The following is a 115343-nucleotide window of genomic DNA, read 5'->3' as shown; positions in this document are numbered from 1 at the left end:
CTTCCTGACCTCCAAGGACGACGAGCTCGACGAGGCCCTCGGCCTGGCGATGGGAGCCGACGATTACATCGCCAAGCCCTTTTCCCAGCGGCTGTTGATTGCCCGCATCCGCGCGATCCTCCGCCGTGCCGAAGCGCCCGCGCTCGCTCTCGGCGCGGGCGAGGAGCCCCCGCAGCCGGTTCTCGTCCGCGGGCGTCTGTCGATGGATCCGGCGCGCCACCGGGTTACCTGGAACGGCGGCCCGGTGACGCTCACGGTCACCGAGTTCCTGATCCTCGAGACGCTGGCACAGCGTCCCGGTATCGTGAAGACGCGCAACCAGCTGATGGACGCGGCCTACCAAGACGATATCTATGTCGACGACCGGACGATCGACAGCCACATCAAGCGCATTCGGCGCAAGTTCCGGCAGGTAGACTCCGAGTTCGACGCCATCGAGACGCTCTATGGCGCCGGCTACCGCTTCTCGGAGGAATAGGGAGCAGGCGCTGGGCCCCCGCCGCTCGGGGCGGGTTTCGCTCACGCCGCGCATCCTGTTCGTCAACATCTTCGCCCTGGCGCTTGTCGCCGGCGGCTTCTTCTATCTGGACAGCTTTCGCGCGCGCATCCTCGATGAGCGGGTGAGCCAGGCCGAGCGGGAGATTGCGCTCACCGGCGAGGCGCTGCGCGCGGTGGACCCGGAAGCACGTACCCGGCTCCTGCTGCGAATGGCCCGCGCCCAGGGTGCGCGACTGCGCGTGTACGACGCCGGTGGCGTCGAGCGCTTCGACAGTCGCGCGGCGGGCGTGGAGAATTTCCGACTGCGGGATCCCGACAAGGAGCCGTGGCAGCAAGATGTCGCGCGGCTGCTCGACGCGATGATCGACACCGTGGCCGGCACCCGCCGTGCGCCGCTGTACCGCGAGCGGGGCAAGGCGGACGGGCTGAAATGGCCGGAGGTAGTCAGCGCAGCCGCCACGGGGAGAGGCGTCGCAACCGTCTGGCGCGCACCGGATCGCTCGCCGGTGATCACGGCAGCCGCCCCCCTCGCGGCCGGTGCCACGCTGCATTCGACGGTGGATGCCCGCGACATCGTCCAGACCGTTCGCGCCGAACGCCTGCGGTTGAGCGTCGTCCTGCTGGTAGTGGCGCTCGTCTCCATACTGCTGTCGCTGTTTCTCGCGCGGACGATCGTGCAGCCGCTCCGGTTGCTCGCGCGTGCGGCGGTGCGCGTCCGCCTGGGCCGGGCGCGCGAGGTCGTCGTGCCCCGCCTACCCTACCGACGGGACGAGATCGGGATGCTGGCCCGCGCGATTTCCGACATGAGCGGCGCCCTGCGCGCCCGGATCGACGCGACGGAAGCCTTCGCCGCGGATGTGACGCACGAACTCAAGAACCCCCTCGCCTCGCTGCGCTCTGCGATGGACAGTCTCGACCACGTCAAGGACCCTGCCTTGCAGGAACGGCTGATGGCGATCATGCGGGACGATGTGCACCGCTTAGACCGGCTGATCAGCGACATCTCGGATGCTTCGCGCTTGGACGCGCAGTTGAGCCGCGCCAAGTTCGAGCCGATCGACGTGGCGGCGCTGCTGGAGGCGCTGGTTCGCCTGCGCGCCGAACGCGAGCCGGTCAGAGGCGTGCGCGTCCGCTTCGATCGGCTCAGCGAAGGGCCTTTGCTCGTCTCCGGCGAAGGCTCGCGGCTGGAGCGGGTGTTCGAGAACCTGCTGGACAACGCCGTCTCCTTTTCGCCCGACGATGGACTCGTCACCGTGTCGGCGGTCGCCGAGGACAGCTCGATCGTGGTTCGCGTGGAAGACGAGGGTCCCGGCGTGCCCGAGGAAGCGCGGGACGCGATCTTCCGCCGCTTTCACTCGGTCCGTCCGGCCAGCGAGGCTTTCGGCACCCACTCGGGCCTGGGCCTTGCCATCGCGCGCACCATTGTCGAAGGGCATGGAGGCATGATCGCCGTCGAATCCCGAGAAGACCGCCTGAGTGGTGCCCGCTTCGTTGTCCGCCTGCCGCAGGTGGCGGCGTGATGACGGCTGCCGAGACACTCCACGCCTGCTGTGTCGCCATCGACGGCCGTGGCGTGCTGATCGAAGGAGAGTCGGGCGCTGGCAAGTCCGACCTGACGCTCCGGCTGGTGGATCGCGGCGCCGAGCTGGTCAGCGACGACTATACGGTGCTTGAGGTGCAGGAATCCCGCCTGGTGGGTCGCGCACCGGAACGAATTGCGGGGCGGATCGAAGTGCGCGGGATCGGCATTGTCTCTTTGCCCTTCCGGAACGAGGTACCCGTCGCCATGATGGTCCGCATCGAGCCCACTCCAGAGCGGCTGCCGGAACGCCCGGAGCAGCGCTGCATCGCCGGTATCAAAATCCCGCTCGTAGAGCTTCCTGCCCTCGAGCCCTCTGCACCGATCAAAGTGGAACTCGCCCTTCGCATGCTCGCGGGCGCTGCATGAGCGCGCGGAACGAGCCCCAGCGCATTCTTCTCGTCACCGGCCTGTCCGGCGCGGGCAAGTCGACCGTGCTCAAGACGCTTGAGGATCTCGGCTGGGAAGTGGTCGACAACCTGCCGCTGCTGCTGCTCGATCGCCTTCTTGCGACCGAGCAGCCGGTCACCCACCGCGAAGGTGGTCAGCCGCTGGCCATCGGCATCGGTTCGCGCACCCGCGGCTTCGACGCGGAGAGCATCGTCCGCCGCATCAAGCTCCTGAACGAGGAAGGCGGCCGCGACATCGGCACGCTGTTCCTCGACTGTGCCAGCACCGAACTGGAGCGGCGTTACGCGGAGACTCGGCGGCGGCACCCGCTCGCGCTCGATCGCCCAGCGAGCGACGGCATCGCGCGGGAGCGGGAGCTCCTGGCGCCACTGCGCCGCTGGGCGAGCCAGCTCGTCGACACCACCGACATGTCCGCGGCCGACCTGGCGCAGCAGGTCCGCGTCACCTATTCGATCCCGGGCCACGGCGAGCCGACGCTGTCGGTGCTTTCGTTCGGGTTCGCACGGGGACTGCCACGCAACGCCGATATCGTCTTGGACATGCGCTTCCTGCAAAATCCCCATTGGGTGCCGGAGTTGCGCCCCGGAACGGGACAGGACGCCGACGTTGCCGCCTATGTGGCGGAGGATCCGGCCTATCCAGCGGCGATGCAGGCGATCGAGACGTTGCTGGGCACCCTCCTCCCGCGCTACCGGGCCGAAGGAAAGGCCTATGTTACGGTCGCGTTCGGGTGTACCGGGGGGCGACACCGTTCGGTCCACGTCGCAGAACGGATGGCGTCATGGTTGCGCGACGCAGGATTTTCGCCCACGGTGACCCACCGCGATCTGGGAACAATTCCCCAGAACTCGCTGGAGGATGCACCGCAGGCTCCATGAATCGCTCGGGGGCTCGAGAGAAATGATCGGCTTGGTACTCGTGACGCACGGGCGGCTCGCAGAAGAGTTCGTCGTCGCGATGGAGCATGTCGTCGGCCGGCAGGAACGGATCGCAACCGTCTGCATCGGCCCGGAAGACGACATGGAAGAACGCCGCGCGGACATCGCGCACGGCATCGAGGAAGTGAACGACGGCAACGGCGTCATCGTGCTGACCGACCTGTTCGGTGGCACCCCGTCGAACCTCGCCATTTCGCTGATGGAGACGGGACGGATCGAGGTGATCGCCGGCATCAACCTGCCGATGCTGATTCGCCTCGGCGGTGCGCGCAAGACGATGAAGGTCGTCGAGGCCGTGGCGGCCGCGCGCGACGCCGGGCGCAAGTATATCTCCGTCGCCTCGGAAGTGCTTGGGGAAGCTGCTGCATGAGCGAGGTCCGCCGTGAAGTCCGCATCGCCAACCGGCGCGGCTTGCATGCCCGTGCCAGCGCGAAGTTCGTGACCCTGGCCTCGAGCCAGCCGATCCCGCTCACGGTGGAAAAGGACGGCTCGCAGGTTACCGCCACCTCGATCATGGGCCTGATGATGCTAGGTGCGGCCATGGGCGACACGATCGTGATCAGTGCCACTGGACCGGAAGCCGATCGCGTGGTCGGCGAGATGGTTGCCCTCGTCGAGGATCGTTTCGGCGAGGATTGATCCTCGCTCCTGCTGCCATGCCCAGAGAAATCACCGCCTTTTCGAACCCGCTGGTGAAACGGGTCCGTACCCTTCGCGACAAGAAGCACCGCCGCGACGAGGGGCTCTTCCTGGCCGAGGGGCTCCGCATCCTGACGGAGGCGCGGGAGGCCGGCCACCTGCCCCGCTACCTGTTCTACACGCGCGCGAGTGCCGACCATGCGCTGGTTCGGCCATTGGTCGCCGCCTGTGAAGCTGCGGGCGGCGAGGCGATCGAAACGAATGCCGACATCCTTTCCAAGCTTTCGGGCAAGGACAACCCGGGTGCGGTGCTCGGCGTCTATGACGAATTGCCGACTGCGCTCGATCGACTGGATCGCAACACCGCCCCCCTGTGGCTCGTGGCCGAGCGGCTCCGGGATCCGGGCAACCTGGGTACGATCCTGCGAACGGCGGATGCCACCGGCGCAGGCGGCGTGATCCTGCTCGACGACTGCGTCGATCCCTTCTCGGTCGAAGCCGTGCGGGCGAGCATGGGCGCGATCTTCACCGTGCCGTTCGCGCGGGCGCGATGGGACGAGTTCCGCGACTGGTTGCGCTCGGGTCCGGGTCAACTGGTCGGGCTCAGTCTCGACACGCAGCATGACTACCGCACCCCGGCCTATCAGGCGCCGACATTCCTGCTGACGGGCAACGAGGCCCAAGGAATGCCCGACTTCATGGCGGCGGAATGCGACCTGCTGGTCAAGATCCCGATGCGGGGCAAGGCCGACAGCCTCAACGCGGCCGTCGCAACCGCCGTGATGGCCTACACCGTGCTGGATCGCCTGGAGCAGCCGCCGACCCGCTGATCGCCTGCCGACCTGCCGCCGGCGACACCGGCAGCACGTCGGAAACACGTCACTCGGCCGGTTGGGGTTCCGCTGCCGGCAACACCGCGGCCAGCTTGGTCAGCGGCCGGGTCGTCTGCTCCACGACCGGGAGCGGATCGAGCGACTTGCCCGCGGTATCGATGTTGAGCGTCTCGAAGCGCTTAGCGGAGGTCAGCACCTGCGACTCCAGGCTGCCGACGAAGGCATTGTAGGCGCTGGTCGCGGTCTCCAGGTTCTTGCCGAGCTTCGCGACATGGGCCCCCATGGTGCAGAGGCGGGTATGGAGCTCCTTGCCCAGTTCCGCGATCTGGCGGGCTTCGCCAGCAAGCTTCTCCTGCCGCCACACTGCCGCCACGGTCCGGGCAATTGCGATCAGGTTGGTCGGGGTGGCGATCAGCACCCGACGGTCGAAGGCGAAGTCCCATAGATCCGGCGCATGCTCCAGGGCCGCCGAGAGGAAGTGCTCGCCCGGCACGAACATGATGACATAGTCGGGCGTGTCGTCGAACTGCGCCTGGTACGACTTCGCCCCCAGCTGCGTGATGTGCGTCTTCATCGACACCACGTGCGCCTGCATGTGGGTCGCGCGTTCGCGTTCGTCCAGCGCGCCATGTGCGTCCTGATAGGCGTTCAGCGACACCTTGGCATCGATCACCAGGCTCTTGCCGCCAGGGACGCGGACGATGGCGTCGGGACGAAGCCGCCCGCCCTCGCTCTCGACGCTCACCTCCATCGCGAAGTCGGTGTGTTCGGCCAGCCCGCAGGTCTCCAGGACGTTGCGGAGCTGCTGCTCGCCCCAGCGCCCGCGCGCCTTGGGCGCGGAGCGCAGCGCGTTGACGAGCTTCGCTGCCTCGCTCTTCACCGACTCCTGCCCGATGCGCATCGCCTCCATCAGCCCCGCAAGGTTGCCGTAGGCCTCCTTGCGCTCGCCCTCGACCTTGCTGACGTTCTGCTCATAGCGCTGGAGCGTCTGCTCGACGGGTGCGAGCAGCGCCTTCAGCTTCATCTCGTTGGTCTCGCCGGCCTGCTGGAACCGCTCGCTGGCCCGCTCCAGGAAGGTCCGCTGCGCCCCGTCGAGCATCACCTGGGCAGTCTCACGGAACTGCGCCGACATCGCCTCGCGCGCGTCCTTGAACTCCTGGAGGCGCTCGTCGAACGCTTCGGCGGTGGCCTTCAACCGGGCATGCTCGACCCGCTCCGTCTGGAGGTCGCGACGGAGCCCCTCGACCTCCTGGCGCAGGGTGCCCGCCTCTTTCGCGCGTTCGCTTGCGAGCGCGAGATCCGCGATCGCCGCCTTGAAGTCGGCCTCTCGCCGGTCCCTCTCGCCCCGCGCCTCGGCGATGCCACGCTGCCCGAGGAACCAGCCAAGCGCGAGCCCCACGACCATCGCCAGCACGATCACCAGCAGAACCACAGCGTCCATCAACTTAAACCCCTCACGCGAACGAACCCGGAACTTACGCGTCCGCCCAAGAGGTCACAAGCAGAACATCGGCAACGTGCCGGGCGCTCCGCACCAGAGCCTGTCCAACCACCCTTCCCGCCGGCACCCCGCTCGCCTAAGCCGCACCGATGCCGACCGACATTGAAATCTCGCGCGCCGCAACCCTGCTCCCGATCACCGAAGTAGCGGCGAAGCTCGACATCCCGCCTCAGGCGGTGGAGCCCTATGGCCACCACAAGGCGAAGATCGCAGTCGAAGCGCTGCGGAAGCGGGATACGGCCGGCAAGCTTATCCTAGTCACGGCGATCAATCCCACGCCCGCCGGCGAAGGCAAGACCACGACCTCGGTCGGACTTGCCGACGCCCTTTCGCGAAGCGGCCGCCGCACCGCGCTGTGCCTGCGCGAGCCATCGCTTGGTCCCTGCTTCGGCACCAAGGGCGGGGCAGCCGGCGGCGGCTATGCGCAGGTCGTACCGATGGAGGACATCAACCTCCATTTCACCGGCGATTTCCATGCGATCACCAGTGCCCACAACCTGCTCGCCGCCATGATCGACAACCACATCTACTGGGGCAACGTGCTCGGGCTGGACGTGCGCCGCATCACCTGGCGCCGGGTCGTCGACATGAACGACCGCGCGTTGCGCGACATCGTCCACTCCCTTGGTGGCGCCACCAACGGGTACCCGCGAGAATCCGGGTTCGACATCACCGTCGCTTCCGAGGTGATGGCGATCCTGTGCCTGGCGAGCGACCTCGCCGACCTGGAGGCCCGCCTGGGCCGCATCATCGTCGGCTACACCGCCGACCGCCGCGCCGTCACCGCGCGCGACCTGAATGCCGCGGGCGCGATGGCGGCGTTGCTCGCGCAGGCCGTGAAGCCCAACCTCGTCCAGACGCTGGAGGGCACTCCCGCCTTTGTCCATGGCGGCCCCTTCGCCAACATCGCGCATGGCTGCAACTCGGTGATCGCCACGCGCACCGCGCTCGGCCTCGCCGACTATGTCGTGACGGAAGCGGGGTTCGGGGCTGATCTGGGCGCGGAGAAGTTCTTCGACATCAAGTGCCGGATGGCCGAACTCGCACCGGATGCGGCGGTGATCGTGGCCACTGTGCGGGCGCTCAAGATGAACGGCGGGATCGCCAAGGCGGATCTCGCAACGCCCGACGTTGCCGCCGTGCAGCGGGGTGGCGCGAACCTGATGCGCCACCTGGAGAACGTCCGCCAGTTCGGCGTACCGGCGATGGTGGCGATCAACCGCTTTGCTTCGGACACGGAAGAGGAGATCGCGGCCGTGCGCGCGATCGCCGCGGAACAGGGTTGCGAGGCGGTGGTCTGCACCCACTTTTCCGATGGCGGAGCGGGCGTTGGCGAACTGGCGGAGGCGGTCGCGGCGCTGGCCGATTCAGGCTCGGCGCGGTTCATGCCGCTCTATGACGATCGCCTGAGCCTGTTCGACAAGATCAACACGGTCGCGAAGCGGATCTACCGTGCCGAGGAGGCGGTGGCAGACGCGAGCGTCCTCGCGCAGCTTCGTCGCTGGGAGGCTGGCGGCTTCGGCGACCTGCCGGTCTGCATGGCGAAAACTCAGTACAGCTTCTCGACCGATCCGACCCGGCTTGGCGCTCCATCGGGACATGTGGTGCACGTGCGCGAAGTGCGCCTCGCCGCAGGTGCCGGCTTCGTGGTGGCGATCTGCGGGGAGATCATGACCATGCCTGGCCTACCGCGGGTACCCGCAGCAGAGGGCATCCGCGTCAACGCGGCCGGGCAGATCGACGGACTCTCGTGAGGGGACCGGGCGGCGGGACGATGCCCCGCCGTCGCGATCAAGCCGCCTTGCGCGCCTTGTTCAGCCGCTTGATGACCATCTCCCGCTTCAACCGCGAGAGGTGGTCGATGAACAGCACGCCGTTCAGATGATCCATTTCGTGCTGGAGACAGGTCGCGAGCAGCCCCTCGAGCCATTCATCATGCTCCACCCCCTGCTCGTCCAGCCAGCGCACGCGGCAGCGCGCCGGCCGCTCGACATCCGCAAACTGGTCCGGGATCGACAGGCAGCCTTCCTTGTACAGGGAGCATTCGTCGGAGGTTTCGAGGATCTCGGGATTGACGAAGGCGCGCGGCTCCTTAACCGGCTTGCCCTCTTCATCCTCCTGCTCCTGCAGATCGATCACCAATACCCGCTTGGGAACCGCAACCTGAATCGCCGCAAGGCCGATGCCGGGCGCATCGTACATCGTGTCGAACATGTCGGCGATGAGCGTGCGAACCTCGTCGTCGACCGTATCCACGGGGGTGGAAATCAGCCGCAGGCGCGGATCGGGAATCTCGATGATGGGCAGGATGGCCATGGGCGCTAGCTAGGTAAGCCCCCCCGGCACGTCAAGCGATGCACTCACACCACGGGTCGTCGCGCTCGCAGCGCCTGTGCCAAGGTACCCTCGTCCAGATAATCGAGCTCGCCGCCCACCGGCAAGCCATGCGCCAGCTGCGTGATCCGCACCGGATAGGCCTCGATCCGCTCTGCCAGATAGTGCGCAGTCGTCTGTCCCTCCAGCGTCGCGTTCATCGCGAGCACCACCTCGTCGACGCCGCCATCGGCCACGCGCGCGACGAGCCGTTCGATCGCAAGGTCTTCCGGGCGAACGCCCTCGAGCGCGGACAGCCGCCCACCCAGAACGTGGAAGCGGCCCGGGAACAGGCGGGAGCGCTCCAAAGCCCACAGATCCGCCACTTCCTCCACGACGCACAGCGCACGCGCGTCCCGCCGCGGATCGGCACAGACGGCGCAAGGGTCGCTGGTATCGACATTGCCGCAGACCGAGCAGGTGGACAGCCGCTCGCTCACCCGCTCCAAGGCGCCGAGCAGCGGAACCAGCGCCGTTTCGCGCTTCTTGATGAGGTGCAATACGGCCCGACGCGCGGAGCGTGGGCCAAGGCCCGGCAAGCGGGACAGCGCCTGCGTCAGCGCCTCGATCTCTGGGGAAGCCATCGCTACGACAGATAGGGGGTTGCGTGCCGGGCCGCTAGCGTGTCGAGAGCGCGGATGCGCATCATCTTCATGGGCACGCCCGGCTTTGCGGTCACGATCCTGGACGCACTGGTGGCTGCCGGGCACGAGATCGTCACCGTCTACACGCAGCCGCCGCGTGCAGGCGGCCGCCGCGGCAAGGCGCCGACCCCGACGCCGGTGCATGCCCGCGCCGAAGCGCTCGGGATCCCGGTCCGGCACCCGACGACGTTGCGCACTGCCGAAGCGCAAGCGGACTTCGCAGCGCTGGGCGCGGATGTGGCGGTCGTCGCGGCCTATGGGCTCATCCTGCCGCAGGCGGTTCTGGATGCGCCGCGGCTCGGCTGTCTCAACGTTCACGCCTCGCTGCTGCCGCGGTGGCGGGGCGCCGCGCCCGTGCAGCGGGCGATCCTGGCCGGCGACACCGAGACGGGGGTCGGCATCATGCAGATGGAGGCTGGCCTGGACACCGGCCCGGTGCGGCACGAGCTACGCACGCCTATCCGCAGGGACACGGCCGCCGAATTGACGGATCGACTTGCCCAATTGGGGGCCGCGGCGATGGTTGAAGTCCTTAACAACATCGACGCCCATCCGCCTGTTCCCCAACCGGAAACCGGCGTCACCTATGCCGCCAAGCTCGACAAGTCCGAGGCGCGGCTGCGCTTCGATGCGGGAGCGGGCGCGGTGGAGCGGCAGGTCCGGGCGTTTCATCCGACGGCATTCTTCGAACTTGATGGCGAGCGCTTCCGGGTCCTGGCGGCGGAAGTCTCGGACGGGACCGGCGCCCCGGGCACCGTGCTGGACGAGCGGCTTACGATCGCGTGCAACACGGGGGCGATCCGGCCCACCCTGCTTCAGCGCGCCGGCCGGGGCGCCATGCCTGCGGCAGACCTCCTGCGCGGCTTCCCCATCCCAGCGGGCACGCTGCTGTCGTGAGCCGGTTCGCGCTGACGGTCGAATATGACGGCCGCCCCTTCATGGGCTGGCAACGGCAATCGCACGGGCCGAGCGTACAGCAGGCGATCGAGGAAGCGGCCTGGCGGGTCACCGGTGAGCAGGTCGCGGTGCACGCTGCCGGTCGCACGGACGCAGGCGTCCATGCGCTCGCCATGCGGGCGCACGTCGAAATCGAAAAGACCATCCTGCCCTTCCGCCTCATGGAAGCGCTGAACGCGCATCTGCGGCCGGATCCCGTCGCCATTCTCGCCTGCGAGGCGGTGGAGGAAGACTGGCACGCCCGCTTCTCGTGCGTCGGTCGCTCCTATGAATACCGGATCGTCAACCGGCGGGCGCCGCTCACCTGGGAAGCGGGTCTCGCCTGGCAAGTGCCGCAACCGCTCGATGTCGATGCGATGCAGACCGCGGCGCAGTATCTCGTCGGTCGGCACGACTTCACGACCTTCCGCTCCGCACACTGCCAGGCCGAGAGCCCGCTGCGCACCCTCGATCAACTGGACGTCGAACGGCGTGGCGGCCGCGTGCTCATCCACGCCGCCGCCCGTTCGTTCCTGCACCACCAGGTCCGCTCAATGGTCGGATGCCTCGCCTTGGTGGGGCAAGGACGCTGGCGCCCGGAGCTGGTGCGCGAGGTGCTCGCCGCGCGCGACCGCTCGCGGTTGGGCCTCAATGCGCCACCGGACGGACTCTATTTCACCGGCGCCGTGTACCCGACTAACGGCTGAGCCGCGCCACCAGCTCGACATGGGTGGACCAGCGGAACTGGCCAACCGGCTGCACCCAATCAAGCCGGTAGCCGCTCTCGCACATCATCTTCACGTCGCGTGCGAAGCTGCTGGGATTGCACGAAACATACGCCACGACCGGCACCTTGCTGGCAGCGATCGCTGCTGCCTGCTCGCGAGCACCGGCACGCGGCGGATCTATCACGACTGCCGAGAACCGATCGAGTTCGGCAGGCGCCAGCGGGCGGCGGTAGAGGTCCCGATGCTCGGCAAATACGGGGCGGCCTGCGCGCGAGGCGGCGGCTTTTAGCGCCAGGATCGGCTCACGGGCGGCTTCGCCCGCATACACCTTGGCGCGCTCTGCCAAGGCGAGGGAGAAGGTGCCCAGTCCGGCGAACAGGTCTGCAACGATCGGAGCGCTCCCGACCGCATCCTTCACGCCCGCGACCAAGGCCGCCTCGCCCTCCCGCGTAGCCTGCAGGAAGGCCCCCGGCTGCAGCGCGACCGACACGCCTGCGAAGCTGATCGTCGCGGGCTCCGGCTCCCACCGGGTCTCCGGACCATAGCCATCATCCACCGACAGGCGGGCGAGGCCGTGCCGCTCCGCAAAGCCGGTCAACGCCTCCACTTCGGCGAGCTTGTCGCCGAGGGAGCCGGTGATCAGCACGTCGACGCCGCGATCGGTCTGCGCCAGATGCACGTCCGCCCGGCGCTCTCCCAGCATGGCCGCCAGCAGTGTCCGCAGCGGCGCGACCAGGGCGAACAGCTGCGGAAGCAGCACGTGGCATTCCATCATGTCGACGATGCGGTGGCTGCCGGTTTCCGTGAAGCCAAGCAACACCTGGCGTCCGCGACGCTCGGCATGCAGCGTTGCGCGACGCCGGGTGCGCGGCGGCGAGACAAGCGCGGGAAGGACTTCCGTCGCCAGGTTCTGAGTCGCAAGCGCGCCTAGCACGCGATCGCGCACGAACAGGGCGTAGCTTTCTTCGTCGAGATGCTGGAGTTGGCAGCCGCCGCACGCCGGAAAATGCCGGCAGGGCGGCACCTGATGATGGGGACCGGGCACCACGCTGTTGTCGGGGAGCAGCCGGTCGCCGGGGGCCGCAAAGGCTACGTGACGGCCATCGGCGGAGATGCCCTCGCCGCGGGCCGCCACGCGCACGATCAGATCGCCGCTCACAGGCATTCTCCCATTGCGACTGGGATCCGGGCGATCAGGTCGTCGGCTGCGAACGCGGGGCCGGCAAGTCGCGCCGCGCGGCTGTGCAGCCACACGGCCTCGTCGGCGCTGCCGCCGGCGGCGTGACGCGCGGCGACGAGCCCCGCCAGGACGTCGCCGGTACCGGCGGTCGACAGCCACGAAGATGCCGCGGACGCGACCACGGCCTTGCCGCCGGCCCACGCGATTACTGTGTCCGCGCCCTTGTGGATCATTGTAGCGCCGCTGTTCCTGGCGGCAGCGAGTGTCGCCTCGATCTTGCTGTCGGCGGCATCGAACATGCGCGCGAACTCGCCCGTGTGGGGGGTAAGCAGCGTCGCGGCCCTGCGGGTGCGCAGACGTTCGGCAGCCGTCTCGCCCAGCAGGCTGAGCGCGTCGCCGTCGATCACCAGATCCCGCTCGCAGCCAATCGCCGCCTCGAGGAGGTCCGTGGCCGCTTCGTCCCGGCCGAGGCCAGGCCCGATCACCACCGCGCCGATGCGCGGATCCGCAAGCAGGTCGGCGAGCGCATCCCTGCCGTCGATCGTGCGGTGGACGATCGAGTCGGGGCCGCTGGTGGCAAGCTCCGGCGCCGCGAGGATCACATAGCCGGCGCCACCGTGGAGCGCCGCGCGAGCCGCGAGACGGGAGGCTCCGGCCATGCTGCCGGCGACCACGACCACCAGCCCGCGATCATATTTATGCGCCTGTGCTTTCGGAGCCTGCATGGTCGGACGTGCGATGCTGCTCCAGTCGGCGCCTGGCTCCACGCCGATGTCGGCAAGCAGGACGTGGCCGCATTTGGAGAGGCCGGCGTCGAGCAGATGTGCCGGCTTGAGCGCGCCGAGCGCCACCGTGGCCGTCATCCCGTCCGGGGCGCCCAGATCGCGGCCGGTGTCGGTCTCGATGCCCGAGGGGATATCGATCGCCACCGAGACAGAGGCCGCGGCAACGAGCCGCGCCAGCTGGGCGGCTACGGGAGCGTCTAGCGCGCGCGACATGCCGGTACCGAACAGGCCGTCGACCAGGACCGGCCTTGGGCTCACCTGCTCCAGGATCTCCACCTGACCCTGCCACGCAGCGGCGTTGGCTGCGGCCGCGCCGCTCTTGGGCCGGCCGATCGCCGCGACTGCCACGTCATGGCCCCAGTCGCGCAGCAGCCTCGCGACGCCATAGGCATCGCCGCCGTTGTTCCCCGATCCCGCAAGCACCAGCACCGGCTGCCCCGCGCCCAGCCGGGCGACTTCCCGCGCAACGGCAAGCGAGGCGCGCTCCATCAGTTCGGATTGAGAGACGCCGCCGTCGAAGCAGCGCTGCTCGGCCACCCGCATTTCGTCTGCACGCAGGATGGGGGCGCCTGAAGGAAGGATCCTCATGCCCCAGCCGCTCCATCTACACGTGCAGGCAAACGGTACCGATCGCCGCCGATCTGCACCTCGATCTCGCTGGGTGACCGCAGGTGCACGACCGCCGGCTCCGCGCCGTCCGCCGCCGTGACGCCGCTCCCGTCCCTGGCGACGAGAAGACGCCGGAAACCGCCATCGGCACGCCGCACGGTCAACACCAGGCCTTGCTGGCCCTCACTTTGTTCGACCAAGCAGTTCTGCGCCAACTGCGTACCCTCCGCTGCGCAAACGATGCGCAAGCCGCGGGGAGGCTCAGGCGGCCCGGCATCGCCGCACGCGACGAGCATCAGCGACAGAAGCCCGAGGCCGCCCCAGCGCCAGAACGCCGCCGTCATCGCACGAGCTCCGCACGCACCTGGGCGATGACATCTGCGAGGATCGTCGACCACTCCCCGACGCCGTGTTCGCCTTGGATCAGGTCGTTGCGAACCTCGACGGACATGCTGGGGATGCCATGCGCCTCCGCATGTCGGTTGAGCGTCGCGTTGAGCTCGCGCCCGGAATAGGGCTCATTGTCTCCCGTGACCAAGCCCCGCTCCCGAAGCACCCGGATCGCAGGGTGCGCGGCCCGACTGTCCTGATTGTAGAGGATCCCAACCTGCCAAGGCCGTTCGCTGTCATCGCTTGCGAGCCGCGGCGTGAAGCTGTGGATCGCCACGACCAGTTCGGGCCGATAGTCCTGCACCGCCTGTTCGATCGCTGCGTGATAGGGGATGTGGTACCGCTCAACCCGTGCAGACCGATCGGCGCCGTGGTTGCCCGGGATCGCATGGCCATCGCTCAGAGCCGGGATGAGACCGCTATGATCCGGCTCCCGATGGAGGTCGATCACCAGCCGGGAAACGGTGCCGAGGACGGCCGGCGCACCCAGGCTTGACGCGAGGCTCCGGGTCAGCGCGGCCGCGCCGATGTCATAGCCGATGTGCAGATCCAGCAAGGCAGGCAGCACGCCAAGGCTGATGTCCGCCGGGACGTGGTTGGACGCATGATCGCACAGCAGCAGCACGCCGCCTGCGGTGCCGTCGATCCGCTCGGCGGACGGGAGATCGTTCGGGTAGGAAGAGGATACGGCAGGGCTGCGGTCGGACATGGCAGCGACCTGCCCCAGGAACGGCCGGCTGTCACCCCCCGGACGGGAGGATGGCGCCTGCACGAGGCAGGGGCCATCCACGGACGTCCGCTGACGGCGTCTGATCCGCCGTCCGTTTAGGCCCGAGCGCAGACGCGGCTGCAATCCTGCAAAAGCCAATTCTGCCGCGACACGCCGTCCCGCCGCGGGATTCCCCGTCTAGATCAGTGCCGTTTCGAGACACCACCACGCGGGCTCGGCATCCCGGACCGCCTCGGCTGCCGAAGCGCAGGCGAGGGTGTCCTCGAACAAGGCGAAGCAAGTCGCGCCCGAACCCGACATCCGTACCAAACGGGTGCGGGGCTGGCGCTCCAGAAGGGCGAGCACGGCGTCGATGGCAGGTGCCAGCGACCGTGCCGGAGGCTCCAGGTCATTGCGGCCGGAACAGGCGACCTCCAGCAGGTCCCCCCTGCCGATCGGACCGCGGTCCACACCGTCCCAACGGCCGAACACCGCTGCCGTGGAGACACCCACGCCGGGGTTCACCAGCAACGCAGGAATGCCGGTGAGACCGTCCACCGGCACCAGATCCTCACCGCGCCCCCGGCCGATCGCCGTTCGGCTGAGCAGGCACGCCGGTACGTCCGATCCGAGCGAGTCCGCACAGGCGAGCAGGTCCGGATCGTCGTGCCGTACCCCCGCGCTAGTCGCGAGCGCCCGAAGCGTCGCGGCCGCATCCGCCGATCCGCCGCCGATGCCGGAGGCGACCGGAAGCCGCTTGTCGAGCAGGATCGCACATGGCCGATCATCACCGAAGGCCAAGCGGAAACGATCGCGGGCGCGCGTGACGAGATTGTCGCCCTCCGCCTGGAGCGTGCCTGCGAAAGGACCGGTGATGACGAAGCTGTCCGCCTCGGCGTCGGCGACGGTCAGCCGGTCGCCGTCCTCCACGAACGCGAACAGGGTCTCCAAGGCGTGATAGCCATCGGGACGGCGGTGCCGGACATGAAGCGCGAGGTTGAGCTTCGCGCGAGCCACTTCGTGGATCATGAGCGAGGCGACGCCGATGCCGCGGGCAATCCTTGCAGGAGCTTCTCCGCCAATTGCGCATCCTTGGACGAGTCCGCGTCCAGACGGGCAGCGGACCACGCATAGCGTGCTTCATAGCGGCGGCCGAGCCGCCAAAGCACGTCTCCCAGATGTTCCTGCACTGTCCCGCTCACCTCGTTCGCACGGGCTGCCTGCTCCAGCAGCGGCAGAGCCCGGGCCGCGTTCCCCTGTCGATAATAGGCCCAACCCAACGAATCCGCGATGTTGAGATCCTCCGGGGCAAGCTGACGGGCCTGTTCGAGCATCGCGATGGCGGCAGGCAGGTTCACGTTCCGCTCGACCTGTGCATAGCCGAGATAATTGAGGACCAGCGGCTCTGCGGGCGCGACCTCGACGGCGCGGCGCAAGACCGGCAGCGCCTCGTCCCACCGTCCCGCCTGCTCCAGCGCCGCCCCCCGCTGGAGCAGCAACGCCCAGTCCGGCGGCTCCCCTTCCCGATCCAGCGCCGTCGCATAAGCGGCAGCGGCCTCCCCGAACCGCCCCTCCTCGGTGAGCAGGTCGCCGAGCCGGCGTGCATCCTCCCCGCTGCTATCGGAGCCGGAGGAGAGCGCCGTGGCTGCAGCGATGGCGGCATCCTCCTCGCCGGCGCGCGCCAGCACGGCCGCCTCTGCGGCACGCCCCTCGCGAGCAAACGGGCTTCCGGCGGAGATCGCCGCCAGCGCCTGATGCGCCTTGGCATCGGCGCCCTCCAGCGACAGCGCATCGGCGAGTGCGATCCGTGCCCCGTCGTAGCGCGGGTCGAGGACCAGGGCCGCACGCGCGAGCGCGATCGCGAGGGACGCGGTTTCCTCAGACGCGAGATCCTTGGCAACGCGTGTCAGGAAGCGCGAGCTCCCGAACCTGGCGTCGCCCTTTGCGCCCCGCCCCAGCCGCTGGCGGTAGAGGGCCAGCACGGGATCCTCTCCCGCCAACAAAACCCGCGCGGCGTCCTGCTTGCCCTTACCCGCCAGCAGCGCAGCGGCGGCCTGCCGGAACTGCTGGTCCTCCTGCAGGGTGCCGAGTTGCGCTTGGACCGCAACCAGCCCCTCCGCCGTGCTACCGCTCGCAAGGAGGATCAGCGCGTGGTTCTCGGACGCATAGCGGCGGTCGAGGGCGTCGCCTTCTCGCGAGGCGAACTGCAGTGCGGCTGCCGGGTCGCCCCGATCGAGCGCAAGCCATGCGGCAAGCACCGGTTGCAGGAAGTCGAGCGGACCTTCGCCCAGCGTCTGCACTGCCCCAGACGCACGATCCGGCTGCCGAGCCACCACCGCATCCGCGAATTCGAGGACGGCAGCATCCGGCGGCGCAACCCCCGCACGCGTCAGCACCGCCAGCGATTTGCGGGCAAGCGCTAGGTCTCCGCTCGCCAGGCCCTCGCGATACGCACGGATTGCGACCACTTCGCTGCCGGGCCGGGCAGCGAGCGCAAGCGCGTAATAGCGTGCAGCCGCATCCACCGCGCCGTCTGCATCCGCCGCGCGTGCACGAACATAGGCGGGCAGGTTTTCCTCGGCAGCGGCGGCAGGCGACGCAACGGCAACACCCGCTGAAGCGACGGCGCTCAGCAGCAGGCGCTTACATGTTGGGATAGTTCGGTCCTCCCCCACCCTCAGGTACCACCCAGTTGATGTTCTGCGTGGGATCCTTGATGTCGCAGGTCTTGCAGTGAACGCAGTTCTGGGCGTTGATCACGAAGCGCGGCTTGGCGCCCTCGGTCTCCACCACCTCGTAGACCCCCGCGGGACAATAACGCTGCGCCGGCTCGTCGAACATCGGCAGGTCGTAATCGATCGGAATGTCGGGATCGCGCAGCGTGAGGTGGACCGGCTGATCCTCCTCATGGTTGGTGTTCGACAGGAACACCGAGGAAAGACGGTCGAACGTCAGCTTCCCGTCCGGCTTCGGATAGGCGATCGGCTGGACCTGATCCTTGCGCCAAAGGCTTTCGTGATCCGGATGGTGGCGCATCGTGAACGGCATGCGGATGCCCCAATGCTCGGCCCACATGGTGATGCCGGAGAGCCCCGAGCCGACGAAGTCGCCGAACTTCTTGACCAGCGGCACCACGTTGCGGACCTTGCGCAATTCCTCATACACCCAGCTCGCCTCATAGGCGCGGGGATATGCGTCGAGCGTGTCGCCGGCGCGTTCCGCCACAATGGCATCGAACGCGGTCTCGGCCGCGAGCATCGCGGTTTTCATCGCCGTATGCGTGCCCTTGATCCGGGGCACGTTCACGAAGCCTGCGGAGCAGCCGATCAGGGCGCCGCCGGGGAAGACCAGCTTGGGTACGGATTGCCAGCCGCCGTCGTTGATCGCGCGCGCGCCATAGGACACGCGCTTGCCGCCCTCCAGGATCTTGGCGATCTCCGGATGCGTCTTCCACCGCTGCATCTCGTGGAACGGCGAAAGATGGGGATTGGAGTAGTTGAGCCAGGTGACGAGGCCCAGTGCTACCTGCCCGTTCGCCTGGTGATACAGAAAGCCGCCGCCGTTGGTGCCGCGGGTTTCCGACAGTGGCCAGCCTTGCGTGTGGATCACCCGTCCCGGCACATGCTTTTCGGGCGCAATGTCCCAAAGCTCCTTGATGCCGATGCCATAGACCTGCGGCTGCGCATCCTTCGCGAGGTCGAAGATGCGGATCAGCTCCTTGCTGAGGTGCCCACGGACGCCCTCTGCCAGGAAGGTATATTTGGCGTGGAGCTCCAATCCAGGCTGCCAGTCCGGCTTGCGGGTACCGTCGCGGGCGACGCCCATGTCGCCGGTCGCGACGCCCTTGACCGATCCGTCCTCGTTGAACAGCACCTCGGCCGCGGCGAAGCCGGGAAAGATCTCGACGCCGAGACCCTCGGCCTGTTCCGCCAGCCAGCGGCACAGGCTGCCGAGCGAGCAGGTATAAGTCCCCTCGTTCGACATGAACGGCGGCAGCGCGAAGTGCGGCATTTCCGTCTTGCCCGTGGCGTTCAGGATCCAGTGATGGTTCTCCGTCACCGGCACCGCTGCGAGCGGGCAGCCCTGATCGCGCCAGTCGGGCAAAAGCTCGTCCAGCGCGCGCGGATCGATCACCGCTCCCGAGAGGATGTGGGCGCCGACTTCGGACCCCTTCTCCAGCACGCAGACCGCGATCTCGCGGCCGGCCTCGTTGGCCAGCTGCTTCAGCCGGATCGCAGCCGACAGACCTGCGGGGCCCGCGCCGACGATCACGACGTCATAGGGCATTGATTCCCGCTCGTTCATGCACTCCTACTCCCACGCTCGCTGCGGCACCGTGTCGTCGCGTACCTGCAACGTCTTGTCGGCAGCGGAATTCATTCAGATTGACCGCGGCGTCAACCCGGTGGCCTATATAGGGTGATGGGGGCGGATCAGCATCTCGATTGGCGAAATATCGCGGCAAGCACACTGGATTGGTGGCTTGAGGCTGGTGTCGACACGCTGGTTGAAGAACGGCCGCGCGATTGGTTGGTTCCAGAAGCGCTGCCGGTACCTGCTCCACTTCCGGCGGCAGCACCTGCGGCAGAGCCGAGCACAGGCTATCCGGCCACCTATGAGGAATTCCTCGCCTACCGGATGGGGGATCAGGCACCTGACGCAAAATGGGCGCCGGCGCGCGTTGCGCCGAGCGGGGACCCGGCCACTGCGGCGCTGATGGTGCTGACCGACGTTCCCGAAGAGACGGACGCCGGCGCCGGACACCTGCTTGCCGGCCCCGAAGGCCGCCTGCTCGACCGAATGCTGGCGGCGATCGGTCTGGCCCGGGAACAGACGCTGATCGCCTCCGTCTGCGTCGCCCCCCCGCTTGCGGGGCGGGTGCCGCGTGCAAGCGCCACCGAACTTGAGGCGATGGCCCGGCACCTGGTGGGAATCGTCCGCCCCAGGCGGCTGTTGCTGCTCGGGCAGATCGCAAGCCGCGCCGTGCTCGGCTCGAAGGCTGGAGCGCACGGCGACTGTTCGGACGTGCTTAGCGATGACAACCTGGCGTGCAAGGCGGTCGCCACCTACCACCCGCGGGTGCTGCTGGAGCGGCCGATGTGCAAGGCGGAGGCCTGGCGTGACTTGCAGCTGTTGATCGAGGAAAACGACGCGTGAAAATCGCTCTTGCGGTAGGCGCCTTGTTGATGGCCGCTCCTGTGGCCGCCAACGCCAGCGATCTCGATGAGGGTCGCGTCCCTGCGCGGGGCAGCGCGAAACACGGCGTTCTTGAGGGCGTCCCTCGCCAGTTGAGCAGCGAAGAGCGCACAGCCTATCGCTCGGTATTCGCAGCGATCCGGGATGCGCGCTGGGCCGATGCACAGCTTCAGCTCGATGCGCTCAAGCCGGGCCCGCTGCACGCCGTTGCCCGTGCCGAGCTTTACACTGCGCCCAATTCCCCCAAGGTCGCGCTTGAGCCTTTGCTCGCGCTTCTGGCGGAAGCGCCCGAACTCCCGGAGGCGCCGCAGCTCGCGCGTCTTGCACAGCTTCGCGGCGCGGCATCCCTCCCCGCGCTGCCCAGCCAGCAGCGCATGACCTGGTTCGATGGTGCGCCGACGCGCGTCCGGACGCGCGCGATCCGCAGCGACCAGGTGGCCGCCGAACTCGCCATCGCCATGAAGCCGTTCGTCAAGCTCGACGATGGCCCTGCGGCCGAGGCGTTGCTCAATCAGCGCGCGAGCGAGCTCACGCCTGAGGCGCTGACGGAATGGCAGCAACGCGTCGCCTGGATCTATTTCGTGGCCGGGGACGACGGCAACGCCCGCCGGGTCGCGCGGCTCGCACAAAGGGGGCAAGGCGACTGGGCCGCGCAGGCGGACTGGACGCAGGGCCTCGCCGCATGGCGGCAAAAGGACTGCGCCGCGGCGCAGGTGGCGTTCGGCGATGTCGCCCGTCGTGCCACCGATACCGAGCTGCGCTCCGCCGGCCTCTACTGGGCGACCCGGGCGGACATCGCGTGCGGTCGCCCGGACCTGGTGCAGCCGCGCCTGCAAAGCGCCGCGCAATATGGCGAAACCTATTACGGTCTGCTCGCTCGCCAGGCGCTGGGCATGGTCGACCGCAAGTCGTCCCCCGAGCGCGTGACGGCGGATTGGCAGGCACTGGAACGGCGCCCGAACGTCCGCGTCGCGGCCGCCCTGTCCGAGATCGGCGAAGCGGCACTGGCCGACCAGGTTCTGCGGCACCAGGCCAGGATCGGCGATGCCAGCGACTATGCTGCGCTCACGCGCGTCGCGGGCAGCATGAACCTGCCGGCGACCCAGCTTTGGCTCTCGCATAATGCGCCGGTCGGGGCGAAGCCCGTCCTGGAGGCCCGTTACCCGGCACCAGACTGGACGCCGGACGGCGGTTGGCGTGTGGACAAGGCCCTGGTCTATGCCCACGCCTTGCAGGAGTCGAAGTTCAACCCGCAGGTGGTGAGCCCCGCGGGCGCCTTTGGCCTGATGCAGATCATGCCGGCAGCCGCGAGCGACTTCGGCCGTGCCAAGGGCGTGACGATCGATCGCTCTGCCCTCGCCCGTCCTTCGACCAACATCGAAGTGGGTCAAAGCTATCTCGAGAAGCTGCGTGACATGCAGGCGACCGGCGGGCTGCTGCCCAAGGTGATCGCCGCCTATAACGCCGGGCCGAGTCCGGTGCAGGCCTGGGACCTGCAGGCGCACGACGGCGGAGATCCGCTCCTCTACATCGAGTCGATCCCCTATTGGGAGACGCGCGGCTATGTGATGTCGGTGCTGCGCAACTACTGGATGTACGAAAAGCAGGAGGGGAAAACCTCCGCCAGCCGCGCGGCGCTCGCGCAGGGCATGTGGCCGAAGTTCCCCGGAGCCAAGGGCGGCGGTGCGGTGCGTCTCAGCAGCAACGGCCGCTCGTCCGTCACCCATGCGAATTGATTCCCAGTGCGCGTTCATCCCTGTCCGCATCGCTGTCCTCACGGTTTCGGACACGCGGACGCTTGCGGAGGATCGGTCAGGCGATACTCTCGTCGGGCTGTTGACCGAGGCCGGTCATGTGCTCGCCGATCGCGCGCTGCTTCCCGACGATGTCGCCGCAATCGTAGGACGGTTGCACGGATGGATCGACGATCCCGCAATCGATTGCATCCTGACGACCGGCGGCACAGGTGTAACCGGGCGCGACGTCACGCCCGAAGCCGTGGAGCGCGTCGCGGACAAGATGATCCCCGGTTTCGGTGAGCTCTTTCGCTGGCTGAGCTATGCCAAGATCGGCACGTCGACCGTCCAGTCGCGCGCCTGCGCCTGCGTCTCGCGGGGCACCTATGTGTTCGCCCTTCCCGGCTCCACCGGAGCCGTTCGCGACGGTTGGGAGGGCATTCTCGCCTCGCAACTGGATAGCCGCCACACGCCCTGCAATTTCGTCGAGTTGATGCCCCGCCTGCGCGAGCGTTGATTGGCGCGGGGTTGATTCCGCGTTCTACTTATGTTCTCCTTGTGCCATGGCTCGCACTGCCCGTGGCGCAACGATCAACAGCACCAGCACCCGCTTCAACCTGCCGGAGCGGGAGGTGGATGGCGACTGGCTGGATGCCCGCGAGGCGATCGACGGCGCGCCGCCGTCGGTGCGTACCAGCGTGGGCCTGCTCACGCCCCGCACGATCATCAGCTACAACCGGTCGCCCGACATCGGCTTCGATCGCTCGGTGAACCCCTACAATGGCTGCGAACACGGCTGCATCTACTGCTTCGCGCGACCGAGCCATGCCTTTCATGATCTGTCCCCAGGCATCGACTTCGAGACACGGCTGTTTGCCAAGCCGGATGCGCCTGCGCTGCTCCGGGGCGAGCTTTCGAAGCCCGGCTACCATGTCCGGCCGATCGCCTTCGGCACCAACACCGATCCCTATCAGCCAATCGAAGCGGACTGGCGGATCGCTCGAGCATGCATCGAGGTGCTGTCCGAGTGCGACCATCCGCTGACCATCACCACCAAGTCCGACCGCGTGGTGCGCGACCTGGATCTCCTAGAGCCGATGGCGACGAAGGGCCTCGTCTCCGTCGCGATGTCGATCACGTCGCTCGATCCTGTGATCGCCCGCACCCTGGAGCCCCGCGCGCCGCACCCGGGCAAGCGGCTCGCCGCAGTGGCCGCCCTGACCGCAGCCGGAATTCCCTGCTCCGTCTCCGTAGCCCCGGTGATCCCCGCCATCACCGATGGAGAGTTGGAGCGCATCCTGGAACAGGCGGCGGCCGCGGGCGCATGCGGCGCCTTCTTTCTCCCCGTCCGTCTGCCCTGGGAGGTCGCCCCGCTGTTCCGCGCATGGCTCGACACGCATTTCCCAGACCGTGCCGAAAAGGTGATGGCAATCATCCGCTCCTTACGCGGAGGGCGGGTCAACGATCCGAACTTCTTCACGCGCATGCAGGGCTCGGGTCCCTGGGCCGAGTTGATGCGGACCCGGTTCCGCATCGCGATCCGCCGATACGGACTGGAACGCGGGCGTGCGCCGCTGAACTGCGACCGGTTTCGCCGGCCGAGGGGACCGCAGGGCGATCTGTTCGACTAAGCGGGCTGTAAGGGAACCGCCGGGGACTCCGCGCGCTCTCCACCCCGGAGACGCCATGACCCGTACCTGCATTGCCGCGGCGGTTACTACCGCCCTGATCGTGACGCCGACGCTTCCTGCCTCGGCACAGACAGCCCGCACCATCTCCCGATCCGACAAGGCTCAGGGTGCGCAGGCCCATCCCCAGCTGCTGTCGGAGTTCGGCGGCGCCTATACAGGGCCTCAGGCGGCGTTCGTCGAACGGGTCGGCAAGCGCGTGGCCGTCCAGTCCGGCCTCTCGAACGCGCAGGGCGACTTTACCGTGACCCTGCTCGACTCGCCGGTCGAGAACGCGTTCGCGATCCCCGGCGGCTATGTCTATGTCACGCGCCAGTTGCTCGCCTTGATGAACAGCGAGGCGGAACTCGCAGCGGTGCTCGGCCATGAGGTCGGGCATGTTGCCGCGCGGCATTCCAACAAACGTAACACGCGAGCGACCCTGGGCGGGCTTCTGTCGGCCGGCGTAGGCTGGCTCACCGGAAGCGACGTCCTGGGGCGTATCGCCAGCACTGGCACGCAGCTCTACACCCTCGGGTTCAGCCGCTCGCAGGAATATGAAGCGGACGGCCTGGGCGTCCGCTACGCCACCGCTGCGGGCTATGACCCCTATGGTATGTCGGCGATGCTTCGCCAGCTGAACGATGACCAGACGCTCGCCGCGCGGATCGAGGGACGGCAGGCCGATGCGGTGCCGACCTGGGCGAGCACCCATCCGAACGGCGAAGATCGTGTCGCCCGCGCCCGCCAGCTTGCGCAGCAGATGCGCGCCGCACCCGCTTCGAACGTCCAGGACACCGCGTTCCTGCGAATGCTCGATGGACTTCCCTATGACGACAATCCGGCACAGGGGATCATCGACGGCCAGACCTTCCGCCATCCGCAGCTGCGGCTGCAGTTTACCGCCCCGGCAGGCTACAAGATCGACAACGGCACCGACGCGGTGACAGTCGCGGGAACCGGCGGACAAGCACAGTTCCGGGCCGCGGCCGCCACCAGCGACCTGCCCGGCTTCGTGCGAGCGCGCCTGGGGGAACTTGGCGCTCGGGATACGTCCGGTGTCGAACTGCGGACCAGCGAGGTGAACGGGCTTCAGATGGTGCAGGGCACCGTCTCCGCCACTAGCAACGGCCGTGCGGTGGATGCGACGGTCGTGGCGTATCGCTTCCCGTCGGCGACCTACTACTTCCTCGTGGTGACGCCCTCGGGCAATCGCCTGGGCGCCTTTGCGAGCATGGTGTCCAGCGTTGCGCAACTTTCCCCGCAGGCAGCCGCCGCGATCAAGGGAAAGAGGATCCGCATCGTGACGGTGAAAGCCGGCGATACGATCGACAGCCTCGCGCGCCAGATGGCCTATCCGAGCTATCAGCGGGAGCGGTTCGTTACCCTCAACGGTCTTGAGGACACGCCCACGCTCACGCCCGGCCGGCTGGTCAAGCTGGTCGTCGCCGGCTGAGCTTCAGGCGACGGCCGCCAGCCGCTTCGAGTCGGCCGCGCGCAGGTTGGCGGAGGTGATCCCCGGCAGGCGCTCGACGCGGCTGGTGAGCTCCCCGTCGAGCAGATAGTCGCGCCCCAGCAGCAGATGCGCCGTGGTCTCGCCGGCTGCGGCGACTTCGGCCCAAACCTCGCCGCGCGCACCCCGATGCCCGGCCAATAGGGCGGCCAGCGCCGGGAGCGCCGTGGAGTCCTCGACCTTGAGTTCGAGGGTCAGTCGGACGCTGTTTGCCAAAGCCTCGAACGGCTTCACCGCCTTCACCGTCACGCGTGCGCTTTCGTCGCCGGGACGACGATCCAGTTCGAGCGTCATGAGCCCGCACCCGCCGAGCTTGCTGGCTTCCTCCAGCGCATCGGCGGCGGCATCCTCGAAGCAGGTGGCGATGCACTGGCCGCTCGCGTCCGACAGGGTCGCCATCATGTACCGCTTGCCGCGCGCGGACGTACGCCAGCGTGCATCCTCGACCAATGCGGCGACCGTAGCCCCCGAACGACCGCCCTCCGGCACCGGCGTGTCGGCGAGCGCCGCGATGCTGCGCGCGCCATGGACCTTTGCGAGATGCGCATAGCGGTCGAGCGGATGGGCAGAGAAGTAGAAGCCGAACGCCTCGCGCTCTGCCGAGATAGCCTGCGTCATCGACCAGTGCGCATCGGGCAGTCGGATCGCCGGCTCGGCCGCGCCGCCGCCGATGCCGAACAAGCCGCCTTGGCCGCTCAGCTTGTTCTCCTGCGTCCGCGCCGCGACGCCCAGGACGATCTCGGCAGCGCCTGCCACCGCGGCGCGATCGGGCACGATGCTGTCGAAGGCACCGGCGGAAGCGAGCGTTTCCAGCTGGCGCTTGTTGAGCAGCCGCGGGTCCGCGCGATGGGCGAAATCGTCCAGCGTCTTGAAAGGACCGTTCGCGCGGCGCTCCTCGACCAAAAGCTCCATCGCCCGCTCGCCCACGCCCTTGAGCGCCGCGAGGGCATAGCGAACCGCCAGTCCGTCGCCGTGCGGCTGCACGTCGAACTCCGCCTCGCTCGCATTGAGGTCGGGCCCCAGGCAGGCGATGCCGAGCCGCTTCATGTCGTCGACGAAGATGGCCAGCTTGTCGGTCTGTGCCATGTCGAAGCACATCGACGCGGCGAAGAACTCGTGCGGGTAATGCGCCTTCAGCCAGGCGGTCTGGTAGGCGAGCAGCGCATAGGCGGCCGCGTGCGATTTGTTGAAGCCATAGCCGGCGAACTTGTCGATCAAGTCGAACAGCTCGTTGGCCTTCGCCTCGGGGATGTTGTTCACCTTGGCGCAGCCCTCGACAAAGATCGAGCGCTGCGCGTCCATCTCCGCCTGCACCTTCTTGCCCATCGCGCGGCGCAGCATGTCGGCGCCGCCCAGGCTGTAGCCGGCCAGGATCTGAGCGGCCTGCATCACCTGTTCCTGATAGACGAAGATCCCGTAGGTCTCCTTCAGGATCGGTTCGAGCAGGTCGTGCGGATAGACGATCTCCTCGCGGCCCGCTTTGCGCGCGCCGAAGCTCGGGATGTTGTCCATCGGACCCGGCCGATAGAGCGACACGAGCGCGATGATGTCGCCGAAATTGGTCGGCCGCACCGCCGTCAGCGTGCGGCGCATGCCTTCGGATTCCAGCTGGAACACGCCGACCGTTTCACCGCGCTGGAGGAGTGCATAGACGCCCTCGTCATCCCACGGCAGGCTGTCCAGATCGACGGTGACCCCGCGCTTGGCGAGAAGCTGCACGCCCTTCTTCAGTACCGACAGCGTCTTCAGGCCGAGGAAGTCGAACTTCACCAGCCCCGCCCCCTCGACATATTTCATGTCGAACTGGGTGACCGGCATGTCGGAGCGGGGGTCACGGTACAGCGGCACCAACTCGGCCAGCGGCCGGTCGCCGATCACCACGCCGGCGGCGTGGGTGGAGCTGTGGCGTGGCAGGCCTTCAAGCCGCATCGCGAGGTCGAGCAGGCGGCGGACATCGTCCTCCCGCTCATACTGGTGCGCCAGCTCGCTGACGCCGTTGATCGCGCGTTCGAGCGTCCACGGATCGGTTGGGTGGTTCGGCACCAGCTTGGCGAGCCGATCGACCTGGCCATAGCTCATCTGCAGCACGCGGCCGGTGTCCTTCAACACGGCGCGCGCCTTCAGCTTACCGAAGGTGATGATCTGCGCCACCTGATCGCGGCCGTACTTGCCTTGGACGTAGCGGATCACCTCGCCACGCCGGGTTTCGCAGAAGTCGATGTCGAAGTCGGGCATCGACACGCGTTCCGGGTTGAGGAAGCGTTCGAACAGCAAGCCGAGCTTGATGGGGTCGAGGTCGGTGATGGTGAGCGCCCAGGCGACCGCGGAGCCTGCGCCCGAACCACGGCCCGGGCCTACGGGGATGTCGTGGTCCTTGGCCCATTTGATGAAGTCGGCAACGATCAGGAAGTAGCCGGGGAAGCCCATCTGGATGATGATGCCGACCTCGAACTCCAGACGTTCGAAATACTCCGGGAAGCGCGCACGCAAGGCGGATTCGTCGAGCTCCGTCCCTTCCCCGTCTTCCAGTTCCACAATCTTGCGAAGCCGCGCCACGAGCCCGGCAAAGGCGTCTTCGCGCAGCCGCGTCGCCTCGCCTTCGCGATCACCGGCAAGGCTGGGGAGGATCGGCTTGCGCTTCGGGGCAGCCACGGCGCAGCGCTGCGCCACCACCAGCGTGTTCGCGATCGCCTCCGGCAGGTCCTCGAACAGGGCCCGCATCGTGTCCGCGGGCTTCATCCAGAGATCGGGAGAACTCCGCTGGCGATCCTCGCTCGCGACATAGCTGGAACTCGCAATGCAGAGCATCGCGTCGTGCGCTTCGTGGAAATCGGGATCCGCGAAGCAGCAGGGGTTGGTGGCGACCAGCGGAAGGCTACGATCGTAAGCCAGATCGAGCAGCGCCGCCTCTGCGCGTTGCTCGATCTCCTCGTTCCGCCGGCAAAGCTCCACATAGAGCCGGCCGGGGAACAGCGCCTCCAGCTTGTCCGCATAGGCAAAGGCCGCTGTCTCCTGCCCGTCCGCGAAGAGACGGGCGAGCGCCCCTTCGCCGCCCGCGGTCAACGCCAGCAGGCCATCGGTGCACCCTTCAAGCGCCGAGAGTGGCACATGCGCCGGGATCTCGACCGGGCGATCGAGATGCGCCTTCGACACCAGCGCGCAGAGATTTTCGTAGCCGCGCATGTCCTGCGCATAGAGTGCCAGCCAGTCGAGCGGCGGCTCCACCCCCTCCGGCACCGGGCGCGCAACGCTGAGAAGGGTGCCAATGATCGGCTGCACGCCCTCGGCCTTGCAGGCGTCCGAAAAAGCCATCGCCGCGTAGAGGCCGTTACGGTCGCTCAGGGCGATCGCGGGAAACCCCAGCTTGGCAGCCTTCTTCGCGATCACCTTGGGATCGATCGCGCCTTCTAGCATGGTGAAGGAGGAAAAGGTGCGAAGTGGTACGAACCCGGAATGCGGCATGCCGGACGCCTAGCCCAGATCGCGTGATTCTTCCAGCGCGCCGACCGTGGAACGTCCGCGGTAACCCGCCGTTCTGGTCCGAACTGAACGGGAGTTGCGCGATGGCCGATTTTCGAACTTCCTCCCAGGATCCGTTTACCGCCTTTTCCGGCACAGGCGCCGGATGGGGCTGGATCCTCCTCTATGGGATCGCCTCTGCCGTTTTAGGGCTGCTCGCCTTCGCCTGGCCCTTCTCCGCCACCGTCGCGGTCACGATCGTGGTCGGAAGCTTCTTCCTGATCTCCGGCGTCCTCGCGATCATTGCAGGCTTCGCGGGGAGAGGACATGACGTCCGCGGCTATTCGATCGCCTACGGCATCTTATCGGTCATCGTGGGCCTGATGCTGATGTTCCGCCCCGTAGCCGGCGCGATCTCCCTGACCCTGCTGGTCGCGATCTGGCTTGCGGTACGCGGGCTGATGGAAATCCGCTGGGGCCTAAAGCTCCGGCGGCTCCGCGGGCTGATGCTGGTCCTCGGCGCGGTCAATCTGGTGCTGGCCATCCTGATCCTGGCGACCGTGCCGTTTTCGGCACTGACCCTGCCCGGCTACATCCTCGGCTTCAGCTTCCTGCTCGGCGGCATCACGGCGATCGCGAGCGCGATCAGCCACCGCGCCGGAGCACCCGCCTTCGACGTACCCCGCTGAACGATCAGGCGCCGAGCAGACGCTCGATATCCGCGGCGATCGCCTCTGGCTTGGTAGTGGGAGCATAGCGCGCCACCACCTTACCGGAGCGATCCACCAGGAACTTGGTGAAGTTCCACTTGATCGACTTGCTGCCAAGCAAGCCGGGGGCCTCGGCCGCGAGAGCGCGGAAAAGCGGTGCTGCATTCTCCCCGTTGACGTCGATCTTCGCGTACAAGGGGAAGGTCACACCATAGGTCAGCGAGCAGAAGCTCGCGATTTCGGCAGCGTCGCCCGGCTCTTGGGCGCCGAATTGATTGCAGGGGAACCCAGCACCGAAAAGCCCTGGTGCGCATACCGCCGCTGCAGCGCCTCAAGCCCCTCGTACTGCGGCGTGAAACCGCACTTCGACGCAACGTTGACGATCAGCAGGACCTCGCCTGCATGGTCGACGAGCGTGCCGACACTGCCGTCCGAACGCGTGACGGGAAGATCGGTGATCGTGGTCATCGGTGGCTCCTGCTCAGTCCAGCTTGCCTTCGTGTAGGCGCACGACACGATCCATACGCTGGGCGAGGCGCTCGTTGTGCGTGGCGATCAGCGCGGCGGACCCCTCATGGCGCACCAGGCGCAGGAACTCGGCCAGGACCACATCGGCCGTCGCCTCGTCCAGGTTGCCGGTAGGCTCATCCGCGAGCACCAGCGCCGGCTGCGTGGCCAGGGCACGCGCCACCGCCACCCGCTGCTGTTCGCCGCCGGACAACTGGCTGGGGCGATGCCCAAGTCGATGGCCAAGCCCCAATGCCGTCAGCAGCGCCTGCGCACGCGCCTCGGCGTTCGGTCGATCGCTTCCTGCAATCAACTGCGGCAGCACCACGTTCTCCACCGCGTTGAAGTCCGGCAGCAGGTGATGGAACTGGTAGATGAAGCCCAGCCGCTCCCGCCGCATCGCCGTGCGTCCGGCGCTGTCCAGACGCGCCGCCTCGACGCCGCCGATCCGGATCGATCCCTCGAACCCGCCCTCGAGCAGGCCGACCGCCTGGAGCAGGGTCGACTTGCCCGAACCCGACGGCCCGAGCAGCGCGACGATCTCGCCGGGCTGGACCAGCAGGTCGACGCCGCGCAGCACGTGGATCGTCTGTTCGCCCTGGGTGAAGCTGCGGCGCAGTTCCTGGGTCTGCAGGACGGGATCAGTCATAACGGAGCACCTGCACGGGATCGGTGTTGGCGGCCTTCAGGGCCGGATACAGCGTGGCGAGGAAAGCCAGCAGCAGCGCGACGACGGAGATGGCGGTGATTTCCACCGGATCGACCTTCGACGGCAACGTGGTCAGGAAGCGGACGGTCGGGTCCCAGATGTTCTGGCCCGTCACCAGCCCGATGAACCCGACCACGCTCTGGCGGAAGTGGAGGAACACGAAACCGAGTACGAGCCCTGCCCCGACGCCGAGTGCCCCCACGGTGGTGCCGACCGTCATGAAGATCCGCAGCAGGCTCGCCCTGCTTGCCCCCATCGTCCGCAGGATCGCGATGTCGCGTGTCTTGGCGCGCACCAGCATGATCAGCGACGACAGGATGTTGAACACGGCAACGAGGATGATGATCGACAGCACGGTGAAGGTGACGATGCGATCGACCGCGAGCGCCTCGAACAGCTGCGAGTTGAGCTGACGCCAGTCGACCAGTCGTCCGCGCGCACCTACCTTGTCCGCCAGGGGCGCCAAGATGCGCTCGACGCGGTCGGCATCGTTGGTGTTGATCTCGACCATGTTCACGCCGTCGCCAAGCATCAACAGGGTCTGCGCATCCTCCATCGGCATGATGACGAACGCCTTGTCATAGTCGTAGACGCCGACTTCGACGATCGCTCCGACCCGATAGCTCACCATCCGGAGCGCGGTGCCGAAGGGCGTCGCCGGGCCTTGCGGGTTGATGATCGAGATGTCGCTCCCCACCGACGCACCCAGGGATTCCGCCAGGCGCGACCCGATCGCGACCGTTCCGCTGTTCGGCACGAGCGAAGTGAGCGATCCGGCCTTCACATTGTCGCGGATCGTGGGATTGCCCAGGATGTCCGGCACCTCCATGCCGCGCACCAGCACGAAATCGGACCTGCCTTCCAGCGTCGCGAACAGCGGCTGCTCGATCAGCGGGGTCGCCGAAGTCACGCCGGGCGTCTTGCGCGCGTCGTCCAGGACCTGCCGCCAGTCCCGCAGCACGCCGTTGTAGCCTTGCACCACCGCGTGGCCGTTCAATCCCACGATCTTGTCGAACAGCTCCGCTCGAAAGCCGTTCATCACGCTCATCACGATCACCAGGGCGGCAACGCCCAGCATCACGGCGATCAGGCTGATCCCGGCGACGAGGGCGATGAACGCCTCCCCCCTTCCGGGCAGGAGGTAGCGTCGGGCGATCATGCGCTCGTAGCTGGACAGGAGCATCGGCTGGGCAGGTCTCGCAAGAGAAACAGATGAGCACGCCTGTAGGTGGCGTGGCGGAGAGAGGCAATCTGCCCTGTTGCCGAATGAACACACGGTTAAGCGATTCTCTTGGGAGAGCGGCGCAGGCTGGTGACAAGGTCCGGCGCGCGACGTAGCAAGTCCCCACGAAACGCAGGCAAACAGGCCGTGGTTCGGGGAGGCTTTCAAGCCCCGCTGTCCTTAAGGGGAAGCAGCGCGCGGGCAGGAAGCTGACAAGGGGGCTGACGAGCGATCGTCACGCAGGCGCTCGGATCGGAAACGGTCCGAGCGTTTGTCGTTTCGGGTTCCGCCGGTCCTCTTGAAAGGCCAATGCCGTTCACCAAATCCTCTGATGAGCGATGCCTTCGGGGTCGCTCGGGAGCCGGGCAGATGCCGGCGTCCCAGACAAGCAACTTGCTCAATGGAGGATTTGCATGCGCCAGTTCGATTTCACCCCCTACCGCCGTTCGACGATCGGCTTCGATCGCCTTTTCGACATGCTGGAGGCTTCGGCCCGGCAGGCTTCGTCGGAGAATTACCCGCCGTTCAATCTCGAGCGCCTGGCTGAGGACCGCTATCGCATCACACTCGCGGTCGCCGGCTTCAAGTCCGAGGAGATCGATATCACCGCACAGCAGAACATGCTGCTGGTGACCGGCAAGAAGGCTGCCGAGACGGATGCACAGCGCAGTGCATTCCTGCACCTTGGCATCGCCAACCGCAGCTTCGAGCGTCGCTTCGAACTCGCCGACTTCGTGCGGGTGGAAAGCGCCAATCTCGCTGACGGCCTGCTCGTGATCGAGTTGGTTCGCGAGGTTCCGGAAGCCATGAAGCCGCGCAAGATTGCGGTCTCGACCGGTGCGGCTCCGGCCGTGGAGCATCGTCCGGCCGACGACCATCAGGAGGCACAGGCCGCCTGATCCAGTTTACCGACTAAGGCGCGTCGCTCCCTTGCGCGCCGAAGCAGGGGCGCTCGGGCGATGGCCCGGGCGCCCTTTGCATGTCCGGGGCTGGCGCGATGCCAGCCCTTTCCGCTCAGACGAGCCGCGACTGCCGAACTGCGGCCTCGATGAAGCTCGCGAACAGCGGGTGCGGATCGAACGGCTTCGACTTGAGCTCCGGGTGGAACTGGACGCCCACGAACCAGGGGTGATCCGGCCGCTCGACGATCTCGGGAAGCGTCTCGTCGGGCGAGGTGCCTGACACCACCAGGCCACCCCGCTCCAGCACGTCACGATAATGCGTGTTCACCTCATAGCGGTGACGGTGCCGCTCGCTGATGTCGGTGCTGCCGTAGATCGACGCGACGACGCTGTTGCCGGCAAGCTTCGCCGGATAGGCGCCGAGCCGCATCGTGCCGCCAAGATCGCCGCCGGCCTCGCGCTTCTCCAGGCCTTTCTCCGACATCCACTCGGTGATCAGACCCACCACCGGCTCCTCGGTCGCCCCGAACTCGGTGGTCGATGCCTTGGCGATACCCTGCTCCCGCGCTGCCTCGACGCACGCCATCTGCATGCCGAGACAGATCCCGAAGAACGGCACCGCGCGTTCGCGTGCGAAGCGGACGGAGGCGATCTTGCCCTCGGACCCGCGCTCGCCGAAGCCGCCCGGCACCAGAATCGCGTGCATCGGTTCGAGCTGGCTGGCGATCGTCTCCTCGTCGCGCTCGAACAGCTCGGCGTCGAGCCAGCGGACGTTGACCTTTACCCGGTTGGCGATGCCGCCGTGGACCAGCGCCTCGTGCAGCGACTTGTACGCGTCAGGGAGCCCCACGTACTTGCCCACCACGCCGACCGTCACTTCGCCTTCGGGGTTCGACAGTCGCTCGACAATGTTCGACCAGCGGTCGAGCCTGGGCGGTTCGCCCGGCTCGATGCCGAAGGCGCGCAAGACCTCGGAGTCGAGCCCTTCGCCGTGATACTGCAGCGGCACCGCATAGATGCTCGACGCGTCGAGCGCCGGAATGACCGCTTCCTTGCGGACATTACAGAACAGCGCGATCTTGGCGCGCTCGCCCTCCGGCAGCGGCTGCTCGCACCGGCAGACCAGCACGTCCGGCTGGACGCCGAGCGCCGCGAGTTCGCGAACCGAATGCTGGGTCGGCTTGGTCTTCAGCTCGCCGGCTGCGGAGATATAGGGCACCAGCGTCACATGGACGCTGATCGACTGGCCGCGGCCGAGTTCGTTCTTGAGTTGACGGATCGCCTCGATGAACGGCAGCGACTCGATGTCGCCGACGGTGCCGCCGATTTCGCAGAGCACGAAGTCCAGATCGTCGGTGTCCGCCTGCGCGAACGCTTTGATCGCATCGGTCACATGCGGGATCACCTGGACGGTGGCGCCCAGATAGTCGCCACGCCGCTCGCGCGCGATGATCTGCTGATAGATCCGGCCCGAAGTGACGTTGTCCGACTGATGCGCCGCGACGCCCGTAAAGCGTTCATAGTGACCAAGATCGAGGTCGGTCTCCGCGCCGTCATCGGTCACATAGACTTCGCCGTGCTGATAGGGCGACATCGTGCCGGGATCGACGTTCAGATACGGATCGAACTTGCGGATGCGGACCTTGTAGCCCCGCGCCTGAAGCAGCGCCGCGAGGCTGGCTGCCATGAGTCCTTTGCCGAGCGACGATACCACGCCGCCGGTGATGAAAATATACCGCGCCATGGGAGGAAACGCCTAACGTGTAGCAGCCGTGCTGCGCAAGCGCGCGATGCCTCGCGCGCTCAACAAAAGCGACGGATGGTTTGAAAAAAGAAGGTTAGCGGGCGATCGGAACCGCGCCGTTCTCGGCCGGAGCCGGAGCCGCGAGGTTCGCGGGCGCGCCTGCATCCGCCGGAGCGATCGGTGCCGCGGGAGCGGCCGCAGGTGCCGTCGGGCGGGCGAGCGAGGTGTCGATCGCATCGTGCCGCGTAGCCGCCAGCACGGCGAGCAGGATGCTCATCGCAATAAACAGCCCCGCCAGGATCGCGGTGGAGCGCGTGAGAAAATCGGCCGCGCCGCGTGCCGACATCAGGCCCGACGGGCTACCGCCCGTGGTCAGCCCGCCCCCTTCCGAACGCTGCATCAGGATCACCGTCACGAGGAGCGCAGCGATGATGGCATGAACGACGAGCAGGAAGGTGAACATGTCGGGACAGCGATCCGAATTTTTCTGGGATGGCGGCGACATAGGCGAGCGCAGGCGGGGGATCAACCGGAACGGATCGACGCACCCGTAACATTTCGCAAGCGTCGGGAAACTTGCCCCTCCCAAGGGCGTTCATCTCCCGGTCAGCTCCAGCGCGGACGAAGCATAACGTCATGGGAGAAAACGTGAAACCGTTCTCCGAGAACTCGCTCGGGAGGTGGATGCGCGGACTGGTCGATTACGTCCGGTCCGGTGAACCCGACCTGACCAATCGCCAGATGGCGCTGATGCTGCTTGTCTATCTCGAGCCGGGCCCGCATACGGTGCGCGGCTTGGCGCGGGCATTGAACGTGTCGAAGCCGGTCGTCACGCGCGCCTTGAACAGGCTGGGCACCCTCGGCTATCTGCGCCGTCAGCGCGACGAGGCGGACAAACGCAACATCTTCGTCGCACAAACCAGCGAAGGGGCAGATTTTCTTGCAGAGTTCGGGCATTTCCTCGCGGACGATCGAGTCAGCGAGCTCGTTGCCCGAAGGGCAACCGCGTAGCCGGTTTTCGCTCGCGGGACGCTCTTCGATCCTGGACGCGCGCATCGATGCCGCGCGCCGCGACCTAGCCGACATCCGCCTCGCAACGCGCGTGTTCGCGCCGCATTACGCCCTGTCGGTGCCGCGCACCGCGGGCCGCAGCACACCGGTTCTGGCGCAGGCCGGTGTCTTGGAAAGCGTGCGTTCGGAAGTGCTTGCGGGCGAACCCTTCGATGCGCTGGAATTCTCTGGCAACCATATCTGGGGCGTATCGCCGGTCGACGGGAGCGTTGGCTTCGTCGACGCGGACGCCTTCACCGCATTTTGGGCGCCGACCCACATTGTCGCCGTGCGAAGCGCCAAGGTTCGGGCGTTGCCGTCGCTCGACAGCAACAGCGTCGGCGAGTTGGTGATGGGGAGCTGCGTGGCTGCGCTCCGTTCCGGCGAATCGGCCTTCGAAGTGGACGGCGGCTATATCGACGCCGACGCGCTGCTGCCGCTCGACGCTCTTTCCCTGGACATCGCGGCGGCAGCCGAGCGCCTGGTGGGCGCTCCAGCGCGTCCTGGTGGCCGCTCCGGGGCCGGCCTCGACGCCGCGGGGCTGGTCTTTCTCTCCCTTCAGCTTGCCGGGATCGAAGCGCCCCGCTTCCTGGATCTCCAGTCGACGGAGATGGGGATGAACCTGGCCGAGACCGCGCCCTTCGTGCGGGGCCAGATTCTCTTCTTCCAGGACGATGCGGCAGTCGTGGTGGATGCGCAGAACGCCGTTCATGTCGACCCGACGGGCGTTGGACGGGCACCCATTGCGGCGTTGATCGCCGCCCATGGTCCTATTGTCCGGAGGCGGCAGCCTTGACCGCGACCATCTTCATCGATGGTGCCGCCGGCACCACCGGTCTCGAGATCCGCGAACGACTGGCTGGCCGGCCTGAAATCACGCTGGTCACGCTCGACGACAGTCGGCGCAAGGATCCGGTCGCGCGGCGGGAAGCGCTGAACGACGCCGATTTCGTCATCCTCTGCCTGCCCGACGACGCTGCTCGCGAGGCCGTGTCGCTGATTGAAAACGATCGCACGCGCGTGATCGACGCCTCGACCGCGCATCGAACGGCCGAAGGCTGGGTCTATGGAATGGCGGAACTGGAACCTGCCCAGCCTGCCCTGATCGCCGAAGCCGCACGGGTGGCGAACCCGGGCTGCTATCCCACCGGTTTACTTGCGCTGGTACGCCCGCTCGTCCGGGCCGGCCTCATTCCGCACGACTGGCCCGTCAGCGTGAATGCCGTCTCCGGCTTTTCCGGCGGCGGTCGATCGATGATCGAGGAGTATCAGCAGCCGAACCCGCCGGCGTTCCGCGCCTATGCAATGGCGCTCGGCCACAAGCACGTCGCCGAGATGCAGCGCCACGCACGACTCGCGCATCCGCCGATCTTCACCCCCGCCGTCGCGAACACCTATCGCGGCATGGTGGTGGAGGTTCCGCTGCCGCTCCATGCGATGACGCCCCGCCCCACGCTCCCAGCGATCGAGAGTGCGCTCCAAGACGCCTACCGTGGCTCTCCCGTCGTGCGTGTCGGCTCCGCGGAGGCGCCGACCGTATCGATCGAAGAAAATGCCGGATCGGACCGGCTGACCGTGCGCGTCTTCGGCAATGCCGTGACTGGCCAGTTGCGGCTCGTCGCCACGCTGGACAACCTCGGCAAGGGGGCGGCAGGAGCCGCGGTGCAGAACCTCAACATCATGGCCGGGTTCGATCCTGCCGCTGGACTGGTCCTCTAAGCGCAGCCGTTTGGCGATCCTGCGGGTTGCGCGCCGCGGCGGGCTGGCTATCGCAGGCCCGGAGCTAGAATAAGGGAGTGTATATGAGACAGCCGGTCGGCAAGCTGCTGCTGTTCGGGGCCACGGGCGACCTGGCGCAGCGCATGTTGCTGCCTTCGCTGTACGGCCTCCATGCCGACGGGCTGCTCCCGGAGGGGCTCACCATCACGGGCACCGCACGTCACGACCATGACGACGCCGGGTACCGCGCGTTCGCCAAGACGGCACTGGACGAGCATCTCCCGGCGGACCGGCAGGACGAGGCGGCCGTCGCAGGCTTTCTCGACCGCCTGCACTATCATGCGATGGACGCATCCCAGGTCGAAGGCTTCGCCGGCCTCGCCGAGAAGCTGGGTGACATCTCCGGCGGGCTCGCGATCTTCCTGTCCACCGCCCCGTGGCTGTTCGCCCCCACGATCAAGGGGCTCGAATCGGCAGGCCTCGCCGGCTCCAACGTGCGGATCGGGCTTGAGAAGCCGCTCGGCAACGACCTCAAGTCGAGCCGCGAGATCAACGACATCGTCGCCGAGGCTTTCCCCGAGGATCGCACCTTCCGGATCGACCATTATCTCGGCAAGGAAACCGTCCAGAACATCCTGGCGCTGCGCTTCGGCAACGCCATGTTCGAGCCGATCTGGAACGCCCGCGGCATCGACCACGTCCAAATCACGGTCTCGGAGACCGTCGGTCTCGAAGGTCGCGCCGGATATTATGACGATGTCGGCGCGCTGCGGGACATGGTCCAGAACCACATGCTACAGCTGCTCGCGCTGATCGCGATGGAGCCGCCGGCCCGTTTCGACGGCACCGCAATTCGCGACGAGAAGGTGAAGGTGTTGCGGTCGCTCCGGCCGATCGGACCGGCCGAGGTCCAGTCGGAAACGGTCATCGGCCAGTATCGCGACGGCGCCGTGAACGGGGAAATCGTCCGCGGCTATGTGGACGAGCTCGAAAAGCCCTCCAACACCGAGACCTTTGTCGCGGTGAAGGCGCATGTGGACAGCTGGCGCTGGCAGGGGGTGCCCTTCTACATGCGTACGGGGAAGCGGCTGGCAGCCCGCCAGTCGGAGATCTCCATCCAGTTCAAGCCGGTGCCTCACTCGATCTTCGCCGAGCGCGGCGGCATGCTCCAGCCCAACACGTTGGTGATCCGCCTGCAGCCGGAGGAATATATTCGCCTGCTGGTCATGGCGAAGGAGCCGGGACTCGACCGCGAGGGCATCCGCCTGCGGGAAGTGCCGCTGGATCTCTCGCTCACCACCGCCTTCGCCAGTACCCGTCGCCGCATCGCCTATGAGCGCCTGCTGCTCGATCTGATCGAGGGCGATCCGACGCTGTTCGTGCGCCGGGACGAGGTCGAAGCGCAATGGGCCTGGATCGATGCGATCCGCGCGGGCTGGAAAGCGAACGACATGAAGCCCAAGCCCTATGCCTCGGGCAGCTGGGGCCCCACTGCCAGCGTCGCGCTGACCGAGCGCGACGGGGTGACGTGGAACGAGTGAACCTTCCCCGCCCCGCTCCGTTGATTCGGAGAGGAGCGCAGGACCAGCTCCGGTCCTGCGCCGGCGGCCGGCAAGCAGGATGATCGAATGACCGAGATTGAATGGTGGGAATATGACGACGCAGCCGAGATGGCGGACGCCGTCGCCGGGGACGTGCAGTTCATCATCGAAAGCGCGATCGACGCCCGTGGCGCGGCGGTGATCGCGCTGCCGGGCGGCAAGACGCCCCAGCCCATCTACGAGAAGCTGGCAAAGGCCAAGCTCGACTGGAAGCGCGTGACGATCGTCCCGACCGACGACCGTCTCGTGCCGATGGGCGATGAACTGTCGAACGTCACGGGCATCGCCAAGGTGTTCCTGCCCAAGGGCGCACGCGTGCTGCCGCTGACCAGCGAAAAGGCGGCCGATTATCGCGCGGCAGGCCGGGCAGCGGATGCCCGCCTTCAGGACGTCCACTGGCCGCTCGACCTCTGCCTTCTCGGCATGGGAACGGACGGGCACACCGCCTCCATCTTCCCTGGACCCGATCTCGACGAAGCGCTTCAGGGCCCGAAGGAGCGCCGTGCGCTTGGCGTCATGCCGGACCCGCTGCCGCCAGAGGCGCCGGTCGCTCGCGTCACCCTTTCCCATTCCGCCATCGCCTCCTCCCGCTCGCTGATGATCGCCATCAGCGGCGCGAAGAAGCGCGAGGTGCTGGAGCGCGCGATCAGCGAGGGCGCCGGCTCGACGCTGCCGATCGGGCGCGTGCTGTCCGAGGTCGAACTGCCGGTCGACGTGCACTGGAGCGAATCATGACGCTGCACTCCGAAATCGCGGCGGTCACCGACCGCGTCATCGCCAACTCGCGCGACCGGCGGGCAGCCTATCTGGCGCTGATCGACCGGGAGCGCGAGAGCGGCGTCGACCGGCCGATGCTGGGCTGCGCGAACCTCGCCCACGGCTATGCGGGCACGGACGAAGACCGTGATTTCATGCGCCCGGCAAAGAACATGAACGTGGGCATCGTTACCGCCTACAACGACATGCTGTCCGCGCACGCCACCTATTACCGCTATCCCGAGCAGATGAAGGTTTGGGCGCGCGAGGCGGGCATCACCGCGCAGGTCGCCGGCGGCGTTCCGGCCATGTGCGATGGCGTGACCCAGGGCTATCCGGGCATGGAACTGTCGCTGTTCAGCCGCGACACGATCGCCCTTTCGACGGCAATCGCCCTCAGCCACGGCATGTTCGAGGGCGCGGCATTGCTCGGCATCTGCGACAAGATCGTGCCGGGCCTGCTGATGGGGGCGCTGCGCTTCGGTCACCTCCCGATGGTCATGGTGCCGGGCGGCCCGATGCGGTCCGGTCTCGCCAACAAGGACAAGGCAGCAGTGCGTGAGCGCTATGCCGAGGGCAAGGCGACGCGCGAGGAACTGCTCGACGCGGAAATCGCCGCCTATCACGGCAAGGGCACCTGCACCTTCTACGGCACCGCCAACTCCAACCAGATGATGATGGAGGCCATGGGCCTGCACGTCCCTGGCGCCGCGTTCGCCAATCCAGGCACCAAGCTGCGCCAGGAACTGACGCGCGCCGCGGTTCATCGCCTGGCGGAGATCGGCTGGGATGGTGAGGACTATCGTCCGCTCGGCCGCTGCGTCGATGAAAGGGCGATCGTCAACGCGGCCATTGTCCTGCTGGCGACCGGCGGCTCCACCAACCACCTGATCCACCTGCCCGCCATCGCACGCTGCGCCGGCATCGTGCTGGATTGGGAGGATTTCGATCGCCTGTCGAAGACCGTGCCGCTGCTTGCGCGCGTCTATCCGAACGGCGCCGCGGACGTGAACATGTTCGAGGATGCCGGCGGCCCCAGCTTCGTGATCCGCGAACTGCTGGGCGCAGGCCTGCTGCACGGCGACGTGATGACGATCGCAAAGGACGGCATGTCCGCCTACGGCCGCAAGGCCGAGGTCGAGGCCGACACGCTCGTCTGGCGCAAGCATGGGGAGCGCTCGGGGGACGAGGCGATCGTCCGCACCGTCGACGCGCCCTTCTCGCCGGAAGGCGGGTTCCGCATCCTCCAGGGCAATCTCGGCCGCGCTTGCATCAAGGTGTCGGCGGTGGAGCGGGACCGCTGGATCATCGAGGCGCCCGCCCGGGTCTTCTCCGACCAGGCGCAGGTGCAGGAAGCGTTCAAGGCCGGCGAGCTCGACCGCGACGTGGTGGTGGTCGTCCGCCACCAGGGTCCGCGCGCCAATGGCATGCCCGAACTCCACAAGCTGACCCCGCCGCTCGGCGTGCTCCAGAACCGCGGCTTCCGCGTCGCGCTCGTCACCGACGGCCGCATGTCGGGCGCAAGCGGCAAGGTGCCGTGCGCGATCCACCTGTCGCCCGAGGCTTTGGGCGGCGGTCCGATCGGCAAGGTGCGGGATGGCGACATCGTCCGCCTCGATGCCGAAGCAGGAGTGCTCACCGCGCTGGTGGATCCGGCGGAGTGGGAGGCACGCGAACCGGCGCCGGCACCAGCGGTTGCGGACGGCACCGGCCGCGAGCTGTTCGCGTTGATGCGCCACGGCGCCAGCGAGGCCGAGGCCGGCGCCTCGGCAATGCTTGCGATGGCGGGCTTTTAAAAACGACCCGCGGGGAACCGGGCACAGGGAGAGGATGCGGAATGGAAGTCGTTGCGGTTGATATCGGGGGCACGCACGCGCGCTTCGCCATTGCCGAGGTAGAGGGCGGCCGCGTCGTCCACCTCGGCGAGCCGGTGACGCAGAAGGTGGCCGAACACGCTACCTTCCCGCTTGCGTGGGCGGCCTTTGCCGAGCAGCTGGACCGACCGGTCCCGCGCGCGGCAGCGATCGCGCTCGCGTCGCCGATCAACCCCGAGCTCATCAAGCTCACCAACAACCCGTGGATCATCCGGCCGCCGCTCATCAAGGAGCGGCTGGACGTCGACGCCTATTCGCTCATCAACGACTTCGGTGCGATCGGGCATGCTGTCGGGCAGCTCGACGGAGACGCCTATGTGCATCTTTGCGGCCCGGACGTACCGTTCCCGGAGCGCGGCTCCCTCACCGTCTGCGGGCCCGGCACCGGACTTGGCGTCGCGCAGGTGTTCCGCGAGGCAGGCGAATACCACGTCATCGCCACCGAAGGCGGGCATCAGGACTATGCGCCGCTCGATGAAATCGACGACGCGATCATCCGCCGCCTGCGTCCGACCTATACCCGCGTGTCGGCCGAGCGGGTCTGTGCCGGTCCCGGCCTCGTCCACATCTACGAAACGCTGGCGCAGATCGAGGGCAAGCCGTTCGTCCACCTGGACGATAAGCGGCTTTGGCAACTCGCGTTCGAGGGCGGCGACAAGCTGGCCGTCGCCGCGCTCGATCGCTTCTGCGTGTCGCTCGGCGGCGTTGCCGGCGACCTCGCGCTCGCGCACGGCCCGACCGGCGTCGTCATCGCGGGGGGTCTCGGGCTGCGCCTCAAGGACCGGTTGATCGAATCCGGCTTTGGCCAGCGCTTCGTGGCAAAGGGGCGTTTCCAGCAGCTGATGAACACGATCCCCGTCAAGATCATCACCCATCCCCAGCCCGGCCTGTTCGGCGCCGCGGCCGCCTTTGCCCAGGAGCACGCACGATGACCTTCCCCGCCATCCAGACCATCATGAACGCGGGTCCGGTCATTCCGGTGCTGGTGATCGAGGACGCCGCGACCGCCCGGCCGCTTGCCGAGGCTCTGGTCCGCGGCGGCATCCGCACGCTGGAGGTGACGCTGCGCACCCCGGCTGCGCTCGACGCGATCCGTGAGATGACGAAGGTCGAGGGCGCGATCGTCGGCGCGGGCACGGTGGTGAACCCGCAGCAGTTCGCAGACGCCGTGGACGCCGGCGCCGAGTTCATCGTGTCGCCGGGTCTGACCGAAAAGCTCGCGGCACCGATCATTGAGAGCGGCGTGCCGTTCCTCCCGGGCATCGCCAACGCGGGTGACATCATGCGCGGGCTCGACCTCGGCCTCACCCACTTCAAGTTCTTTCCCGCAGAGGCATCGGGCGGGCTGAAGGCGCTGAAGGCGCTGGCCGCCCCCTTCTACCAGGCGCGCTTCTGCCCGACGGGCGGCATCACGCTCGCGAGCGCTCCCGAATGGCTCGCGTTCGATCCGGTCCTCTGCGTCGGCGGCAGCTGGCTTGCGACCGGCACGATGGAAGAAGTCGAGGCCAAGGCGCGTGCGGCTGCCGAGCTGAAACGCTGAAATCAGGCGTGGGTCGCCTGCTCTCCGCACTGCTGCCGGCGCTCGCGGTCGTCCTCTCGGGGACGGCTGCGGCCCAGCCCCGGGTGATTACGTCCCCCGCGCCGCTCCCGCAGGATCATGCGCACCCGCGCGTGTTCCTGGCCGGCAGCATCGACATGGGCAAGGCGACGGACTGGCAAGCCGAGTTCGTGAAAGCACTCGGCGACCTCGATGTGACGATCCTCAATCCGCGTCGGACGGACTGGAACCCGGCCTGGAAGCCCGAAGCGAGCGAACCCCACTTCCGCGAACAGGTTGAGTGGGAACTTAGCGCGCTGGAGTCCGCCGACGTCATCGTGCTCTATCTCGCACCCGGCACCCAAAGCCCCGTCAGCTTGCTGGAGATGGGGCTGCATGCGCGGTCGGGCAAGCTGATCGTGCTGTGCCCGCCCGGCTTCTGGCGCAAGGGCAACGTCGACATCACCGCCGAGCGGTACGGCATCCGGCAGGTGGAGAGCATGGAAGCGCTCACCGCAGAAGTACGCCGGCGGCTCACCAGCGCCAAGCGACCGAACTAGACGATCTACATTTCCCCGCGGGCGCGGCGGATCGCGTACCATTTGCGCACGTTGGCGTTGTGCTGTTCCAGCGTGTCCGCGAACACATGCCCGCCCGTGCCGTCCGCGACGAAATAGAGCGCGCTGGTCGCGGCGGGATTGAGCACCGCGTCGATCGACTCCCTCCCCGGGTTGGCGATCGGACCGACCGGCAGCCCGGGAGATGCGTAGGTGTTGTAGCCGTTCTTCGCGCTAAGTTCCGATCGCAGGATCCGGCGGCCGAGCGGCCGCCCCTTGGTCACCGGGTAGATGACGGTCGGATCCGCCTGCAGCGGCATGCCCTGCTTGAGGCGGTTGCTGTAGACGGCTGCGACCATGCGGCGCTCGGCCGCCTTGCCGGTCTCCTTCTCCACGATCGCGGCGAGAGTCAGAACCTCACGCGGAGTCTGAACTGCGGCCGTCGGCTTGCGCTGTTTCCATGCGGCGGCGAGGTAGTCGCGCATCGCCTTCTGCATCTGGTCCAAGACCTGCTGCCGGGTGTCACCGCGCTGATAATTGTAGCTGTCCGGTAGGACGCTGCCTTCTTCGGGGATCGCAACCGACCCAGTGAGATAGGGCGCCCGCATCAGCGCCTCATGCACGAGGACAGAGGGCATGCCCTCCGGCACCGTGACCCGACGCTGGATGACCTTGCCGCTCTGGAGGAGCTCGAGCACATCGGACTGGCTCGCGTGGGCTGGAACCTCATACTCGCCTGCGCGGATGGGAGCGTCCGAGCCGAACACGCGGGCGAACAGCAGGAACCGGTTGGCAGAGCGGATCGCACCAGCCTTCTCCAGTTCGGTCGCCGCGCGGGAAAGGCTGGCGCCGCTGGGCACCACCACCGCTAGGTTCTTCTCTGCGGGGCCCGCACCGGTCCAGCTGCTGGCCACCCCGAAGAGGGCAGCCAGCAACGCCAGCGCGAGCACCATTCCCAGACATCCCGGACGGCGCATCAGCCGCAAATCCTGGTGTGCGGCGATGCGCCGTTCATCAGATCGCCTTCATCACCAGCGAGGCGTTGGTGCCGCCGAAGCCGAACGAGTTGTTCAGGATCGCCTTGACCTTACGCTCCTTGGCCACGTGCGGGACCAGGTCCACGCCCGCGCAATTGTCGCTGGGATTGTCGAGGTTCAGCGTCGGCGGCACAATGCCGTCCCGCATCGCGAGAATGCAGAAGATCGATTCCACCGCGCCGGCGCCGCCGAGCAGGTGGCCGATCGCCGATTTGGTCGAGCTCATCGACAGACCGCCCATGGCATCGCCGAACAGGCGGCGGACTGCCCCGAGTTCCAGCTCGTCGCCGAGCGGCGTCGAGGTCCCGTGCGCGTTGATATAGTCGATGTCCGACAGCGACAGACCCGACTTGCGCAGCGCCATCTCCATCGAGCGGAACGCGCCCGAACCTTCCGGATGCGGTGCCGTCACGTGATAGGCGTCGCCGGACAGGCCATAGCCAATGACCTCGGCATAGATCTTCGCGCCGCGCTTCTTGGCGTGCTCATACTCCTCGAGCACGACCACGCCCGCGCCTTCGCCCATGACAAAGCCGTCGCGGTCACGGTCATAAGGGCGGCTGCCCTTGGTCGGATCGTCCCGGAAGCCGGTGGACAGCGCACGCGCCTGGCCGAAGCCCGCAATGCCGATCGGGCAGATCGCACCTTCGGCACCACCCGCGAGCATCACGTCCGCGTCGTCCATTGCGATCATCCGGGCGGCGTCACCGATCGAATGCGCACCAGTCGAGCAGGCGGTGACCACCGCATGGTTCGGCCCCATCAGGCCGTACTTGATCGAGACCTGGCCAGAGATCAGGTTGATGAGGCGACCGTGCACGAAGTGCGGCGAGACGCGCTTCGGCCCCTTGGCGGCGAGCACCAGCGATTCGCTCTCGATGCCGGGAAGACCGCCGATGCCGGAGCCGATCGAGCAGCCGGCGCGGTAGCGCTCTTCCTCGCTCATGTCGGTAAGGCCGGCGTCCTCGATCGCCTGGCCCGCGGCATCGATGCCATAGACGATGAACGGATCGACCTGGCGCTGGACCTTGTGGTCGACGCGCTTGTTCGGGTCGAAGCCGTATTCATGGTCCGCCGGCTTCACCTCACACGCATAGTTGCTGTGGAAGTCGGTCGCGTCGAAGCGGGTGATGGTGGCGGCGCCAGACTTGCTGGCGATGATGTTCTTCCAGGCCGTCTCGACATCGGCACCCAGCGGGGTGACGAGCCCGAGCCCGGTCACGACTACGCGGCGCATGGCAACTCTCCGTCTGTGCTCTCAAATGCGAACGGCCCCCCGCCCCTCGCTTGTCGCGGCGGGACGGAGGGCCGTTCCTGATCGGCGTCAGCCGCGGCCCCGTCGCTTAGTGCGACCGGGCCGGCAAGGCTCAGCCCTTGTGCTCGTCGATGTAGGCGATCGCGTCCTTGACGGTCGTGATCTTCTCGGCGGCGTCGTCCGGAATCTCGACCCCGAACTCTTCCTCGAACGCCATGACCAGCTCGACGATGTCGAGGCTGTCCGCGCCCAGGTCGTCGATGAAGCTGGCGTCCTCGGTCACCTTCTCGGCTTCGACGCCCAGATGCTCGACGACGATCTTCTTCACGCGATCGGCGGTCTCGCTCATTCCCTGTTCCTCTTTCAAAATGCAGTAACGCGTATTCCTGAACGCACCTAGAACGGCGTCCGTTCGCTGGCAAGAGCCCCGGCGCGCCGGAGCGTGCCGGACGTCAGATCATCGCCATCCCGCCGTTGACGTGCAGGGTCTGGCCGGTGACGTAGCCCGCCTCCCGGCTGGCGAGATAGACGACGGCTGCACCGATGTCCTCGCCGGTGCCGAGGTCACCCGCCGGAATCTTGCCCAGCAGCCCCTGCTTCTGGGCGTCAGGCAGCACGTCGGTCATGGCCGAACGGATGAAGCCCGGAGCCACGCAGTTCACGGTAATCCCGCGGCTCGCCAGTTCCTGCGCCAGCGCCTTCGACATGCCGACCAGGCCGGCCTTCGACGCGGCGTAATTTGCCTGGCCCGGGTTGCCGGTCTGCCCCACCACCGAGGTGATCGAGACGATGCGTCCGAAACGGGCCTTCATCATCGGCTTGGCGGCAGCGCGCGCGAGTCGGAACGCCGCCTCCAGGTTGACGCGGATCACCTGATCCCATTCGCCGTCCTTCATTCGCATGGCAAGATTGTCGCGGGTGACGCCGGCATTGTTGACGAGAATGTCGAGCTTGCCCAGCGCCTGCACCGCCTGCGGCACGAGCTGGTCCACTGCGGCACCGTCCGAAAGATTGCACGGCAGCGCCACGTGATCGCCACCCAGCTCCGCCTTGAAGGCCTCGAGCTTGTCGAGGTTGGAGCCCGAGAGCGCGAGGCGTGCGCCCTGCCCCGCCAGAGCCTTGGCGATCGCGGAACCGATGCCGCCGGACGCGCCAGTCACCAGCGCGGTCATGCCTGTAAGATCGAACATATCCTGATCCCTGTTCAAAGGCGCGCTACGAGCGCCTCGATATCGTCCATCGTCACGACGCTGGTCGTGGTCGCGTCGGGAGCGATCCGCTTGACCATCGGCCCCAGCACCTTGCCGCCAAGCTCCACGAAGTCGCTCACGCCGGCATCCTGCATCGCCAGCACGGATTCGCGCCAGCGCACCATGCCGGTAACCTGCTGTACCAGCGCCACGCGGATCGCACCCGGATCGGCGATCGCCACCGCATCGACATTGGCATAGACCGGCACCAGCGGTGCCCGCAGGTCGGCGTCGAGCAGCGCATTCTCCATCGCCTCTGCTGCCGGCTGCATCAGCGGGCAGTGGAACGGCGCCGAGACCGGCAGCAGCAACGCACGCTTGGCGCCCATTTCCTTAGCGAGCGCCACCGCGCGCTCGATTGCCTGGCGGTGGCCGGAGATCACCACCTGGCTCGGATCATTGTCGTTCGCGACCGTGGCGACGAGCTGCGGCCCACCCTCGGCCAGGATCGAATCGGCAGCAGCGCCGGCGATCGTCTGCGCCTTCTCCAGATCGACGCCCAGCAGCGCAGCCATGGCGCCCTCGCCCACCGGCACCGCTGCCTGCATCGCCTGTCCACGCAGCTTGAGAAGGCGGGCGGCGGTTGCAAGGTCGAACGCGCCGGCTGCGCAAAGGGCGGTATATTCACCCAGCGAATGGCCGGCGACGAAGTCCGCCTTCTCAGCTAGGCGGACGCCGCCTTCCTTCTCCAGCACGCGCAACACCGCGATCGCGTTTGCCATGATCGCCGGCTGCGCGTTCTCGGTCAGCGTCAGCTCGTCGGCCGGGCCTTCGCTCATCAGCCGGAAGAGGTTCTGGCCGAGCGCATCGTCGACCTCACCGAACACCTCGCGGGCATGGGGCGAGGCGGCGGCGAGCGCCGCCCCCATGCCAACAGACTGGCTCCCCTGGCCAGGAAAGATGAAAGCGCGCACGTGCCTCTCCTTGAAACGTGAGGCGCCGGTTAGGCCGACCACCAAGATGAACGCAAGCCCATGAGCCGCGACAGGTTGCGACCATTTTGCGGCACCAACGACAAACGCTTGCGACAGCCAACCCCCAGATTGCCTTCATCGCCACTGAGGGTGATGAAGGAGTAGGTTCCCATGAAGAAGTTCGTTCTCGCCGCCGTCGCTGCTTCGCTGCTCGCGACGCCCGCCATGGCCGCGCCGCAGCGTTCGGACCATGGACCGCACCGCACCGTGGAGCGGACCACCGTCGTCAAGAAGCAGGTGACCCGCACGCCTCAGCGCCACTATCAGCAGCAGCCCAACCGCCGGCAGTATCAGAACGTCCGCAACTGGCAGCGCGGCGAACGGTTCGACAGCCGCTACGCCCGCAACTATCGCCAGATCGACTACCGCGGCAGCAGCCGGCTCTATGCTCCGCCCCGCGGCTACCAGTGGGTGCAGTCGGGCAACGATGCGGTGCTGGTCGCATTGACGAGCGGGTTGATCGGAGCCGTGATCGGCGGCGTACTTGCCAACTGATCGCAGGCGGGTTCGCCAACTAAACACCTTGCCTTTCGCCGCTTTTGCGGTACAGGCACGGGTCCTCGGGGGTGGAAGGCACGTCCTTCCGCCCTCGTTTGATTTTGGGACGACAGCCGGAGGGGCGCCGCACGGGGCGGCGTCAGCGATCGGCCAACATAGGTAAGCAGCATGGCTCTGTACGAGCATGTGTTCCTTGCGCGCCAGGATCTGGCACAGGCGCAGGTGGACCAGCTGGCGGAAACCGCCACGAAGATCATCGAAGACAACAACGGCAAGGTCGTGAAGACCGAGACCTGGGGGCTGCGTTCGCTGGCCTACCGGATCGCCAAGAACCGCAAGGCGCACTACGTCATGCTCGAGATCGACGCGCCGGCCGGCGTGGTCGCCGAGCTGGAGCGCCAGACCCAGATCAACGAGGACGTGATCCGCTTCATGACCGTCAAGGTCGACAAGCTGGAAGACGGCCCGACCGTGATGATGCGCAAGAGCGAGCGTTCGGAGCGTGGCGACCGTGGTGGTCGCGGCCGCGACCGCGACGATCGTGGTCCCCGCGAAGACCGCGGCCCGCGCCGCGAAGAAGCGTAAAGGAGCATCATCATGGCACGACCGTTTTTCCGCCGCCGCAAGAGCTGCCCCTTCTCGGGCAAGGACGCTCCCCGGATCGACTATAAGGACGTCCGTCTGCTCCAGGGCTTCGTGTCCGAGCGTGGCAAGATCGTCCCGTCGCGCATCACCTCGGTGAGCGCAAAGAAGCAGCGCGAGCTGGCCCAGGCCATCAAGCGCGCACGCCATCTGGGCCTGCTGCCCTACATCGTGAAGTAAGGAGCGCCCGACATGGACGTCATTCTGCTGGAGCGGGTCGAGAAGCTCGGCCACATCGGCGACGTGGTGAAGGTGAAGGACGGCTTCGCCCGTAACTTCCTCCTGCCGCGCAAGAAGGCGCTGCGCGCCAACGAAGCCAACCGCAAGGTCTTCGAAGCCAACCGTGAGCGCATCGAGGCCGAGAACGCCTCGCGTCGCACCGACGCACAGGCCGAAGCCAAGACGCTCGAGGGCGTTTCGGTGACCCTGATCCGCCAGGCGTCGAACACCGGCCAGCTGTACGGCTCGGTCGCGGTGCGCGACCTGGTCGAGGCGCTGGTCGCCGACGGCCACAAGGTCAACAAGGCACAGGTCGTGCTCGATCGCCCGATCAAGGCGATCGGTCTGCACGAAGTCCGCGTCGCGCTGCACCCGGAAGTCGCGGTGACCGTCAAGGTCAACGTCGCACGTTCGCCGGAAGAGGCCGACATGCAGGCGCAGGGCGTCGACGTGATGGCTGCGATGTTCGAGCAGGACACCGCCGGCTTCACCGAGGACTATGACCCCAACGCCGAGCCGGGCGAGATCGCGCGCGACGAAGCGCCGGTCGAGGCCGAAGAAGCCTAAGCCACTCGCGGCAACGCAAAACAGGAAGGGCCGCCGGGATCACCCCGGCGGCCCTTTCTTTTTGCCTTCTCCGCGCAAGCGAGCGCCCTAGGGCTCGATCAGTGCACCATCACATAGGCACTGACCACCGCCACCAGCGGCACCGAAGCGAAGACAACGGGAACGAACTTGAACATCACATCACCTACAAGGTTGTTGCTGCTTCAATGCGCGAAAGAGGGAAAGGTTGCCAAAGGATGAACGGCAAGTCAGGGCTCCCCATCCGCGCAAGCTCGGAAAGGCAGAGCCAGAAGACTCGTTTTTCCGCGCGATTTCCGACAGTTAAGAAAAAGAGATAGCAAAGCGAATTGGCTGCTTGACGTGCTCATCCTCCGACCGTAAACGGCCACCTCACCAAGCGATTGGCCCCTTCGTCTAGCGGTTAGGACGTCGCCCTCTCACGGCGAAAACACGAGTTCGATTCTCGTAGGGGTCACCATCTTCGGCGCAAACGCCACTGCGGGTGACAAGTCTCACTAGAGGCACCAGCATCCAGCTCTCCTGACGGAATACGCGGCAGCCGCGGCATGGCAGGTGCCTGCGGGATCATCGCATGGGCAAGCGCGGACGGGCTATACCCGGCACCTACCGCACCTATGTCAAAGCTGGCAGACGACAGTGGCCTGGCGAAGGCCGCGGCACGATGAACACGCCTCCCCGGCCCTTGCTCAGGCGCTCACCTGATTCCTGATTTCGCTGCGCACACGCGTCCCCGTCAGGCCCCTTTCTCCAGCAGCTGCTTCACTCCTGCTGCCAGGGTCTCTAGCTTGTAGGGCTTGCGGAGGATCGGAAACTCGCGCTCGTCGGCAGGGATGAACTGCTTGCTGCTGTAGCCGCTCGCGAGCAGCACCGGCAGGGAATAGCCGAGTTCCCTCGCGCGTTGCGCCAGGTCGAGCCCGCTGAGCCTGGGCATCACGATGTCCGAGAAGATGATGTCGAACGTATCCGACTGGAGCAGCGCCAGCGCTTCTTCGCCATCGGACGCCTGGGTGACCACGCAGCCGAGATCCTCGAGCAGCTGGCGGGCGAAATAGCGGACGTGCTCGCTGTCCTCGACCAGCAGAACCCGAAGCCCATGTGGGATCGAGATATCTCCGGCGTCACTGACGTCTTCGCGAGCGGCCTTTTCCGTACGCGGCAGAAGCATGTGCACTGCGGTTCCCACGCCCACCTGCGACTCGATGTCGACCGCGCCGCCGGACTGCGTGGCGAACCCGTGGATCTGCGAGAGGCCGAGGCCAGTCCCCTTGCCCGTAGGCTTGGTGGTGAAGAACGGCTCGAAGACGCGCTCCAACCGCTCGGGGGGAATACCCTCGCCCGTGTCGCTGATCGACAGCCGGACCATGTCGCCGCTGGGCGTCGACCAGTTGCGCGTCGAGATGGTGATGCGCCCGCCGTTCGGCATCGCGTCGCGCGCGTTCAGCACCGCGTTGAGAAGCGCCGTTTCAAGACCCGTCGGATCGATCTCGACCCGCCAAAGCGCCGGGAACAGGTCCAGCTGCAGGTCGTATTGGCTCCCGAGCGTGCGCTGGAGCATCTCGCCCAGCGCATCCAGGCGGACGCTCAGGTCGATCACCTCCGGCTCCAGCGGCTGGCGCCGGGCAAAGGCAAGAAGCTGCGAGGTGAGGCTCGTCGCCCGCTCCGCGGTTTCCAGCATCACATGCAAATAGCGGCTGCGCTTTTCGACCGGCAGATCCGGCTGTCGCAAGAGGAAGTCGGCGGCGCCGCGCATCACCGTCATCAGATTGTTGAAGTCGTGCGCGATGCCCCCTGCCAGCTCACCCAGCGCCTGAAGCTTCTGCGATTGGAGCAGGGCAGCCTGGGTCTGTCGCAGTTCGTCGCTTGCACGAACCTTCTCGCTGATGTCGCGCGTGATCTTCGCGAAGCCGACGTGCTGGCCGGCGCCGTTGTAGATCGGATCGATCACCACATGCGCCCAGAACAGCGAACCGTCCTTTCGAACCCGCTGCGCCTCGGCCTCGAACTTGCCTTCGCCCAGAGCGGTGGCCAAGGCTGCTGCCGGCGCACCGCGGGCGCGGTCCTCTTCGGTGTAGAAGCGTGAGAAATGCTGGCCCAGCACTTCCGCTTCCTCATACCCCTTGATCGCCCGGGCGCCCGAATTCCAGCTCGTGATCCGGCCGCTGCGATCCAGCATGTAGATCGCATAGTCGCGCACGCCCTGCACGAGCAGGCGGAACTGGAGTTCACTGTCGTACGTCGCGCGCTCGAGCCGGCGCTTTTCAGTGATGTCGCGCGTGATCTTAGCATAGCCGAGCAACGTCCCGTCCTCGGCCCGGATCGGGTCGAGCACGGCATGCGCCCAGAATTGCCCGCCGTCCTTGCGGACGCGCCACCCTTCGGCTTCGAACCGGCCTTCGCGGGCGGCGATCCGAAGCGCCCGCCCCGGCAGATCCGCCTTGCGATCCTCCGAGGTGAAGAAGCGCGAGAAATGCTGGCCGACGATCTCGTCTGGGGAATAGCCCTTGAAGCGTTCGGCACCGGCGTTCCAGGTGACGATGTGGCCGTCCGGATCGAGCATGTAGATCGCGTAGTCGGTGACGGACTGTACCAGCAGCTCGAACCGGCGGTTCGCGACATGATCCTCAAACGCCGATGCGGCCATTCCAAATCCTAAGCATCACCACCGCCCCCGAACCCCAGTGCTTGCAGCCAAATCGGTCACGAAATCAAGCTCGTTACGCAGCCGCATGCATCCTTGGTCCGGTAGGATTTTGGGAATGGTATCAAAGTACGCAGTCATGCGGCTTCTTCATTTTGCCAGCCCCCGCCCAAGGCGCGGAAGAGATCGACCTGGGCGTCGGCGATGAAGGCGTCGGCGTTCGCCAGCGCGGCCTCCGCATCGGCAAAGGTGCGTTCCGCATCGAGGAGTGCGAGAGAGTCGATGTCGCCCTCGCGCTGCCGCGCCCGCGCGATGTTTACGGCGGCTTCCGCTTCATTGCGCGCGGCCTGGAGTGCCGTCCGCCGGTCCAGCGCATTGACGTAGGCTGAGAGCGCCGTCTCCGTCTCTTGCAGCGCACGGAGGACGGAACCGTCGAAGTCTGCCAGGGCCTCGCGGCTTTCCGCCTCGGCGGCCGCCACACGGGCCCGCGCGGGTCCCGGGTTCACCGCCCAATTCAGCAAGCCTCCCACCAGCCACCGCAACGGCCCCGCACCGAAGACGTCGCCGATATCGGTCCCGGTCGAACCTCCGGACGTTCCGAGGGTGATCCGCGGATACAGGTCCGCGGTCGCCACGCCGATCCGCGCGGTCGCGGCGGCGAGCCTTCGCTCGGCTGCGCGGACGTCCGGACGCCTGGCGAGCAGTGCAACTCCGTCGCCCACCGGGATCGGCTGGTTCAGCCGCAGCGTGGACGTCCGCGCCGCAGCCACCGGCGGAAGATCGGCGGGGGTGCGGCCAGTCAGCAGGGCCAGCCGGAACAGCGCTGCGTCGCGCTCGGCGCTAAGCGTGGGCACCTGCGCCTGGCGCTCATTCCGTAGGGCGCCGATGCGTGCCGTGTCGAGCCGCGTTCCTTCGCCGACGCTGCGACGCCGTTCCGTCAGGTCGAGCGACTGGTCGAGCAGTCGCACGATATGCTCGGCGACCTTCATCCGTTCCGCGGCAGACGCGGCATCGGCATAGGCACGGGTGGTCTCGGCAACCACCGCCACGCGGACCGCTTCCGCATCGGCAACTGCGGCGCCGACATCGCCTCTCGATGCCTCCACATTGCGCGAGAGGCGTCCGAACAAGTCGGCCTCATAGCTGACGTTCAGCCCGACATCGATTTGCCAGTTCTCGCGCGACATCCCGGGCACGCGCTGCATTTCAGGCGTCCGCCCGTAGTTCGCGCCCGCGCCCAGCGTGGCCTGCGGGAGCTGGTTTGCGCGAGCGCCGCGCAGAAGCGCGCGCGCCCGCTCGACGCGGGCGGCGGCGGCCCGAACATCCGTGTTGGCCGCCAGAGCGTCGGCGACGAGTTGGTTCAGTACGGGATCGTCGTAGAGCCGCCACCAATCGCCTTTCACCGGCTCTGGCGTCACGACGGCGGTTGCGGCGACAAAGCTGCCACCGACGCTTTGCGGATGCTTGGGGGCCGCATAGTCGGGGCCTGCGGCGCAGGCGGCAAGCGCCAGCGCCGAGGTGGTGATCAGGATCGAACGCATTGGGCCCTCCTTATTCAGCGGGCTGGAAGTGAGGTGCGGCGCCGCGCTCCGCAGCCTTGCGGGAGCGAAGGCGGGCGATGCGATCGCCCAGCGCGCGGCACACGACGTAGAAGGTCGGGGTGAACAGCAGGCCGAAGGCAGTCACGCCCATCATCCCGAAGAACACCGCCGTCCCCAGCGCCTGGCGGAGCTCCGCGCCGGCACCGCTCGCGATCAGCAACGGCACGGCTCCCAGGATGAAGGCGAACGAGGTCATCAGGATCGGCCGCAGGCGGTCATGTGCGGCGCGAACCGCTGCCTCCACGGTCGAGAGCCCGTCCTGCTCCTCTGCCTGCTTTGCGAACTCCACCACCAGGATGGCGTTCTTGGCAGCGAGCGCGATCAGCACCACCAGCCCGATCTGGGTCAGGACGTTGTTGTCCATTCCTCGCAGATTGACCCCGGCCATGGCGGCCAGAAGGCACATGGGCACGATCAGGATGATCGCGAGCGGCATCGTCAGGCTCTCATACTGCGCCGCGAGCACCAGGAAGACGAACAGCACGGCCAGCGCAAACACCAGGCCCGCGGTACTGCCGGCCATCTTCTGCTGGAACGCGATGCCCGTCCACTCGGCTTCGTAGCCAGGTGGCAGGTCGCTCGCGAGCTTCTCCATCGTGAGCAACGAGCGGCCCGAGCTGTACCCCGGCGCGGTGTCGCCATCGACCTCTACCGCGGGGAAGAGGTTGTAGCGCGTGACCCGATACGGGCCGGTCTTGTTCTCGAAGGTGGAGACGGAGCCGATCGGCACCATCGCCCCGGAGTTCGAGCGCGTCTTCAGGTTGGCGATGTCAGCTTCGGTGGTGCGGAACGGTGCATCGGCCTGAGCGGTGACGCGATACGTCCGCCCAAGCATATTGAAGTCGTTCACGAAGGCCGAACCCAGATAGACGTGCAGCGCCTCGAACACCCGCTCCGGCGGCACGCCCAGCAGGTCCGCCTTGCGCCGATCAATATCGGCGAAAACGCGCGGGGTGGCCGTGTTGAAGAAGGTGTAGACCTGCTGCAGGCCCTCCGTCTGGTTCGCCTTACCGATCAGATCGAACGCCGTCTTGCCCAGTTCGGCATAGCCGTGCTCGCCACGATCCTCGATCATCATGCGATAGCCACCGGCCGATCCGATACCCTGGATGAGCGGCGGCGGCACGACGAGCAGCATCGCCTCATTGATGTCGGCCGTACGCTTGCGCGCCTCGTCCATGATGCCGGCGTAGGTGACGCCGAGCTTCTTGCGCTCTTCGAAGGACTGCAGCGGGACATAGGCGGCCGCGCTGTTGGGCGCGAGCGTCTGCGACGGTCCGTCGAAGCCGGCGAGCATCACCGAGCCCTTCACGCCCTTGATCGGCAGGATGCGGGCCACGACCTTGCGCATCACCTCATCCGTGCGCTCGAGCGACGAGCCCGGCGGCAGCTGGATGACCGTCAGGAAGTAGCCCTGGTCCTGCGCCGGGATGAAGCCGACCGGCGTCACCCAGAACATGGCGACCGTTGCCGCGATCAGTCCCGCATAGGTCACCATCATGCGCTTCGGACGCGTGACCAGCACGCGGGTCAGGCGGCTGTAGCCGTGGCTCAAGCGATCGAAGCCCCGATTAAAGGCGTCCGCCGCACGGCTGGCCATCCGACCGATGCGGCCCTTGGGCTCTCCCTCATGCCCGGTCAGCAGCACCGCCGCGAGGGCGGGCGAGAGGGTGAGCGACACCAGCAGCGAGATTGCCGTCGCGACGGAGATCGTGACCGCGAACTGCTTGTAGAAGGCGCCCGAAAGCCCGTTGAGGAACAGCGTCGGCAGGAACACCGCCAGCAGCACCAGCACGATGGCGACCAACGCGCCCGACACTTCGTCCATGGACGTGCGCGCAGCCTCCAGCGGGGACATGCCGCGCGACAGGTTGCGCTCGACATTTTCCACCACGACGATCGCGTCGTCCACGACGATGCCGATCGCCAGCACCAGGCCGAACAGCGAAAGGTTGTTGAGCGAGTAGCCGAGCGGCAGCAGCACCGCCATCGTGCCGATCAGCGACACGGGGATGGCAACCACCGGGATGATCGCCGCCCGCCACTTCTGCAGGAAGACAATCACGACCAGGACGACCAGCAGCACCGCTTCGCCCAGCGTGTGGTAGACCGCGTCGATCGACTGGGAGATGAACTCCGTCGGATTGTAGATGACGCGATATTCCAGCCCCTTCGGGAAGTCCTTTGACATCGCCTCGAGCTCGTCCTCGACCGCCGTTGCGGCGGCGAGAGCGTTGGAGCCCGGACGCTGGAACACACCCAGGATGACGGTCGGCTGGTTCGACAGATAGGTGTTGGAAGAATAGTCGGCAGCGCCGAGCTCGACCCGCGCCACGTCGCTCACGCGCACCTGCCGCCCGTCGGTATCGGTGCGGATGACCACCCGACCGAACTCCGCGGGGTCCTTCAAGCGGCCCTGCGTCTCGATGTTCAGCTGGAACGCGTTGCCTGTCGGCGTGGAGCCGGGCTGACCGAGCGTGCCGGCGGCGACCTGGATGTTCTGCGCGCGCAACGCCTGGACGATGTCGCCCGCCGTCAGGTTCAGCGCCGCGGCACGGCCCGGATCGATCCAGACACGCATCGCGAAGTCGCGTGCGCCGAACATCCGCACATCGCCCACGCCCTCTATACGCGCGAGCCGGTCCTTGACCTGCGTAAGCGCGTAGTTCGAGATATAGCTGCGATCGACCGACTTGTCGGGCGAGATCAGGTTGACCACCATCAGGAAGTCCGGCGTGGTCTTCCGCGTCACCACACCTAGGCGCTGCACCTCCTCCGGGAGACGCGGTACGGCGACTGCGACGCGGTTCTGCACCAGCACCTGCGCGGCATCGAGATTGGTGCCCGACTTGAAGGTGACGGTGATCGTCACGTTGCCGTCGCCGGTCGACTGCGACGACTGGTACAGCATGTCGTCGACGCCGTTGATCTCCTGCTCGATGGGCGCGGCGACGGTCTCGGCGACGGTTTCGGCCGAGGCGCCAGGATAGCTCGCCGTGACCGTGACGGTGGGCGGGACGATGTCTGGATATTGGGAAATCGGAAGCGCCAGATAGGCGATCGCACCGATGATCGTGATCACGATCGCGATGACGGCCGCGAAGATCGGGCGCGTGATGAAGAACCGCGAGAGGCGCATCGGGCCACTCCTCGTGCAAGAGATCAGAAACGGGGGGTGTCAGCCGCCAGGTGTTGGGGGCGTCCCGGCGGCTGACGGGTCACCGGGCGAAGGTTGCCTCGCCCGTGACCGGTGCCGTGAAGGTGGGTTGCTGCGCGGACGCGTCGGGCGCGATCCTGCCGGGCTTGGGCTGAACCTTGGCGCCCGGCATGGCCATTTGCGTGCCCGCAATCACCACCTTGTCCTGGGGCGTGAGGCCGGAGCGAATGATGCGCAGGCCGTGGACCACGGGTCCGAGTTCGACCGGCTTGGGAGCAACCGTGCCGTCCGCGCCGACGGTCAGCACGAGCTTGCGCGCCTGATCGGTTTGGATCGCCGCGTCCGGGACCATCAACGCGCGCGTCGTTCCGCCGGCGGACAGGCGCATGTTGCCGAACATCCCGGGCGTCAGGAACAACCCAGGATTGCTCAGAACCGCACGCCCGCGGATCGTGCCCGATCGCGGATCGAGGCCGTTGTCGGTGAAGTCGAGCCGGCCCTTCCACTTATAGTCGGCCTCGTCCTGAAGACGAATTTCGACCGGCGATGCGGCTGCACCCGCTTCCCGGGCGCGCTTGGTCTTGAGGAACAGCGCCTCCGAACCGTCGAAGGTGAAGTAGATCGGGTCCAGCGCGTTGATCGTCGTCAGGAGCGATCCGCCCTGCCCCTCTCCTGCCGCGACCAGATTGCCCGGATCCACGCGGCGGTCCGAGATCCGGCCTGAGATCGGGGCTCGTACGTGCGTGAATTCGACGTCCAGGGCGCGGCTTCGCACCCGAGCCTGTCCTGCAGCGACGGCGGCAGTCGCAGCGCGAACGCGCGCCTGCAACCGCTCCAGATCGCTCCTGGAGACGGCGTCCACGGCGACCAGCCGCTCTGCGCGGCCGAGATCCGCACGCGCGAGCGCAAGGTCGCTCTCCGCACTGGCGAGGCCAGCGCGCGCCTCCGCAAGCGCGGCGGTGAAGGGCCGAGGATCGATGGTGAAGAGCAGTTGTCCCTTGCGGACGACGGCCCCATCCGTGAAGTGCACGCCCGTGATCGCCCCGGCGACGCGCGGCCGGACCTCCACCGCGCGGCTCGCCTCGAACCGGCCGACGTAGTCGTCCCACTCCTTGATGTCGCGGACCAACGGTGCCGCCACGGTGACCACCGGCGACGGTGGAGCAGCGGGCGCGGCAGGTGCGCCCTTGAAGGCGATGCCGGTGCTGCCGACCACCAGCGCGATCGGAAGGGCTATGACGCCCGCGCGCTGCCAGAAGGGCAAGCGGCGGAAGCGCTTCGAGAGACCTGCTCGCGAAGTTTCTTCGGTCTCAACTCGGGAAATCATGTTCATCGGGTACGCCTTCCCTGGTTCAGGGCTGAGCGGCCGCGGCTGATGCTGTCGAGCAGGGTTTCGTACTGCTCGTGCGTGAAGCCGGCCTGGTGGAATGCACGAATTTCATGGCGGGGAACGGCATCGCCGTGATGCCACGCGAGTACGGACATCCGGCGCAGCGCCTCCAGGCGCGGATCCGCGAGCCGGGCGCTTCCGCTCTGGTTGCCGAAGACGGTGCCGAAGGCGATCGACAGCCGGCCCGGTGTCGCCAGGCTGGACAATCGGTCCTTCTGCGCGATCGCCACGACCGACCACTCGAGTGCCGAGAAGCCGACCTCGCCTACGACGGCGGCCACATCGACCGGCGCAGCAACGGGAGCACCCTGCAATTCGGTGAAGTTCATATACGCCATCACTCGTCTCCTCCTGCTGGACCGAGCCAGGGCGCACGCCCTCCTGCCGCGCGGAACGCCTCCGCCGGCCTGCCGGTCTTTGTCATTCAAGGGCACGACCCGGCCTGTCGCGCAGGAGGGATCCTGCGGCGTCTCGTGCGGTCCGTTGGTTCAATTTGCTGAAGTCGCCGTCGGGGTTGGTCCCCGCTCAACGCTGCCTTTATCTTCTATACCGTCCAGTATAGAAACGCGGAGCCGGCGGTCAAGAGCCTTTTCATACCGTACGGTATTTTTTGCAAGCGCGTAAAGAGAACTCGACCGGCTTACGCCTCAGGCCACATCGCGAGGCTGGTATCGATCAGCGCCTTCAGGTCCTGGCACGAGGCACCAGCTCCGCCCTGAACGGCCAATCCTTGCATGATCGCGGTGAGATAGCTGGTCAGCCCGACGGCATCGGTTTCGGGTGGCAGGTCGCCTTCTGCCTTCGCCCGCTCGAACCGATCGATCAGTCCCTGTTTGGCGACTCGGCCGCGATGGATCACCTCCGCCCGGATCGACTCGGCCTCAGCACCGCAGGCGACAGCGTTGATCACGCCCATGCAGCCCTTCGGATCGGAATTGCTCATCTGCATTTCCAACGCACTGCGCAGCAGATGCTCGGCCACCTTCCGCGCCGTCGGCTCCTTCAGCGCCTCGCCAATGTAGTCGAGCTTCTCGCGTTCGTAGAGGTCGAGCGCCATCTTGAAGAGCGCTTCCTTGTTGCCGAACGCAGCGTACAGGCTGGGACGCGTGATCCCCATCGCCTCGGTAAGGTCGGTAAGCGACGCGCCCTCGTAGCCCTTGCTCCAGAACACCCGCAGCGCGCCGGCAAGCGCCGTGTCGGCACAGAACTCGCGCGGACGACCCTTTGCGGAACAGCAAGCTTTCATAATGGTCGGTACATAATGAGTGCGCCGGAGAAATCCAGCGCCTTCCGCGGAAAAGCCCTTCCCGGCCAGGAAGGGGAACCGATACGGACCTGCCGCCTTTGACCTGAAGAGGCCGCCAGCAAGTCGGAGAGGACAATGGACGAAGCTCGTGCACTCGTATTTGCGGCCGGCTATGCGGAGCCGGGCGCACGCGGGCTCTATCCGCTCACGATCACGGGCGAAAGCCTGACGGCAGGCCCGGCATGTGCCGCGTACGTCAACGTCTCCGCAGGCATACGACGGCCGGGCTCCGGGCTTTGGTATTTCGTCGATGAGGAGGCGGGCCGGGTGGTGCTTGCGGATGCCGATGCAGACTGGCGGGAGGTCGCCTCCATTTCGTCGGGCGGCGATGGTCCGTGCCACGTTGCCCTCGACGACTCCGGTCGGCTGCTCGCGATCGCCAACTACGGGAGCGGGACGGTTGCGATGTACCGCCTCGATCCGGAGGGCCTGCCTTCCGGCCCGCCGGCCATCCACCAGAACGAGGGTCAGGGGCCGAATGTCGAGCGCCAGGAAGGGCCACATGCTCATTGGGTGGGCTTCGCTACCGACGGACGGCTCTATGTCGCAGACCTGGGAACCGACCAGGTCCTCGCGTTCCCAGCCCATGGCCCGACAGGTGCTCTGGGCGAGCCCAGCATCGCCTATGCCGCGCCACCGGGTTCCGGTCCGCGCCAGCTGGCGTTCCACCCCACCCTGCCGATCGCGTTCCTGGTGAGCGAACTCGCGTCGACCTTGACCGTCCTCGGGACGGAAGAAAGCGGCGCACTTTCAGCGCAGCGCATCCTCTCCACTCTGCCGGCAAACGCCGCGCCCGGCAGTCTGGGCGGCGCCGTTGCGCTCGACGCGGCGGGAACGCGCCTCTACGTCAGCAATCGCGGTCATGACAGCGTGGCGAGCTTCGCCATCGATCCGGAGGGTGAGGTCACGCTACTCGGGCACACCCCCAGCGGCGGCGCCTCCCCTCGCTTCCTGCTGCTACTCGAAGACCAGCTGCTCGTGGCGCATGAGAAGACCGGCGGGGTCACGATCCTCCCGCTCGACGGGACCGGACGTCCGAAGCCTGCGGTTGGCCGGGCGGACGTGCCCGGCGCAGCATTCCTCGGCGTGTGGCGCCCGTAAAGCGGCCGGCGCCCTATTGCGCGGGCAGGCGCGGGCGGAACAACTGGCCGCCTTCGATCACATAGATGATCGCGATCAGGGCGAGGCCGATCCCAAGATAGCCGACGGCCAGCGGCAAGGTCGTCCCGCTGTACGACTGACCGATCACCAGGCTCACGACGACCGCTCCCAGGCTCGTGATGAAGCCCTGCAGCGACGAGGCCGTGCCGGCGATGTGGCCGACCGGCTCCATCGCCATCGCGCCGAAGTTGGAGCCGCACAGTCCGATGCAGGTCATGCTCAATGCCTGGAACACGATGTAGCTCGTCAGTGTCTCCAGCCCGGCCTCGATCACGACCACATGGATGACGGACAGGGTGATGAGCGCGAGCACGGCGGTTTGAGAGATGAGCCGTGTGCCCAGCCGCTCAACCAGCCGGCTGTTTGCAAAGGAAGCGACGCCCATGGCGAAGGCGCACAGCGCGAACAGCAGCGTGAAACGATCGCCTGCGCCGAACTCGTCGACGAAGATCTGCTGGGCCGAGGATACGAACGCCAGGATGCCACCAAAGGTCAGCGAAGCGGCGATCGCATAGCCGATCGAGAACCGGTTGGTGAGGGTCAGGCGGTAGCTCTCGCGAAGGGCGGCGAGCGAGATCGGAACCCGCCGAGCGATCGGCAACGTCTCCGGCAGCCGGACCAGCGTCCAGGCGAGCACCACCGCGGCAAAGGCGCCGAGCGCGTAGAAGATGAAGCGCCAAGGTCCGAAGGCGAGCAGCGCCTGCCCCAGCGTGGGTGCCAGGATCGGGACCAGGAAGAAGATCATCTGGGCGATCGACATGGTGCGCGCCATCTGCCGCCCGGATGCTCCGTCGCGAACAATGGCGACTGCCAGGACGCGGGTGGAGGCGGACATCAGCCCCTGAAGAAGCCGCGCCCCAAGCAAGCCCGCGAAGGTCACCGATCCGGCGGCGAAGATTGCCGCGGCGACAAAGCCCGCCAAGGTGCCCACCAGGATCGGCTTGCGTCCGAAGCGGTCGGCAAGCGGGCCATAGACCAGCTGCCCGGCGCCGAAGCCCAGCATATAGGCGGTGACGATCCACTGGCGATGGTTCGGCGTGCTCACCGACAGGTCGTGGCCGATGTCTGCAAGCGCGGGCAGCATCAGGTCGACGCCCAGCGCGTTGACCGCCATGACCGCCGCGATGAAGGCGACGAACTCTCGCGGGTGCATGCCGGCGGGTGCGGGATGAGGCTTCATGCGGGTGCCTATCGACGAGGCGGACGCGAAGAACAAGCGACGACGGGCAACTCCAGTGCGCAAGGCGCCCCTTCCCCCGCTGTGTATCCATGTCGCACGAGCCGGTCCCTCAGCCGTCTCGGCGGGAAGAGAGCTGGATGCACGTCATCCCCTGATCCGCACGACCGGATCTGGGCACCCTCGTTCTGTACCCCGCGGGACATGTCGGACGCCCGTGACATGGGCAGCTCCAGGTGAGGACCCGATCATCGGTGACGCACGAGCGCCGGCACACGTCCGGAGGCGAGCACGGTCATCCTGCAACCCGATCGGCCATGTTCAAGCCGCAGTACGCCCCAACGGAGCGACAACGGCATGCTCCGGTGGCTGCTGCACCTTCCGCGCCCCGCTGAGGCGTCGGTAGGTTGCCAGCGCCTGCCCGACCACCTGGTCCATGTTGTAGTAGCGGTAGGTTGCCAGGCGGCCGACGAAGCTGACCGACGGCTCCGCCATGGCCAGTGCCTCGTACCGTTTGTAGAGCGCCTGGTTCTCCTCGCAGGGGATCGGGTAGTAGGGATCGCCCGTCGCGCTCGGATACTCGAAGGTGACGCTGGTACGGTCTGCCTCCTGTCCCGTCAGGTGCTTGTATTCGGTCACCCGCGTGTAGGGTGTCGCCTCGTTCGGATAATTCACGACGGCAACCGGCTGATGCCAGGGTTGATCGAGCGTCTGGTGCTCGAACTGCAGGGACCGGTACGGAAGCCTGCCGTAGCGATAGCCGAAATACTCGTCCACGGGGCCGGTGAACACCAGATGGTCGTGCGGATAGGCGTCGCGGACCTCACGGTAATCGACGCCCAGCAGCAGGTCGATGTTGGGATGGTCCAGCATCCGCTCGAACATCCGGGTGTAGCCTTCGAGCGGCATCGCCTGGAACTGGTCGGTGAAGTAGCGATCGTCGGTGCCGGTACGGGTGGGCACCCGCGCGGTGACCGACTTGTCGAGCTCGGACGGGTCCCGTCCCCATTGCTTGCGCGTGTAGCCGCGGAAGAAGGTCTCGTAGAGCTCCCGTCCTACTTGCGAGACGACCACGTCCGCGGAAGTCCGGATCGGCACCACCGGTTCCGCACGAGCAGCCAGGAACGCCGCCACCTCCTCGTCGCTCTGCATGTCGAGACCATAGAGCGCGTTCAACGTCGTACGGTTGATCGGCATGGGTACCAGTTGCCCGTCGATGGAGGCGAGCACCCGATGCTCGTAGGGACGCCACTCCGTGAACCGCGAGAGATAGTCGAAGATCTCCTGCGAGTTGGTGTGGAAGATGTGCGGCCCATATTGATGGATCAGAATGCCGGCGTCGTCTTTATGGTCGAACGCGTTCCCTCCCACGTGTGGCCTGCGGTCCACCACCAGGACCCGCTTGCCGCCATCGGCGGCGAGCCGCTCCGCCATGACGGCTCCCGCGAAGCCGGCACCCACCACCATCACGTCGTAACGATCCTGCGAGGCGGGCCAGACCGTCGGAGACACCACGGGCTCGATCCGCCCCCGCGCCGCGATCTCTGCCGAGATCAACGCTGCCATCTCGAAGGCCGTGCTGTTCCAGGAAGTGCGAGCAAGCACCGCGTCGGCTTCCTCCAGCCACGCCCCGTCTCCCGCGCGCAACTGCATGGCAGCCTCGCACGCGGCGATGAACGCGTCGGGACTGTCGGCAATCTGCACTGCCGAAAGCGAGCCGTAATGGCGCACGACATCCGTGATCGGCGTGGACACCACCGGACAGCCGGCGGCCAGATACTCCGGCGTCTTCGTCGGGCTGATGAACCGCGTCGCCTCGTTGATCGCGAACGGCATCAGGGCCACGTCCCAGCCGGACATATGGTCCGGCAGCGCGGTGTACGGCTGGGAACCCAGATAATGGATGTTCGGACGACGCGGCAGCTCGTGCTCGCCGATCTTCACCACGGGGCCGATCACCACCAGAGACCAGTCGGGACGAGCGTCCGCAACGGCCTCCAGAAGCTCCAGATCCATCCGCTCGTCGATCACGCCGCTGAAGCCGAGCCGCGGACCCGCAATTGCCGCCTGCTCCGCCGGGACCGCGCCGCCTTTTCGTGCCCGAGCGAAATGGGGAACGTCGATGCTGGAGGGAAATGCGTGGACGTTCGAGTGCCGGTCGCGCTTGGCCTCATACAGGCTGGTGCCACCGGTAAAGACGAGGTCCGCTGCTTCGAGCAGCAAACGTTCGCGGTCGAGCAACTCAGGCGGAGCCCCCCGGAACGCGGACAGTTCGTCCATGCAGTCGTACACGACGCAGTCGGCCTGCACGTGCTGCGAAAAGGGCAGCATCATGGGCGTGTAGTACCAGCGGATGATGCTGCCGCGGGTACCGATCAGGACAGCGTCCAGCAGCGCCGCCAGCTCGGCGTCTTCGTCCCGGCCGCGCAGCGACTCGTCGAGTTCGGGCGTCAGCACCTCCACGCCGCTGCCCTCGCAGACGCTGCGACGGAGGCGCGCGGTTCCGATGCCGGCCACATACTCCGGCTCCTCCCAGAACAGCACATGATGCGTGGCGGCAAAGCGCGTCATCAAATGCTGTGGACGCTGGAAGACGAACGCCCATCGCAGATGGCTGAAGCAGATCAACGTCGGACGATCACTGGGTCCAGAGGAAAGTCCCGGAAGGTTGGTTTCCGACGGCACCTGCTCGTTCACGCGCGCCCCCTTCAGATGTTCTCTGGGTAACTTTGATGAAACCTGCGCATGCGTAAAATGTTCCGCTAAGTCCTTGCCGACCAACATAGATCAACCTGCTTGTGCGGAACGATGCGGGCTCGCAGCCGTTGCAGGCGCACAGATCGAGAGGTGCCGGATGCCGGACATCGAGTTCTGGGGTGGTGTCGAATGCACGGTAAACCGCACGCGCGAGGGGTACCTCGATCAATGCCGCCTGAGCGGCCACCACGATCGACTGTCGGATCTGGATCGCTTCGCCGAACTCGGCCTTAAAGCGATCCGCTACCCCGTGCTTTGGGAACGGGTGGCACCTGACGGGCTCGAGACGGCCGACTGGAGCTGGCCTGACGAGCGGCTGGAACGGCTTCGAGAACTCGGCATCCGCCCCATTGTCGGACTGGTCCATCACGGCAGCGGCCCCAGCCACACCAACCTGCTCGACCCGGCGTTCGCGACCGGCTTGGCCGATTTTGCTGCCAAGGTTGCGCAACGCTACCCCTGGGTCGAAGCCTGGACGCCGGTCAACGAGCCGCTGACCACCGCCCGCTTCTCTGCTCTCTACGGCCATTGGTATCCGCACAGCGCGGACGAGGGCTCCTTCTGGCTGGCATTGCTCAACCAGGTGGATGGCGTCCGATTGGCGATGCAGGCCGTGCGTCGGGTGAACCCGGCCGCGCAGCTGATCCAGACGGACGATCTCGGCCGCGCCTATGCAACCACGCGCCTGGCCGAGCAGGCAGCGTTCGACAACCTTCGTCGGTGGGCCGGGTGGGATCTGCTGTTCGGCCGGATCACGCGGCAGCACCCGCTGTGGGAGCGGATCGCCGCCTTCGGTCTCGGTGATCGGATGCGGGCGATCGCCGATGCCCCCTGCCCACCCGACATCGTGGGCGTAAACCACTATCTCACGAGCGATCGGTTCCTGGACCATCGGCTGCAGCGCTATCCGCCGCCCACGCACGGCGGGAACGGGCGGCTCGCCTACGCCGATACCGAAGCCATCCGAGTTCTCGACCCGCCCCCCGCGGGCCTCGGGGGCGTCGTGCGCGAGGCGTGGCAACGCTACCGAATGCCGATCGCGATCACCGAGGTGCACAATGGCTGCACCCGCGAGGAACAGTTGCGCTGGGCAGCCGAGGCCTGGGACACGGCCTGCGCCGCGCAAGCAGCGGGCGTTGACCTGCGCGCGGTCACTGCTTGGTCGCTGCTCGGAAGTCATGGCTGGGACACGCTGCTGACCGGATCCGGAAGCTACGAACCAGGGGTGTTCGACGTATCGAGTGGCACCCCGCGGCCCACGGCGCTGGCAGAGCTCTGGCGCGGTCTGCCGAAGCGAGCGGCCCGCCACCCGCTCGCACAGGAACCCGGCTGGTGGCAGCGGCTCGACCGGCTGCTCTACCCCCCCATGCCGCACCCGGGAGCGCGACGGCGACAGGACGGAAGCCCGTCTACGCCCCCGCTGCTGATACTCGGCGCCACGGGTACGCTCGGCCAAGCGATCGCGCGCGCCTGTACGATCCGGCACATGCCCCATGTTCTGTCGGATCGAACGAGGATCGATCTTACCCGGCCGCACGGCTTCGGCCGGTCGATCGAGGCTATCGGCCCGTGGGCGGTGGTCAACGCGGCTGGCTGGGGCGACGTCGATGCTGCCGAAGCGGAAGAAGAGGCCTGCCGCCGGACCAATGCAGAAGGCGCGGTGGCACTTGCGGAAGCATGCGCTGAGCGCGGGATCGCATATCTGGGCTTTTCCAGCGACCTGGTCTTCGGCGCGGACGACGACCGGCTTCATGTCGAGTCAGACGCCGTGCACCCCCTCAACGCCTATGGCCGCAGCAAGGCGGAGATGGAGGCGGGCTGCGCCCGTCTGGACAACACGCTGATCGCCCGCACCGGCGCCTTCTTCTCGCCGGCCGGCCGCTTCGACTTCGCGCATGCGGTGGTGGACAGCCTGGAAGCAGGTCGCCCGTTCCAGGCCACGTCCGGCTACCTCGTCTCCCCCAGCTATGTACCGCAAGTGGCGGAAGCCGCACTCGACCTGCTGATCGACGGCGCAACCGGTGTGTGGCACCTCACGAACGGTGAGACCCTGAGTTGGGCTGAGTTCGCGAGGCGGATCGCGCATTGTGCAGGCTTCAATACCGGCCTGATCGAGGAAATTCCGGGGCCCCTCCCCGACTGGCGCGCCCCTCGACCGCGGGGTGCGCGCCTCGCCACGGAACGGGGCGCGCCGCTCGGTGGCCTCGATGCTGCCATCCGCGGTTTCTTGCGCGAAAGGGCAGCAGCGAAAACCACCCAACCGCGAGCACTGCGAGCCGCCACCTGAACCCGTCCGCCCGAGGCGGCGCAACCTTCCGGTCGCGCCGCAGAGTTCCGTTCAGCGGCCCTGATAAGGATCCACGCCGGCGCTTGTGAGCGGGGCCGCGATCCGCGCGAGGTCCTCGGCGGGCGCCTTTGCTTCGGCCCGGTCGTAGGTGAGGAGGCCGTTGATCTCGTCCTCCACGTCGGTGGTCTGGGTGTAGACGGCCGCGCTCAGTCCCTCCTCGCGTGCCTGGCGGATGATCTCGTCGAACTTGACGCGGTAGCGCTTGAGATAATCCTGGCCGTCGGTGGCCACCTGATATCCCCAGTTGCGCTTGCCGGTCCGCCAGATGTGGCCGCGCATCGGAAGGCCGATGCCGCCATATTCGCCGATGACGATGGCGCGGGTGCTGGAGCGCGGCGGGACGTTCGGCTTGTCCTCATAGGTGTGGATGTCGACCATGTCCGACGCGTCCGGCGCGACGTCGAGCCAGCCGCTGTCGGCGTTGACGACCCGGCTTGGGTCCATCCCCTTCACCAGCTTGGCGAGCGTCGACGAGTCATACTGCCCCCAGCCCTCGTTGTTCACGACCCAGGTCACGATCGAGGGAAACGACCGGAGATCCCCGATCATCGCGGCAAGTTCCTGCTGGAACTCCGTCATCGCGGTCGAGGACAGCACCGCCTCGCTCTTGCTCGATCCGGTGACGAACTGGTCCTCGTCGCCGCCGGAGGGCATGTCCTGCCAGATCAGCATCCCAAGCCGGTCCGCATCGTAATAGTATCGCGCGGGCTCGACCTTGATGTGCTTGCGCAACATGTTGAACCCGGCCTTCTTCAGGAAGACGATGTCGCTCACCATGGCCTCTTCCGAAGGCGGGGTGAGCAGGCCGTCGGGCCACCAGCCCTGGTCCAGCGTCCCGTTCTGGAAGAGCGGCTTGTTGTTGAGCAGAATTGCAGGCTGCCCCTCTACCGCGCCTGGTCCGATCGAGACCTTGCGCATGGCGAAATAGCCCGTCACCCGGTCTCCCGGCGCGCCGATCACCTGCGCCTGAGCATAGATCGCACGCTCACGCTCGGTGAAGCGCGCATCATAGGCCGTGCGCGTCCGCTCCTTCGCCCCCCCGTACGGGTCCTTGATCGTCACAAGCTCGGCGGAAAGATCGTAGAGGAACGGGTCGTCCGGTGACCAGAGATGCGCGTTGGGGATCGGCAGGCTCGCGTGCCGGTTGGCGCGCACGATGGTGCTCGCAATGACCTTTCCGTCCTTGCTGGCGGTAAGGCGCACCGCATCGGTATCGTTGGCAGAGCGGTTGAGCGCGACGTCCACTTCCAGCCGGCCGCGATCGATGTCCGGCGTGGCGCGCACATCCGCGATGTGCAGTTCGGAGACCGGCTCCAGCCATACGGTCTGCCAGATGCCGCTGACGGGCGTGTACCAGATGCCCTGCGGCGCCAGCGTCTGCTTGCCGCGCGGCTGCACGCCGTCGGAAGTCGGATCGGCGACCTGGACCACCAGTTCGTTATCCCCGCTCCGCAGATGCGCGGTGATATCGAAGCTGAAGGTGGCGGAACCGCCCTTGTGCGCTCCCACATAGGCGCCGTTCACCCAGACGGCCGCTTCATAGTCGACGGCGCCGAAGTTCAGAAGCACGTGCTGCCCCGCCCAATCGGCCGGCACAGCGAAGCTGCGCCGATACCAGATGCGGTCGTCCGGAAGAACGGGACGCTGCACGCCCGAGAGCTTCGATTCCACCGCGAAAGGTACGAGGATCTTCCCCTGCATCTGCGCGGGCCGGGGTGTGCCCGCTTTCGCGATCGCATAGTCCCATTGGCCGTTGAGGTTGAGCCAACGGTCCCGCACCCGCTGCGGACGCGGATAGCTGCGCCACGCATTCTCCGGCGTGACCTCCCGGCCCCACTTCGTCGTCAGCGCAGTCTTGTAGACGATCGCGTCCGGCGCGGCGGGAACCGTGCGCTGAGCCAAGGCCGGAACGGCGCCGGCAAAGCTGAGCGTGGTCCCCAGCAACAAGGCCGTGCGGAAAAATGCCATCAGATCCTCCCTTTTTCTTCCCAGCCTAACGGCAAGGAACGAAGGAGGCGACCGTAATTATCTTATCTTTTGACCGGCCCTGCAGGCTCAGGCCTCTGCCGCGGCCGAGGTCTGCCATCCGCCTCCCAGCGCCAGGAACAAGCGCACCTGATCTGCGGCGATGCGGCTTTCCTGTGCCGCCAGCGCCTGTTCGGCGGAAATCAGAACCCGATCCGCGTCCAGCACCGGCAGGAAGCCTTGCCGACCTGCGCGAAACAGCGTCTGCGCGTCCCGTGCCGCCTGCGCTGCATGAGATCGCGCCTCCTCCAGCTCGCGGCGGCGATCGAGATCGCGTGCATAGACCGTAAGCGCCGTCTCCACCTCGCGCAGGGCGGTGAGCACCACCCCGTCGAAGCGCGCGTACGCCGCATCTGCCTCGGCCTCCGCCATGCCGATGCGAGCGCGCACGCGCTTGCGGTTCGGGAACTCCCAGCTGATCAGCGGCCCCAGCCCGAACTTGAACGTGTCCGATGCCAGGAAGGACTCTGCCAGCCCTGCTGAGCCGACGGACGCGCCGAGACGGATTTTCGGGTACAGGTCCGCGGTTGCTACCCCGATCCGTGCAGTTGCAGCGCGCAGGAGCAGTTCCGCCTGGCGGACGTCCGGCCTGCGCCGCAGCAGCGCGGCTCCGTCGCCAATCGGGACCGGCCGATCCAGCTGTGGCTCCCGCCCGCAGCCCGCCACCCGCCGGTCGAACTCGGCAGGCGGCTTCCCGGTAAGGGTCGCAAGACGAAACAGCGCCGTCTGCTTCTGGGCGATCAGGGTCGGCAGATTGGCACGGACCTGCGCCTCCTGCGCGGTGGAGCGCGTCACGTCGAGCGTGCTGCCGCGTCCGCCACGAACCAGCCGCCGTGTCAGCTCGGTGCTGCGTCGCTGCAGATCGAGCGCTTGCTGCACAACGCCGATCTCATGCCCCGCAGCGCAGGCCTCGACATAGGCGGCGGTGGTCTGGGCGACGACGGTCACGCGGGTCGCGTCATAGGCCGCCTGCGTCGCTGCCACATCGGCATCCGCCGCTTCGATCGCGCGGCGGATCTGACCTGCCAGATCAAGCTGGTAGCTCGCCGATGCCTCCAGCGAATAGACCCAGAAGGATGGGAACGCCTCGCCCGGCATCAACTCTTCCTGTGCCGAGGGCATGGCGCGCGAGATGCTTGCGCCGAGCTCCGTCTGCGGCTCTCGCGCATCCTCGGTGATGGTGCGCTGCGCCTGGGCTCGCGCGATGTTGGCCGCCGCCACGCGCAAGTCTGTATTCGCGGCGATGGCCTCCGCCACAAGGCTGTCGAGCACCGGGTCGCGGTACAAACGCCACCAGTCCTGGGGAACGGCAGTCTCGGCGAAGGCAGGCTCGTTGCCGCTCAAGAACGGCGCCTTGGCAGAAGGGCGCTCGGCGATCGCCGCCTCCGGACGGTGGTAGTCGGGGCCGACCGGCGCGCAAGCGGCTGCCGCCACAGTGGCAAGCAGGGGAACGACTTTCCGCAGCATCGACGATCTCATGCCGTCTTCTCCTGGGTGGCGCGGCGTTCGCCCCTCCCTGCCACCGTACCGGGGCGCGGTGCAGAAGACGGCTCACGATGGACGACGTTGACCGTCGCGGTGCGGCCGACGACCAGAGACAAGCCCGCCGGAACGCGGTCCAGCACGATCCGCACGGGGACACGCTGGGCAAGGCGCACCCAGTTGAAGGTCGGGTTGACGTTGGGGAGCATCTTGTCACCCGCGGTGCGATCGCGATCGTCCACGCCGCTGGCGATGCTCTGGACATGCCCCTCGATCACCCGCTGCTCCCCCATCAGGTGGACTTGCACCCGGTCCCCCGGCGCGATCCGAGGCAGCTTGGTTTCCTCGAAATAGCCGACGGCGTGGATCGACCGGCGATCGATGATCGCGAACTCGGCGCGGCCGGCAGTGGCATAGTCGCCGGGGCGAAGGTCGAAGTTGGTGATGGTGCCATCCACGCCCGACCGCACCTCCGTACGGGCGAGGTTGAGCCGCGCCGTCTCCAGCTGCACCTGCAGGCGGGCGAGTTCAGCCTGAAGCTGCTCGACCTTGGCGTCCCCCTGCTCGCGTTCCTCGGCCGGCACCAAGTCTCCCAGGGTGCGGTTACGCCGCGCCTCGCGCTGGGCCTGCGCGATCAGGACCCGCTGCGCCGCGATTCCCGCCTGCGCCTGCTTGACCGCTAGTTGGTAGCGGGGCCGGTCGATGATGAACAATGGGGTGCCGGCGCGCACCTCCTGGTTGTCGTGCACCAGCACTTCGGTCACCAGCCCCGACACGTCGGGCGCGACCTGCACCACGTCCGCACTGATGCGACCGTCGCGGGTCCAGGGATCCTCCTCATAATGCCGCCACAGGGCTTCGGCGACGAAATAGCCGGCCAGGACGATGGCGAAGGTGATCAGGACGCGAATGATGATGACGGGTTTCATGACGGTCTCAGAAGGAAAGCGCGAAGGGAGTGCCGGTGGACAGGGCGGCCGCGACCAGCCCCCACAGGACGACGACCAGGGCGAAGTCGAACAAGCCCCGGTGGAAGACGAAGCGGTAGAAACCCACACGGGCGAGTGCCCATTCGATCGGGAGCGACACCGCATAGGCGACGATCGCCGCGATCAGCAGCGGGTGGACATAGATGCCGTTGATGTCGATCTGGCCGTTCATGCGGCAAGGGCCTCCGGTTGCCAGGCGCTGGCGTCGGGAAAGAGATTGCGGCGCAGGCCGACGAGCGCGTGCAGCGTCGGCTCACGGCCAGGGAAGTCCGCCGGCGCGTCCAGGGTCAGCGCCAATGCGACGTCGATCTCGTCGAGCAGCATCAACGGCGCACGTTCGCTCGCTCCGTTTCCGAGCCGGCGGAAGTGGCGTCCGAGGGTTGCGACAAGCCGCTCCAACGCGACCCGTGCGGCGCCCGACGGGGTCGTTCGCGCCGCTTCGCGGACCTGAAGCACGCCCAGGCCGACGCGAAGATCGCGAAGGGCGTCGGTTCCAGCGAGCCTGAGGTCCGCGGCTGCGCGCGGGAGGCGGGGAAGGATAAGCCCCACCCGGTCCAGCATGCGACTGGTCCAGGCCGCCGGACTGCGGATCGAACGCCCCTCGGCCGCGTCGGCGAGATCGCGCCAGCCGGCCCGCAGGACCCGCAGCACCGCCGCCGCGGGATCCAGCACGCGCACCAGACGGGTCGCGAAGATCGCGGCCAGAACCCCCGCGCACAACGCGAAATTGCTGTTCACGAAGGTGGCGAAATCGGACGGACCATAGTTGTTGTTGAGCGCCAGCCCGCCCGCGATCCCTACCACCAGCGGCATCGTCGCACCGGCGAGTGCCGGGAAGGCGACTGCCACGCCGAGCGGCAGGAAAAGGGGCGCGAGTACCAGCGCCAGCAGCGGAAAGCCGCTGATCATCGGCAGGATGGCGAACAGGTACAGGCCGACGAGCGGAATGCCGGCCGCGGTGCCGTAGAGGAAACCACGCTGCGCGACGGTGGGATCGTCCATGGCCGCGAAGAAGCAGCACATGACCGCGGCGATCATCGTTGCAGTGGCGCCGTCGGGCCAGCCGCTGAAGATCCAGAACGCTGCGCATCCCCCGATCGCCAGCACCGCGGCAAAGGCCGAGCGCAGCGCGAGCGCGTAGTCGAGGTGGAACTTGCGCGGGCGCGCCGCCCGGATCGTCTGCCGCAACGCCTGGGGCAGCTTCTCCTCAGGGAAGCGGATCGCGCGTGCGAGCGACCGGATGGTCCCGAGCAAAACGATGAGTTCCGCCAGCCGACCTGCAAGGTTTACCTGGAGAAGCGCATTCCAGTCGTGTCTTCTCGCCGCCTCCCGCGAAAGCGCTTCGGCGCGCTCGTGGAGCATGTCCGGATCCGCCGCAGCGGGATCCTTGATCCAGCTGCGGATGTCCTCGATCAGCCGATCGAGGTACTCCGGTAGCGCCCCTGCCGCCCGCAGCGTGACGATGCGATCCTCAATCGCGGAGGCCATCGGCAGCAACAGCACCAATCGGTCCTGAAGTGCGGCCAGTGTCCTGCGCTCCGGGCGAATCCGCGCGGTGTCATAGGGCAGATGTGTGCCCAGCAGATGGAGCTCGGTCGTATCGTTCGCGAGGCGGCGGCGCTCCATCTCCGTCTCTGGGGAGGAGGCGCCGGACAGGGCGTCCGCGGTCCAGCGCTCGGCATCCGCCAGGATGTCGCGCAGCCGATCGCGCACCGCGTCGCCCACGCTCAGCGGGAAGATGATCGAGTGGAACAGCATCGCGCAGAACACGCCGAGCCCGATTTCCTGGGCGCGGAGCACCGCGGTGCCGAACACCTGCTCCGGGTGACCTGCGGAGGGAAACCCGACGAAGGCGGCCGTGTAACCGGCCAGCATGAAGAGGTAGGAGCGCGGGGTACGGTCCATCAGCGAGACGAACAGGCAGCCGCCGACCCACAGGGCCATTACGAGCGTCAGCAACACCGGCGCGTTCACGAATGCCGGCACCATGACCACTGCGGCGCCCGCGCCGACCACGGTCCCGATGAGGCGGAACACGCCCTTGGAAACCGACGCGCCGGAAAGGGGCTGGCTCGCGATATAGACGGTCACCATCGCCCAGAAGGGACGTTCCAGGCCGATCTCGAAGGAGAGGAACAACGCCAGCAAGGCGCCGGCAAAGGCGTTGGCCGAGAACACCAGATGACGCACGCCGATCGTCACGCGGCCGGCGTCCCGTCTGCACATTCCTGGAGGACGACCGCCAGGCGGTCCATCACCCGCAACGCGGCGGCAACATCTTCGTCCGGGATGCTCGCGAAGACGCGCGCGCGCAGCGTCGCCGAGCGTTCTTCGACCTCTGCGGCAAGGCTCCGGCCGGCATCGGTGAGGTGGAGGGTCTTGGCGCGACCGTCCTCGGGGTCAGGACGGCGATCGAGAAGACCTGCCTGCAGTAGCTGCTGGATCAGCGGGACCAGCGATGCCCCTTCCAGTCCCAGCTCTTCTGCAAGCGTGCCCTGGCGAAGCCCGTCTCCCATCCGGCCGATCAGCATCACTGCCAACGCCGTGGTGTGGGACAGCTCGAGCGAAGAGAGCCCTTTGTCGATGTAGCGTCGATAGGCGCGCGCGAGCGGCATCAGGCGGTGCGTGAACCCGCGTTGCAGCTGTTGATCCGGCATGGCGACGCCAGATAGTTAGGAAGCTAACTAAATGGAACCCCGCTCAGCAACATTTTGTTGCAAACGGTAGCCAAGTCTTCACAGGGGACGCCCCCCGGCGGCGCATCGCACAGGGTCGTCATGGCATTGACGCGATCCCCGCCCATCGGGAAATGACCAGCAAGAAGAATTGGGGAGAATGAATGATGTCGATCCTGCGCCGGAGCATAGGGCTGTTCCTCGTCGCCACAGTGGCAGCCTGTGCGCCGGCCTCTTCGCTGCGGGTGATGACCTTCAACGTCCGCCTTTCCTACGACGAGGGTCCGACCCGGTGGGACGTGCGGCGCCCCGTGATGGTGGCGACGATCCGCGACACCCAGCCGGATGTGATCGGCACGCAGGAACTCCACCAGCGGCAGGGCGACGATCTGGTGCGCGCGCTGCCGCAATATCGCTGGTTCGGTCGCGATCGACGGGGCGGTCACGCGGATGAGCATATGGGCATCCTCTATCGCACCGACCGGCTCCGGCTGGTGACCGAGGGCGACTTCTGGCTGTCCGACACGCCCGAGCAGCCCGGCAGCATGAGCTGGGGTACCGATCTGCCGCGCATGGCGACCTGGGGCGTGTTCGAGACTCTCGGCCGCAATCCGCGCCGCTTCGTCTTCGTCGATACCCACTTGCCGCACCGGGACCAGGACGCGCAGGCGCGCGAGCAGGGCGGCGCCCTGATCCTGTCGCGCCTCCCCACCATCGCGAAGGACCTGCCGCTCGTCGTGGCCGGCGACTTCAACGCAGAACCGAACAGCGGCGTCTACGCTGAGTTCTCCAAGGCCCTCACCGACGCCTGGACGGCCGCCCCGCGCAAGCAGGGTCCGGAGCTCACCTTCCACGATTTCACGGGCGTCGGGAAAAAGCGTATCGATTACCTGTTCGTCCGCGGCTTCCAGATCAAGGACGCGACGGTCGACACGCATCACGAGGGCACGACCTATGCCTCGGATCACTTCCCCGTGATGGCGACGGTCGCCTTCGAGAAATAGGGGTAAGGAAGAGCCCCGCATGATCAAGACCCTGATGGTAGCCGCCCGCGATCGCGGGCGGCTTGCAGAGATCCTGCAGATCGCCTCGCGCTTCGGCCTCGGGGTCTTGCTTGCCCGGCTGGGGCTGGAGCGGAACGACGGCGAAGTCGACAATCCCCAGACCCTTCCGCGCCGCACGCGACTGGCGCTGGAGGCCTTGGGACCCACGTTCGTGAAGCTGGGCCAGATCCTGGCCACGCGCGGCGACCTGCTGCCCCCGGAATGGATCGCGGAACTGGAGCAACTGCACAGCGGCGCTCCCACCCTGCCCTTTGAAGCTCTCCGTCCGGCGGTGGAGGAGGCACTCGGCCAATCACCCGAGACTGCGTTCGGGAGCTTCGATCCCGAACCTCTGGCCGCCGCTTCCATGGCCCAGGTCCACCGCGCGACCCTGAAAGACGGAACGCCCGTCGTTCTCAAGATCCGGCGACCAGACATCCGGCCGCGCATGGAAGCCGACCTGCGGCTGATCGCCCAACTGGCCTCGGTGGCGGAAGCCGCGAGCGCCGAGGCTAGGCGCTTCGCGCCCGCCGCGATGACGCGCCAACTCGCCGACGCCGTGCTGGAGGAACTCGACTTCACCGGGGAAGGTCGCAACGCCGACCGGATTCGCGCCGACTTCGCAGGCGATCCGCGCGTGGTGGTGCCGGAGATCCACTGGGCCTGGACCTCCGAAGCGCTGCTGGTGATGGACTACATCGCGGGAACCCCGCCCCGGGACGGCGATCGTCTCCGTGCGGCGGGTATCGATCCGGCGGAAATCGCATCGCTTGGCGCCGACATCGTGCTCGACATGGTGTTGGTGAACGGGCGCTTCCATGCGGATCCGCATCCGGGCAACCTGTTGTGCCTGCCGGGCAACCGTATCGCGTTGCTCGACCTCGGCATGATCGGTCATGTCTCACCGCGCCGCCGCGAGGAGTTCATCGCCTTCACCCAGTCGCTGAACGCCGGTGATCCGGCGGCTCTGGCCGACGTCCTCGCGATCTGGTCCGCCGGAAACGCCGTGCCGCGTGACCGCGTCCAGGCGGCAGCCGAGCGGTTGATCGTGCGCCATGGTGGCGGCCGTGTCGTCCTGAGCGCGATGGTTGCGGACTTCCTGCCATTGATGCGCGACGAGGGCATAACGATGCCCCCGGACCTGCTGTTGATCTTCAAGGCGCTGGCGACGATCGACGGGGTGCTCACGGCGATCCAGCCCGACTTCGACCTGTCTTCGGCGATGCAGCGTTCGTCGCTGCGGATCGCACAGGCCCGGCTCTCGCCCGACCATTGGCTGCCGACGCTTCAGGCGCTCGCGTGGGAACTCAGCAAGATCGGGAGCGACGCGCCGCGGCTGCTCCGCGCCGCAATCCGGCGTCTCGAAAGCGAACCCGCCCAGCCACCACAGGATGCCGGAGCAGCGATCATCACGGGATCGCGCTGGATCGGCGGTGCGATCGTGGCGGGCGCGATGCTGATCGGTGGCGCGATCCTGCTGGCCTAGCCGGCGATCTTCTCGCTCGTCAGGGGCGGTTCGAACCCGAAGACGCTGCGCCCGCCATATTCGTGGCTTGAACGGCGTTCCTGCGCGATCAGTGCTTCCACCGAGGGACCGGTGGCATCCCGCTCCAGCCGCCGCGCCTGCGCGTCCAGGCGGCGGATCGCCGCGAGCTCCTCAGTATTTCCGAGTTTCGCCTTGATCACTGCCCGCTTCATGACCGCGATGCTCTGGTCGTAGACGCGGGTGGGCACCGGAAAGGGGTGACGGTCCTTGCCGCCATGCGCGAGCGAGAAGCGCGCGGGATCGGTGAAGCGGCAAGGCGTGCCGTGCACCACCTCCGCCACCATCGCGAGCGCCTGCACCGTCCGTGCGCCGACCCGCGGCGACAGCAGGAGGTCGGCGAAATCGACTGGCGCGCGATCCGCCGCGGCGGCGAGGTTGCCGTGGAGGCGCCGCACCACGATGTTCTCGGGCCGCACGTCGTGATGTTCCGGCATCACGAGGTGGGGCAGCAGGTCCTGTGCCGGCGCAGCTGGCTCAACGGGCTGCATCCGAGCAAACTCCCGCACAATCCCGTCCGGACCGAGTGTCGCCAGCACCTCCAGTTGGCGCTCCCGGGAGGGCGCCGCGCGACGGTCGGCCAGATTGACGATCATTCCCTGCCCGCGGCCCTCGATGGCGGCGTGGGGAGCATCGACGAAGCTGGTGATCCCCTCCGACAGCCAATGATAGCGGCGCGCCTGCCTGCGATCCCCGTTCATCCCCTGCTGCACGACCACCCAGCGCCCCTCATCCGTGACGATGAAGCCGTGGAGATAGAGGTCGAACCCGTCCTGCACCGCGGCACTGTCGACCTTCGCGACAAGCCGGCTGGCCTTGCCAAGCGCCGCGCCATCCAGGCCCACTCGGTCACCCACTGCCGCGAGTTCCGACGGCGTCGCCCGCGAATGACGCCCCCGACCGCCGCACACGTGGATACCGAGTTCGCCGGAAAGCGGTGCCAGCCCGCGCTTGAGCGCTCCAAGAACACTCGTGGTGATGCCGGAGGAATGCCAGTCCATCCCCATCACCGCGCCGAACGACTGGAACCAGAAAGGGTGCGCCAGCCGCCGGAGCAACTCGTCGCGGCCATATTCGTGGACGATCGCCTCGACGATCACCGCGCCGAGCTTCGTCATCCGCTGGCCGAGCCAAGCCGGCACCCTGCCGCCGTGCAGCGGCAGATCGGCGCTTCCGGCACGCCGCGTCACCGGCAGATACTCGTAAGGGGCGAGACATGAGCGAGCATGACATCACCGTAGCACGCCAGGAACGAACGCGGAACAGTCCAACCTCCCGCAGGTGCTACAGGCCCTCCCCGCCGACCCAATGCGCATTCGACAGCCGCCGCGCCACGTCCCAGGTCTGGCGGCGGATATCCGGCACCGCGACGATCTCCCAGAAAGCGCCGCGTGTCATGGGGCCGAGTGCGAACAGCCGTTCGCTTGCCGAGCCGTCTGCCCGCACCACCTGCCCACTGACCGTGACGTCGAGACCCAGATGCTCGGGGTCGGGACGCACTGCGCCGCGATCGACCAGCCTGCGCAGCAGCGGCTCACTGGTGCGCAGCAGGTCACCTTGCGGTCCGGTGCAGTTGATGATCCGGTTGACATGCAGCCGCTGCTCCGCCTCGGCGCCGCGCGGCCGGTAGCGGACGGTAACGCCGTCGCCGACCTCCTCGAACCCGAGCGTCTTCCCAGCGACGACGTTCAACCGCCCGATCGCCTGCAGATCGGCAAGCCGGTCGGCGACCGCTGGAGCAAGCCGGTGGCGATGCACGTCCCACCACGGACGCAGGTGCCGCAGGAACCGGGCGCGGTCCGCCTCCGTCGCCTGTGCCCACAGCGCCTGCGTGTAGGGGCGTAGCTCATCGACGGCGTTCCGCCAGCCGACCTCCTGGGCACGCTCACGTACGCGGTGCACCAGCCTCGCCCCGGTCTCCGAAGGCTTCTCCACGATCTTTTCCCACGCGGCGGGAGCTTCGTGCCGCCGGGGCAGCAGCCCTCGCCGGGACAGTGCAACGATGCGGCCTTTGAAACCGCGCGCGTCGAGCATCAGCACGACGTCGACCATGGTCAGGCCGGTACCGATGACCAGGACGGTATCCTCACCGGAAAGCCCCTCCCCGACCCCCGGGTCCCACGGATCGCCCTTGTAGCGCTCCGCTGAGATCGCAGCCGGATCGAGGCCGGGCGGCGAATGGGGCGGCAGGTTGCCCACCGCAAGCACCGCTGCATCGGCAACGATCTCGGGACCATTCGCCAGCTGCACGCGAACGTCTCCGTTCTCAACCACGTCGAGCGCGTCGCCCTGAACGATGCGCAGCCGGTCGCCGGCGCGTGCCTGCGCCTCGTCGAGCAGTTCGCGCAGATAGCTGCCATAGGTCAACCGCGGCACGAATGCAGCGGGTGCATCCGGCACCCCGCGCTTCTCCAGCCAGCGCACGAAATGGTCCGGCTCATCCGGAAAAGCGCTCATGTTCGAAGCGCGGACGTTGAGGACATGGCTCGGATGCGCAGCGCCATAGGCCAGCCCGAGGCCGGGACGCGGCGCCCGCTCGATCAGGGTCGCACGGGGCCCTCCGTGGCGCAGCAGGTTGATGGCCTGCAGCGTGCCCGAAAAACCCGCGCCGACGATCGCGACATGACGGATCACGCGCTCAGATCTCGTAGACCAGCGCGGATCCCTCGGCCACCGCCGCGGCGTTGCGGCGGGTCATCTCAGCGTGCAGCTGCCGCACCGTGTTGCTCCCGGTGCGGGTGAACCATGCGGGAACCACGGCATGCACGAGACACGCCGCGCCCCCTTTCAGCATCGCGAAGCCGAAATGCGCCGCCGTACGCGCATGTTCGGCATAGCTTTCCCCGACGCTACGGGGATGATCCGTGAACAGCCGTCCGATCATCACCTACTCCCACTCCGTTGATGGGAGAAGCGCATAGGGCGGCTGTACGGTTCCGCCAAGCCGGGGACAGCCCGGCCTGGCAGGGCCTCACCAGTTGAGACCGGCGCGCGCGTAGAGATAGCGGCCGTTGAAGCCGAACGGCGAGTAGTAGGGGAAGCCCAGCACGCCGGTGCTGTTGTTCGCCGGGATGATGCGATCCGGATAGACATCGAACAGGTTGTTCACGCCCAGGGCGAACTGCGCACCCTTGGTCGCCTGGTACCGCAGCTCGAGGTCGGTGATCGCGTGTCGGCCGGTGTGGACGTCTGCCGCTTCCGTGGTGCCCGGCTGGGTCACGTCGCCGTAATAGGTGACGCGCGCAAGCGCGCCGAGTTGGTCGAGCGACCAGTCGATCGTGCCGGTCACCTTCTCCCGCGGCGTGCCCTCTTCCAGCGACAGGATGCGGGTGCGGGCAAACAGCGTCGGTGCCGGGTTCAGGGTCGACGTGGTGGTCGGTACGCGCGTGACCTTCACATCATTGATGTTGCCCGCGAGCGTGAAGTCGAAGCTGCCGGCGGCTGCGGTCCGCAGGCGATAATGCGCGACCGCATCGATGCCCTTGGTGGTCGAGGCCAGCCCGTTGATGAAGAACCGCGCCGCCTGCACGCCGTCCGGCAGCAGTCGAGCCACCTCCGGGTTGTAGCTGGGCGTGCCGGGCGTCCCAGCGCTGATATTCTCGGAGAGGCCGATCTGGTCGCGGATGTGGATACGATAGGCGTCCACCGTCAGGTCGAAGCCGCCCGCGCGAACCACGAAGCCCGCCGAAAGGTTGGTCGACTTCTCGGCATCGAGCGGCAGCCCGCCCAGCGCCCGGGCAACCGGATCCACCGACGGATAGGTCCCGGTCTGCACCGGCACGCCGTTCTGCACCACCTGTGCGATCTGCGTGAAATACTGCTGCTGCAGCGACGGTGCGCGGAAGCCGGTCGAAGCGGTGCCGCGAAGCGCAAGCCAGTCCGCCACGTCATAGCGCGCCGACAGCTTACCGTTCACGGTCGAGCCGAAATCCGAATACTTCTCTGCACGCCCGGCGATGCCAAGCAGCAGCTCGTCCGTCACCTGCGCTTCCACATCGGCATAGATGCTGCCGTTGCGGCGGCTGCGCTCGATCTCGTTCAGGGGCGAGAAGCCGCCGAAGCCCTGCGCACCCGGGGCTGCACCGCCCGCATAATCTGGCGTCGGATAGCCGTAGGACGCGAGCTCGCCCGCCTCGATCTTGTAGCCCTCACGGCGCCCCTCGACGCCGAAGGCGACGTTGAGCGACTGGAAGACGTCGAAGCTGCGCGCGACATCCAGGCCGGCGACCCACTGATCGTAGACCAGCGCGCCATCGTAGAAGTCGGTCGGTGTTTCGGCGCCATAGGAGAAGTTGGCCGAGTTGCGCGTGCGGAACTCGATCTTGTTGCGCCCGTAGCTGACGTTCAGGTCCAGGTTCCAGCCCCCGACGTCGCCCTTCACGCCGACCGCGGAGTTCAGGTCGCGCGACTTGCTGTTGATCAGCGGAAGAAAGCCGTCGGGGTAGATGGAGGCGGCGTTGCTGTACCCAGACGTGACGCCCGGCAGCCGCGGAAAGGCCGCGCTCTCGGATTTTCGGTTTTGATAGCCGGCCCAGCCGTAAAGCTGGAAAGTCTCGCCGAGTGAGGTCCCTGCATTGGCGAAGATGGAATATTGATCCACCTCGGGATCGCCGTAGCGGCCGGTGATGCGGCTCGGCGTCACGCGCGGATCATAGTCCGCGCGGTTGGTCGGCTCGCGCTTGGTATATTCGCCCGAAAGGGTGAGGAAGCCGTCGCTGCCAAAGCCGATGCCCTGCCACAGCGAAGCCGTCACCGTCGGCTCGCCATTGGTGTGGCGGCTGCCGCGGGCGGTGTCGATCTGGGTGTTGTAAAAGCCGTAGGTCACCGACGCGCCGCCACCTTCGCGGGCCTCTCGCAAGCGCAGGTTGACGACGCCCGCAATCGCGTCGGAGCCATATTGTGCCGATGCGCCGTCGCGCAGCACTTCGATGCGATCCAGCGCCGTGACTGGGATGGTGTTGAGATCCACGGCGGCCGAGCCGCGGCCCACGGTGCCGTTGGTATTCAGGAGCGCCGACGTATGGCCGCGCACGCCGTTGATCAGCACCAGGGTCTGGTCGGGCGAGAGCCCGCGCAGCGTCGCCGGGCGGATGGCGTCGGTTCCGTCATTCGCCGCGGGACGCGGGAAGTCGATCGAAGGAGCAACTGCTGCAAGCGCCGCACCGAGCTCGGTCGTTCCCTGGCGCTGCAGGCTGGCGGCGCTCAGCACGTCCACGGGCGACGCGCTGTCGAGCCGCGTGCGGCCTTCCGCACGGGTGCCGGTGACGATGATCTCGTTCCCCTCGTCGGCCGGCGTCGAGGCGCCCGCAACAGGTGCGTTTTCCGCCTCCTCGCCCGGCGCGGCGGCTTGCTGCGCGCTCGCCGGCGTGGACGCGAGCGCAAGAAGGGAAACGGTGAGCAGACCTGCTGCGCGAAGACGAGCCATGGGAACCCCTTTGTTGATCACCGCGCACACAGGCTGGCGGCACGATGCGGAGGCGCCTCTCGTGGAGGAGAAAGCACCCGCCGAGCGCCTCTCCGTCTGGCGACACTCGGTATGGTTTTCCCTAGACTCATTTGGCCGCGAGGTGGCGCGATACCTGCTTCTGAACCCGCAAGCTTTTCTTTGAATTCCCAGGGCCTGGAGAGGAATTCAGATGCAGGACCGGCAATCCCCGCTATTTGACAATATGCTTTATTTAAACGACCCTCCTCCTGTCGGGCCTATCGAAGCCGAACACGGCCGCCCGACCGCGAGATTGTTGAAACGGGGAGGTGTCTGTGCGCATCCAAACTTCGCCATGCGTCTGGCGCACGAGACTCGGCCGCAGCCTGGTTGCGACCGCCGCGGTGCTGATCGGCAGCCACGTGTCTGCGATTGCGCAGTCGAACGGGCGCGAGCCGGTCGACGAAGCCAATCCCCTGGTCGGCACTGCGCCGCTGGATCGAAAGGAGTTGATCGGCAACGCTCCGCCCCCCGGTGAGCCGCTGTATTCGGGGATCACCTCCCCAGGTGCCCGCCTTCCGCACGGCGCAGTCGAGGCGGCGCCGGTCAACGTCAACATCGAACAGACCTATCCCACGGGTGTGGCGACCCCCTACTATTATCCGAACCCCACCATGATCGGGTTCACCGGCGGCGGCGGAGCCACCTATGGCGGCGGCGCTCAACCGATCCTGATGCCGATCGTCGGCGACTGGACCGTTCCGCCGGTCTACACCCAGTCCTACTATGACAAGGCGAAGGAAGTCGCTGCGCCGGGCTACTACTCGGTCTACCTCGACAGCTTCCGAACGCGCGCGGAGCTGACCGCCAGCCGGTGGACCAGCTTGATGCGGTTCACCTTTCCGACGAGCGATCGCGCCCACATCGTCCTCAACCTTCCCTTGCAAGGTGGGGAGGTGGAGATCGTCGGTGACCGCATGGTTCGCGGCGTTGCTGCCCGGCGCGGCGATCACGACGCGCCGGACGGGCGCTATTTCGTCGCGGAGTTTTCGCACCCCTTCTCGCGCTTCGGCACCTTCCGGAAGTCCGGGGGCGATAATCGGGGCTATGGGATCGGCGACAAGGACGTGGTCCCCGGCGCCCGCCGGATCGACGGCAGCTATGCCGGCAGCTACCTTGATTTCACGACGCGGGCGGACGCGCCGATCCTGGTGCGAATGGCCCATGGGCCGAGCTACGCCGACGCCGAGCGGCGCCTGCGCGCCGAAAGCGTCGGCTGGGACTTCGACAGCATGCGTGCGCAGGCGCGGCAGGCCTGGGGCCGGCTGCTGGACAAGGTCCAGGTAACCGGCGGCACTCCCAAGCAGCGGATGCTCTTCTACTCCACGCTGTTCCAGTCGTTCGCGAGCCCGCGCCTGGTCGCACGCAAGGGCGAGAACTTCGCCGACAGCAAAGGCAGGATGCAGACGGCCACCTACGATCGTTATGGTCCGGTGCCCTTCTGGGACACGGGCAGGAACCAGATCGTGCTCCTGGAGCTGCTCGAGCCGGACGTCGTTCGCGACATCATGCAGTCAGAGCTCGACATGGCCCGCGAGCGCGGGTTCATGAACACCTCCTTCCATGGCGACAATGCCGTGTTCCTGTACCTGGGTGCGGCGCGGCGGGGCATTCCGTTCGACTATGCGGCCGCCTATGAGTTCCTCCGCCGGAATGCCACGGATCCCAAGGGGCCACGTGGCTATCTGGCCGAATATCAGAAGAACGGCTGGGTCTCCGACGTCGTGCCGGACGAGAACCCCAGCCCTCCTTATTCAGGCGGCAAGGCAGGTACGGCCAAGACCCTGGAATATGCCTGGGACGATCACGCCATGGCGGAATTCGCCGAAATGCTCGGGCACCCGGACGATGCCCGGCTGTTCCGCACGCGTGCCGCCAATTACCGCAACGTCTTCGATGGCAAGACAGGCTTCATGCGCGGCCGCACCGCCGACGGCGCATGGATCGCGCCGTTCGACCCGCAGGAGTCCTATTATAACTTCATGATGAAGGAGGCGTCGGGCTGGTCGACGCTGTGGCTGGTCCCGCATGACGTTCAGGGTCTCTCTACCCTGCTCGGCGGGCGCGACGCGTTCAACGCCAAGCTCGATCAGTTCTTCAGCACGCCGTACACGCCGAAGGGAATCTGCCGCGACTGCACCGGCATGGTGGGCCAGTACGTCCACGGCAACCAGCCGGACCAGCACGCCCCGTTCCTTTATGCCTGGAGCGGCCAGCCCTGGAAGACGCAGGCGCTGTCCCGGCGCATCCTCGACACGCTCTACGGCAGCGACGCCTCAGGCTATGGCTATGCCGGCATGGACGACCAGGGCGCGACATCCTCCTGGTATGCGCTGACGGCGATGGGCTTCTATCCGGTCGATCCGTCCAGCGACGTCTACGTGCTTTCGAGCCCGATCTTCGACAGCGTGAAGCTGCAAATGGGCAACGGCAAGGCGTTGGAGATCGTGGCGCGCAACAACTCGGCCACCAACCTCTACATCCAGTCGGCGACCCTGAATGGCCATCCCTGGACGAAGCCGTGGTTCCGCCATGCCGATGTAAAGGATGGCGCGACACTCGTCCTCACCATGGGTGCACGGCCGAACCCGAACTGGGGCAGCGGCCCCGCCGACGTGCCCCCGTCGATGAGTTCGGCTCCTTGAACGAGGTTCCGCTGGCCCCCCTCCCCTTGCCCAGCGGCAACATTGCCCCGGAAGATGTCCGCATCTTCCGGGGACTTTTTCTTCAGAGTGCGTTGCGTCCGAAGGAAGGCGGCCGGTCTTGCTTCGCGGCTCCGAAGCGGGAGGGCTTGGGCCCCATCACGAACTCCAGCGTGCCGCCCCGCGCCAGGTCCGCATGCGAGATCCAGTTGCGCGTCCAGCGCTTGCCGTTCCAGCGCACCGACTGGACGTAGGGGTTCCCCGGGGCGTTGCCGGTCGCCCGCACCCGCAGCGTCCCGCCCTCTCCGACCGAAACTTCCGCCTCGTCGAACAGGGGCGAGCCGAACACGTAGAGGGCACTCACCGGGTCGACCGGATAGAAGCCGAGTGCACTGAATACGAACCATGCGCTCATCTGGCCGCAGTCGTCGTTGCCGATGACGCCGTCCGGATCGTCCTTGTACATCTCCGTCAGCAGCCGGCGCACCATCGCCTGGGTCTTCCACGGCGCGCCCGCAAAGGCGTAGAGATAGGCGGCGTGGTGCGTCGGCTCGTTGCCATGGGCATATTGCCCGACCAATCCGGAGATGTCGGGCGGCGCGTTGTCCGGCAGGGTGGAAGGCGCGTTGAAGAAGCTGTCGAGCTTCTTCTCGAACGCCGCATCTCCGCCGAAATGCTCGATCAAGCCATAGACGTCGTGCTGGTTCAGGAACGTCGCCTGCCAGCCGTTCGCCTCGGTATAGTCCCGCCACCACGGTTTGGGCATGTGCCCGATCTGGACGGGATCGTACGCCTCCCACCACTTCCCATCGGAGAACTTCGGCCGGGCAAAGCCGATCGAGGCGTCCAGCACGTTGCGGTAGTTGCGGCTCCGCGCACGCAGGGCCTTGGCGTCCTCGGCTGCACCTGCTGCCTCGGCGAGAACCGCCATCGCCCAGTCGTCGTACGCATATTCCTGCGTGCGGCTGACCGACTCCCACACCTTGTCGGCGGGAATGTAGCCGAGCTGGTAGTAATGCTCGCGGCCAAGCGAAGCGTCGCTGTCCTTGAAGCTGGGATCGAACGCCCGCCGCCGGATATTCGGCCAGGCAGCCGCATAGTCGGCCTCGATCCCCTTGACCTTGGCTTCGGCCATCACCGAGACCGAGTGCCAGCCGATCATACAGCCCGTCTCCACCCCCTGGAGCGGCCATACGGGAGGACCATAGGGGCTCTGGGCCGTCTGTCGGATCAGGTCGCGGGTGAACATCGCGGCACGTTCCGGCTGAACCAGCGTCATCAGCGGGTGCAGCGCGCGATAGGTGTCCCAGAGCGAGTAGGTGCTGAACGCCGGCGAGTCCGCGCTGGTCTGATGCACCTGCCGATCGAGGCCGACATAGCGGCCGTCCCGATCCGTGAAGAGCGTGGGCGCCAGAAACGCATGGTAGAGCGCGCTCGTCAGGATCGTGCGTTGCGCCTCGGTGCCGCCCTTCACCCGCACGCGCTGCAACTCGTTCGCCCAGGTCTGACGCGCCGTGGCGCAGATGCCGTCGAAGTCCCAGCCCGGAACCTCGGCTGCCAGCGCTGCCCGCGCACCCTCCTGCGCGACCGCCGATAGGCCGGTCTTGATCAGGATCGGATCGCCGCCAGCGTCGTCGAAGAACAGCGCGACCTTGAGCTTGCCGCCCGTGACGCCGCTTGCCCCCTGTGGCGCGGGCTTGTCATCGTCTCCGAAGAACTCGATGCGATCGGGCTTGCGCGAAAGCTGCATCGCGAAGTGGATGTGGCGCCCCTTGGCCCAGCGGTTGACCTGCCGGCTGCCGGTCAGCACGCCGTCGCCCCCCCAGGCGAGCGAGGCATTCTCGAGCAGCACCCCCTTGTCCCAGACATCGAGGATCATGTGCGTGAAATCGATGAGGATGTGGGCCGGACCAGCAGGGAAGCGATGGCGGCTGATGCCGCACCGCTCGGTCACCGTCAGCTCGCTCAGCACCCCGGATTCAAGGCGAACGCGGTAATAGCCGGGCTCCGCATATTCGTTGGAGAAGCGCTGCCGATAGCCGAGATCCGCATCGCCGAGCTTGCCCGGTCTGAGCTTGAGCGGCCCGCGCGTGGGCACCACCAGGACGTCGAGCATGTCGCCGATGCCGGTGCCCGACAGGTGCGTGTGGCTGAACCCCATGATGGAGCTATCGGTCCGGTGATAGCCGGAGCACGCGTCCCAGCGGGAGTTGTCGGTGTCCGGGCTCAACTGCGCCATCCCAAACGGCAGCGACGCGCCTGGAAAGGTATGGCCGTGCCCCCCGGTGCCGACGAACACATCCGCCTTCCCGGTGGCGGGCGCCTGTGCCCAGCCGACGCCCGGCATGGCGCCGCCCAATGCAGCGAGGCCACTGCCAGCGAGCATCTTCCGGCGATTGGTAACGATCATTGCAACGTCCTCGGGATCAGTAGCGGCTGGCGAGAAGCGCGGGCTTGCGGCGCTCCAGGTTCAGGATCAGGTCGCCAAACAAGCCGTTAACCCAGGCGAACCAGCTGCGCGTGAACTTCGCAGGATTATCCTTGTGGAAGCTCTCGTGCATGAAGCCGGTGCCGCCGTGGGTCGTCTTGAGCCAAACGAGGCACTGGCGGATCTCGGCGTCGTCGTCGCTGTTGAAGGCGTGGGTGATGATCGACATCGGCCAGATCATGTCCATGCCGATGTGCGGACCGCCGATCCCCTTGGCTGCCGTGCCCTCGAAGAAGTACGGATTGCGCGGGCTCCAGGCGAGCTTCGCCGTGCGCCGGAACAGCGGATCCTTGCGATCGGCGGCACCCAGCAGCGGCAGCGCCGAAAGGCTTGGGACGTTCGCGTCGTCCATGAAGATCGCATCGCCAAAGCCATTGACCTCATAGGCCCAGACCTGGCCGCCTTCGCCGTCCGGCATCTTGCCGTGCAGGTCGAGCGCCTGGCGCACGCTGGCGGCGAGCGCCAGGCAATCGGCCGCACCTGCGGCATCGCCCCTCGCCTCTTTCAGCACCGTCGCCAGCATCGTCAGCGCAGACACCGCGAACAGGTTGGAAGGGATCAGGAAGGGGAAGACGCACGCGTCGTCGGAAGGGCGGAAGCCCGAGTGGATCAGTCCGACCTTGCGTGTCGGCGCACCATAGCCGTCGAACATCAGCGTCTCGGTCGGCGATGGATGGTTCCTCTGGAAGCGATATGGTCCGGGTCCTTCGAGCCGCTGCTGCTCCTTGAGCGTGGCGACCGCCTTCATCATCCCTTGCGCCCAGAAGTCGTCGAACGGCGTCTTGTCGCGGGTAACCGCCCAATAGGAATGGGCGAAGCGCATCGGGTAGCAGAGGGAGTCGATCTCCCACTTCCGCTCCGCCACGCCCGGCTTCATCTCGGTCATGTCGTCGCGCGCGCCGAGGTTCGACCTCGCCGACGTGTCGCGCATGAAGGCGTTGGCGTAGGGATCGACCAGGATGCAGCGCGCCTGGCGCTGGATGGCCCCTACGAACATCCGGCGCAGCCCGGCGTCCTTGGGCGCCAGGTGCACATAGGTCTGGAGCTGTGCGGAGCTGTCGCGCAGCCACATCGCGTCGATGTCGCCGGTGATGACGAACGTGTCGGGCTTACCATCCACCACCCCGGTCTGGACCGTGGTGTCGAGCGTGTTGGGGTAGCAGTTCTCGAACAGCCAGGCGAGTTCGGGATCGGCAATCTTCGCCTTCACCCGGCGGATCTCCGCCTCCACGGCAGTGCTCACGAAGCGGCGCTGCGCGCGCGGCGGCCGCTTGCTCACGAACTTCGTGCTCTGTGCGCCTGCCGGAACGGCAGCCGTGAGTACCATCGCTCCGGCGCCCATCATCACATCGCGTCGGCCCAAGGTCATCTGCATATCCGTGCTCATCCTGCTTATTTCGGCGCGCTCATGGAGAAGGGAGCAGCTGCCTTGCCGCTCGCCCAGGCCTTGTTCGGCTTGGCCCCCATCACGAAGCGCAGGGTGCCGCCCTGCTGCAGCGCCTCGCGCGACAGCCAAGCCTTGTCGTGCGGCTTGCCGTTGAAGGTCGCGGACTGGATGTAGACGTTCTCCGCACTGTTGTTCACGGCCTCGATCGTCAGCACCTTGCCGTTCGGCATCGTCAGCCGGACCGTACGGAACAGCGGGCTTCCGATCGCATATTCGCCCACCGCGGGCGTGACCGGATAGAAGCCGAGCGCCGAGAAGACGTACCAAGCCGAAGTCTGGCCATTGTCCTCGTCCCCGGGATAGCCGTCCGGCGCCGAGGAGTAGAGCTTCTTGAGCACGTCGCGGACGTGGTACTGCGTCTTCCATGGCGCACCTGCCCAGTCGTAGAGATAGGGCATGTGCTGGATCGGCTGATTGCCATGGGCATATTGGCCCATGTTGACGATCTGCATCTCGCGGATCTCGTGAATCACCTGGCCGTAATAGCTGTCGTCGAAGACCGGCGGCGTCGCAAAGACAGAGTCGAGCCGGTCGACGAACTTCTGGTCGCCGCCCATCAGATCGACCAGCCCCTGCACGTCCTGCATCACCGACCAGCTGTAGTGCACCGAATTCCCTTCGGTGAAGGCGTCGCCCCACTTGTACGGGTTGAAGGGCGTGGACCAGCTGCCGTCCTGGTTGCGGCCGCGCATCCATCCGCTCTGCGCGTCGAACAGCTTGCGATAGTTCTGCGCCTGTTGCGCGTACTTCCGGGCGTCTTCGGTCTTGCCGAGCGCTTGCGCCAGCCGCGACAGCGAGAAGTCGGCGGTCGCATATTCCAGCGTCCGGGCAGCATTCTCGTTGATGCCCACGTCATACGGCACATAGCCGAGGCGGTTGTAGTATTCGACACCCTCCCGGCCGACGGCGTTCACGACATTCCCGCGCTTGTCCCGCGGCCGTCCTTCGGACGTGGTCGCGTTCTTGACCATCGCCTCGTACAGCGTCTCCACGTCGAAACCGCGCACGCCGTTCAGATAGGCGTCGGCAATCAGGTTGGCCGAGTTCGACCCGATCATCACGTTACGGTGCCCCGGGCTAGCCCACTCCGGAAGCCAGCCGGACTCCTTGTACGTGTTGACGAGCCCCTGCATGATCTCGCCATCGCGCTCCGGATACATCAGCGCGAACCAGGGGAAGACCGCGCGCCAGGTGTCCCAGAAGCCGTTGTCGGTGTAGAGCACGCCGTCGTGCACCTTGCCGTCATAGGGGCTGTAGTGGACCGTCTTGCCGGCGGCGTCGGTCTCGTGGAACATGCGCGGGAACTGCAGCATCCGCCAGAGCGCGGAATAGAAGGTCCGGCGGTTGTCGATGTTCGGGTCGCTCACCTGGACGCGGCGCAGTTCCTTTTCCCAGATCTGCCTGGCCTTGGCCTCGGTCTGGTCGTAGCTGTCGCGGCCGATCTCGCGCTCCAGGTTGCGCACCGCCTGTTCCGGGCTGATGAAGGAGGAGGCGACCTTCACGCCCACCTGCTCGCCCGCGCGCGTCTTGAAGCTCACCACCGCCCCGACATGATCGCCCTCGCGCGTGCGATCCGCGGTCACCTGGCCGTTGTCGTCCCAGGTGCGGGTGACGGTGAAGTCATGGTCGAATTCGGCCACAAAGTAGTTGTGGAAGTTGTCGGGCACGCCGCCGTGGTTGTTGCGGACATAGCCGGTGATCCGGCGCTTCACCGGATCGATCTGGACCATCGACCCGCCGTTGTAGGCGTCGAGGATGATGTGGGCGTCGTCGGCCTTGGGGAAGGTGAAGCGGAATTGCGCGGCCCGCTCCGTCGGCGTCACCTCCGCCGTCACGTCATAGTCGGCCAGATAGACCTTGTAGCGATACGGCCGGCTGTCCTCCGCCTTGTGGCTGAACCAAGAGGCGCGCTCCTCTTCCTTGACCTTCAGCGGCCCCGTCTCCGCGAACAGCGCGAAGGCGGCATAGTCGTTCATCCAGGGGCTGGGCTGATGGGTCTGCTTGATGCCGTTGATCTTGTGCGCGGCGTAGGTGTAGCCCCAGCCGCTCCCCATCTTGCCCGTGACGGGCGTCCAGAAGTTCATGCCCCACGGCACGGCCACCGCCGGATAGGTGTTGCCGTAGGACAGTTCATAGCTGGAATCGCTGCCCATCAGCGGATTGACCAGGTCGACCAGCGCCTCGGTCGCCGGCGCGCGGTCCTGCGCCACCGCCGCCATCGACCCGGGCATCGCGCCGGGAACCAGGGCGGTCGTCGCGAGCAGCGCCGCGGAGGCGCCCCTCAGCGCTTTGGCGATGGTGTTGGTCATGGTCTCTCCCCTGGATGTCGGACGGCCGGCGTTCGATCGCCGGCCTGAGTTCTTGATGTCAGTTCTTGGCCGCAGCCGCGGTCAGCGGCCGGGGTTGGACGCCCTCGTTGGTCATCACCACCGGGCGGATGCTGCCGTCCGCCTCGAACACCAGCCGCTCGATGGCCACCTGCCGATGCTCGCCCTTGTCGTCGCCGAGCGGACGACGATGATAGACGATGTACCACTCGTCGGTGCCGGGCACGTTCACCACCGAATGATGCCCGGCCCCCCGCGCAATGCGGAAGTCCTGCGCGAGGATCTTGCCCCTCGACTTGAACGGCCCCGTCGCCGTAGGCCCGGTCGCATAGGCAACGCTGTAGTCGGGACCGGTCCAGCCGCCTTCCGACCACATCAGATAGTAGACGCCGTTGCGCTTGATCATGAACGACCCCTCGACATAGCCGGGGGGCGTGATCTCCTTGTAGGTGGAGCCGTCGGCAAAGGGCACGAGCGACTTCAGGTCGGGGCTGAGCTTCACCACGTTGCAGTGCTTCCAGCCGCCGTAGAACAGATACACCTGCCCATCGTCGTCACGGAAGGCGAATGGATCGATGGGCTGCGCACCGTTGTGGAACGCGCCGATCAATGGCTTGCCGAGCGCGTCCTTGAACGGTCCTTCCGGCTTGTCGCTGACGGCGAGGCCGATCCCGCCGACTTCCGCGTCACTCTGAATGTCGTTGGCGCTGAAGAACATGTAGTAGCGCCCGTTCGCCTCGATGACGGAAGGCGCCCAGATCGCGTAGCCGGCCCATGCGGCGTTGGCGACGTCGAACACGTGGCTATGCTTGGTCCAGTGGACCAGATCGGGTGACGAAAACGCGTTGAAGAACGTCTGCTGGACGTACGACGGCCGAACCGTCTTGGTCTTGCGCAGTTCCTTCTGATGCGGGGTGAAGCTCGGCGACACGTCCGGCTCGCCCCAATCGTCGGAATAGGTCGGGTAAAGCCAGTACCGGTTGCCGAACACCCGCGCCTCGGGATCGGCGTACCAGCCTGGCACGATCGGGTTTTTCGCCACCGCGGCCCCGCCTGCCATCAAGGCCGCGCCCGTCAGCAGCCATTTCGCGCCGATGCGTCGCAAACGATCCTCCTTCATCTCGGCTGAAGCGTCCCTGCACATGGCGGAAGGGGACCTCGGCCCTATGGTGTCATCCGAAGCCAATGGGTGGCTCCGTCCGGAACCACCCATTGGCAAAGCCGCATCTTAGAACTTGTACGCGAACCCAAGGTACGCGCGACGTCCCGCATATTCGTTCGAGATGAAGCGGTCCTTGGTGTCGTTACCCAGATGCTGCCGTTGTTCGGACTTGGTCAGGTTGATGATCGAGGCCGTGATCTGCAAGTTCTGGAAGACCTCGAACGCGGCATTCAGATCGACCTGTTCGTACGGATCGTCATAAACGTTCAGGCCAGAAGACAGCCCGCGCACCACTTCACCTCGGCGATTATAGGAAGCGCGCAGCAGGATCGGTCCCCGTTCATAGAAGATCGAGGCGTTGACCTGTGTCTTCGCGCTGCCGACCAAGGGGGATTCACCCACCTCCGTGCCGTTCAGCGAGACCGCGGCCTGTGACGTGTCATTGTACGTGAAGTTCACCTGCGCGCCGAGCCCGAAGTCGAGCGTGTGCTGGGCATAGACTTCCACCCCCTGCGACACCGCACTCGTGCCATTGGCCTGGGTGGAATATTGCTGCACCGTCACGGTCTCGCCGGCGACTTCCTGCGAGAGGTCGATCACTACCGGTACGATGAAGTCGGAGACGTCCTTGCGGAACAGGGTTGCGCCCAGCACCGAACCCGGCCGGAAATACCACTCCACGCCCACGTCATACTGCCACGCGCTGAACGGCTTCAGCGCAAAATTGCCGCCGTTGCCGAACCAGCCCGGCCGCGCACCGAACTCCGCACGATCGAACACGAACGGATCCGCGTTGAACGTGAGGGAGCGAGACCCAGCCAGATCGCCGTAGCCAGGCCGCGAAATCACCTTCGATGCCGCTGCACGCACCAGCAGGTCCGGGGTCACGTCCCACGAGATGTTGAAGCTGGGCAGGACGTCCGTGTAGCTCTTGCCTTCGGCGTTCGGGCTGAAGACGCGGTCCTGCCGATCCTTCTCCGGGATCACCAGGCAGTTGCCATCCTCACCCTTCGGTTTGTTCGGATCGAACGCACCGCCCGGACCATTCTGGCAGTAATCGTTCTCGTAGATGATCTGGTCGGTCGATACGCCGCTCTGCTTCGTATTCACGACACGTACGCCGATGTTGCCGCGCACATTGCTGGTCTTGAAGTTCAGCTGGGCATAGCCCGCCCAGATCCTCTCCTCGATATTGTAGAGGTTCTGCGGTTCGGGAACCCGGACCGGACCGTTGTAGGTCTCGTTCAGATAGCCGATGTACTGTTGTATGTTGAGGGCCGGGAATGCGTTGGACTCAAAGCCCCCGGCGATATTCCCCAGCGAGTTGGGATAGAAGAACTCCGGCAAGGCCAGCGCACCGCCTGGCGTGTCCTGGAAGCGCAGCGTATTCGCGGCGTCCGAATACCATTCGAAACGGCCGGTCTCGCGATGGATACGGCCGTCGCGCCACTTCACGCCGGCCTGGAGCGTATCCAGGAACGGCGAATCGAACTTCCGCGTCACGTCGACTTGGGCGTAGCGCTGAGAAATCGTGCTGTTTGTGAAGCCCGACCCCGTCGATCCGAGGTCGATCTGGGCGACCCCGTTCAACATGTTCTGGAGCACATCGGGCGAGAATTGCATCGCGATCGACTGATCGGTGAAATTCCAGGCGCTGAGATCATTGCCGTTGACGGTGCCGTTGCGCGGCTTGGCTTGTGCATAGAATTGGAAGGACGGCCCGCCCTTGGCCTTGGTCTTGCCGACCACGAAGTCGACTGTCAGCCGGTCGAGTTCCCAGGTGCCGCGCGCATCATAGGTGTTGGAGACACTCTTCTCACGAACATAGGTGTTCTGCGGCGCCGGCGTCTCCATGGTGCAGAGATTGCCGGGAACGCGGCAGCCGGTGCCTTCCGGCGGAACCTCAAACTTCGCACCGGTCAGGATCGTCCCGCTCCTGTCGAACGTGGCGCCGGTGAAGAAGTTGCCATAGCCCCACTCGGGGATCTTGATCGTGTTGCTGGTGTAATCGCCGTTGAGCTGGAACCGGAAGTAGTTGGCGGTGATCTCCAGATTGTCGAACGGCCGCATCTGCGCCGTGGCTTGGATGCCGAGCCGCTTGCGCTCCTGATTGAAGATGTTGGTGCCGACCGACTGGGGCGCCCAATATCCGCTGTAATGAGTACCGTCGCGCGTCGTGGTTCCGGCGTCCGCGCCGCTGTTCCAATAGGAAACGGCGGAGTCGTTTGCGAAGCCATTCCCGTTCACATCGGTCGCAGGCTGGCTCGCCTTGTCATCGGTCCACCACTGCCAGCTGTCGGCAGAGGAGCTTAGCGTCCGGTTGGTCCGCACCTGATAGGTAGCGCCCAGCAGGAAGCCGAGAGTCTTGTCCTCGTTATGCCAGGACACCAAACCCGACAGGTTCGGCTCCACCTTCTCCGTCACATCGGCATAGGTGCCTTCGGCCGAGAAGCTGCCGGACCAAGGCTCCAGATCAAACGGCTCGCGCGTGTGGTTGATGATGACGCCGCCGACGCCCCCTTCGTCCAGCCGGGCTTCGGGGGACTTGAACACCTCGACACTGCCGATCAGAGAGGAGGGGAGCAGCAGGTAGTTGAACGAGCGCGACGGATCGCCGCTGTCCGCGGACGCGATGAAGTTGCCGTTGAGCTCGGTGAGGGTCAGGTCGGAACTAAGGCCGCGAATGCTGACGCGACTGCCCTCGCCGCCGTCGCGATCGATGATCACGCCCGGCACGCGCTGCAGCGAGTCCGCGACGTTCTTGTCGGGGAACTTGCCGACATCCTCGGCCGTGATCACGTCGACGAACGCATTCGCCTCGCGCTTCTGCGTCAGGCTCTGCTCGATCGAACGGCGGTAGCCGGTGACCAGGATCTCGCCGCCGGCGCTCGCATCGTCCTGCGCTGCCGGCTGGGTCTCGTCCTGCAAGGCGCTGATGTCGCGGTCGGGCTGTCCCGACGGCGGGGTCGAATTGGTGTCCTGCGCATGCGCGATACCGCCCATGCCGACGATCACACTCGCAGATACCAGCAGGTGGCGCACCAATCCGGCACGCGAGGCCGCAGTCGCCCGACAAAGCTTATAAGCGTTCATCTCCATCCCCATCCTAAGTTCGAGGGCGGCTCCGCCCTCTCGCTACTTTTTATTTTCTTTGCAGACGTCCGCGGGGAAGAAGCCCCTCCTCCGCCTCGGGTCCAGGGCGGATAACAGGATACAAAAAGTAAATTGTCAATTGGATCGCGTGATGCGGCGTCGGAAGAGCATGCAACGCGCTCAGGAACGATGAAGGTTGTTAGCGATAACGAAGAAGAAGCACGCGGCGCGTATCTCAGTCACGCAGCCAAGCGCACGGTCCTTCACTTTCCGACGTCGACACCGTCCTGCTGCCAACGGCCAGCGAATCTGCGGCGACGCGACCGCTTTCCTGCCTCAGGGGAACGGCCGCTAACCACTCATTTTCAGCGGCTCCAGGTGGAGGTACCCTCCGGCTCGCTCCGGGAGACACCGCCGAAGACCTGGCTCCTAGAGAGCGTGCGGTCGAGCGGCACCCTCGTCGCACCCCTCCGGCTAGATCGACACCAGGCGCGCACCTCTGGCAGTTCGATTTCCTTGCGCTAAAAGAGAGCCTCACGAAGAGAGGCGCTCCCGATGGGCCGAGACAAACTCATCATCATCAAGCCCGACTTTGTTGATCCGGCCTTGCCGGGCGCACGCTTCTACTGCTGGCACTGCGCCTTGATGGAAGGCGTCCTTGTCAGCTTTCCTACATTGGCGACGCGTATCGACGTTCTTCGGGTCGACTGGGCCCGACCGAGGCAGGCGGTTATCGAGTTGGCCGGAGCCGAGAACCAATCGCTCCCGCTCCTCTTGCTGGCCGATGATGCCGGCGCTCGAATGGCAACCGGGAGCTATAACGGACAAGCCTTCGTGCAAGGCAAAGATGCGATCCTGGAGGCGCTAGCGCGCCGACACGGAATCCCGTTCCCGCATCCATGATCAAGAAGGAGCGCACCAGCTTCACCGCTCGATTCCGAAAAGAGTTGGCACGCCGTCCGCCGAACCGGCTGCGGCCCGGAGCCAGACGCCAGAGGCGGACGCCGGTGGCTTCACAACCTAGTCGCCTCAGCGTGCACGAGCACTGCTTCTACAAGCCCTCCTCATGCTCGATGCAGGCGGTAACTCTGGCGTCGAAATAGGCGAGAGCAGCGGCTCTCTTGTCCGGAGGCAGCATCGGAAGCGCGAATGGCGCGGTTCTCCCCAATCCAAGGGCGGCGCCGCAAGCGGTATCCTCCTCTGCTTGTCGCGAACAAGCGTAGATCGCATCCTCAAGGTGGGCACTATGCACCGCCGCTGAGCAGGACCGGACGCTATCGGCCAGGCTCGGCTCTGCCAGACCCGCCACCAGGATCGTCAGAAACACTGCAGGTCCCTTTCTGTGTGCCGCCTGCTGGCGGACTGGCAAAGCTGACGCCACTCAGCAAGGGTGACCATATTGGCCGTCAAACTGCCAACCCTTCCCATCCACCGCCGCGACGGCGATCGACACGACGATCGATTGCAGAAGCAGGAAGAGGTGACCGGCATCGCCGCCAGCTGGCACGATCGCGGCGCCGCGAAGATGAAGACGGTCGCGGTCGGCATGGCGGACTGCGACCGCAAGCTGTCCCGCACTCATGCCAACGAAGCAGACGCCCGGCGGCCGAGAGCACCGTCAGAAATCGCTGCGATGCTTAGTTGGACCGTCTCTACGCTCCCCGTCCGCTCGATCTCTATCAAGCGATGACCACGTCGCTGAGCGAGGCTGCCGTCACCAAAGTCGAAGCAGTCCAACGCGCAGCTGCGGAATGCCGTCGAAGCGAGCACCACAAGGACAAAGAAGTGAATGTGAAGAGTTGGCTGGGGCGGCAGGATTCGAACCTGCGAATGCCGGTACCAAAAACCGGTGCCTTACCGCTTGGCGACGCCCCAACAGCCGCGGGGCCTTATACCGGCCCCGGGCGCTGTGGAAAGGGGCTTATGCGTCGATCCGCTCGAGCCAGCCGTACGGATCTTCGGTGCGGCCGCGCTGCAGGTTCACCAACGTGTCGCGCAGCGCGATCGTACGCTCGCCCGGGCCGCCGTTGCCGATCGAGAAGCTGCCCTGCGGCGAGGATACCTTGCCGATCGGGGTCACAACCGCCGCGGTGCCGCAGGCGAATGCTTCGCGAAGCCGGCCGCTGAGCGCATCTGCCTCCCACTGGTCGATTCCATAGCGTTCCTCGCGCACGGTGATCCCCTGGTCGCGCGCGATCCGCAGGATCGAATCGCGGGTGATGCCGGGCAGGATCGTTCCGGTCAGCGGCGGGGTCAGCATGCTGCCATCGTCGAATACGAAGAAGATGTTCATGCCGCCCAGTTCCTCGACCCAGCGCCGCTCGGCTGCATCGAGGAAGACAACCTGGTCGCAGCCCTGACGGATCGCCTCCGCCTGCGCCACCAGGCTGCCCGCATAGTTGCCGCCGCACTTCGCATCGCCGGTGCCGCCCGGCGCTGCGCGCGTATATTCCTGGGAGACCCACAGCGACACGCTCGGCGCGCCACCCTTGAAATAGGCACCGACCGAAGAGGCGAGCACAATGTAGAGGTACTCGGCCGAGGGCTTCACGCCCAGGAACACCTCGCTCGCGAACATGAACGGGCGCAGGTAGAGCGCCCCGCCCTCGCCGTCGGGAATCCAGTCACGCTCGACCAGCGAGAGCTCCCGGCAGGACGCGAGGAACAGCTTCTCCGGCAGCTCCGGCATCGCCATGCGGCGCGCCGAACGACGGAAGCGCTTTGCATTCTCTTCCGGACGGAAAAGGCCGACGCCGCCGTCTTCGAGCCGGTACGCCTTCAGCCCCTCGAAGATTTCCTGGGCATAGTGGAGCACCGCCGCTGCGGGGTCCATCTGCACGGGGCCGCGCGCGATGATTTGCATGTCGTGCCAGCCCTTCTCGTCGGACCAGCGTGCAATCGCCATGTGATCAGTGAACACGCGACCGAAGCCCGGGCTCACCAGCTTGTCCGCACGCTCGCTGGCCGGGAGCGGCGAGGCGTTCGGTGTAAGAGGAAAGCGCGTTTCGGACTGGTCGATCATGATCTGCTCCGCAATCGGACGGCGCGGTGCCGTTCCGGCTTGCCGTGGCCTAAGCCCACTGGCAGAACAGGTCAACATGACTGTCCCAAATCGTGCAGCCTCGGCCCAGTTCCTCCGCGAGACGGAAATCCGCCGCGGCTTCGAGCTGCTTTATTTCGGGCATTCCAATCTGACCCGCGTGACCGACGCCGAGCTCGAAGCGCACAAGCTCGGCCGGGCGCATTACCGGGCCCTCTACTTCATTGCCCGCAAGCCCAGCCTGTCGGTGAGCGAACTGCTGCGGCTGTTGGCGATCACGAAGCAGTCGCTGGGGCGCGTGCTGGGCGAGCTTTCCGAACGCGGACTGGTGGAAAGCCGAAGCGACGATCGCGACGCGCGCAGGCGGCTGCTGAAGCTGACGCCGGAAGGCGCTGCGCTGGAGAGCCGCTTGTATCAGCTCGTGCGGGAGCGGCTGGCGAAAGCCTATCAGACGGCCGGACCGGAGGCGGTCGCAGGGTTCTGGACGGTGCTCGAAAGCCTCATCCCGGACAGCGACCGTCCGATGATCCGGGCACTCGGCGAGCGCTGATCAGCCGCGCGCGGCGGCCGCCATCTCGGCATTGCGCCGAGCCGATGCGGCCAGCGTCTCCGCCATCAGACGACGCAGGACATCCTCGCGGTCGAGCACGTTGAGGCCCTCGCGGGTGGAGCCGCCCGGGCTCGCGACCCGGTCGGCCAGGGTCGCGGGCGAAGCGTCCGTCCCGCTGGCCAACGCTCCTGCGCCTTCGACGGTCGCGATCGCCAAGCGTCGCGCCTGGTCCTCCGGAAGGCCGAGCGCCGCGCCCGCCGCGCCCATCGCGTCGATGAAGCGAAAAACGAAGCCGGGGCCGCATCCCGACAGCGCGGTCACCGCATCGAAGAGCCCCTCCTCGCCGATCCATTCGACGGTGCCGAGCGGCGCCATCAGCGCCGTCGCCGCACCGCGTAGCCTCTCATCGGTGCTATCGCTGTGCAACGCCACCACACCCTTGCCGATCGACACCGGCAGGTTCGGCATCGCGCGCACGATGGCATCCGCCTGGAATCGCGCCCCAAGCGCTGCATTCTCCACGCCTGCCAGGATCGAGAGCAGAAGCTTGGGGCGAAGCTGCGCAACCGCCGTCTGCGCGATGATGTCGAGCTGCTGCGGCTTCACCCCCAGCATCATGGTCGCTGGTGCGGGCGCGTCGGCAGGCACCTCCGTCAGCACGCGAATGCCGTCGATCGGCAGCGTGCCGTTGCGATTGATGACGGTGACGTCAGCCGCAGACACGTGGCCGGTGTCCAGCCAACGGCGCAGCATCGCTCCGGCCATGTTGCCACATCCGACCAGCCAGATCGGTCCGGCGAGCGGTTGGGTCACGCCTCGCCCCGCGTCTCGATCATCGAGGCGGCGATTGCCTCTCGCGGAGACTTGCCGCCCCACAATACGAACTGGAACACCGGGTAGAAGCGCTCGCACTCGTCGATCGCGGTATCGACCAGAACCTCGGCCTGCTCCAGCGAGAGCGCCGCTTCCTCGACATCGATCATCGCTGCATGGCGGAACAGCAGGATGCCGCTCGAAGACCACAATTCGAAGTGGCCGATCCACAGCTGCTCGTTGATCAGGCCGATCGCCTCATAGATGGTCGCGCGTCGGTCGTCCGCGACGCGCACGTCCGGGAAGGCCAGGAACTGGAGCACGCCGTCGTCCGCGCGCCAGATCGCACGCAGCTCGAACTCGGTCCAGCTGCCCTTGACCTTGGCGACGATCTCATCCTCGTCGCGCTGGTGCGACCAGCCGTGCGCGGCGAAGTAGCGCTCCAACATATCGATCGGAGCGGCAGCGTCGCGATCATCCTCGGCTTCGTCGAGCATCAGGTCCTTTCCGGGTGGGCAGTCGTCATGGTTCGGAAATGCCAAGCGGCGCGCACCGACACAAGGTCGACGCGCGCCGCTTGGTCCAGAAAGCTGGGGAAAACCCGTTAGCCGATGCTGTCGCCCGCAAGCGGTTCGGCCGCCGTGGGGGCCGTGCTTCCGGCAGCCAGCTTCGCCTCCAGGGCTTCCAGTCGTGCCTTCAGGCCATCTGCCTCGTCCCGCGCGGCAACGGCCATCGCCTTCACGACCTCGAACTCGTCGCGGCTGACGAAGTCGAGTCCGCCGACGAATTCACGCACCCGCTCGCGCGCTGCGCTTTCGCCCTCACGCGCCATGCCAGCCAGCGTGCCGGCAGCACCGTTCACGAACTTGGCGAAATCGTCGAAGATCCGGTTTTCGGATTGCATGTGTCAGGTCCTTCCCGCGTCTAGATCGCCATTTGGGCAGACGAGGTCGCGGGCACAAGGGTTTCGGCACCCGGATTACGCCGATCGATCTCCCAGGTGAGCGCCGTCGCCAGGATCAGCCACCCGACATAGGGCACGAAAAGCAACGCCGCACGCGGGCGGATCCGAGCGAACAACCAGGCCGTAAGCGCCACCAGAACAAGCAGCACCAGGATCAGCGCCAGGGCCGCGGACACGCGATGCGCTCCGAAGAACAGCGGCATCCAGGCGAGGTTGAGCACCAGTTGCACGACAAAGGCGCTGACCGCGATCCCACGGCCGCGCGCGCCTCGCGCGTCGAGCACCATCGCCAAGGCGACGCCCAGCAGCACGTAGATCAGCGTCCAGGCAACCGGGAAGGCCCAGTCCGGCGGCGTGAACCAAGGCTTCGCCAAGGTGGCGTACCAGGCGTTCTGGGATCCCGCGGGAACCAGGCTGCCGGCGGCCAGGCCCAGGAGGAGGACGAGCGGCACGGTCACGATCGCCCACCGCAGGAAGCCCGCACGCAGTTGCGCTCTGGAAGCGATCTCGTTCACGCGCTCAATCCTGTTCATCCGGTCGCGTTGTCTGCGGTGCGGCCGGGTGCAATGCAAGCCGGGGCCGGCACTCAGAGCCTGTCCCTATTCGGGACCGCCGCCCTCATCGGGAGCATGAGCTGCGATGAGGAACTCAACGTTGCCTTCGGGACCGGTGATGGGGCTCTGCGTCACGCCCTCCACCTGCCAGCCGCGACCGGTGAGCCAGTTCGCCACCTCGTCGCACACCCGCGCGTGCACGGCGGGATCGCGGACGACGCCGCCCTTGCCCACCTCCGCGCGCCCGGCCTCGAACTGCGGCTTCACCAGCGCGAGCAGCCGCGCGCCGGGCTTCGCGAACCCCATCGGCACATCGAGCACCTTGGCGAGCGCGATGAAGCTCGCGTCGCAGACGATCAGGTCCACCCGCTCCGGCACATGCGCCTCGGTGAGGAGCCGCGCGCTCGTCTGCTCGTGCACGATGACCCTGGGGTCCTGGCGAAGCTTCCAGGCGAGCTGGTTGGTGCCGCTGTCGACGGCATAGACGCGCGCCGCCCCGCGGGTCAGGAGCACGTCGGTGAAGCCGCCCGTGGACGAGCCGACGTCGATCGCAACCGCGCCATCGACCGTCCAGCCGAAGTGATCGAGGCCATGGGCGAGCTTGACGCCGCCGCGGGAAACCCAGGGATGGTCGCGCCCGCGCACGTCCAGCACGGCATCGTCCGCCAGTTGCTGCCCCGGCTTGTCGATCTTGCGATCGCCGACGAACACCAGGCCGGCCATCACCAAAGCCTGCGCCCGCGTACGGCTCTCGGCAAGGCCTCGGTCGACGAGCAACTGGTCGGCACGGATCTTGGGCATGGCGGCCGCATGGACCGGAACGGCCCCCGCAGGCAAGCCGTCAGCAGGCGACGACGTTCACTGCCAGGCCGCCCAGGCTCGTCTCCTTGTACTCGGATCGCATGTGGTCGCCGGTCTGCCGCATCGTCTCGATCACCGCGTCCAGCGGCACGATATGGCTGCCGTCGCCATGCAGCGCCAGATAGGCGGCGTTGACCGCCTTCACCGCGCCCATGGTGTTGCGCTCGATGCAGGGCACCTGCACCAGGCCACCGATCGGGTCGCAGGTCAGGCCAAGGTTGTGCTCCATGCCGATCTCGGCCGCGTTCTCGATCTGCTGGTTCGTGCCGCCGAGCACCGCCGCAAGCCCCGCTGCCGCCATCGAACAGGCGACGCCCACCTCCCCCTGGCACCCCATCTCGGCAGCCGAGATCGAAGCGCGCTTCTTGTACAGGAAGCCGATGGCTGCCGCGGTGGCTAGCAGTACCCGCGAGCCCTCCGGCGTCGCTCCTTCCACGAACCGCTCGTAATATTGGAGCACTGCCGGGATGACGCCCGCCGCCCCGTTCGTGGGCGCGGTAACCACCCGCCCGCCGGCCGCATTCTCCTCGTTGACGGCGAGCGCCCACAGGCTGATCCATTCCATCACCGACGCGGGCGCCGCTTGATCGCTGCGCGCAGCCAGCGTCGTGTGCAGTGCCTTGGCACGACGGCGGACGTTCAGGCCCCCCGGCAGCACGCCGTCGGTCGCACAGCCCCGTTCGATGGACGCGAGCATCGCCGCCCGCACGGCATCCAGAAAGGCATCGGTTTCCTCGCGGCTGCGCCAGGCGCACTCGTTGCGGCGGACGATCTCAGCGATCGAAAGGCCGGTCGCCTCGCCCAGCTCGAGCAACTCGGCACCAGAGGCGAATGGATGCGCGACCGCGGCATTGGCGATGTGCAACCCGGCGCCCGCCTCCACCACCACGCCGCCGCCGATCGAGAAATAGGTCTGGGTGCGTTCGCCCCCGTCCGCATTCCAGGCGGTGAAGCGCACCGCATTGGGATGCCCGGGCAGGAATTCGTGCGAGAAGACGATGTCGTCCGCGCCGAACGCGATCGGCACCCGGCCGCCAAGCTGCAATCGGCCGCGTTCGCGCACCGCCCGCAGGATCTCCGGTACTCCGTCGGGATCCACGGTATCGGGCAGATGCCCGGCAAGCCCGAGCACGACGGCGCTGTCGGTCGCGTGGCCGCGTCCCGTCAGCGACAGCGAACCGAACAGCTCGCAGCGGACGCGAACCGGCTGCAGCGCCTCCAGCGCCGCCTCCGCAAACCCATGGGCCGCCCGCATCGGCCCCACGGTGTGGGAGCTCGACGGCCCGATGCCGATCGTGAACAATTCGGTGACGCTGATCGCGCGGCGCGCGTCGGCGCGGCTGTTCTGGGAAGGATCGTCCGGCATGATGAACTCCCCGCCTTCCGGCGGTTGCATGCCCCCTCTGTCCTTCCTGCCTGAGAATGCTATCCCGTCGGCGGACGCCAGCGCGCCTCTCTCCAGATGTTGATGACGACCGGTCCTTCTGCCTGAAAGTTTCCGGGGCGGTTGCTCCTTCGGCGCCGGGCTGGTGCCCGATCTCTCCCATGTCGTCGCCCGCGTGCTGCCGCTTGCGCCGGGCAGGTGTCAAGCCGGATCGGGGTCACTTCACGATGATGGGAATGCCCGCCACGGTCATGTGCACCCGGTCGACCACCGCGGCGACGCGCTGGTTGATGGTGCCGGCAAGATCGCGGAACGCCCTGGCGAGCGCGTTGTCGGGCACGATGCCGAGCCCGACCTCATTGGCGACGAGGAGCACCTGCCCCCGCGCGCGCTCCAGTGCCGCCAGCAACTGCGCCAGCCGCTCCTCGGCATCCTCCTGGCCGAGCAGCAAGTTGGAAGCCCACAGCGTCAGACAGTCGACCAGCACCACGGCATCCTCGTCATCCGCGGCCGCGATCGCGCCGGCCAAGTCGACCGACGCCTCGACGGTCGTCCACCGGCTGTCGCGATCGGCCTGGTGCCGCCGGATCCGATCGGTCATCTCGTCGTCGAACGCCTGGGCAGTCGCGATGAAGACCAGCCGACCACCCGATGCCTCGGCCAGCCTTTGTGCGTAGCGGCTCTTGCCCGAACGGGCGCCGCCCAGCACCAGCATCGTGCGTCCCGATCGATCGATGCTCATCCTTGCCCCTTGCCTGTTGCTCCGCCAATGCGGATGGAGGCTGCCGCACCCCAAGTCGAGGCTCCGCATTGCGCGCATTGATGTTCCACGGCGGCTGCCTCGAAGAGGCGACGCACTGCTTTCCCGATGCGCCGCAGCCATGGCTCGATCTCTCCACCGGGATCAACCCCGTCGCATGGACCCCGGCGATCGCGCCCGACATCGACCTCGCTCGGCTACCTTCGGAGCGATCGCGCGCGGCACTGGAAGCGGCCGCCGCAGCCGCTTTCGGGGCACAGCATCTGGCGATCACCGCACTGCCGGGCACCGAATTGGGGCTGCGGCTGCTCGGCGGCCTCGGGTTGCCGTCCCCGCACCGCCACGGTGCGCCCGGCTACCGGACCCACGCGGATGTCCTCGCGTGCAGCGCATCGATCCGGATCGATGCGCTTGGGGCAGTCGGCGACGGCACCTTGCTCCTGGCGAACCCGAACAACCCGGACGGCCGCGTGCGCGCGCCCGAACAGATGCTGGAGCTCGGCCGTCGCATTGCTCGCGCAGGTGGCGTGCTGGTGATCGACGAGGCCTTCGCCGACGCGAATCCAGAGGTAAGCGTGCTCCCGCATCTGACGCCAAACGATCGGGTGCTCGTCTTCCGGTCGTTCGGGAAGTTCTTCGGCTTGGCCGGCGTCCGCCTGGGCTTCGCCTGTGGTGCGGCGGATCTGGTGGCGGCGTTGCGCGATCGGCTGGGAAGCTGGCCGGTCTCCGCCCACGCGATCGCGCTCGGCACTGCCGCCTATGGCGATGCCGACTGGATCGCCGACGCCCGCAAGCAGTTGGCCGAGCGCTGCGCGGCTCTGGATGCTGTGCTGCGTCGTCATCACCTTGAGCCGCAGGGCGCAAGTCCGCTATTCCGTCTGATCGAGGACGCAGGGGCGCAGGCGATCTTCACCGACTTGGCGCGCCAAGGCATCCTGACCCGGCCATTCGAATATGCGCCCGAGTGGCTGCGCATCGGCCTTCCAGCAGATGCGGCGGCGCTGGCGCGGCTCGATCGGGCGCTCTCCCATCGCTGAGCCGATCGCCCTGCTCGCGCTCGCGATCGATGCCGCCGTCGGGTGGCCCGAACGGCTCTACGCCCGCGTCGGCCACCCGGTCGGCGGCTTCGCGCGCCTGATCGGTGCGTGCGAGGCGCGCTGGAACGTTCCGGACCGGTTGGAGTGGAGCCGCCGCACCGCCGGGGTTCTCACGGTCATGCTCCTGATCGCCGCGGCAGCGGGTGGCGCCTGGCTCCTCGAACGAACGGCCCGCGACCTGCTGGGTCCCTATGGCTGGATCGGCGTGGCGCTGTTGGCGGCACCCGGCCTGGCACAGCGAAGCCTGGACGATCACGTCCGGCCGGTCGCAGCGGCCCTGCTGGCCGGCGACCTGCCCGGGGCGCGTACTGCAGTCTCCCGCATCGTCGGCAGGGACACTGCCGCGCTCGATGAAGCCGGCGTCGCGCGCGCCGGCATCGAAAGCCTTGCCGAGAGCTTCTGCGACGGCATCGCCGCGCCGCTCTTCTGGCTTCTGCTGCTGGGACTGCCGGGGCTTTGGGCCTACAAGGCGCTCAACACTGCGGACAGCCTGATCGGCCATCGCGAGCCGCGCTGGCGTGCCTTCGGCTGGGCCTCGGCGCGGACCGACGACCTGGCCAATATCCTGCCGGCCCGATTGGGTGGTGCCCTCCTCTGCCTTGCTGGCGCCGGCGGGTGGCGGACGATGCTGCGCGACGCCCGCCGTCATGCGTCCCCCAATGCCGGTTGGACGGAAGCGGCGATGGCCGGCGCTCTTCGCGTCCGGCTGGCCGGGCCGATCGCTTATGACCGCGTGACGGCGGACAAGCCGTGGATCGGCGGCGAATATCGAGACCCGACTTCAAAAGACCTTCTCAGAGCGCTCCGCGTCTATCGTCGCGCCTGTCTCTTTCTCTGGGTGATTGCAGGAGCCATTGCATGGGTGCCGTGATGTTGCAGGGGACCGGCTCCGACGTCGGCAAGTCAGTGCTGGTCGCGGGCCTCTGCCGGGCGCTCGCCAATCGCGGCCTGCGCGTGCGTCCGTTCAAGCCGCAGAACATGTCGAACAACGCCGCGGTCACGGCGGATGGCGGCGAGATCGGCCGTGCCCAGGCCACCCAGGCCCTGGCTGCGCGGGTGCGACCCAGCGTCGACATGAACCCCGTGCTGCTGAAACCCCAGGGGGACCGTACCTCGCAACTGGTAGTGCGGGGACAGGTGCGCGGCATTCTTCGGGCTGCGCAATGGCGCCAGGGTCGCGAGGGCCTGCTCGACGAGGTGCTGGCGAGCTATCGGCGGTTACGGGCCGAAGCGGACATCGTCGTGATCGAGGGCGCCGGCTCGCCTGCCGAAATCAACCTCCGCGCCGGCGACATCGCCAACATGGGCTTCGCGCGCGCGGCGGGGGTGCCGGTGGTGCTGGTCGGCGACATCGACCGGGGCGGCGTGATCGCCTCGCTGGTCGGCACGCGCGCGGTGATCGATCAGGCAGACGCCGCGATGATCCACGGCTTTCTGGTCAACAAGTTTCGCGGAGACCCGACCCTGTTCTCCGATGGCTACGAAGCGATCGCGGAACGGACGGGGTGGCGCGGCTTCGGCGTGGTGCCGTGGCTCACGGATGCCGCCAGGCTGCCGAGCGAGGATGCGGTCGTGCTCCAGCAATCCCAGGCACCGAGAGCGGATCGCGTGCTGGTTGCATGCCCGATCACCGCCCACATCGCCAACTTCGACGACCTCGATCCGCTCCGGCTCGAGCCCGACGTGGAACTGGTGATGGTCCCGCCCGGCAAGCCGATCCCGGCAGAGGCGGCGCTGACCGTCCTTGCCGGCTCCAAGGCGACGATCGCCGATCTCCGCTTCGTCCGGGCGCAAGGGTGGGACATCGACATACGGGCGCATCATCGACGCGGGCGCCCGGTGCTGGGCCTGTGTGGCGGATACCAGATGCTCGGACTCAGCATCGCCGATCCGGAGGGGCTCGAGGGTCCTGCGGAGAGGGTCGAAGGGCTCGGGCTGCTGGCAGTCGACACGGTGCTCGGCGGCGACAAGAACCTGGCAGAGGTCCGCGGTACGGCCAATGGCGCGGCGTTCGAGGGCTATGAAATCCATCTCGGCCGGACATCGGGGCCCGACACGGCACGCCCCGCGGTGCGCTTCGAAGACGGCCGGACGGACGGCGCGGTGAGTGCGGACGGGCTGGTGACCGGAAGCTATGTGCATGGTCTGCTGGGGCTGGCCGCGCAACGGCGCGCGTGGCTCGCGCGGATCGGCGTGGCAGGCAGCGGCCCGGACCACAGCATTTCCGTCGACCGCGCGCTCGACAGTATCGCGGCGGAGCTGGAGCAGCATGTTGACCTCGACGCGCTGATCGCGCTGTCAGCGCTGACAGATTGCGACTAGCGCCACCAGCAATCCGGTCTCCACCAGCTCGATTCCTGCACCATGGGCGTCGCCGGTGATCCCGCCCAGGCGTCGCCGGAACCAGGCCGCAGCAGCCGCGATCAGCAGCGGCGCGACGATCAGGGAAGGCACTGCGACGCATGCGGCCGCCAACACGGCCGCCCAGCCCCAAAGATCGCGCGCGCGGACCGCCGAGGCCACGGTTGCGCCCAGCCCAGCCGGCTTGAGCGGCGGGAGCCAGCGTGCCCAGGCGAGCGGGCCGATGCGAGCGGCAAACGGCACCAGCACGACCGGAAGCCATCCGACGCCCGCCGCGCCATGAAGCAGCACCAGCTTGGCCAGCAGCTGCAACACGATCGCCACCACGCCGAAGCTTCCGACATGGGGATCGGCCATGACCGCGATCAGACGACTACGATCGCCGTGCGCGGCACCCACGCCGTCAGCAACATCGGAAAGGCCGTCGAGATGCAGCGCGCCCGTCACCCCCACCCAGCAGGCGAGCGCCGCAAGCGCGCCGACCCATGGGTCGGCGAGGCTCCCGAGCCATCCCGCACCGGCAACGAGCGCCCCCACCACCAACCCCACAAGCGGGTAGCAGCGGATCGCGGCCGCAAACGCCTCGGGACCGGCGGACCCCGACGGAACCGGCAGGCGAGTGAGAAAGCCGAACGCGAGCAGCAGCCCCTTCATGGACGCAAGGCCAGGATTTGCGCCGCGGGCGGCTCGCCGCGCCAGAGGCGTAGCGAGAGCACACAGGCATAAGGCAGATCAAAGGCCCAACTCTGACGCCGGTCGAAGCCGCAGGTCGCTACCAGAGCCGCCCGCATGGCGCCCGCGTGAGTAACGATCAGGCTGCCGTCCTCGACCTCTTCCAGGGCTCGGGCGACGCGCGCGAGGAGCGTCGACCAGCGCTCGCCACCGGGAGGCGGCGCGCCATCCGGATCGTCCCAGAACTCGCGGAGAGCCGCAGCGTCCACCTCTTCCGGGCTCCGTCCGTCCCAATGTCCGAAATCGAGTTCCCGCCAACGGCCATCAAGGCGCAGCGGTACCTGGTGATCCGTGGCGATCGCCCTGGCGCAGTCCGACGAGCGGCGCAGATCGGACGCGACCACCTGTCGGATGGCCAACCCGGTCGCAGCCGAACGGCATGCCCGCACCCCGTCGGGGAGTACTGCACAATCCGTGCTGCCGAGAAGCCGGCCGGCAAGCGCCGGCTCGCCGTGGCGCATCAGGTGAAGATCGATCGGCGCCGTCACGCCTCGGAAACGCCTGCCTCGGCAAAGCTCGCCATCTGGTCGTGGGTCGCGATCGCGGCGCGCACCACGCCCGCTGCAACCGCAGCACCGCTCCCCTCCCCCAGTCGCATCCCCAAGAAGAGGATCGGGGTGAGCCCGAGCCGGTCGAGCAGCCGCGCATGACCGGGCTCGGCCGAGCAATGTCCGGCGAGGCAATGCCCGACGATGTCCGGGTTGGTTGCCGCAAGCGGCGCTACGCCGGAACAGCAGATGAAGCCGTCCAGCAGCACGGGAACGCCTGCCTGCCGTGCCGCAAGCACCGCGCCGGCGATAGCGACGATCTCCCGTCCGCCGAGGCGTCGGAGGATGTCAAAGGCACTCGATGCCGCCTTCGCGTGACGGGTCAGGGCCGCGTCCACCGCTGCGACCTTTGCGTCGAATGCACTACCGTGGACGCCGGTACCCGGCCCCACCCAATCCCGCGCGCCGCCGCCGAAGCTCGCTGCCGCCAATGCGGCCGCCGCCGTCGAGTTGCCGATGCCCATCTCGCCCAGCACGAGCAGGTCGAGATCCGGCTCGACCACCGCGGCGCCCACATTGAGCGCCGCGAGGCACTCCTCGGCCGACATGGCGGGCGCTTCGACGAAGTCCTCCGTCGGGCGGTCGAGCTCGATCGGGACGACGACCAGTTCCAGCCCGGCGGCTCGGGCCAGTGCGTTGATGGCGGCGCCTCCGGCTTCAAAGTTGGCGACCATCTGCGCCGTAACCTCGGACGGAAAGGCACTCACCCCCCGCGCCGCCACGCCATGGTTGCCCGCGAAGATCGCCACCCGCCCCCGGTCGATCCGTGGGCGCTCGCGTCCCTGCCACGCGGCGAGAAACAGCGCGATCTCCTCCAGCCTGCCCAGGGATCCGGGTGGCTTGGTGAGGACGTCCTGGCGGGCGGCAGCAGCATCGCGCGCTGCCGCATCGATGCTCCGAAGACTTCCTAACGCCGCTTCGAACGCTGCGGCCGAAGCGTAGAAGCCGCTCATGCCACCACGAAGCCAGCGGGTGGCATGCGCGTGAGGAAGTGCCCCTTCACACCTTCCGGCCAGTCGCGATAGGGCACCTGGCCGCCGTCGCTGTCGGCATACAGGACCGCATAGTCTAGGATCGCACGTGCCGCACCCTCGTCCGGTGTGAAGCGCCCGAGCACGTAGCCGACCTTCTCCGGCGCGCGCAGATGCACCGTGCAGGAATCCCCGCAGGCGAACAAGCAGGGCATTTCCTCGACGGCCACGGCCCCATAGGCAGGGTCGCTCGCCTGCACGGCCCGCAGTGCCTCGACTAGGCGGGCACCGCTTCGCTTGCCGCTGTCGCCGGCCTGTCCCTCACCGGGCACGCGGCAGGTGTTGCACGCGACGATCGCCGGCCCGGTCGCCGCTGGCCTCAGGATCATGCGAGCGCACGCTCCGTCCGCACGGGCGGCACGCCGAGGCTGATGAGCAGACGGTGGAGAACCAGCAAGCCTGCGAGCACGGCCGCGTTGCGCGCGAGTTGGCGCAGCAGCACGTCCGGAGCGAAAGCCGCGGTCCCGCCATCCAGCACCACGGTGCCGAGAAGAATTATCACCTTGAAGGCGACGAAGGACGCGACGAAGCTCAGGCCGAGCCGGGTGAGGAACCCCGCCCCCGATCGCGCGGCAGCCCAGTGGGCTGCGATGGCGCCCGCGACGGCCGCGAGCCCCATCACCCCACCCCAGCCGAGGCTGTTGGCGGCCAGAGGGTAATCAAGCCAGCAGAAGCCGACGAGCTGGCTCGCCGCCCATGCGAGCAGCGCGAGCGACACCCCGTCCTTCGCCCGCATGTGCACCGCAGCCAGGGCGGCAAGCGCCGGGAATGGCGTCGCGCACTTGAACACCAGGGTGGTCGCCACGCTCGCCACGGTGAGCAGCAGGATCCAGAGCGCCGATGCGGCTTGGGAAGAACGGGGTGTCGTCATCGATCATTTCCCTCAGAAGCGGCCGCGCAGACCTGCATAGACGCTGCGGCCGAGCGTGCCGTACCGGTAGACGGTGGCATAGTCCTCGTCGAACAGGTTCTCCACCCGCGCGAAGAGCCGCACCTTCGGGCTCAGCGGGACCTCGCCCCGAACGTCGACCAGCGTATAGTCGTCCAGTCGCGTCGTGTTGGCCGCATTGTCGTAGCTCTTGCCGGCCCAGCGCAGCGCAGCGCCCAGGGACGCACCACTCGGCAGGCTGTAGGTTGCGGACGCATTTGCCGTGTGGCGGGGACGCCGCGGCAACCAGTTGCCATAGGCGCTGCCGGTCGAGCGATTCTCGGCCTCGGTCCAGCTATAGTTGGCGTCGGCCGTCACCCGCGAACCCAGGCGGGCAGCGATGGTCGCTTCCACTCCGCGGGCAAACGCGCGGGCGATGTTGTCATAATAGCCCCAGCGCGCGATGTCGGTGCCGGGGATGACGCAGAGCGGGTCCGGTGTGGCACCGCAGCCGATATATTCGACCAGGTCGCGGGTCCGGCGCTCGAAATAGGTCGCCGAAAGCGTCACCGCCCGGTCGAGCAGGCGCTGCTCGACCCCCGCCTCCCAGCTCCGCGCGCGCTCGGGGTTGAGGGCCTGGTTCCCGTATTCGGAGAACAGCTGGTAAAGCGTGGGCGCCTTGAAGCCTTCGGAGTAGCTGGCGCGAACCACGGTGCCCCACGGGAGTGCCCAGGCACCGCCCCCGGCGAACAGCGTCTTGCTGCCGTAGCGGTTGTGGTCGTCCTGCCGCAGCCCCGCAGTCAGGGTGAGGCCGTCGACCACCACGCCGTTGACCTGGCCAAACACACCGGTGAGTTCGGCCTTGCCGCGCGCCGGCTCCGGCACCGGGTCCGACAAGGCGCCGGAAGGCGAAACGGAGCGAAAGCGCGACTTCTCGTTCTCGATCCCGAACACGGCGTTCCACCCGGTCGCGATCGCGAGGCTGCCCTGATACTCGAGGCGCTCGTTCCGGCCTGCCGCGTCGAAAGTCTTGGGCCGCTCGCGCGCCGGATCATAGTTGTCGCGGTTGGTGTCGGTATAGCCGTAGCCGAAGCGGTTGCGCAGACGGCCCCCCAGAAGGTCGACGTTCAGGCCCGCATATCCCACGAACTCGCGGTTGCGCGAATACTCCAGGCTGTCGCCGGCGAACCCGTCGATCTCCACGCGACCATTAGCGTAATAGCCCCGCACCTCGGCGCTGACGCCGGTCGCCAGCTCGAGCCGGGCGCGGCCCTGCGCGCTTTGGTTCGTATAGCCGTCCGCCTCGCGGCCACCGAAGTCCGGCGCTACTGCCGAGACACCATCGGTGGTGAACGTCTGCCCACCCAAGCGCCATGCGAGCGGGCCGGTCTGCCCGCCCACCGCGGCGCGGGCGCTCACGGTGTCGCGTGACCCCGCCTCGACGTCGAAGCTCCCTTCCAGATCGCTCTGCGGCAGCGGCGTCACGACGTTGACGACGCCGCCGATCGCCTGGCTGCCCCAGAGGATCGACTGGACGCCGCGCAGCACCTCGATGCGGGAGGCATCCCCCACCAGCAGGTTCGCGAAGTTGTAGCCGCCGCCCGTCGAGGACGGATCGTTCAGCTTGACGCCGTCGATCACCACCACCGTCTGGTCGGCCTCGGCACCGCGGATGCGGACCGACGTGGCGGTACCATAGCCGCCGTTGCTCGACAGGCTGACGCCCGGGGTGCGGAGCAGCAGCCCTGCCACGCTCAGGTCCTGGGCTCGATCGATCGCTTCCTTGTCGAGCACCGTGATAGATGCGGCGACCCGATCGGCAGCGACGGGCGTGCGGGTGGCAGTGACAACGACCTCGTCGGAAGCCGGGGCAGTCGCAGCGTCGGGCGCCGGCGCCTCCTGTGCAAAAGCGGGAAGCGAAAACAGCAGCGGCAACGGCGCAAGAACTCGGATCATGAAACCCCCTTCAACATGCAACGCCCGCTGCTTGCCGGGAGAGGGCGCACGCCCTCGCCCCCGCAAGCATGCAGGCTGACGATGTCGTCGCTCGGGTTTCCCCGTCCGTTCGGCGCACCCTGACCGATCGAAGGACGACTGCGTCAGGCAGGTCTCCTGGCTCGCGGGTCTCAGCCGGTCCGCGCCGCCTTCTCAGGATCACTCCCAATGGCGTATGGCGCGGTGGCTCGCCGCGTACAGTTGCAGGGGCAGCCGGGGTTTTCCCGTTCCCTTTTCATCCCCGTCTCCGGGGAACCTGTCGCATGCCGCCCGGTAGCCGCGCCGCCGGGCGGGGTCAATCGCGCTGCGTTGCCGGGGTTGCGTGTCTGATCAGAATTCGATCCCGGCCTGCGCCTTCACCCCGCCCCGGAACGGATGCTTGACCTGCGTCATCTCGGTGACGAGATCGGCCATGTCGATCAGCGCCTGCGGCGCGTTGCGCCCGGTGACGACGAAGTGCTGCCGAGGTCCCCGTGCCGCAGCGGCCGTTAGCACCTCCTCCACCGGCAGGTAGTCGTAGCGCAGGACGATGTTGAGCTCGTCCGCGATCACCATGTCGTAGGTCGGATCCTCCAGCATCCGCTTCACCTCTTCCCAGGCGGTGCGGGTCACGGCGATGTCGCGGGCACGGTCCTGAGTGTCCCAGGTAAAACCCTCCCCCATGGGGCGAAACTCGATGTGATCCGAAAGCGCGTCGAACACCGCCTTCTCGCCGGTATCCATCGCCCCTTTGACGAACTGGATCACGCCCACCTTCATGCCGTGGCCGATCGCCCGCACCGCCATGCCGAGCGCCGCGGTGGTCTTCCCCTTGCCAGGCCCGGTGTGGACGATCAGCAGCCCCTTCTCGATCGTCTTGGTCGCCATCATCGCCTGGCGCGCAAGCTGTACCTTGCGCATCCTGGCATTGTGGCGCGCGTCCTTGTCCTGCTCCAACCCACTCTCCTGACAGCAGCTTGCGCCCGCCGTCGCGCGAGGCGCCGGAATGGTCAAGATGACAGCCTGGCCGGATCAGGAAAGGTGGCGCTTCTCCAGCTTCCGGGCGAGGGTGCGCCGATGCATGCCGAGCCGCCTGGCGGCCTCCGACACGTTGAAGTCGCTGGCGGCCAGCGTCTGGTGGATATGCTCCCACTCCAGCGTCTTGATCGTCGTCGGGGTGGCGGAGACCTCGACCTGAGCGTCGCCTCCGGGCCGGTCGAACGCCGCCTCGATCTCGTCGGTGTGCGAGGGCTTCGTCAGATAGTTGGTGGCCCCCAGCTTGATCGCCTCCACCGCCGTGGCGATGCTCGCAAAGCCCGTCAGCACCACGATCCGCATCTCCGGGTCCGCGGCATGAAGTTGCTCGACACAGGCAAGGCCCGATGCCCCGCCCAGCCGCAGGTCCACGACCGCGAACTCCGGGGCGAATCGATCGACGATGCCGGCCAGATCCTCGAGATCCGCCGTCACCTCCACCTGGTAGCTACGCCGCTCGAACGACCGGGCGAGCGTGCGCGCGAAGACGGCGTCGTCCTCGACGATCAGGAGCCTGCGGCCGGTCATTCCGTCTCCTCAAGCGCGAGCGAGGCGATCGGTAGCGCGAGCACCACCTCGGCGCCGCCGCCAGCGCGGTTCTGTGCTTCCAGCGTGCCGCCCAGCGTCCGCAGTACGTTGGTCGCCAAAAACAGCCCCAAGCCGCCCGCTTCCTTGCTGCTGCGATACGGCTGCCCGACGGTGCCCAACATATCCTCCCGAAAGCCGCGTCCGTCGTCGCGGACCGCCAGCACCAATATGGGGCCGTCCATCACCGCCGCCAGCGTGATCGCCCCCGCACCGGCCTCCGCGGCATTGTCGAAGAGGTTGGTGAGCGCCTGGGCCAGCGCCCGATCGGCCACGATCGGTCGGTCCGGACCCAGATGGCTCTCGAACCGGAGAGGAACCGGGCCCTTGCCGCGCCAGTCTTCGACCACGCTTTCCAGGAAACGATGCAGGCTGGTGCGCACCGGCGCCTCGCCGGTGACCTCGCCCGCGGCAAACAGGACGCCGCCCAGGATCTTCTTGCAGCGGGCGATCTCGTCCCGCATCTCGTCCACCTCGGCGGCGAGCCGCGGACTGCCGGCGATGGCGGGCTCCTGCCGCCAGTCGCCCAGTGCCACGGAAAGCGACGCGAGTGGCGTCCCGAGCTCGTGCGCAGCC

Annotated in this window: 101 protein-coding genes, 2 tRNA genes, 1 pseudogene and 2 riboswitches (2 of these 106 running past the window's edge); of the genes and pseudogenes, 42 read left to right on the top strand and 62 right to left on the bottom strand. The window is 67.1% G+C overall.

The genetic code is table 11. The features are described from left to right. The 7 genes in view from VPH46_RS01325 to VPH46_RS01295 are tightly spaced (at most 22 nt apart) and all read left to right on the top strand, a layout consistent with a single transcriptional unit that may run on beyond the window. Window positions 1-478: the 3' portion of a response regulator gene (locus tag VPH46_RS01325; RefSeq protein WP_416608209.1), read on the top strand. 230 nt of this gene lie to the left of the window's left edge; 478 of the gene's 708 nt are visible here — the last part of the coding sequence; its start codon lies beyond the left edge, outside the window; it ends in the stop codon at window positions 476-478. Further along, window positions 447-2018 (top strand): stimulus-sensing domain-containing protein, encoded by a 1572-nt coding sequence (locus VPH46_RS01320; RefSeq protein ID WP_416608207.1) that lies wholly within the window; start codon window positions 447-449, stop codon window positions 2016-2018. Before VPH46_RS01325 ends, VPH46_RS01320 begins: the two co-directional genes overlap by 32 nt. Continuing rightward, on the top strand, window positions 2018-2446 hold the full coding sequence (locus tag VPH46_RS01315) for an HPr kinase/phosphorylase (protein ID WP_416608205.1): 429 nt from the start codon (window positions 2018-2020) through the stop codon (window positions 2444-2446). Before VPH46_RS01320 ends, VPH46_RS01315 begins: the two co-directional genes overlap by 1 nt. Then, entirely contained in the window at window positions 2443-3366 is a 924-nt protein-coding gene (rapZ, locus tag VPH46_RS01310; protein WP_125959612.1) for an RNase adapter RapZ, read from the top strand. The genes VPH46_RS01315 and rapZ overlap by 4 nt, the downstream gene beginning before the upstream one ends. A 22-nt stretch (window positions 3367-3388) precedes the next feature. Further along, on the top strand, window positions 3389-3796 hold the full coding sequence (locus VPH46_RS01305) for a PTS sugar transporter subunit IIA (protein ID WP_125959611.1): 408 nt from the start codon (window positions 3389-3391) through the stop codon (window positions 3794-3796). Next, complete coding sequence (locus tag VPH46_RS01300) at window positions 3793-4065, top strand: HPr family phosphocarrier protein (RefSeq protein WP_125959610.1); 273 nt, start codon at window positions 3793-3795, stop codon at window positions 4063-4065. The genes VPH46_RS01305 and VPH46_RS01300 overlap by 4 nt, the downstream gene beginning before the upstream one ends. A gap of 17 nt (window positions 4066-4082) precedes the next feature. Further along, window positions 4083-4895: a TrmH family RNA methyltransferase gene (locus VPH46_RS01295; RefSeq protein WP_416608202.1), complete on the top strand. Its 813-nt coding sequence runs from the start codon at window positions 4083-4085 to the stop codon at window positions 4893-4895. A gap of 49 nt (window positions 4896-4944) precedes the next feature. Here the strand turns inward: VPH46_RS01295 and rmuC are convergent, their stop codons facing one another. After that, the gene (gene rmuC / locus VPH46_RS01290; RefSeq protein WP_416608200.1) at window positions 4945-6339 is read right to left on the bottom strand and encodes a DNA recombination protein RmuC; all 1395 of its coding nucleotides are present in this window, start codon (window positions 6337-6339) and stop codon (window positions 4945-4947) included. 149 nt (window positions 6340-6488) lie between these two features. On the opposite strand from rmuC, the gene VPH46_RS01285 reads away from it, so the two are divergent. Next, window positions 6489-8153, top strand: coding sequence for a formate--tetrahydrofolate ligase (locus VPH46_RS01285; protein WP_416608198.1), 1665 nt, complete (start codon window positions 6489-6491; stop codon window positions 8151-8153). Window positions 8154-8190: 37 nt separating this feature from the next. Here VPH46_RS01285 and def read toward each other — a convergent pair whose 3' ends face one another. Further along, on the bottom strand, window positions 8191-8715 hold the full coding sequence (def, locus tag VPH46_RS01280; protein WP_416608196.1) for a peptide deformylase: 525 nt from the start codon (window positions 8713-8715) through the stop codon (window positions 8191-8193). Between the two features lie 44 nt (window positions 8716-8759). Further along, window positions 8760-9356, bottom strand: coding sequence for a recombination mediator RecR (recR, locus tag VPH46_RS01275; protein WP_416608194.1), 597 nt, complete (start codon window positions 9354-9356; stop codon window positions 8760-8762). A gap of 54 nt (window positions 9357-9410) precedes the next feature. Between recR and fmt the strand changes: the two genes are divergently transcribed. Beyond that, a complete protein-coding gene (gene fmt, locus VPH46_RS01270) occupies window positions 9411-10313 on the top strand; it encodes a methionyl-tRNA formyltransferase (RefSeq protein WP_416608192.1) in 903 nt (300 codons plus the stop codon). Continuing rightward, window positions 10310-11059 (top strand): tRNA pseudouridine(38-40) synthase TruA, encoded by a 750-nt coding sequence (gene truA / locus VPH46_RS01265; protein WP_416608190.1) that lies wholly within the window; start codon window positions 10310-10312, stop codon window positions 11057-11059. The genes fmt and truA overlap by 4 nt, the downstream gene beginning before the upstream one ends. Here the strand turns inward: truA and VPH46_RS01260 are convergent. The 7 genes from VPH46_RS01260 to VPH46_RS01230 form a co-directional block, all read right to left on the bottom strand. Then, a complete protein-coding gene (locus VPH46_RS01260; protein ID WP_416608188.1) occupies window positions 11049-12245 on the bottom strand; it encodes a class I SAM-dependent RNA methyltransferase in 1197 nt (398 codons plus the stop codon). The two genes, truA and VPH46_RS01260, sit on opposite strands and share 11 nt — an antisense overlap. Then, entirely contained in the window at window positions 12236-13633 is a 1398-nt protein-coding gene (locus tag VPH46_RS01255) for an NAD(P)H-hydrate dehydratase (protein ID WP_416608186.1), read from the bottom strand. The genes VPH46_RS01260 and VPH46_RS01255 overlap by 10 nt, the downstream gene beginning before the upstream one ends. After that, window positions 13630-13998, bottom strand: coding sequence for a hypothetical protein (locus tag VPH46_RS01250; protein WP_416608184.1), 369 nt, complete (start codon window positions 13996-13998; stop codon window positions 13630-13632). The genes VPH46_RS01255 and VPH46_RS01250 overlap by 4 nt, the downstream gene beginning before the upstream one ends. Then, entirely contained in the window at window positions 13995-14753 is a 759-nt protein-coding gene (locus VPH46_RS01245) for an N-formylglutamate amidohydrolase (RefSeq protein WP_416608182.1), read from the bottom strand. Before VPH46_RS01245 ends, VPH46_RS01250 begins: the two co-directional genes overlap by 4 nt. A gap of 198 nt (window positions 14754-14951) precedes the next feature. Next, the gene (locus tag VPH46_RS01240; RefSeq protein WP_416608180.1) at window positions 14952-15782 is read right to left on the bottom strand and encodes a 4-(cytidine 5'-diphospho)-2-C-methyl-D-erythritol kinase; all 831 of its coding nucleotides are present in this window, start codon (window positions 15780-15782) and stop codon (window positions 14952-14954) included. Beyond that, entirely contained in the window at window positions 15779-17428 is a 1650-nt protein-coding gene (locus tag VPH46_RS01235) for a tetratricopeptide repeat protein (RefSeq protein ID WP_416608178.1), read from the bottom strand. Before VPH46_RS01235 ends, VPH46_RS01240 begins: the two co-directional genes overlap by 4 nt. Beyond that, complete coding sequence (locus VPH46_RS01230) at window positions 17397-19058, bottom strand: 4Fe-4S dicluster domain-containing protein (RefSeq protein WP_416608176.1); 1662 nt, start codon at window positions 19056-19058, stop codon at window positions 17397-17399. Before VPH46_RS01230 ends, VPH46_RS01235 begins: the two co-directional genes overlap by 32 nt. Before the next feature lie 117 nt (window positions 19059-19175). On the opposite strand from VPH46_RS01230, the gene VPH46_RS01225 reads away from it, so the two are divergent. Genes VPH46_RS01225 through VPH46_RS01205 form a run of 5 tightly spaced genes read left to right on the top strand, consistent with a single transcriptional unit; the run spans window position 19176 to window position 24808 of the window. Beyond that, window positions 19176-19910, top strand: a complete 735-nt coding sequence (locus VPH46_RS01225) for a uracil-DNA glycosylase family protein (protein ID WP_416608174.1) — start codon at window positions 19176-19178, stop codon at window positions 19908-19910. 29 nt (window positions 19911-19939) lie between these two features. After that, a complete protein-coding gene (locus tag VPH46_RS01220) occupies window positions 19940-21685 on the top strand; it encodes a lytic transglycosylase domain-containing protein (protein ID WP_416608341.1) in 1746 nt (581 codons plus the stop codon). After that, window positions 21675-22202, top strand: a complete 528-nt coding sequence (gene moaB / locus VPH46_RS01215; protein WP_416608172.1) for a molybdenum cofactor biosynthesis protein B — start codon at window positions 21675-21677, stop codon at window positions 22200-22202. Before VPH46_RS01220 ends, moaB begins: the two co-directional genes overlap by 11 nt. A 46-nt stretch (window positions 22203-22248) precedes the next feature. Further along, window positions 22249-23316 (top strand): PA0069 family radical SAM protein, encoded by a 1068-nt coding sequence (locus VPH46_RS01210; protein ID WP_416608170.1) that lies wholly within the window; start codon window positions 22249-22251, stop codon window positions 23314-23316. 55 nt (window positions 23317-23371) lie between these two features. Further along, entirely contained in the window at window positions 23372-24808 is a 1437-nt protein-coding gene (locus tag VPH46_RS01205) for a M48 family metalloprotease (RefSeq protein ID WP_416608168.1), read from the top strand. Between the two features lie 3 nt (window positions 24809-24811). Here the strand turns inward: VPH46_RS01205 and dnaE are convergent, their stop codons facing one another. Next, entirely contained in the window at window positions 24812-28327 is a 3516-nt protein-coding gene (dnaE, locus tag VPH46_RS01200) for a DNA polymerase III subunit alpha (RefSeq protein WP_416608166.1), read from the bottom strand. A 101-nt stretch (window positions 28328-28428) separates the two neighbouring features. On the opposite strand from dnaE, the gene VPH46_RS01195 reads away from it, so the two are divergent. Further along, window positions 28429-29013, top strand: a complete 585-nt coding sequence (locus VPH46_RS01195; protein ID WP_416608164.1) for an HdeD family acid-resistance protein — start codon at window positions 28429-28431, stop codon at window positions 29011-29013. A gap of 4 nt (window positions 29014-29017) precedes the next feature. On the opposite strand, the pseudogene VPH46_RS01190 reads toward VPH46_RS01195, so the two are convergent. From VPH46_RS01190 to VPH46_RS01180, 3 genes and pseudogenes are all read right to left on the bottom strand, one after another. After that, window positions 29018-29502 (bottom strand): annotated as a pseudogene (locus VPH46_RS01190) (glutathione peroxidase). A 13-nt stretch (window positions 29503-29515) separates the two neighbouring features. After that, window positions 29516-30190, bottom strand: a complete 675-nt coding sequence (locus VPH46_RS01185; RefSeq protein WP_416608162.1) for an ABC transporter ATP-binding protein — start codon at window positions 30188-30190, stop codon at window positions 29516-29518. Then, window positions 30183-31433 (bottom strand): lipoprotein-releasing ABC transporter permease subunit, encoded by a 1251-nt coding sequence (locus VPH46_RS01180; RefSeq protein ID WP_125959588.1) that lies wholly within the window; start codon window positions 31431-31433, stop codon window positions 30183-30185. The genes VPH46_RS01185 and VPH46_RS01180 overlap by 8 nt, the downstream gene beginning before the upstream one ends. A gap of 452 nt (window positions 31434-31885) precedes the next feature. On the opposite strand from VPH46_RS01180, the gene VPH46_RS01175 reads away from it, so the two are divergent. Then, on the top strand, window positions 31886-32371 hold the full coding sequence (locus tag VPH46_RS01175; RefSeq protein WP_416608160.1) for an Hsp20 family protein: 486 nt from the start codon (window positions 31886-31888) through the stop codon (window positions 32369-32371). 115 nt (window positions 32372-32486) lie between these two features. On the opposite strand, the gene VPH46_RS01170 is transcribed toward VPH46_RS01175, so the two are convergent. Together VPH46_RS01170 and secG are read right to left on the bottom strand one after the other, a co-directional pair. Next, on the bottom strand, window positions 32487-34118 hold the full coding sequence (locus VPH46_RS01170) for a CTP synthase (protein ID WP_416608158.1): 1632 nt from the start codon (window positions 34116-34118) through the stop codon (window positions 32487-32489). 94 nt (window positions 34119-34212) lie between these two features. Further along, complete coding sequence (gene secG, locus VPH46_RS01165; RefSeq protein WP_416608156.1) at window positions 34213-34581, bottom strand: preprotein translocase subunit SecG; 369 nt, start codon at window positions 34579-34581, stop codon at window positions 34213-34215. Between the two features lie 221 nt (window positions 34582-34802). On the opposite strand from secG, the gene VPH46_RS01160 reads away from it, so the two are divergent. From VPH46_RS01160 to VPH46_RS01120, 9 genes are all read left to right on the top strand, one after another. Then, complete coding sequence (locus VPH46_RS01160; protein ID WP_125959725.1) at window positions 34803-35129, top strand: MarR family transcriptional regulator; 327 nt, start codon at window positions 34803-34805, stop codon at window positions 35127-35129. Then, window positions 35059-35964 carry a hypothetical protein gene (locus VPH46_RS01155; RefSeq protein WP_416608155.1) on the top strand — a complete coding sequence of 302 codons (906 nt, stop codon included), beginning with the start codon at window positions 35059-35061 and terminating at the stop codon, window positions 35962-35964. Before VPH46_RS01160 ends, VPH46_RS01155 begins: the two co-directional genes overlap by 71 nt. Then, window positions 35961-36887, top strand: coding sequence for an N-acetyl-gamma-glutamyl-phosphate reductase (gene argC, locus VPH46_RS01150; protein WP_416608153.1), 927 nt, complete (start codon window positions 35961-35963; stop codon window positions 36885-36887). The genes VPH46_RS01155 and argC overlap by 4 nt, the downstream gene beginning before the upstream one ends. Window positions 36888-36970: 83 nt before the next feature. Continuing rightward, window positions 36971-38428, top strand: coding sequence for a glucose-6-phosphate dehydrogenase (zwf, locus tag VPH46_RS01145; RefSeq protein ID WP_206432139.1), 1458 nt, complete (start codon window positions 36971-36973; stop codon window positions 38426-38428). An 87-nt stretch (window positions 38429-38515) separates the two neighbouring features. After that, complete coding sequence (gene pgl / locus VPH46_RS01140; protein WP_239434721.1) at window positions 38516-39223, top strand: 6-phosphogluconolactonase; 708 nt, start codon at window positions 38516-38518, stop codon at window positions 39221-39223. Then, window positions 39220-41040, top strand: coding sequence for a phosphogluconate dehydratase (gene edd / locus VPH46_RS01135; protein WP_416608150.1), 1821 nt, complete (start codon window positions 39220-39222; stop codon window positions 41038-41040). The genes pgl and edd overlap by 4 nt, the downstream gene beginning before the upstream one ends. 41 nt (window positions 41041-41081) lie before the next feature. Then, a complete protein-coding gene (locus VPH46_RS01130) occupies window positions 41082-42050 on the top strand; it encodes a glucokinase (protein ID WP_416608148.1) in 969 nt (322 codons plus the stop codon). Continuing rightward, window positions 42047-42658: a bifunctional 4-hydroxy-2-oxoglutarate aldolase/2-dehydro-3-deoxy-phosphogluconate aldolase gene (gene eda, locus VPH46_RS01125; protein WP_416608146.1), complete on the top strand. Its 612-nt coding sequence runs from the start codon at window positions 42047-42049 to the stop codon at window positions 42656-42658. Before VPH46_RS01130 ends, eda begins: the two co-directional genes overlap by 4 nt. 8 nt (window positions 42659-42666) lie before the next feature. Next, window positions 42667-43215: a nucleoside 2-deoxyribosyltransferase domain-containing protein gene (locus VPH46_RS01120; RefSeq protein ID WP_416608144.1), complete on the top strand. Its 549-nt coding sequence runs from the start codon at window positions 42667-42669 to the stop codon at window positions 43213-43215. Between the two features lie 5 nt (window positions 43216-43220). Here VPH46_RS01120 and mltG read toward each other — a convergent pair whose 3' ends face one another. The 5 genes from mltG to fabD form a co-directional block, all read right to left on the bottom strand. Beyond that, complete coding sequence (gene mltG / locus VPH46_RS01115) at window positions 43221-44189, bottom strand: endolytic transglycosylase MltG (protein WP_416608142.1); 969 nt, start codon at window positions 44187-44189, stop codon at window positions 43221-43223. 37 nt (window positions 44190-44226) lie between these two features. Continuing rightward, window positions 44227-45486 carry a beta-ketoacyl-ACP synthase II gene (gene fabF, locus VPH46_RS01110; RefSeq protein WP_416608140.1) on the bottom strand — a complete coding sequence of 420 codons (1260 nt, stop codon included), beginning with the start codon at window positions 45484-45486 and terminating at the stop codon, window positions 44227-44229. A gap of 130 nt (window positions 45487-45616) precedes the next feature. Continuing rightward, complete coding sequence (locus VPH46_RS01105) at window positions 45617-45853, bottom strand: acyl carrier protein (RefSeq protein WP_125959575.1); 237 nt, start codon at window positions 45851-45853, stop codon at window positions 45617-45619. A gap of 103 nt (window positions 45854-45956) precedes the next feature. Beyond that, window positions 45957-46694, bottom strand: a complete 738-nt coding sequence (gene fabG / locus VPH46_RS01100; RefSeq protein WP_416608137.1) for a 3-oxoacyl-[acyl-carrier-protein] reductase — start codon at window positions 46692-46694, stop codon at window positions 45957-45959. 14 nt (window positions 46695-46708) lie between these two features. Further along, a complete protein-coding gene (gene fabD, locus VPH46_RS01095) occupies window positions 46709-47668 on the bottom strand; it encodes an ACP S-malonyltransferase (RefSeq protein ID WP_416608135.1) in 960 nt (319 codons plus the stop codon). Window positions 47669-47839: 171 nt separating this feature from the next. On the opposite strand from fabD, the gene VPH46_RS01090 reads away from it, so the two are divergent. From VPH46_RS01090 to VPH46_RS01070, 5 genes are all read left to right on the top strand, one after another. After that, the gene (locus VPH46_RS01090; RefSeq protein ID WP_416608133.1) at window positions 47840-48223 is read left to right on the top strand and encodes an RcnB family protein; all 384 of its coding nucleotides are present in this window, start codon (window positions 47840-47842) and stop codon (window positions 48221-48223) included. Window positions 48224-48394: 171 nt separating this feature from the next. Then, on the top strand, window positions 48395-48811 hold the full coding sequence (gene rpsF, locus VPH46_RS01085) for a 30S ribosomal protein S6 (protein ID WP_125959571.1): 417 nt from the start codon (window positions 48395-48397) through the stop codon (window positions 48809-48811). A 12-nt stretch (window positions 48812-48823) separates the two neighbouring features. Further along, window positions 48824-49048, top strand: coding sequence for a 30S ribosomal protein S18 (gene rpsR / locus VPH46_RS01080; protein ID WP_125959570.1), 225 nt, complete (start codon window positions 48824-48826; stop codon window positions 49046-49048). A 12-nt stretch (window positions 49049-49060) separates the two neighbouring features. Beyond that, the gene (rplI, locus tag VPH46_RS01075) at window positions 49061-49654 is read left to right on the top strand and encodes a 50S ribosomal protein L9 (RefSeq protein WP_416608130.1); all 594 of its coding nucleotides are present in this window, start codon (window positions 49061-49063) and stop codon (window positions 49652-49654) included. 403 nt (window positions 49655-50057) lie between these two features. Further along, a tRNA-Glu gene (locus VPH46_RS01070) sits at window positions 50058-50132 on the top strand. A gap of 276 nt (window positions 50133-50408) precedes the next feature. On the opposite strand, the gene VPH46_RS01065 is transcribed toward VPH46_RS01070, so the two are convergent. The 6 genes from VPH46_RS01065 to VPH46_RS01040 form a co-directional block, all read right to left on the bottom strand. Beyond that, the gene (locus VPH46_RS01065) at window positions 50409-52316 is read right to left on the bottom strand and encodes a PAS domain S-box protein (protein WP_416608128.1); all 1908 of its coding nucleotides are present in this window, start codon (window positions 52314-52316) and stop codon (window positions 50409-50411) included. 134 nt (window positions 52317-52450) lie between these two features. Next, complete coding sequence (locus tag VPH46_RS01060; RefSeq protein WP_416608126.1) at window positions 52451-53854, bottom strand: efflux transporter outer membrane subunit; 1404 nt, start codon at window positions 53852-53854, stop codon at window positions 52451-52453. A 10-nt stretch (window positions 53855-53864) separates the two neighbouring features. Beyond that, a complete protein-coding gene (locus VPH46_RS01055; RefSeq protein WP_416608124.1) occupies window positions 53865-57053 on the bottom strand; it encodes an efflux RND transporter permease subunit in 3189 nt (1062 codons plus the stop codon). 79 nt (window positions 57054-57132) lie between these two features. Further along, complete coding sequence (locus VPH46_RS01050; protein ID WP_416608122.1) at window positions 57133-58404, bottom strand: efflux RND transporter periplasmic adaptor subunit; 1272 nt, start codon at window positions 58402-58404, stop codon at window positions 57133-57135. Next, window positions 58401-58790, bottom strand: coding sequence for a hypothetical protein (locus VPH46_RS01045; protein WP_416608120.1), 390 nt, complete (start codon window positions 58788-58790; stop codon window positions 58401-58403). The genes VPH46_RS01050 and VPH46_RS01045 overlap by 4 nt, the downstream gene beginning before the upstream one ends. A gap of 311 nt (window positions 58791-59101) precedes the next feature. Next, a complete protein-coding gene (locus tag VPH46_RS01040) occupies window positions 59102-59707 on the bottom strand; it encodes a TetR/AcrR family transcriptional regulator (protein ID WP_416608118.1) in 606 nt (201 codons plus the stop codon). A gap of 135 nt (window positions 59708-59842) precedes the next feature. Between VPH46_RS01040 and VPH46_RS01035 the strand changes: the two genes are divergently transcribed. Then, window positions 59843-60868: a lactonase family protein gene (locus VPH46_RS01035; protein WP_416608116.1), complete on the top strand. Its 1026-nt coding sequence runs from the start codon at window positions 59843-59845 to the stop codon at window positions 60866-60868. 13 nt (window positions 60869-60881) lie between these two features. On the opposite strand, the gene VPH46_RS01030 is transcribed toward VPH46_RS01035, so the two are convergent. After that, complete coding sequence (locus VPH46_RS01030) at window positions 60882-62081, bottom strand: multidrug effflux MFS transporter (protein ID WP_416608339.1); 1200 nt, start codon at window positions 62079-62081, stop codon at window positions 60882-60884. A gap of 345 nt (window positions 62082-62426) precedes the next feature. Further along, window positions 62427-64676, bottom strand: a complete 2250-nt coding sequence (gene glf / locus VPH46_RS01025; protein WP_416608114.1) for a UDP-galactopyranose mutase — start codon at window positions 64674-64676, stop codon at window positions 62427-62429. Here glf and VPH46_RS01020 point away from each other — a divergent pair. Then, complete coding sequence (locus tag VPH46_RS01020; protein WP_416608113.1) at window positions 64657-67149, top strand: family 1 glycosylhydrolase; 2493 nt, start codon at window positions 64657-64659, stop codon at window positions 67147-67149. The two genes, glf and VPH46_RS01020, sit on opposite strands and share 20 nt — an antisense overlap. 51 nt (window positions 67150-67200) lie before the next feature. Here VPH46_RS01020 and VPH46_RS01015 read toward each other — a convergent pair whose 3' ends face one another. From VPH46_RS01015 to VPH46_RS00990, 6 genes are all read right to left on the bottom strand, one after another. Then, complete coding sequence (locus tag VPH46_RS01015; protein WP_416608111.1) at window positions 67201-69177, bottom strand: glycoside hydrolase family 2 protein; 1977 nt, start codon at window positions 69175-69177, stop codon at window positions 67201-67203. Between the two features lie 87 nt (window positions 69178-69264). Further along, window positions 69265-70713: an efflux transporter outer membrane subunit gene (locus VPH46_RS01010; RefSeq protein ID WP_416608108.1), complete on the bottom strand. Its 1449-nt coding sequence runs from the start codon at window positions 70711-70713 to the stop codon at window positions 69265-69267. Continuing rightward, complete coding sequence (locus VPH46_RS01005; RefSeq protein ID WP_416608105.1) at window positions 70710-71645, bottom strand: efflux RND transporter periplasmic adaptor subunit; 936 nt, start codon at window positions 71643-71645, stop codon at window positions 70710-70712. Before VPH46_RS01005 ends, VPH46_RS01010 begins: the two co-directional genes overlap by 4 nt. A gap of 7 nt (window positions 71646-71652) precedes the next feature. After that, window positions 71653-71877 (bottom strand): DUF1656 domain-containing protein, encoded by a 225-nt coding sequence (locus VPH46_RS01000; RefSeq protein ID WP_125959557.1) that lies wholly within the window; start codon window positions 71875-71877, stop codon window positions 71653-71655. After that, window positions 71874-73931 (bottom strand): FUSC family protein, encoded by a 2058-nt coding sequence (locus VPH46_RS00995; protein ID WP_416608101.1) that lies wholly within the window; start codon window positions 73929-73931, stop codon window positions 71874-71876. The genes VPH46_RS01000 and VPH46_RS00995 overlap by 4 nt, the downstream gene beginning before the upstream one ends. Then, window positions 73904-74362: a MarR family winged helix-turn-helix transcriptional regulator gene (locus VPH46_RS00990; RefSeq protein ID WP_416608099.1), complete on the bottom strand. Its 459-nt coding sequence runs from the start codon at window positions 74360-74362 to the stop codon at window positions 73904-73906. Before VPH46_RS00990 ends, VPH46_RS00995 begins: the two co-directional genes overlap by 28 nt. 182 nt (window positions 74363-74544) lie before the next feature. Here VPH46_RS00990 and VPH46_RS00985 point away from each other — a divergent pair, with 182 nt between their 5' ends. Together VPH46_RS00985 and VPH46_RS00980 are read left to right on the top strand one after the other, a co-directional pair. Continuing rightward, window positions 74545-75384, top strand: coding sequence for an endonuclease/exonuclease/phosphatase family protein (locus tag VPH46_RS00985; protein WP_416608096.1), 840 nt, complete (start codon window positions 74545-74547; stop codon window positions 75382-75384). A gap of 19 nt (window positions 75385-75403) precedes the next feature. Then, complete coding sequence (locus VPH46_RS00980; protein WP_416608094.1) at window positions 75404-76909, top strand: ABC1 kinase family protein; 1506 nt, start codon at window positions 75404-75406, stop codon at window positions 76907-76909. Here VPH46_RS00980 and VPH46_RS00975 read toward each other — a convergent pair. The 4 genes from VPH46_RS00975 to VPH46_RS00960 all read right to left on the bottom strand — a co-directional run bounded on the left by VPH46_RS00975 (window position 76906) and on the right by VPH46_RS00960 (window position 82391). After that, window positions 76906-78156, bottom strand: a complete 1251-nt coding sequence (locus VPH46_RS00975; RefSeq protein WP_416608091.1) for a DUF763 domain-containing protein — start codon at window positions 78154-78156, stop codon at window positions 76906-76908. The genes VPH46_RS00980 and VPH46_RS00975 overlap by 4 nt on opposite strands. Before the next feature lie 94 nt (window positions 78157-78250). Then, complete coding sequence (locus tag VPH46_RS00970) at window positions 78251-79600, bottom strand: FAD/NAD(P)-binding protein (RefSeq protein WP_416608089.1); 1350 nt, start codon at window positions 79598-79600, stop codon at window positions 78251-78253. A 4-nt stretch (window positions 79601-79604) separates the two neighbouring features. Continuing rightward, a complete protein-coding gene (locus VPH46_RS00965) occupies window positions 79605-79850 on the bottom strand; it encodes a DUF6356 family protein (protein WP_239434693.1) in 246 nt (81 codons plus the stop codon). A gap of 87 nt (window positions 79851-79937) precedes the next feature. Further along, window positions 79938-82391, bottom strand: coding sequence for a TonB-dependent receptor plug domain-containing protein (locus VPH46_RS00960; protein ID WP_416608087.1), 2454 nt, complete (start codon window positions 82389-82391; stop codon window positions 79938-79940). A gap of 329 nt (window positions 82392-82720) precedes the next feature. On the opposite strand from VPH46_RS00960, the gene VPH46_RS00955 reads away from it, so the two are divergent. Beyond that, window positions 82721-85096, top strand: coding sequence for a GH92 family glycosyl hydrolase (locus VPH46_RS00955; RefSeq protein ID WP_416608085.1), 2376 nt, complete (start codon window positions 82721-82723; stop codon window positions 85094-85096). 82 nt (window positions 85097-85178) lie between these two features. On the opposite strand, the gene VPH46_RS00950 is transcribed toward VPH46_RS00955, so the two are convergent. From VPH46_RS00950 to VPH46_RS00930, 5 genes are all read right to left on the bottom strand, one after another. Continuing rightward, window positions 85179-87503 carry a GH92 family glycosyl hydrolase gene (locus VPH46_RS00950; RefSeq protein WP_416608082.1) on the bottom strand — a complete coding sequence of 775 codons (2325 nt, stop codon included), beginning with the start codon at window positions 87501-87503 and terminating at the stop codon, window positions 85179-85181. A gap of 16 nt (window positions 87504-87519) precedes the next feature. Next, on the bottom strand, window positions 87520-88950 hold the full coding sequence (locus VPH46_RS00945) for a glycoside hydrolase family 125 protein (protein WP_416608080.1): 1431 nt from the start codon (window positions 88948-88950) through the stop codon (window positions 87520-87522). 23 nt (window positions 88951-88973) lie between these two features. Next, entirely contained in the window at window positions 88974-91337 is a 2364-nt protein-coding gene (locus VPH46_RS00940; RefSeq protein ID WP_416608077.1) for a GH92 family glycosyl hydrolase, read from the bottom strand. Between the two features lie 58 nt (window positions 91338-91395). After that, window positions 91396-92460: a glycoside hydrolase family 43 protein gene (locus tag VPH46_RS00935; RefSeq protein WP_416608075.1), complete on the bottom strand. Its 1065-nt coding sequence runs from the start codon at window positions 92458-92460 to the stop codon at window positions 91396-91398. A gap of 123 nt (window positions 92461-92583) precedes the next feature. Beyond that, complete coding sequence (locus VPH46_RS00930) at window positions 92584-95610, bottom strand: TonB-dependent receptor (protein WP_416608072.1); 3027 nt, start codon at window positions 95608-95610, stop codon at window positions 92584-92586. 555 nt (window positions 95611-96165) lie between these two features. Between VPH46_RS00930 and VPH46_RS00925 the strand changes: the two genes are divergently transcribed. Together VPH46_RS00925 and VPH46_RS00920 are read left to right on the top strand one after the other, a co-directional pair. Continuing rightward, window positions 96166-96513, top strand: coding sequence for a DUF3088 domain-containing protein (locus VPH46_RS00925; RefSeq protein ID WP_416608071.1), 348 nt, complete (start codon window positions 96166-96168; stop codon window positions 96511-96513). 487 nt (window positions 96514-97000) lie between these two features. Beyond that, the gene (locus VPH46_RS00920; RefSeq protein WP_416608069.1) at window positions 97001-97300 is read left to right on the top strand and encodes a hypothetical protein; all 300 of its coding nucleotides are present in this window, start codon (window positions 97001-97003) and stop codon (window positions 97298-97300) included. Between the two features lie 110 nt (window positions 97301-97410). On the opposite strand, the gene VPH46_RS00915 is transcribed toward VPH46_RS00920, so the two are convergent. Together VPH46_RS00915 and VPH46_RS00910 are read right to left on the bottom strand one after the other, a co-directional pair. Next, window positions 97411-97485, bottom strand: a tRNA-Gln gene (locus VPH46_RS00915). Window positions 97486-97531: 46 nt separating this feature from the next. Continuing rightward, window positions 97532-98632: a branched-chain amino acid aminotransferase gene (locus tag VPH46_RS00910; protein WP_416608067.1), complete on the bottom strand. Its 1101-nt coding sequence runs from the start codon at window positions 98630-98632 to the stop codon at window positions 97532-97534. A 76-nt stretch (window positions 98633-98708) separates the two neighbouring features. Here VPH46_RS00910 and VPH46_RS00905 point away from each other — a divergent pair, with 76 nt between their 5' ends. After that, entirely contained in the window at window positions 98709-99200 is a 492-nt protein-coding gene (locus VPH46_RS00905) for a MarR family winged helix-turn-helix transcriptional regulator (RefSeq protein ID WP_125959979.1), read from the top strand. Here VPH46_RS00905 and proC read toward each other — a convergent pair whose 3' ends face one another. The 7 genes from proC to cobU all read right to left on the bottom strand — a co-directional run bounded on the left by proC (window position 99201) and on the right by cobU (window position 104518). Further along, window positions 99201-100013, bottom strand: a complete 813-nt coding sequence (proC, locus tag VPH46_RS00900; RefSeq protein WP_416608064.1) for a pyrroline-5-carboxylate reductase — start codon at window positions 100011-100013, stop codon at window positions 99201-99203. Further along, window positions 100010-100510 (bottom strand): YbjN domain-containing protein, encoded by a 501-nt coding sequence (locus tag VPH46_RS00895; protein WP_125959981.1) that lies wholly within the window; start codon window positions 100508-100510, stop codon window positions 100010-100012. The genes proC and VPH46_RS00895 overlap by 4 nt, the downstream gene beginning before the upstream one ends. Window positions 100511-100617: 107 nt before the next feature. Then, on the bottom strand, window positions 100618-100917 hold the full coding sequence (locus tag VPH46_RS00890; RefSeq protein WP_416608062.1) for an accessory factor UbiK family protein: 300 nt from the start codon (window positions 100915-100917) through the stop codon (window positions 100618-100620). Between the two features lie 20 nt (window positions 100918-100937). Continuing rightward, window positions 100938-101492 carry a TspO/MBR family protein gene (locus VPH46_RS00885; protein ID WP_416608060.1) on the bottom strand — a complete coding sequence of 185 codons (555 nt, stop codon included), beginning with the start codon at window positions 101490-101492 and terminating at the stop codon, window positions 100938-100940. An 84-nt stretch (window positions 101493-101576) separates the two neighbouring features. Then, the gene (locus tag VPH46_RS00880) at window positions 101577-102332 is read right to left on the bottom strand and encodes a TlyA family RNA methyltransferase (RefSeq protein ID WP_416608058.1); all 756 of its coding nucleotides are present in this window, start codon (window positions 102330-102332) and stop codon (window positions 101577-101579) included. Between the two features lie 40 nt (window positions 102333-102372). Beyond that, window positions 102373-103758: an L-serine ammonia-lyase gene (locus tag VPH46_RS00875; protein ID WP_416608337.1), complete on the bottom strand. Its 1386-nt coding sequence runs from the start codon at window positions 103756-103758 to the stop codon at window positions 102373-102375. Window positions 103759-103858: 100 nt separating this feature from the next. Beyond that, window positions 103859-103949: riboswitch (glycine riboswitch) on the bottom strand. 44 nt (window positions 103950-103993) lie between these two features. Then, the gene (gene cobU / locus VPH46_RS00870; RefSeq protein WP_416608056.1) at window positions 103994-104518 is read right to left on the bottom strand and encodes a bifunctional adenosylcobinamide kinase/adenosylcobinamide-phosphate guanylyltransferase; all 525 of its coding nucleotides are present in this window, start codon (window positions 104516-104518) and stop codon (window positions 103994-103996) included. A gap of 68 nt (window positions 104519-104586) precedes the next feature. Between cobU and VPH46_RS00865 the strand changes: the two genes are divergently transcribed. The 3 genes from VPH46_RS00865 to VPH46_RS00855 are packed head-to-tail and all read left to right on the top strand — an operon-like array spanning window position 104587 to window position 107955. Continuing rightward, entirely contained in the window at window positions 104587-105573 is a 987-nt protein-coding gene (locus tag VPH46_RS00865) for an aminotransferase class I/II-fold pyridoxal phosphate-dependent enzyme (RefSeq protein WP_416608054.1), read from the top strand. Continuing rightward, entirely contained in the window at window positions 105527-106504 is a 978-nt protein-coding gene (gene cbiB, locus VPH46_RS00860; protein ID WP_416608051.1) for an adenosylcobinamide-phosphate synthase CbiB, read from the top strand. Before VPH46_RS00865 ends, cbiB begins: the two co-directional genes overlap by 47 nt. Further along, the gene (locus tag VPH46_RS00855; RefSeq protein ID WP_416608049.1) at window positions 106492-107955 is read left to right on the top strand and encodes a cobyric acid synthase; all 1464 of its coding nucleotides are present in this window, start codon (window positions 106492-106494) and stop codon (window positions 107953-107955) included. The genes cbiB and VPH46_RS00855 overlap by 13 nt, the downstream gene beginning before the upstream one ends. Here VPH46_RS00855 and cobS read toward each other — a convergent pair. From cobS to VPH46_RS00810, 9 genes are all read right to left on the bottom strand, one after another. Next, on the bottom strand, window positions 107932-108648 hold the full coding sequence (gene cobS / locus VPH46_RS00850; RefSeq protein WP_416608046.1) for an adenosylcobinamide-GDP ribazoletransferase: 717 nt from the start codon (window positions 108646-108648) through the stop codon (window positions 107932-107934). The genes VPH46_RS00855 and cobS overlap by 24 nt on opposite strands. Then, window positions 108645-109214, bottom strand: coding sequence for a histidine phosphatase family protein (locus VPH46_RS00845; RefSeq protein ID WP_416608043.1), 570 nt, complete (start codon window positions 109212-109214; stop codon window positions 108645-108647). Before VPH46_RS00845 ends, cobS begins: the two co-directional genes overlap by 4 nt. After that, a complete protein-coding gene (cobT, locus tag VPH46_RS00840; protein WP_416608041.1) occupies window positions 109211-110227 on the bottom strand; it encodes a nicotinate-nucleotide--dimethylbenzimidazole phosphoribosyltransferase in 1017 nt (338 codons plus the stop codon). The genes VPH46_RS00845 and cobT overlap by 4 nt, the downstream gene beginning before the upstream one ends. Then, entirely contained in the window at window positions 110224-110631 is a 408-nt protein-coding gene (locus VPH46_RS00835) for a DUF1636 domain-containing protein (RefSeq protein ID WP_416608335.1), read from the bottom strand. The genes cobT and VPH46_RS00835 overlap by 4 nt, the downstream gene beginning before the upstream one ends. After that, the gene (locus VPH46_RS00830; protein ID WP_416608038.1) at window positions 110631-111176 is read right to left on the bottom strand and encodes a hypothetical protein; all 546 of its coding nucleotides are present in this window, start codon (window positions 111174-111176) and stop codon (window positions 110631-110633) included. Before VPH46_RS00830 ends, VPH46_RS00835 begins: the two co-directional genes overlap by 1 nt. Before the next feature lie 12 nt (window positions 111177-111188). Beyond that, window positions 111189-113129, bottom strand: coding sequence for a TonB-dependent receptor plug domain-containing protein (locus VPH46_RS00825; protein ID WP_416608036.1), 1941 nt, complete (start codon window positions 113127-113129; stop codon window positions 111189-111191). Window positions 113130-113257: 128 nt separating this feature from the next. Then, window positions 113258-113443: riboswitch (cobalamin riboswitch) on the bottom strand. Window positions 113444-113498: 55 nt separating this feature from the next. Further along, window positions 113499-114104 carry a cob(I)yrinic acid a,c-diamide adenosyltransferase gene (gene cobO / locus VPH46_RS00820; protein ID WP_416608034.1) on the bottom strand — a complete coding sequence of 202 codons (606 nt, stop codon included), beginning with the start codon at window positions 114102-114104 and terminating at the stop codon, window positions 113499-113501. A gap of 75 nt (window positions 114105-114179) precedes the next feature. After that, on the bottom strand, window positions 114180-114710 hold the full coding sequence (locus VPH46_RS00815; RefSeq protein WP_416608032.1) for a response regulator transcription factor: 531 nt from the start codon (window positions 114708-114710) through the stop codon (window positions 114180-114182). Beyond that, a protein-coding gene (locus tag VPH46_RS00810) for an ATP-binding protein (protein WP_416608030.1) crosses the window boundary here: on the bottom strand, window positions 114707-115343 show its final stretch. It continues 641 nt past the right edge of the window; the window shows 637 of its 1278 coding nt (coding positions 642-1278); its start codon lies off the right edge, out of view; it ends in the stop codon at window positions 114707-114709. Before VPH46_RS00810 ends, VPH46_RS00815 begins: the two co-directional genes overlap by 4 nt.

Origin of the sequence: Sphingomonas sp. MJ1 (PH-R8) (genome assembly GCF_048058635.1) — a bacterium.
Taxonomy (GTDB): Bacteria; Pseudomonadota; Alphaproteobacteria; order Sphingomonadales; family Sphingomonadaceae; genus Sphingomonas.
Note: the sequence above shows the minus strand (reverse complement) of the source record. Positions and strands in the feature narration are given on the sequence as shown.

Bases quoted from the DNA above. Each gene is read 5' to 3' on its own strand.
- VPH46_RS01320 (WP_416608207.1), top strand. From the start codon at position 447: ATGGCGCCGGCTACCGCTTCTCGGAGGAATAGGGAGCAGGCGCTGGGC.
- VPH46_RS01315 (WP_416608205.1), top strand. From the start codon at position 2,018: ATGACGGCTGCCGAGACACTCCACGCCTGCTGTGTCGCCATCGACGGC.
- rapZ (WP_125959612.1), top strand. From the start codon at position 2,443: ATGAGCGCGCGGAACGAGCCCCAGCGCATTCTTCTCGTCACCGGCCTG.
- VPH46_RS01305 (WP_125959611.1), top strand. From the start codon at position 3,389: ATGATCGGCTTGGTACTCGTGACGCACGGGCGGCTCGCAGAAGAGTTC.
- VPH46_RS01300 (WP_125959610.1), top strand. From the start codon at position 3,793: ATGAGCGAGGTCCGCCGTGAAGTCCGCATCGCCAACCGGCGCGGCTTG.
- VPH46_RS01295 (WP_416608202.1), top strand. From the start codon at position 4,083: ATGCCCAGAGAAATCACCGCCTTTTCGAACCCGCTGGTGAAACGGGTC.
- rmuC (WP_416608200.1), bottom strand. From the start codon at position 6,339: ATGGACGCTGTGGTTCTGCTGGTGATCGTGCTGGCGATGGTCGTGGGG.
- VPH46_RS01285 (WP_416608198.1), top strand. From the start codon at position 6,489: ATGCCGACCGACATTGAAATCTCGCGCGCCGCAACCCTGCTCCCGATC.
- def (WP_416608196.1), bottom strand. From the start codon at position 8,715: ATGGCCATCCTGCCCATCATCGAGATTCCCGATCCGCGCCTGCGGCTG.
- recR (WP_416608194.1), bottom strand. From the start codon at position 9,356: ATGGCTTCCCCAGAGATCGAGGCGCTGACGCAGGCGCTGTCCCGCTTG.
- fmt (WP_416608192.1), top strand. From the start codon at position 9,411: ATGCGCATCATCTTCATGGGCACGCCCGGCTTTGCGGTCACGATCCTG.
- VPH46_RS01260 (WP_416608188.1), bottom strand. From the start codon at position 12,245: ATGCCTGTGAGCGGCGATCTGATCGTGCGCGTGGCGGCCCGCGGCGAG.
- VPH46_RS01255 (WP_416608186.1), bottom strand. From the start codon at position 13,633: ATGAGGATCCTTCCTTCAGGCGCCCCCATCCTGCGTGCAGACGAAATG.
- VPH46_RS01250 (WP_416608184.1), bottom strand. From the start codon at position 13,998: ATGACGGCGGCGTTCTGGCGCTGGGGCGGCCTCGGGCTTCTGTCGCTG.
- VPH46_RS01245 (WP_416608182.1), bottom strand. From the start codon at position 14,753: ATGTCCGACCGCAGCCCTGCCGTATCCTCTTCCTACCCGAACGATCTC.
- VPH46_RS01240 (WP_416608180.1), bottom strand. From the start codon at position 15,782: ATGATCCACGAAGTGGCTCGCGCGAAGCTCAACCTCGCGCTTCATGTC.
- VPH46_RS01230 (WP_416608176.1), bottom strand. From the start codon at position 19,058: ATGAACGAGCGGGAATCAATGCCCTATGACGTCGTGATCGTCGGCGCG.
- VPH46_RS01225 (WP_416608174.1), top strand. From the start codon at position 19,176: ATGGGGGCGGATCAGCATCTCGATTGGCGAAATATCGCGGCAAGCACA.
- VPH46_RS01220 (WP_416608341.1), top strand. From the start codon at position 19,940: ATGGCCGCTCCTGTGGCCGCCAACGCCAGCGATCTCGATGAGGGTCGC.
- moaB (WP_416608172.1), top strand. From the start codon at position 21,675: ATGCGAATTGATTCCCAGTGCGCGTTCATCCCTGTCCGCATCGCTGTC.
- VPH46_RS01210 (WP_416608170.1), top strand. From the start codon at position 22,249: ATGGCTCGCACTGCCCGTGGCGCAACGATCAACAGCACCAGCACCCGC.
- VPH46_RS01205 (WP_416608168.1), top strand. From the start codon at position 23,372: ATGACCCGTACCTGCATTGCCGCGGCGGTTACTACCGCCCTGATCGTG.
- dnaE (WP_416608166.1), bottom strand. From the start codon at position 28,327: ATGCCGCATTCCGGGTTCGTACCACTTCGCACCTTTTCCTCCTTCACC.
- VPH46_RS01195 (WP_416608164.1), top strand. From the start codon at position 28,429: ATGGCCGATTTTCGAACTTCCTCCCAGGATCCGTTTACCGCCTTTTCC.
- VPH46_RS01185 (WP_416608162.1), bottom strand. From the start codon at position 30,190: ATGACTGATCCCGTCCTGCAGACCCAGGAACTGCGCCGCAGCTTCACC.
- VPH46_RS01180 (WP_125959588.1), bottom strand. From the start codon at position 31,433: ATGCTCCTGTCCAGCTACGAGCGCATGATCGCCCGACGCTACCTCCTG.
- VPH46_RS01175 (WP_416608160.1), top strand. From the start codon at position 31,886: ATGCGCCAGTTCGATTTCACCCCCTACCGCCGTTCGACGATCGGCTTC.
- VPH46_RS01170 (WP_416608158.1), bottom strand. From the start codon at position 34,118: ATGGCGCGGTATATTTTCATCACCGGCGGCGTGGTATCGTCGCTCGGC.
- secG (WP_416608156.1), bottom strand. From the start codon at position 34,581: ATGTTCACCTTCCTGCTCGTCGTTCATGCCATCATCGCTGCGCTCCTC.
- VPH46_RS01160 (WP_125959725.1), top strand. From the start codon at position 34,803: ATGCGCGGACTGGTCGATTACGTCCGGTCCGGTGAACCCGACCTGACC.
- zwf (WP_206432139.1), top strand. From the start codon at position 36,971: ATGAGACAGCCGGTCGGCAAGCTGCTGCTGTTCGGGGCCACGGGCGAC.
- pgl (WP_239434721.1), top strand. From the start codon at position 38,516: ATGACCGAGATTGAATGGTGGGAATATGACGACGCAGCCGAGATGGCG.
- edd (WP_416608150.1), top strand. From the start codon at position 39,220: ATGACGCTGCACTCCGAAATCGCGGCGGTCACCGACCGCGTCATCGCC.
- VPH46_RS01130 (WP_416608148.1), top strand. From the start codon at position 41,082: ATGGAAGTCGTTGCGGTTGATATCGGGGGCACGCACGCGCGCTTCGCC.
- eda (WP_416608146.1), top strand. From the start codon at position 42,047: ATGACCTTCCCCGCCATCCAGACCATCATGAACGCGGGTCCGGTCATT.
- mltG (WP_416608142.1), bottom strand. From the start codon at position 44,189: ATGCGCCGTCCGGGATGTCTGGGAATGGTGCTCGCGCTGGCGTTGCTG.
- fabF (WP_416608140.1), bottom strand. From the start codon at position 45,486: ATGCGCCGCGTAGTCGTGACCGGGCTCGGGCTCGTCACCCCGCTGGGT.
- VPH46_RS01105 (WP_125959575.1), bottom strand. From the start codon at position 45,853: ATGAGCGAGACCGCCGATCGCGTGAAGAAGATCGTCGTCGAGCATCTG.
- fabG (WP_416608137.1), bottom strand. From the start codon at position 46,694: ATGTTCGATCTTACAGGCATGACCGCGCTGGTGACTGGCGCGTCCGGC.
- VPH46_RS01090 (WP_416608133.1), top strand. From the start codon at position 47,840: ATGAAGAAGTTCGTTCTCGCCGCCGTCGCTGCTTCGCTGCTCGCGACG.
- rpsF (WP_125959571.1), top strand. From the start codon at position 48,395: ATGGCTCTGTACGAGCATGTGTTCCTTGCGCGCCAGGATCTGGCACAG.
- rpsR (WP_125959570.1), top strand. From the start codon at position 48,824: ATGGCACGACCGTTTTTCCGCCGCCGCAAGAGCTGCCCCTTCTCGGGC.
- rplI (WP_416608130.1), top strand. From the start codon at position 49,061: ATGGACGTCATTCTGCTGGAGCGGGTCGAGAAGCTCGGCCACATCGGC.
- VPH46_RS01065 (WP_416608128.1), bottom strand. From the start codon at position 52,316: ATGGCCGCATCGGCGTTTGAGGATCATGTCGCGAACCGCCGGTTCGAG.
- VPH46_RS01060 (WP_416608126.1), bottom strand. From the start codon at position 53,854: ATGCGTTCGATCCTGATCACCACCTCGGCGCTGGCGCTTGCCGCCTGC.
- VPH46_RS01055 (WP_416608124.1), bottom strand. From the start codon at position 57,053: ATGCGCCTCTCGCGGTTCTTCATCACGCGCCCGATCTTCGCGGCCGTC.
- VPH46_RS01050 (WP_416608122.1), bottom strand. From the start codon at position 58,404: ATGAACATGATTTCCCGAGTTGAGACCGAAGAAACTTCGCGAGCAGGT.
- VPH46_RS01045 (WP_416608120.1), bottom strand. From the start codon at position 58,790: ATGAACTTCACCGAATTGCAGGGTGCTCCCGTTGCTGCGCCGGTCGAT.
- VPH46_RS01040 (WP_416608118.1), bottom strand. From the start codon at position 59,707: ATGAAAGCTTGCTGTTCCGCAAAGGGTCGTCCGCGCGAGTTCTGTGCC.
- VPH46_RS01035 (WP_416608116.1), top strand. From the start codon at position 59,843: ATGGACGAAGCTCGTGCACTCGTATTTGCGGCCGGCTATGCGGAGCCG.
- VPH46_RS01030 (WP_416608339.1), bottom strand. From the start codon at position 62,081: ATGCACCCGCGAGAGTTCGTCGCCTTCATCGCGGCGGTCATGGCGGTC.
- glf (WP_416608114.1), bottom strand. From the start codon at position 64,676: ATGACGCGCTTTGCCGCCACGCATCATGTGCTGTTCTGGGAGGAGCCG.
- VPH46_RS01015 (WP_416608111.1), bottom strand. From the start codon at position 69,177: ATGGCATTTTTCCGCACGGCCTTGTTGCTGGGGACCACGCTCAGCTTT.
- VPH46_RS01010 (WP_416608108.1), bottom strand. From the start codon at position 70,713: ATGAGATCGTCGATGCTGCGGAAAGTCGTTCCCCTGCTTGCCACTGTG.
- VPH46_RS01005 (WP_416608105.1), bottom strand. From the start codon at position 71,645: ATGAAACCCGTCATCATCATTCGCGTCCTGATCACCTTCGCCATCGTC.
- VPH46_RS01000 (WP_125959557.1), bottom strand. From the start codon at position 71,877: ATGAACGGCCAGATCGACATCAACGGCATCTATGTCCACCCGCTGCTG.
- VPH46_RS00995 (WP_416608101.1), bottom strand. From the start codon at position 73,931: ATGTGCAGACGGGACGCCGGCCGCGTGACGATCGGCGTGCGTCATCTG.
- VPH46_RS00990 (WP_416608099.1), bottom strand. From the start codon at position 74,362: ATGCCGGATCAACAGCTGCAACGCGGGTTCACGCACCGCCTGATGCCG.
- VPH46_RS00985 (WP_416608096.1), top strand. From the start codon at position 74,545: ATGATGTCGATCCTGCGCCGGAGCATAGGGCTGTTCCTCGTCGCCACA.
- VPH46_RS00980 (WP_416608094.1), top strand. From the start codon at position 75,404: ATGATCAAGACCCTGATGGTAGCCGCCCGCGATCGCGGGCGGCTTGCA.
- VPH46_RS00965 (WP_239434693.1), bottom strand. From the start codon at position 79,850: ATGATCGGACGGCTGTTCACGGATCATCCCCGTAGCGTCGGGGAAAGC.
- VPH46_RS00960 (WP_416608087.1), bottom strand. From the start codon at position 82,391: ATGGCTCGTCTTCGCGCAGCAGGTCTGCTCACCGTTTCCCTTCTTGCG.
- VPH46_RS00950 (WP_416608082.1), bottom strand. From the start codon at position 87,503: ATGATCGTTACCAATCGCCGGAAGATGCTCGCTGGCAGTGGCCTCGCT.
- VPH46_RS00945 (WP_416608080.1), bottom strand. From the start codon at position 88,950: ATGACCTTGGGCCGACGCGATGTGATGATGGGCGCCGGAGCGATGGTA.
- VPH46_RS00940 (WP_416608077.1), bottom strand. From the start codon at position 91,337: ATGACCAACACCATCGCCAAAGCGCTGAGGGGCGCCTCCGCGGCGCTG.
- VPH46_RS00930 (WP_416608072.1), bottom strand. From the start codon at position 95,610: ATGAACGCTTATAAGCTTTGTCGGGCGACTGCGGCCTCGCGTGCCGGA.
- VPH46_RS00925 (WP_416608071.1), top strand. From the start codon at position 96,166: ATGGGCCGAGACAAACTCATCATCATCAAGCCCGACTTTGTTGATCCG.
- VPH46_RS00910 (WP_416608067.1), bottom strand. From the start codon at position 98,632: ATGATCGACCAGTCCGAAACGCGCTTTCCTCTTACACCGAACGCCTCG.
- VPH46_RS00905 (WP_125959979.1), top strand. From the start codon at position 98,709: ATGACTGTCCCAAATCGTGCAGCCTCGGCCCAGTTCCTCCGCGAGACG.
- VPH46_RS00895 (WP_125959981.1), bottom strand. From the start codon at position 100,510: ATGCTCGACGAAGCCGAGGATGATCGCGACGCTGCCGCTCCGATCGAT.
- VPH46_RS00890 (WP_416608062.1), bottom strand. From the start codon at position 100,917: ATGCAATCCGAAAACCGGATCTTCGACGATTTCGCCAAGTTCGTGAAC.
- VPH46_RS00880 (WP_416608058.1), bottom strand. From the start codon at position 102,332: ATGCCCAAGATCCGTGCCGACCAGTTGCTCGTCGACCGAGGCCTTGCC.
- VPH46_RS00875 (WP_416608337.1), bottom strand. From the start codon at position 103,758: ATGCCGGACGATCCTTCCCAGAACAGCCGCGCCGACGCGCGCCGCGCG.
- cobU (WP_416608056.1), bottom strand. From the start codon at position 104,518: ATGAGCATCGATCGATCGGGACGCACGATGCTGGTGCTGGGCGGCGCC.
- cbiB (WP_416608051.1), top strand. From the start codon at position 105,527: ATGCGGCGGCGCTGGCGCGGCTCGATCGGGCGCTCTCCCATCGCTGAG.
- VPH46_RS00855 (WP_416608049.1), top strand. From the start codon at position 106,492: ATGGGTGCCGTGATGTTGCAGGGGACCGGCTCCGACGTCGGCAAGTCA.
- cobS (WP_416608046.1), bottom strand. From the start codon at position 108,648: ATGAAGGGGCTGCTGCTCGCGTTCGGCTTTCTCACTCGCCTGCCGGTT.
- cobT (WP_416608041.1), bottom strand. From the start codon at position 110,227: ATGAGCGGCTTCTACGCTTCGGCCGCAGCGTTCGAAGCGGCGTTAGGA.
- VPH46_RS00830 (WP_416608038.1), bottom strand. From the start codon at position 111,176: ATGACGACACCCCGTTCTTCCCAAGCCGCATCGGCGCTCTGGATCCTG.
- VPH46_RS00825 (WP_416608036.1), bottom strand. From the start codon at position 113,129: ATGATCCGAGTTCTTGCGCCGTTGCCGCTGCTGTTTTCGCTTCCCGCT.
- VPH46_RS00815 (WP_416608032.1), bottom strand. From the start codon at position 114,710: ATGACCGGCCGCAGGCTCCTGATCGTCGAGGACGACGCCGTCTTCGCG.